Here is a 115,343-nt window from a genome sequence, read left to right as displayed (position 1 = left end):
ACGATATGATCGTGAATACCAGGCTCGACATCGATCTCGCAGAGCGGGATATGATTATCCGTGATCTCATCGTGCAGCATAAGCGAGAGGCCCACAATGTCACGATCGTAGATCTTCCACTTATCGCTCACCACTTATTCGCCTCCAGTGACTCACGCAGCTTATAAACATCAGCAGCCGTTACCATCTGAGTGTAATCCTCACGATTTGCTTTGGATCCACCCTTGAAGTTCTTGTCAACGAATACTCTCACTGCGCCAATAAGATTCTCGGCACGAGTGCGCCACATTTTGCATGCTTTATCGCACATATCCCATTCTTTCTGAATGCGCTGATTCTCTTCCGTTAAACGCCATTTCTCTTTAGAGAGAACAGGATTCTGATTCTCGTAGTGCTCCAAGAGATTCAGCGCATCCTCCAGTTCACTCCAGGTTAAATGTCCAGCTGTGTATCTTTTCTTGAACCATTCTAAACGTGAGCTCATACTACCATCTCCTTGTTGGTCTTGTAATTCACGACACGTAGCAGCAGCTCGTGGCGCTTTGATATATCAATCATGTGTTTCGTTCCCTTGGACAAGCCGTCCCAAAAGCAAACGCATGCGCCACCTGGTCCAGCTTCTTTGGCCATCTCACTATTACGCATATAACCGGCACTCTTGCCGTAACGATCCCAATCAGCGGCAGCCTGGTGGATGTAAATCCCACGCTCCCTAGCATAATCCTCACCCATGGTATCAGCTCCACGAGCCATTCCAGAAATGATGACGATTTGTTCTCGATTGGTGTATTGTAGATAGTAATCCAACCATCTGCATGCCATCGGATAATCAACGAACTCCCGATAACCGGCAACAATAATACGAAATGGCTTTTGATCGCCGAGATCTCGCACGTCCTGTATTGATATGATATTGGCATCGTGCCTCCACCATGATGAAAGATCGAATTCAGTGTCAGCATAACCAACCTGTAGCTCATCTCTGGATGTGTGATCCCTGTACTGTATCATAAACATGCAATGCATTACACCACCTTATCAACAAGATTCATTATATGCCAAAATGAATGCAGGCGATAGCCGGTTTAGGGGGGAACAATGAGAACACAGTGTGTCTATTTTGTGAACTATACATATAAATCTATAAATACCCCAGGTTTGTCGGTATATATTATATATAGATACACTTTAAGTTGTGTAACACATTACGACATGATTATTCAAAACAATTAGGAGCCATATGGAAAATATGGAAATATAGCATCCTCAAGGTTCAAGGCGATGGGCATCAATACACGGTCATGATACATAACCGTCACACATCGTTGAGGATACATAATCTTCACCATGACATGGTGCTCCATATAACCCTGGGGCTAGTCTGCCCTCCAGCGGCTGGCACATAAAACCCTAGTCATAGGGATGCCGGCTGAAAGAGGGCAGGGGCCAATACCAAAGCATGAAGCCTATAGTCCCCTGAAAAGATAGGCAAGGATCCGAACCCCATAATAGATCACAACGCCAATCACTCCGATCACGATCATAGCAACAATAAGCCCGATCACAAGCTGAAGAAGCGGCCAAAGCATCATGATGCTCAGACCGCCAATGAGAACGACTAGGAAGGCTCTGACGTGTAACGGCAGCCTATTCCAGCTCATCGTCATTTTCTTCTTGATAGGGAGTATTCGGATTCGTGTCGGGGGAGATAAAGCCGAGCTGCAGCAGCTTCGATTTGGTCTTATTGAAATCAAAGAGATCGAACAGCTTCTTGCTAAAGCGGGCGCCGCCAGGGTGCAGCCACGCCTTCTCAGAATCAACGTACACAAAGCCAATATGCTGCATCATTTGCCGCTTGTAGAAGACTTCTCGCCTGGCCGCCGCATATTTTTGTATCATATGAAGCGGCTTCTTACCTGTTTGTGCCACAATGATTCCTCATTTCTCTGTAATGGATTACGACTGCGGGATGCCGACCCGAAATGGCCGATTTAATGCGACATTATAAGGCACGACAACCTTCTCGCCGTCCCAGAACTCAGCCACAAAAGTATCACCGTTGATACCAGCTGAGCAGGCAAGGCGGCGAGACACGAGAAATGGCGTGTACGCTACAGAATTACCGGCAACATCATAGGTCAGGATACGATCGAGCCACTGCGTGTTGTACAAATGTGTGAGCACTGCCTCGACAAACTGAGCCTGAATACGGCCTTGAGGACTGTGCTCGCCGGTAGACGGATCGCAAGCGGGATCACCGACGGGACAAACACACCAGCCATCCTCATTGTGATGATAGAGCTGCATCTCCACGTCATCCTCCATAAACGTAAAGATGGCATGCTGCGGGACATAGGCTAAAACATCTTTCAACTCCATGGACAGTACCTCCTTGTGTAATGCATTACATTATACCATTAACGACGGCGTTTTTGATCAGAAAATATTACTTCGGCCAGCAAGGTAAATAACCATGCCAGCCGAGCATTCTTGGGCAGCAGCGTCCATATAATTGACCTCACGATTCGTTTGGCCTGATACATCAGAACGGCACCGTTGCCGCTTTCAGATCAGTCATGAGCAAGCTGCGATCGGCCACATACTTCAGGTATGCGTCTTTCGCTTTGGAGAGCAGGCCACGGTTCAGGTATTGGACGCCATAATTAGTGGCCACCATCACGGCGAATTCTTTCTCAATTGGCTGGATGCAGAACCTGCGGATCGCAAGATCATCCGGAGCGGAAGAAGTAGGCGGGGAAGGGGGAGCGGGAGGCAGCGTGTCCGTCGGCTTATAGCCGGCAAACATCTGCTCCATCTTCGTGGTTGGATTATGGCAGATCACTTCGTATCCAATGGCTTTGACCGAAGCGAGCAGCTGCTCCAAATTTGCTGCGTATTCAATCATGGTTCCAGGGAAATCAGCGGCAATGGCAATGATATCTGCCTTCTTGCCTACCAAGATACGCTTTTTCGATTCCTCGACGATATAACCGTATGCTTGTTTCATGTTAATAGCCTCCTAAGATTGATTTGGGTATTCATTATTTTTTCATCATGCGTTGAACTTCTCGGATAATGACGGGCAGGACCTGCGGCTTGGAAACAACACGCTTTTTGAAGAACATGCGGTACACCAGCCACACAGCCAGGACACACAACAGGGCAGGGACCAGGGCGGCCACGATGCCGAGGATAGCGGGGATAACAGTAGGGGCGAGGAAGATGATAACAAAGATGGCACAAGTCATCTTAATTGCATTCGTCACAGGAAAACCTCCTATTTTGTACTTCACATAGAATCATGCCGATAGGCATAACCAAGTGAGCCATACCCTCAAATAGAGGGCCCGCACTGAGCCAAAGGCCTGTTTATACTCGCTCAGTCGAGTTAATGAATCGTACCGGATCGAAGAGCAGCCAGACGTTTACGAGCCCGATCCCGGATCTCTTCACGTTGAGCATGACGATCAGCTCCACTGAATACATTGATCTGCTTCCAGCCTGCTGCATCGCAGAAGTAGGATGCCTTCATAAACTTGTGTTCACCGTGCTGCAGCGTAACGATATCGCCACAGCTCATTGACCAACCCTTGAAATCATCAGGAATCTGCATATTGAAGATACCGAACAACTCCTCGAGAATACGTTCGGACTGCTTGTGAAAGTCGAGTAGACAATCGGAATATTGGATCCCCATAGATGCCAGGTCACGAGAATAAACCTCGTTGAAGGAATCGATATCGAAAGAATACTGATCGAGATCCTCGTTGTGCTCCATGAATGGGGCATTGCGCAGCTTCAAGATGCTAAGGAACTGAAATGCAAACTCAATGTTGCCTTCCCGCTTCAATTGGTGGATAGTAAAATGCACAGTATGTTCCCTCCGATACGAAATATGTAATATAACGTACTGAAATAAGAAAAAAAGGCCATCTATGCGATGGCCACGATAAACTGCTGTTGCTTGCAGATCCTGAAGAAATGCACCATGTCCAAGTAATAAGCATGGTCGATCCCGAGATCCTTGGCCCGCTTCAGCGATGTGTCAGCATCGAGAATCATGAGAGCTTGATCAAGCTGCTCCTCAGTAAAAATAGGCGGATTATCCAGGTTAATCATCATGAACGATGAAAACAGCTCGACGAATAACCGGCGCAGCGGGGTGGACCAACGGAACATTGGCGTGCCGTCATAGATAAACTGCGGCATGGTAGCAAACGGGACAGCGGGGGCAAAGACCAAGCAAGGGCGATTGCCATGAATACCACTCACGTATGCATATACATCGAGACCCATTATTGTTGCACCTCCTGAACGGATTGTAGTGTGGCCTGCAAATCAGCAATGGACATGTTCATCAGCATGTCTGTGATTTCTTCCAGCGTATAGCCCTCGGCCTTTTTCTGATCAGTAAACTTCCTCATAAGCTCAAGCATGGCACGCCTCCAAGACAACAATTTTGCATCAATAGGAATGCGGCCGACAGGCCGGCGGGTAACGCTAATCGAAACGCTCGCCTGTTTCCTCACCCCATTGCCAACGTGGTGCAAGAGCTTGGCCGGCGCCATTGTATTCCACGCCGCATTTGCATTTGTTGGCCCACGAGCTGGAGAGCACAACCTTATTCTCCTCGCAATAGCGGCAATCGATCGTGCGAACAATACGTTTTGACATTAACCATTCACTCCTCAAAATGAAATAAGGCTCCCCATTAGGAGAGCCCGCCTTTAGCGCAACAGCTACATATAGATACAGCATGAAAGCCATGTGCTTCTTTACCTGGGTCATCGTAAAAGCCCTCGATGAAACGTTCACCACAAAATTCGCACCATGCCCAATCGTAGTGATCCTTACCCCACACCAATTCTCTGATCGAAACCATAAGCATAGCATCAGCCTCCCGTGTATTCATCACAAGGAAGCATGCCGATAGGCATATCACGTATGATCACGTAAGCGACTACCCGAAGGGTATTAACTCCACACGAGTGATCATGGCGATCGGAATAATGCGGTAAAGGTAATAATCGTCCTCCGGCTCACCAACGAGAACACGGTTTCGAATTACCAGGGTGGGAGGGGAAGAATGGGAGGAGACGATCATGCCACGAGCAGACCATTCTCTATTAGCCTCAGTGAACCAAACATCAACCTCATCACCGTGCCGGTACTCTTTATCCAGAAGCGGGACAGTTATGTAATGCAGCACAAGATTCATGATGTATGCTCCCACGGATAGATCCCAAGGATCTGGGGTGTCGTGGCAAAGAAATTGCCCTCGGTGATCGAATCATCAGGGTTCTTAATGGCATCGAAATACAACGTCGTAAATTCTCCATCTGCATGGCGTACACGGGCGGTTATCCAGCCAGGCTCATTTACATTGGCGTGCGTGCTCTTCATAAGTAGCCGGTAAAACACGCCTGGACAAGTCTCGGCAATCGTCAGGGGGCGGGGGAGAAGATCGAGATATTCAGAAATGAGCTCCATAATGCCTCCTTAACCATATACGCCATAAATGCGATTAATATAGGTCTCCCACGAGTTTGGCCGAGGAACAAGGGAGGCAAGGGCTAATTCACAGGGCAGGAATTGCACCATAGATTGCCGGCCTACCATATAATCAGTCTCCGGATCAAATGGTAAAGCAGGAGCGAATTCATAAAATGTTTGACCACATTGATCAACTGGCCCCACATATACTCCACGGTATGAAAGATTAATGCCCGGAATAAAATAGAGCTCGCCAGGAGTCAGGCGAGGCTCAATGTAATGTGCAATAAGCTCCACTATACAGTCACCTCCGGGATCGGGATCGGAAGCACCCAATCGAAACACAGATCGTCACTTGGACGAGCCAACGAAAAGCCCTGTTTACGACAGAACGCTGCACATTCTTCCGTTAGCACACATTCCATCTTTAGCTCGGGAATACGATGCTGCAGGCAAAATTCCTTGCACCATTCCACGATAGCAGAGCCAATTCCATTGCGAGTATGCCCCTCGCCGACATCAATGCGAGCGATCGTCATACCGTATTCTGGCAGAACACGGATATAAAGATCGAGACTATCATTCACCAGAAAGATGCCATTACCAAGGCCTGGTTGATCAAATACCTGGGCGCCATATAGATCAGATAACTTATGAGCCAGAGGATCATACCAGCGGCGTGGAAGTTTGGACATGATCAATCCTCCCCAACGTAAGGTTCAACACGATAGCCACAAGCAAGCAGATACCACTCTGCTTCTGGGGATACATACCCGATCGTCTCAATTACCGGATAAGTACGGCCACCATCCTCGGAAGGGCCGGACCGACCAGCAGGCTCAAATGCAACAGACTCCACGCACAGCAGCTCATGATATAACATGCGGCCATTCGGATTTGTAACAGATACTCGCTTCTTTCCACGGCGAATAGGATGCGGCAGCTCATTAGTGATAGACAATGATAATACCTCGTTTCTTTGTAGAGTATAGCATCAAATAGAATGGAGGCGACAGCCTCATCGAGCGAAGGATCGCCGGCGAATCAGATTTATTTCCTCCGGGAAGAGCAATACATTCGACTGTAGCATCCGCTCCTTGCTGTCACGCTTATATTGCACAGTATCTTGAAACTCGTGAGCCATATCACCGAACACACTCCGATTCCCAATATAGGTGCCAGAATAGTTATGATCGGCGCACTCGACCCAATAAATTTGGCCAACAACAAACTTGTCGATCAGATAAGCACGAATCAGTTCCATTAAGCACTCTCCTGGGACACAACATCAATGATTTCTGAACGCTTGATCACATGGTCAATAAAACCTTCAGCAGACCTCTCCCGCAGTACGATCCAATGGTGCGTCACCTGGCGCAGGTCGCCATAATGAAACTCGGTATAGCCGTAATCGCCATCTTCATCGAGTTCGCAATCGGTATGTTCTACCTTCAAGCGAATGCCGAGATCATAGCCATAACTATGACCGAACCGGGCGAATACAAAGCGGGAGAGCTGGGTGCAAGAAAGGTATTCCGCAATTAGCTCCAATACAGTCACATCCTATATCTGTGCAAGGTGACAATGCCGCCACCATTGCATAATGTACAGGGCGGATACGAATACACGTAACGCCCATCAATGAACGAAACACGCTTAATCTTACCAGTGCTGCTGCACGAGGGACAGGGGACAAGCTCAAGACCACTAAGGTCCAGATACATACGGATCATCTCCATGGGGCAATCCTACATGCAGCCGCAGAACGGATAGTTCTCGCACACGCACATGTCATCGATTACCTCGAGATCCTCCTTATACAGCAGGGAAGCGGGATCGGAGAAAGGAAGATCATCAACAGCGATTTGTTCAGTTAACTGAGTCGGGTCCATAGTACACCTCCTCTTTCGTATGATTGCACAAAGGACAGTAATACTCATAAATCATATAACCAGAACGACCAAAAGTTCCGATAAGCGCATATTCATGCTTACACTCTATATAGGCAGAGACAAGCTCCACTATAATTCATCCTCCCATATACCGCAGACCTCGCAAAAGCATTTATCCTCTCTCTCATCAAGAGCCCAGTTATGCTTGCACTCATTCCAATGCAGACGGATATTACGTATCCTTTCACTGTATAGGGATAAGATGTTGGCACCATGTCCGCCGCTGCGATAGAAGATAAGGATCTGTATTCGGTCCTGACCACCAGAGCGCCAATGCTTCATGCATTCAGCTATAAAGGAAACAGGAGTGCCATCCTGTAAAGTATATTCAAACCTATAGACAGAGCCAGGCAACATATCCAATGGATCGGGGATAACGAAGCTATTCATATAGCCAGCAACAAGCTCCATTAATCAACATCTCCAGCAGGAAAGTAGAGATCCTTCACCTGATCCAAAGGATATCCATACACGGCATGCTTCTTGGCAGAACGTCCGTACATTGCATACTTATCATCAATGATCATAAACATCAGGCCGGCGGAAATATCGAAACCATGAACATTACCCGATATCTCATAAGACATCGTAGGAGCAGTATAGGTGAAACCTACATAGTCACCTACACGAATCTCGATATCATGAAGCATAAACGATTGATGCACACAGCAGTATTCATTAACGAGCTCCAAAAGCTAATCACCTCCGGTAGCGGGACGGGACAGGATGAACCTCAATCCCGTATATATAGGGAAGCTGGTAATGATGAGGAATGCCGTTATTGTCATCATCGACGACAAGATACTTGAATACCTCGTGGCTCATATCAACACGACGGAAGAATCCACGTAACTCTCCAGCTCCCAGAAAGGTGAATGAAATGAAGTCGCCAGCAAAAAGCTTTACTCCCTTCACCTCACAAGATGCATACGCAGCAACAAGCTCCAAGATCATTCCTCCACTATGTGCTCAATGATATCGTAAGGAATATGGACATTGCAGTCCCACTTATTCTTTACGTAGAACCCTGAAGCACTAAATGCTATGATGGTTCCTTGCTCATAGTCCGTACCATAGGGCATATGCTTATGCACGTATATGATCTTCTGACCAGCACGCCAAACACGGCCCAAGATGCGAACCGATAGGATATAGATGCTAGCAAGCTCCATTAAGGCCACCCCACATTCTCTGCAAAAACGATCTTTGCGAGCTCAAAGAATTCAGTACCTTCCCCATCATAGACCATGACATAACCATCGTCATTCATGCCCTCATATACGCCACGGACAGCCTCGCCTTCGAACACCTGAATGTAGATGAATTCAATCACCATACCCGAAGCTATATAGCAGTCAGTAACGAGATCATAACGATGCTCCAGGTAGGCAGTAGCAAGCTCCATTCAATCATTTCAACTCCTTCAGACTATTCGGATCAGCACGACGCAGTATCTCATCATACACAGCATGAGCATACGCCCAATCCTCATAGATTTTATCGTATATGGCTACAGTCTCCATGCCATAGACGCCGCCGACATGCTCAAAGTATTCCTTATCGACAACAATCCTGGCGGGCTGGGGGAAACGATCACCGGTCCTTTGCAAGCGAGCGTAATGCTTAACACTATCCTTGGTGAAAGAGCATCGTCTTAATGGCTTCGCACCCATCAAGGAATCCTCCAATGCAGCTTAATACTATGTATGGCATCAGCATACAGAGAAACACGCTCACGATGGGGCTCAACGCTTCTCGACTGGACACTGAATAACACACGATGCTGATAGGAATGAGTCTCATGCCGAATGCAACGTGCTACATAGGAGACCGGGGGATCATCCAGAAACTGATAGACGAATCCATAGATAAGCCCAGGATTCATACGATAAGCATCGGCGATGATATGACAATCCATATAGGCAGCAGTGAGCTCCATTGTAACCCCTCCGATCTATGCAGCGATCTCGTCGCCAATTAGCAGCTCGTAATCTTCCCATTCCTCATAGCAAGAACAATCCACGACATTGGTTTCACCAACAGGCTGGCAATCGCATCTAGTAATGTCTTGCACCAATTCCTCTTCGTACATATCAAGCAGCTTACGAGCAGGATAGGATGCTTCGACAACCCTGCCTGTAACCTTGCTCGTGACTTTAACTGGGATCCTCAATTTATGCCCCTCCATTCGATATCTGCTGCAGTCTGGCAAGGCCGGCGGCTCCGGGACGATACAACGCATTCCTATCTTGATACTCCACAAACCCGGACATGACGAGAGAGTAGACGATACTACCATATTCCTCATGGCTGATTGCCATAGAACCATGCATCATATGATGCTGCCTCCAGGCGTAGCGGGTAATGCCCTCGTATACAGGATACAGCTGCTGATATAGATCACAAAGTGCTCTGAACACATCAGCAGCCTGCGCCTTACGTAGATCATCTGGCATACTTATCCCGCCCTCTCAATAGCATGTATCTCTTGCTCAGCACATGGAATGCAATACTCCTCACCGGAAGCGGGATTCCGAAAGTATCCACGCTCTTCAGGCGGAATACCATTACCGCATGCAACACAGCTACAGACATATGTAATGTGAGCCACATCTGCAATAAGCATAGCACTACCTCCATCATATGAAATTGGACTGATACAACCGATCGATAATAAACTCACGCAGCCGAGCGACTTCTTGCTGATCCCCACGCTTCACGGCAGCATCATACGCAGCCATGATATCGTCAGGAGACATATCAAGCAGATCACTATTCGTCCGAGACATTAGCTTCACTCCCTTGCTGCTGATAGTCTACGAGCACATGATAGGGATCGAACGTCTCTGCAGATATCATGAACGAGCCGGTGGCCGGAAGGACCTTGCCTTCCTCAGAAACCACCTGGTAGTCGTCGGGAAGAGAGATAAACATAGTATCTGCACGACTGATAAAGAAGCTGCCGGGGACAACGATAAGACGCTTACCCTTACGGATAGCCTTAACAGCAGCATATGGCTTATCCAAGCTACGAGCATAATGACCCTGGAGCGGGTGCATATGTAACACATCCTTTCTTGTAGTTCATCGACTAATGTAACACATTACACAAACCTGGGGAAAGGGGGAGAATAAAAAAAGCTCCCTATACGCACGAAGCATATAGAGAGCATACATAAATGAAGCACCACAACACGAAAAAAGAGAACCACGAGGGCTCTCTCACTTTTTCTCGAAGAGCTGACCGCACTCAGCTAGTGTTGCAGGCAGCGTATAATTCCCGCTCGCCGTTTGGACAACGACTCTCTTGGTTCCGGCATTCTCCTCAGTGCTGACGTACATTACCTCAGACAACGGGACACTGGTAATGCCGTCTTTCTCACACACAGCAATATTCATAGGATCACAACCTTTCTATGTTGATAGTATACCATAATCAGGGGAAAGGATTACCAAGCGAGGAGGGCGGGGGAAGAGAGAGAACTATAGACGATCCTCATTGAAAGGATCATCATACCAATACACATAGTCATCAGTATGAAAAGCAATCGTATAGGCACATCACTTCTATGTATCTGATATGGGCCTCGTATTCACTCGGCCCCCATATGTAGCATTAAGCTTTATACAGATCACGAACCAAAAGAAAAAGGCCCACTCCTAAGAGCGGACCTTCGCAACACGTTTATTCTTACGATTGGCAATAGCCTCTGAAATCATCTGATCACGTTGTTGGTTCTCAACAGGAAGAGATTGCTTTACGTACCCGCCGGCAAGACGAGCAGCGTCATCAAGAGATCTCATTGGCGCATACAGCCTAGCATATGGTCTTGTTCTCATAAGCATCATCACTCCTTAATTAGAGTATAGCATAATTAGCCGGTCAGCTGAAGGGCCATCTATAATCATGTACCCATTTCCGAGATGCTCGGCTCTAATCTTAGGGCCCATATAATAACGCATAAGAGGTACAAATCTTGGCCCCGTCTTCGACTGTAATGCGACGGCCCCTTCGAATCCGAGCTGCTCGCTTCGCTTACACGCAAAAGCAAGCATGTGCTCGCCGATCATCTCGAACTCTTTACCCTTAAAATTATGGGGAGCCGATTCGATCAAGTGTACATAGACATGATCTTCCTTGATCTCGAAGGCAATGCAGCCCTGTATGTAGTCATTACCCTTAATGACCATCTTATACACTTCAGTGCGGTTGTAACGGAAATACAGCGACCAGTCGAATGCCGGCTCCCAACTGTTCGGGCCGCCGTCTTTAACCATGCGCTGCACGTCCCTTGAGGTAAGCGGCTGAAACTCAACCGGATAATGCTCCTTGGATCTACGATGAACAATCAATGATAACGCACCTCGCACGACAGTCTCATAACATATAATCAAGAAAGACGAATAGAACCATCATAACATAAGCATGCTATACGCAACTGGAAATTCTTTCGCCAGGTTTGCTCGTTTCACGGCCATCACACAACACACATGCCACTGGTGAACCTGCAGCCACGCCCTGGGAGGGCATGGACTGCTTTATGCAGATAACATTGCTGAGTTACCCCACGTTTGCTGTTCTGGTGCGAGACGATATCCTGGTGGCTTTCATGGTCGTGTTGCATCATCATGAATGAGGCCGACAGGCCTGTGGTGCGTGCATCGGGGAATGATGCGTGGTCATGATACGGAGGGAGGAGCGGGGTAGCAAATGGGTGGGGCCGCACAGCATGGTGCAAGCACGATGGTGCCGGCTGCATGTGGTTAACCCGAAGGGTGTGTGAATCTGATTTGTCCTGTGCATGACGAACTCTAAAGAGACAGTGACTGTTGCATCACCATCTCCTATCCGATTAGTTAAGCTCGATTGGTTGGCGAGCGATCACTTTCATGTTTACGGAGTGACCACCGTTGTATGTTGCATCTTCTACCGTAACCTCATAAGCAGGAGCACCAGTGAGGAAGCGAAGAGCAGAATCATACAGGATGCCGCATTGTGTCATGGTTCCATTGGCGCTCATTGCATAAATGTTATATGCAGAGTTCTTCGTAAGCAGATTACGCTCATACTTCACGATAACCTTTCCGAAGTTGCGAACAGAATCAAGCATGCGTTCTGCATCCTTAGCGGTATGCACCACCGTGCCCATGTTAAAGGATCCTGCCTTGATTTCGTTCAAGACGGTGCGGCCAGTGTTTCCGAATTGCACATAGCGTGCTGCATTCAGGAATTGACGCTTGGCTGCGGTCCATGGGAAGCCGATGCCGGATTGGTACTCGACCACTTCACCAGTGACATCGTCGATACGCTTATTGGTGCGACGATTAGCATAGGTCATGTGGTAAGCAACATATCCGATGTGAACGATATCGAATCCTTCTTCCAGAGCAGTCATGGATTGCTGAGCAGCATCAACTGCAGATGCAACATCCAGAGCCCGCTCCTTCTCAAGCAGCTCGATCAGTTCCTCCGCCACAGCAGCGTCACCATTGCATTGGGCAAGAGCTTCATCACGAGCAGCTTTGAACCTATCGTATGCGCTGGCGATCGCTGCACCATATGTGCCTTTGATCGGACGGATTGCATCTTCAAGTGCTTTCTGCACAGCTGGTTCGATTGCAATACCTTGCGCCATATCGGTCAGCACGTTATACGTGTCAACGTCATTCATGATCTCATCGAGGCGTGCATCCAGCTGCGTAGCTTTCCAGTTCTTCACATAGGCATGCACCTGAGATAGAACCGAGTTTGTATTGAAGCCGTTCTTGCCTTTTGCTTCAGCAAGCCATACTGGATTGGTCCATACCGTGCGACCGTTCTTCAGTTTGTACTTAGCGAATGTGGCAAGGGATGGATCCTTCAGGAAGCGCAGCTCCTCAGCCAGCTGCTCCATGTAAGCACCGCCGTGTTTCGCACGGTCGATCTCCCATCCTTGGCAAAGGCGCAGCAATTCGATGTAGCTCTCATATTGCTCGATCTCGCTCTTGAGTACAGCGGCGGCCGAAGCATTACGAGGTGCATTCATCTTGTTGCCGTATTGATCCAGGTTGCCGGCGATCATATAGCCGATCTTGCGCACAGCATCAGCCAGCTTCGTAGCGATATTGGTCATGTATCCAATCTTGTTCGGCTCCAGTGTACGGATGACGAACTCTTTGGAAAGCTCATGGATCGCAGAACGGAACTCAGCTGTGTATTGATCCGCTGTGAATTGAATGATAAAATCACGTTGTGCAACATGTGGTGCTTCCAGAGATGGAACCTCACCCGTGTCGCCGCTCCAAGGGCACCCGCTTCCAAAACCAGAGAGGCGTCCATCAGCGTCGTATTTCATGTGAAGATCAAGCACGGGAATGCCTGGTTTCTTCATGACGCTGCGGACGATTGCGTTCTCGGTAATGGTCAAGCCGGTGTCCCCATCATTATCAGCGCCGCCCATAGCGAATGTGCAGAAGTCATGCACACTCATTACGAGCAGGTTACGGAATCCACCCTTCTTCACGGCAGCCTCATATCGAGTGCTCGCTGCCACCTTCGTGATTTGCATCTCCTTGCCAACCATTGGATTACGACCCAGTGCTACATGTTGGCCGGTGATGTCCTCGAGCTTGCCGTTCTCGCCACGACCTTTGATGAAGATCGTGTTCGCTTCAAGACCCTCATTCTCCGGAACCAGAAGATTGCCCTCATCGTCACGAATCTGAGTGATGCCTGCATTCAGGATCGCATATGGATCTTGAACCATGAAGCGATAGTGGCCTTCCACTGGGATGCTGCCATACTGCCATTTCTCCAGCTGCTCATGCATCAGCTCAATCGACCAGCGACGCATCATGGCATCATGTGCTGTGAACGGAGCGTGGTGCAGGAACAGACCATGAGTATTGAAGATGGCTTTCTTCTCAGCTGCTTCGATCTCCTCAAGTGTCATGTCGTTGCCCATGTCTTGAATCGAATACAAGCCCAGACGTGTGGCCATACGATGTGGATCATTCATATCATCCAATACACCGTTCAGATGCACATCCAAGGTGTTGATCAGATCCTTGGCCGTCACCGATGTGCCATGAGTCATTTGATACGGCAGCAGCGTGTACGGTTTCGTTTGGCCCATGGATTTATTGAACAGGGCAACACGGAGTTGGATCTTGAAGTCCTTAGCGATCGCACGATAGTCGCCTTTGACAGCGGACTTCGTAGCAACGATGTTTGCGTCATACAGTGGTTTGCCATTGGCCCCAACGATCGCTCTCATATCCGGAACAAAGACCATCAGGCCTTTGGTGAACGGAGTGAGGCGGATCTGCCAAGCATCAGACTCCTGGCCGAACTCAGCCAAGAGTGCTGCGTATACTTCCTCGTCGCAGAAGACCAGGCCATCACCGACAGCCATGGTTTGATTGATCTCTGCAGCATCGAGGGTCTTCATGGAGCGGGTTTTCGGATCCATGACCTTGTACAGGCCACGCTTCACCACCGCATATCGATCCTCGATCACCATCATCGTGTGACGGCCACCAACGATCATGTACTCGCCATTCTCCAGATTCACCGTATCTTGACCGATGTCGATCGTGCGGGAAGGAATGGAGGAAGTACCAGCCAGACCGAAACGCTTCAGCATCTTCGTGATGTCCAATTCATAGACACCAGCTGCCTTACGTTTCGAGTATGCCAGGAAGTCATGACCCAGCATCATCAGCACTTCGGCTGGTGTATGTGGGCATTCTTCTGACAAGAAGATGCCTTGCAGCTGACGTGCTTGAGATGCCGATTGATACAGGTAGTTGGCACGCACGATCTCACCATCTTCATTTGCGAAGAGGTAGCCGTTACGCATCATCAGCTCCTGCATAGTCAGCAGCTCTTGCGTTTCTGCATCGATCTCATCTTCAGGCAGGGATACATACATGTCCACGACATGCACCCAGCGCATCAGGGAGAGGCGGCGTGGGGATTCTACGATCTCGCCACCAACATTGCGAGTGAAGACCACTTCGACCGGCGCAGAAGCCAGCAGCTCAGAGAGTTGATTCTCCTGGATCACTTGGTAGCCAGTATCAGCTTGTGTGCTGCCTGGATCCGAGTAGTTCAGCGTGGAGAAGATATCCATGCCGTCCAGATCGTAACGCATCTTGTGGACGCTTGCTTTCGACACTTGAACCGATACCCGCTTCGGCTTACGAACCACTGCAGGCAGTTTGTCGTGAGCATTCACGAAGCGCTCGATCTCAGCACGATCAGCATCAGTAAGGCCGGCCACAAGAGCAGGATCACGAAGCTGCACGATCAGGCCCATACCCTCGCCAATACCGAAGAGGATGCGATTGATGATGCCTTGCTCAATACCGAATACCTGCATTGCGCTGATGATGCCTTGGTTGGTTGCCAATGGGTTGTCAGCTGCCACAGGGCGAGCGGCCTTCATCGATTGCTTATGCGACTTGATAGCGTTACGGAGCATCGACTTTCTGGCTTGTTGAGCTTTCATTGTTTCCATGTGTGCTTTCTTAGCGTTACGGTTAGTAGTTGTCATGATAGATATCTCTCCTCAGAGTAAATTGGTTTTGGACTTGCGGACAAAGGGACGGGCGACAGGTGAAGCGGGTATTGCGGTATTGCGTCGGAGAGGGATGACAGTCACTGTCTCGTTAAAGCTCGCCATGCACGGACTACAACTCCTGGGGTGATCAGCCCTTAAACAGGAGAGGGATACGTGGTTGCCAATGCCCTGGGTCACGTACACCCACAGGACACGGCCCGTTCTTCTTGCAGTTCGCCGGAACACAAAAAGAACACGGCTTAAAGATCCGTGTTCCAGCTAGGCCGATTCTGTGTACTGCCCCCATGCGGATCGACCGGCACAAGGGGGAGGGGATGCCAATAGCAGGGATATATCATTTCACCCTGTAATCAGCGAGTCCCATATCGAACCCTGCCAATTAAAGCAGGATTGCGAGCGTGGCTGCGTTCCAGCCGGTCAAGCCCAATTGCCATGCAAGTCCAGATAAGGACAACACGGCCATGCCGCCATAGACCACGCCAAGCGGTGCGGCCAAAGCAGTGAGTCCTGCAACAAGGGCTTGTTTCTTGGCGCCTTGTTTCTTGCGATTGCGGATCAGCTCTGCAACAGCAGCCGCAGAAGCACCTGCCAATAAGGCCGTCCCCAGGGTAGGGGTTGCAATGGCAGCTGCCGTTGCAGCAACCACGCCTACGACGACAGCACCCTTAACAGAGACCTTCTCTGCAGTAGGGGGTACCTTGGCCACCTGTGCAGCATAGCGGGCTGCAGCTACAGGCATAGCCTCGCTACGCTCCACAACCCAGCTAGCCTTGGCTACAGGGGCATGGGATACAGTAGGGGCCTTCTTGGCAGGGGAGGATGCTACATGCACAGGGGCTGCCTGTACAGGGGTAGTGGATGCAAAGCGGCGAAATACCTTGCCTGCCTCACGGGCCATGTCCTCCATCATGGTGGAGAAACTGTTACGGATAGATGCTGCGTTCATGGTAGATCCTTTCTATCCCATAGCGTGCCATATAGGTCACGTCTTACATGGGTGAGCATTTACTGGACTCATCAGCATGGGTAGCACCCATGGACGCACCCCCTTGATACAGGGTGCGTTTCGTCCTTGTCATGCCTTCTCCCTCAGATGCTGCTCATGAGGTATGATGCGGCCAGCAGTGTACACGTACAGTTGGCCATGGTATTCATACACGTAGCCGATACCGCCGCTTACAGGACCCATGTAGAGCCCCTTATGAATGAGGTCCTTTGCATGTGGCATATTAGTTGCCCTCCTGCACAGGGATACTCACCACAGTAGCTGCATCAATAGATGAGCTACCATTGTGCTTGCTTGCCATGTGTACCAGTACACGCACATCCCCGCTATAATCAGGGTTGTATTGCCGTACCAATGTCCATAGCGTATCGCCCTTGCTTGCGACTACATTCTTATAGGTGTAATGCGTATCATGGTGATTGCTTACCAATAAGGTAATAGCAGAACCAAGTACGACACCTACAGTAACGCAAGCAATTGCAAATCTCTTAACATTCACGACTCTGATCTTCATTGGGGTTTCCTCCATATGGCACAGTCCATGTGCCGGCGTTGTATATATAGGGGGTGGGGCACAGAACGTTTAAGTGGTGCCACCCCTATATACCAGCTACCTCGAGCAATTTTTTTTAGAAAAATGGCCCCCTATAGGAAACTTTCCATAGGTTTGTTGTGGCTCAAAATTTTTTTTGAGAATAATTATGCCGCTATAGGAAATGGGGTAAAATGGTAGATAGAATAAGAGAGAGGTGGTGGGCCGGTGAACCCGCAAAAGATCCTTCAAATGGATCCAGGCTCTTTGATGGATGAGCTGATCACAAGTATCGTTCATCAAGTGGACAATGAGATCCCGCATAAATCGTGGTCAACAGATGACCTAGCAGCACTGCAGCTAAGAGAGTACATATCGGATATAGGGTGTAGCGTCAGCTGCACAAGATTTGGCGGAGCTCCAATAGCGATTCAGGAACATTGTTCCATTCAGGATGATGAGAATGAATCATGGAGCGTGGAAACGGCATCGCCGAGCATGGCGGAGTCGATGAGCAGAGCATTCTTACTGTTCCATAACAAGTTTTATGGCACTCATATGAACAGCAGCTTCGAGAAGAAGATGAGCGAGGCAAAGCGAAGACCGGCGAAAATCTACAGCTTTCGAAAGGAAACTCAAGGCACCGAGTGATCGGTGTCTTTTTTTATTCCAATAACAAGACAGACGGTGTATAATAGTTGTGTAATGCGTTACATGAAAGTGAGGTTAGTGACATGTTCCTGCGGGCCAACAGAGCTCTAGGGACCAATCCACTGTTCTCGCATGTATCCTCTGTGTTCGGGAAAGCGACTGGCAGCAAGTCAGCAGCAGCTGCGGCGCCAAAGAAAAGGGGAAGCCTCTTCTTCGGTGAAGCAAATCCGAATGCAGTGGACGATGACTTCTTTGAAATGAGTCCAAAGGCGCTCGCCAAATTCGACAAGAAAATGAAATCGTATGAGGCCCGAGGTATTTCAACGAATGATGACTGGAATGACATGCTGTAGGCGTGGAGAGGAGAGATGAGCATGGGGCAGGGAAAATTGCATGTCACGAAAGAGTTGATGGTGGAGCTGATTGGCCTTCAAGATGGGATCACGATCGAGGACATCCGAGTGAATCATTTCAGAGGCACCATTGAGGTCCTGCTTACAGGGGATGTAAGTCTGGGATTACCTGATCACATCGAAGGCCAAGAGGCTATCACCGTTGATCCAGAACAGGTGCTGCGGCCAAGAGGAGACTTCAACAGAGTTAGGTGGCGTTAAGGATGAACGATTCAGAACTGCTGGCAGCATTGATTGAAAAAATAAAAGAAGAAAAGGAGATTGCCGCCGGCAAGATGTACAAGGATGACACGGACAGCTATCGTGGACAATTCAAGCTGGCTCGGAATCTGCTGCAATTCATCAAGGGACAAAGAGAGTTAGGGGGAGAGGAACATGAGCAGGGCGAAAGCGACCAATGTGACGAAAGAGCCGAAAGAGCCGAAACGCTATGAGTGCCTGAATTCGGAGTGCGGATTCATCAGCAACAGGACCAAATCGATCAAGTTCCCAGGAATCACCTTCGGATGCTGCTTCAAATGCAGAGGCAAGATCAAGGAGCGGGAAGAGTGGCTGACATGGCTGTACGAGCAGCGGGAACGGATCCGCAAAGATGCGATCGAGAACCATGGCGGCATGATCATTGGTCGTAAAATTAATTAACCGGTCTATTAAGAAATGGAGGAATGAATGGCATGGCTCATTGGTTCAGAGGCGGATGGCAATACGACAATTTTGCAAGGGAATTGATATACATAGAGCCGCATGAGAGGGAAGAGGGAACGATGATCGACCGCAGACATGTAACGATCATCGTTCCATCAGAACACTTCCACGATCTTGCGAAGGTCATGGAGGACCACGGTTTGTTCGTGCCTAAAATGACGCAAGCAACAAGGGAGCCGGATCTGAAGATCATCAATCGGCTGATCGACGTTATAGAAAGGCAGGTAGATCCGGATGGAGCTTGCGGAGTCGTATCTGTGGAAGATAAACGGCATAGCTCACGTACATGATGGCGTGTACCACGCCAAGAGCGAGAGCTACGAGGACGCCCAAGCCCTGGCGGGCTTCTGGCACTCTCGTTACAAAGGCGAGAAGGTTTTGATCGCCGCCGGCCCCGACACCGAACTGGAGTATATGGATCGGTTCGATTTCAGCGTTGTCATGCGCCTGTTGCCGTCTGGCTATAAGGTGATCCGGCTGAGCTGGATGGACGGGATCTATCTGGAGATGCGAAAGGACGGTATCTACGCTGTGTCTGACGGCTGCGGGGAGTGCCACCTATGGCAACCCCAGATGAAAGATCTGATGGCCGGTGACTGGCGTGTGATGAGGCGAGAGAAGGTCCCTGAATGGGATGGCAACACCATTACGATGTCGGGGAGGTTATCGATATGATGAGCAGAAAAGAAGCGGATGAAAGAGGGCTCGGCGTCTGTCTTGGAATTGCATGGGCTCTCATTATCACAATTGGTGCAGTCGTCGCAGGATGCGGAATTTCACGGCTAATCCATTGGGTCGTATGGTGAGCAAAGAATCTCGAGAAAACAAGAGCAATAATTAGCTATTCATAAAAAATCGAAGAGCCTTCGGCTCTATTAAGAATCTGGGAGGCTACAAGGCATGAAACCAACAGCCAATGAAAACTACAAGCATTACAAGGGTGGAATCTACAAGGTGATCGGCGTCGGCTCGTATATGGAGGGCGGCGACAAGGAGCTCATGAAAGGCTGCAGGCAGATCGGCATCGGCAAGTACAGCGAAGGTAAGAATGAGAAGCTGGCGGTGTGGAAAGAGGGTGAAGACCACTTCTGGATCACGCCGCAGCATATCATCGGCAGCTTGCCGGCCATGCGGAAGCTGAAGGGCGAAGATCTGGTGATCTACGTCAACGACGAGGGCGATATCTGGGTTCGGCCGCTCGACATGTGGAACGAGTCAGTTGAGGTCAACGGAGAGACACTGCCCCGCTTCGAGAGACTGGAGGTGGCTCATGGAGCTCGTACACCAGTATTTGGAGCTGCATCCGGCAGATCGGCTGTATCGAAGCGACAACGCATATAGAGTCTGGGATGACTTCATCAATGCGGACGCAGAGAACAAATGCATCATAGCTGGCAGGGCGACCGGAAAGACGACAGCAATTCTCAAGAGAGCCATTCTGAATAAGCGGGATACGGTGCTCGTAACCTCGATCCTCGACTCGTCGCATCGAATGAATAGGTTCACTGAGATCGCCAGGGAGCTCGGCCACGAGTACGAAGTCCTCACGCAGCGCAATGGATACAAAGAGGTATACGTCAACGGAAAAACCATCTACATCGTATCTAATTATAGCTACCAGCAGTATAGGGGATATGACCTGTTCCACAGCAAGGAGGTTATTTTCGAGGATCCCGAGAACATGCCGGCTGTTTTAGAATTCCTGGAAGACCGGAGAGAGTTTGACCATCTGCTTATGATCGCCAACGTCATTATGGTCGGCACAATTAATGGGCCGCATCCGACAGCGTTCAAGAGCTTCTACAGGCGCATCAGGGAGCAGGGAAAGATGGCACGACGAATTACAAGTATTGAGGTGCTGACGATGGCTGAAATGGCACAGGTGCAGCGAGAGATGCCTCATGATCGCTTCGAACGGGAAATGATGTGCGAGTTTGAGGAAGGGGGTGGTTCCTATGAAAGCAATTACCAGGCGACTGGTTAAGACAGGCGTCAGCCACTGGCTCGTTTACTTTATTCTCATGCTTCTGTTGAATCGTCCGGAAGCAATCGTACCGGCAATCCGAGAAGAAGAGCTTCAAGAATATGAAAGACAAGAAGCATTCGCTGGTTAGTTCAAGAAAAAAAACATAGTGTTGTAATGCGTTACGCAATATGGTATATTGATTTCGGCGAGTCATGTTCCTCCTTGCGGAAGGTACTGGCATTTGTTGTTCTCGCCTCGTTAGGCGACCGGACATTGGTTCGATCGTTATTGAACGGGGCGAGGGCACCTCCTTATTATAGCGGAGTAGAGCAGCATGGTAGCTCGTCTGGCTCATGCCCAGAAGGTCGGGGGTTCGAATCCCTCCTCTGCAACCAACATATCGGCTTAGTTCAATGGTAGAACAGCGGTCTCCAAAACCGTCAGCGTTGGTTCGAATCCTTCAGCCGGTGCCAATTTTGATCGATAGCTCAGCAGGTAGAGCAACGGACTGTTAATCCGTGGGTCCCAGGTTCGAACCCTGGTCGGTCAGCCATATGCAGCGTTAGCTTAACGGAAAAGCATCTCCTGTGGAAGGGGATTGTTGTGCGGTTCGAGTCCGATCACGCTGCCCGTATCGGGATGTAGCTCAGCTTGGTAGAGCGCCTGCTTTGGGAGCAGGGAGTCGCATGTTCAAATCGTGTCATCCCGACCATAACCATTTACATTGCCAAGGATGAGGTGAACAATATGCCATTGATTGAAAAATTTATCGGCGTGGTAAGCGTCAAATCCGAGATTCCTGCAGAAATCCTTGAGCAGATGCATCCCGCTGAAGCAAAAGACGGAAGCTTTTTCGCCATCGACAAGATCGAAAGTGATCCTGTTGAAACCTACGACGATGCGAAAGCATTTATCGAGCACAACGTAGAGCAACCGGGGTTCGTTTACGGCCAGGTAGAAAAGGTCTTCGTAGCAGCTGAATAAGGGCGTCCGGCGGAGGTCGTATCGATCGCCGCCTCCAATAACCAATCTCCGAGATAATCGGGGATTTTTTATTTTATTATGGCCTATTTACAGAACATGTGTTCTCCTATAAAATATAGGAACAAAGGTTCGCATGATGGACAAATTAAATCTTGATTTTAATGGTGTAATGCATTACACTGTTAATAGTCACTGATCGATCTTTGTTCATGGAGCACCTCCTGATCACATTGAATACGGAATGCACTAACAGCGGGCGGCACACCCGCTGTTTTTGCGTTTTTTAGCGAAAAATACTGACGAATTCTAATGGAAAATTGTTCTTGCATCTGCATTTTGGACATGCTATTATTGTCATACAGATTCATACATGTTCATACATCGTATGACAAAATGAAAGGTGGAACATACATATGCCAGCAGCAAGTTCATCCAAGGCAGCACCGAAGTCCGGTATTCCATTGGCAAAGACGAAACGTCCAATTCTAATCGCACTTGACATGGGTTTCGGATGGGGCAAGCTCCTTTCCAGTGCAGGGATTCAGTACGTGTTTCCAAGCATCGTGGTTTCCGGACAGCCGAGCACGAAATTGTTCAATTTTGATGAAATCAACCGTCAGAAGCTGGTTGTAACGATCGACGGAAAAACACATATGGTTGGCGACCAGGCCCGCACGAAAACCGGCGGACGCACATCGAACCGTACAGAGGCTCGTGATCGTGCAACAGATACAGACAGCCAAGTCTTGTTCCGCACAGCGATCGCCCTTGGTGTTCCAGATGAAGAAGGCGAGTACGACGTTATCCTGGAGACAGGCGTACCGAATGAAGATTACGGTAAAATTTATGCGGACAAGCTGGTCGAATACTTGAAGCAATCCTTTGAGATCACATTCAACTTGGGCCATGGAAAAACTGTAATCAAGAAAATCAACGTAATCGATGTCGATATCATCCGCCAGCCGGAAGGAACGGTTCTCGATCATACCTACAGATTCAATCCTAACTATAGGGAAGAAAAAACGTTGCTGCTGCCTGCCGGCAAAGCACCAAAATATCATGGCGTCATTGACATCGGCCAAGGCACAACGGATGCCGCACTCTTCGAAGATGGATTCATCCGTGAAGAAGAAGGCACTTCAATCTCCACTGAAGCGACGAACCTTGTGTACGACAAGCTGCGCACGAAACTTGCGATTAAGTTCGCTGCAGAAGGCTACGAGTACAAGGCAACTGATACGGATCTTGACGTAATGATCCGCACGAAGTCGCTGTGGTACGCTGGAGAAACTCACGACGTGACGCCAGAAATCACAGAATCCGTGGAAGAGGTTGCTGAACTGATCGTGGACGAAGTAACCCGAGCATGGGGCAGTGAGATTCAGCGTCTGCAGGGTATCCTGATCACCGGTGGCGGCGCCGATATCTTCTTCGATTCTCTCGTCTTGGCATTCAAGTCGAAAAACGTTGGTGGTCTGTTCAAAGCCGAAATGGCTCAATACAGCAACGTTATCGGATTCTATGAAATGGCGGTCCTGAACCTGGTTCAAAAGGGCATGCCGCAAGATGAAATCTTCGAGGAATACGTAGTGCCATTCCTCCAAATGCTTGAAGAGGCAGTGTGACCAATATGCTCTTACAAGCGAGAATAAGGGACGTGGATACAGCCATAAAGGATCACTTCGACGAGATCCCTAAAGGCGACCAATCACACGAAGTACGCCGCCTGCTCAAGCTTGCGATAGAAATCGAGAAGAATAAGCAGGAAAACAACAAACCATCTGAATGAACCAACGAGCAGCTCCCAATACCGGGAGCTGCTTTTTTTGTTGCGCCAGGAGCGGGTTTTAGTTGCTCTATGGCTAGGGTGTAAAATTAAGAAGCAGGGGTCTAGGCGCCGCCCTAACTAACACCGATTGGGATAATAGGGGGTGAGGGCGCCGGCCTCTATTTTATTTTCAGAGGGATGTGCAGGGATGAGTACAGGACCAAAAACCGAAGCTGGGAAGCTTACTGTATCCCAGAACCTGAATCCAACCGCATGGACACTTAATCCGGATGCCGTGGCAGCCATTGATGTGGCGAAACGTATGCGAAACACGAAGCACGGCCTTTATGCCAGCGTTCCGATCATCTGCAAGGGGCAGGCTTGCCCATACCGGGAGAATTGCTTCCTGTACAAAGCAGATATGGCGCCGGTAGAAGAGAAATGTCCGATTGAGATTGCGGCGATTGAGGATCTCTATGACCGATATTGTGAGCACTTTAAGATAAAGCCGGAAGACCCACGCAGCACAGTGGATTTAATTATGATTCGAGAGCTCGTCGATATCGGCGTTACGATGCTCCGTTGCGACAATAAAATGGCGATCGACGCCGACTTTATTATTCAGAATACGATCGGTATGACGGAAGACTCCGAGCCAATCACCAAGTCCGAGCTGCACCCGGTTGTCGAGTACAAAGAGAAGCTGCGCCAAAGTCTGTTCAAGACCATGCAGTTGATGAACTCGACACGTAAAGATAAAGAGGGCACCAAGATTACTGTCGAGGTGGATCCGTCCCAACGAGCGGCAGAGATGCTCAAGCTCAAGACGGACGTGACCTTTTTAGAGGAGCAGGAAGACGAAGCCGAAAAAGCCTACTACGCCCGCATGAATGGATCTGCCACCGTAATTGAGGCGCAGCCGATCGGTTTCGAAGAAGGAGAGTGATCTCATGGCAGTGCGATTCAGAGGAGACTGGATCAACAAGACAGGCCGTCGAGGCTTGGACAACCTGTATAGCGGCTATGAGCTTGGAAAGACCGGGAAGTTAGCTGGATGGGGCGTCCTTGGCGCCATGACCGCCTATCATACCGTGTCGTCAGCCAATGAGTATCATCATGATTTGGCTACAATTTACGCCAATGACAACCGGGGCATCCAGTCGCTGCAGTCCACACAAGCAGACGGCAAGGGGTACACGGCTCGAAACGGCGGCGATCCGGCGCTTGGCGCAACAGGCGATCTCGTATTTGCGCTTCATAATCTCCGGAACGGAGGTGCGTAATCATGCAGCAAGGCGTTCCATACGGGGCGGCCCAATCGGCTGGATCACGGTCCGCTGAGGCACCGGTTCAGGCGGCAAAAGGAAAGTGGGCCGGCAAGGTTGGCGGAGGTCTCATGAGTTACGGCTTCACTGGCTTTGATTTCTACAGCAGGGTGAAGGACGGCGAAAGTGTTCTGCCGGCTGCCGCAAAGGCAGTAGCGACGAATGCTTTCTGGGCGATGATGCCAGGTGGATGGGGAGCCATGCTCGGGATGGCCGCTTTGCAAGCAGCTCCAGCTGTTATGGATGCAGTAGACCAGGCAGCGTCCGGGCTTGGTGCCAAGTCGCAGATGTTCGGCGGCGGCTTCACTGAAAATGAAACGCAGCAATGGATGAAGACCCAGGGGATGAACAGTATGATGAATGCTCGACAAACTGCAGCAGGCGTCATGGCCAACCATGCCCGTGGGGCAAGAAAGCTCTACTAGAAGGAGGAGAACACGATGAATCAACCCTATCAGCGAGTGACGAATGATAGTGTATGGAACGGTGCAGCGGTAGGTGCAGCGGCGGGCGCCGGCGGCATCGGGGCAGCACACTATTTCTCGAAACGAGCCCATCAGCGTGGTCTTGAGGCGGCTCGTGATCGTTCGCCTGGAGCCGCAGCATCCGCTCCAGCAGCTGTTCGCCGGATGAACATGCAAGCGAGCAATTACGCAAATGGCGCAGGCTACCTCGGCAATGGCGCTGCAGCTCCGCTTGCGCTCGGTCCAGGTGGGCCATACAACGACATGCCTCGGGGTACGAGTTATGTTCCGCCAACTGAAGCGACAAGAAAATCGTTCTACGGCAAGCATTTCGGTTCCGGAAAAGGTGCTGCAGTGCGATATGCGGCGGGCATCTTAGGTATGGGTCTTGTTGGAGCAGGTATCGACAGCCTCAATAAGGGGTGATCGACATGATGCACAGCAACCAGCCGTACCAGAAAACAGATGAGTCTGAGTTCCAGTATCAATGGGGCAGGGCCATGAAGGCGGTCGGTTTCGGTATGGTCCAGGGCGCAGCTCAAGAGGCTGCGCTCACGGTTGCCGGGACTGGACAAGCTTTTGGGAAGCAGTTGTTTAATGCGGATAATCGGGCCAGTAAATTCGTTCGTGACGAGCTCCTATATAATAAGGGCAGTTTCGGGGATCACTTCCTGGCCAGAGGAATGAGCGAAGAAAATCGAGTCCGGCGGGCGCTGTCGAAGATTCCCGATCATGGGGTGAAGACACCCATCGGACGAATAGTGAACTATGGATCTGCTATTGGATTTGGCCTTCTCGCTGGATTCATTCAAGATCAGAGTAGGTGAGCCAATGTCAGCCGCAGAAGCCGAAGTATATGCAGAACCGATTTCAGATGAACATATGGACGAAATGGAGCGGAATCTCCGCTCTGATCCCATCAAATGGGCGCTCTGGAAGCTGAAAGATCCAAAGGGTAATCCATGGAAAGCCCGTTGGTACCAGCGAAGACTCATCCGAGACATTATGAAAGGCGCACGCCGCCTAGCAGTTCGGATGGGACGACGGGTAGGAAAAACAGAGACAATGGTAATATTCTGTTTATGGTATGCCTTTCATCATAAGAATGCGAGGCTTGTCATCGCTGCGCCATATGAGAACCAGATTCGTCTCATTTTCATGCGGATCAATGAGATGATTAACGGCTGCGAGGAGCTGGCAGACGCCGTAACATCCAATACCAAGAATCCGTTCATCATTCAATTTGGTAACGGCTCGTCAATCATGGGTTTTACCGTCGGCGCCACCCAGGGTAATGCCGGTGCATCCATCCGTGGACAACGGGCCGACTGGATCTTCATGGATGAGATCGATTATATGGACCGTGGCGGCATCGACGCCACCACAGCCATTGCCGTCGAGGATCCGAAGCGGATCGGCATCTGGTGTTCTTCTACGCCAACAGGAAAACGTGACTTCTTCTATGAGGTCTGTACGAACCCTCATACCGGCTACAATTCGTACCACTTCCCATCCATGGTTAACCCAGATTGGGATGAGCAATTAGAGGGCGAGCTTCGTGCAACGATGACGGAGCAGGCGTATATTCACGAGGTAATGGCGGACTTTGGAGAAGAAACGGTCGGAGTATTCAGCAAATCGGCAGTTGAGCGAGCAAAATCGCAATATCTATATTCATATCGTGATCTGAACCTCTGGGAGCGGTCGCAGTACGAGAAGCAGGGCATGGCCGTGAATGACATCGTTTACTTCGGACCGTATACTAAAACTAGACCCGCTCCGAAAGCGATTCGAGTTGGCGGAGTGGACTGGGATAAATACGCAAATGCCACGCAAATCGTGATTTCCGAGTTCGACGAGCTGCACAAAAAGTTCCGTCCGACCATCCGGGTAGAGATTCCTCGAGGCGATTTTACCTACGACAACGCTGTTCAGAAGATTATTGAACTGAATGAAATCTTTGACCCGAAATTCTGGTATATCGATGCGGGTCATGGTGAGTATCAAATCGAGATGCTTCATAAGTACGGACTTGATCACCCGGAATCCGGGCTGCTTAAAAAGGTCAAGAGGGTCCATTTCTCGCAAGCCATTGAGATTCGAGATCCTGGTACTCGTGAAGTCGAAAAGAAAGACGCAAAGAACTTCATGATCAACCAAACTTCGATTCTCTTGGATCGGGATCAGATCATTCTTTCACCTTTTGACGACATGATCTGGAAGCAAATGATGGATTATCAGGTCATTCGGATCTCTCAGAATGGTAAGCCGGTTTATACCAGCGAAAATGAGCATGCGCTCGATGCCTTCATGCTGACGATCATGGGCTTTACGCTCGAGTTTCCAGATATCACAAAGATCCTTGAAGAAATCAGGGTAACACGTAAGGCATTACCCGTAAAACATAATCAGGAAAAGAAGTTAACGGAGAAAGTCTTTGGCGGCAACCGTGACGTCTACATTCCTATCAAAAGAGCTGAAAGAGAAGCAAAAGACAATCCGGCCTGGCACTGGAATAGCGTTCCGCTTGGATACTCCAAGTCAGGAGCGTCGAATCCGTGGGGTCGAGGGTCTACTGCAGCAAAGCCATCAAAAAGGGCCAGGTTCTAACTGTGAATCTGGGAGTGCCTGAAATAATGCGTCGTCCCTCTTAGCATCCCCCTGAGAGGTGGAAAGGCCACATTATCCCCTGTCCCCTTTTTTGGCTAGGCTCATCTCTTTCCCTGGGGCGCCGGAGCAATCCGGCGCTTTACATATTTATTTCACCGAAAGGGCTGATCGCATGGAAGAGATGGATGAGCTGTATGGAAAGACTGGGATTGATACTCCCTATGAGCGGGAACAGGTCATGTATCGACCACAGGTTGTTATGCCCGATCGAGAGCGCATCGCCATGGTTAATCCGAACACGATTATCAAGATCGAGCGAGCCAAGGATTTCACGATCGCTCAAAGCTTGATAGACTATGATGCATTGTCTAAAGCAATTGAGGCTATTATGCAGACTATCGAAGGGCGACAGGCGACAGCTGATTTCAAGGCGTACAAAGGCGACCTGGCGGCCGGCGACAGTGCGAAAATAATAGCATGGGAAGACAAATACAGCGACCACCATGGGGCTCCGGACTATGAGGTCTATACGATCCTCTTCCACATGAAAAAGTCCGTCGATAGCCGGCGCAGCTTTATTGACACCCATTACCGTAACCAGATCACGGATGAACGAAACGTAGAAGATCTGCTGAACGCAGAGCACTCTTCGATCGCCGGATGGACGCAGATGGAGCTCAAGTTCCTTGAGATTGAGGAGAAGATCCAGCAGCTGTACCAGGAACATGGCGACGATGAATCTGTTGATGAAAACGACATCCAGCGACAAGTTGCTGCCCTCGAGGAAGAGCTGGCCAGCCAGGATGCGGCGAAGCGAGACAAATCAGAGTTTCATACGACACTTGCCGACGCTTCTTATATCCACCGTAATCGGTACTTGATGTTTATGCAGGTGACAGAGAAAGCCAAGCAGCTGATTGAACAGCCGCAACTGGTGCTCGGAGACGGCACTCATGACATGATCATGCAGATCTCAACACTGACAGATCGTTCCGGCGCTCAGTCGCACCTGATTCTGGCATTCCGGGATCTCAAGACCAAGCACACACAGCTAAAAGGACAATACCAGTCCATTAATGACCAGAAAGAGCAGTTTGTTTCGAAGCAGCTCTGGTTCTATCAGCAGCTGAAAGTGAAGTCCGGCCAAGGTCTTCAAGATTGGCTGTACAACCAAAATGAGAATAGCACCGATACCTTCCAAAAGCTTGCCACTTTGCTTGTCGATTCGATGAAAACGACCGGCGACAAATACCAAAGTGGAAACGCAGATATCCTTCGATTTTATCAGCAAGAGTCCGTTTTTTATGACGATCAAATGGGCCTGATTCAAAAGAAAGAGGAAATACGCAGATTCCTGAAAATAATTGAGGATTTGGAAGATGTGAGTGTCGTCACCGAGGAATGGGCGCAGGATTATCTAAAGGCTCAAGGCTACGCCATATAGCGGAGTGTGTAATGCACTACACCGTTCATGTATAATTAATGAAGATATGAAGCCAATAGTCGCAGACGGGGGAGGTGTTGTTCTTGGCAAAACTGTTCAAACAAATGATGCGGAGAATAGGCTTGCAGAACGCACCGACACCACCGGGCGGCGCTGGATCGGGTGGCAGCGGGGTCACGATTAATCGAGACCCTAAGCAAGTCCAGGTTAAGCGCATTGGTTATCAACTCAGCAACGGATCAGGTGGTAGTGGCCGAGACAACTTTGAGGGACCAGCAGCCGATCTTACCTTGATTGCAACAGCCATCGAGCGAGATTCTTATCTTACTCAGGCCGTCATGCGATACCGAGAACTGATTTTTAAATCAGGGTATCACTTCAAGGGAAAGAACGAACAAGCGCTGGATTACCTCCGTTTACGCCTTGAAATGATCGCCATCGCTACTTTGATTCCTACGGAAGAACTGTTCCAGGGAATCGGCGATGACATCGTTCGCTATGCGAACAGCTTCATTGTAAAGGCAAGAGCGAAAAAGGGTGTCGGACTTCCGCCGGGCGTAACTGCACTTGCAGTTCTACCGGCTAAAGATCCTATTGCTGGGTATTTCCGTTTGCCGCCGCAAACGATTACGGTCGCTCGTGATGCGAACGGAACCGTGCTCTCCTATAAACAGGAGGTGCAAGGACAGGGTGATGCGCTCGTTTTCAAGCCGGAAGACATGATTCACATTGCTGTGAATCGTCCAGCCGGCCAAGCGTTTGGATCACCTTGGGCCGCCCCTATGATCGACGATATCCGCTTGCTGCGGAAGGTTGAAGAGAATGCGGCGCTCCTCTTGTACAGGCACATATTCCCGCTCCTAGCCTATACGGTGGGGCTGGATAAACCGGGCTGGGAGTCCTCTCCGGAAGAGATCACGGAGCTTCAAACCGTTATCAGCGATATGCCAACCGATGGCGCCATTGTGCTGCCGGAGCGACATAAAATCGAGGCCGTCAACATCAATACGATGGACGTCCGGCCACTGATGGACTACTTTGAGAACCGAGTCTTTACGGGCATGGGGATGAGCGCAGTCGATATGGGTCGTGGCGACACCGCCAACCGAAACACCGCCGACTCCATGAGCGGTATGAAGGTGGACCGTGTCAAAGGCTGGCAGCAGCAGATCCAGGTTCAAATCGACAAGTTCATGATTGAGGAGCTTCTTCTGGAAGGCGGATTCGATCCAATGGCCAATCCGGATTTCAACGTCGATTTCGTCTTTAACGAGATCGAACAAGAGATGCGGATCAAGATGGACACTCATGAAATCTTTAAGTTTGAACACAATCTGCAGACATGGGAAGAAACTCGCAAAAACATGGGATCTGATCCTGTGGCCGACGAGTCTCGCCTATATTTCCAGATGATAGGCATGCAGCAAGCCGAGCACCAGGCAAGTCTGGATCAAGCCGCCGCCGCCGCCGCTGCTGGATCGGCTTCGACCGACAACAAGCAGCAGCCAAGCAATCAGCACGGCACCCGGTCCGGTCCGAAGAAATCCACCGAGTGGTCGTATTCGGAACAGTATTACCAAGAGAAATACCCTGCGATTGGGTTTTTCCGGTATGTTGGTCCGATCAATGAGCGAAAGGCGCCTGATGCTAAATGGGAAGTCGATCTTCAGGAGTCGGTATTTACACGATACCCAAGTGAACGAGTCGAGGAGCTGCAAGCCGGCATCGAAGCGATCTACTCGGATATTGAAAGTGATGTCGTTAGCGAAATGAAGCGGGCGCAAGATCGAAAGGCGTTCCCGATGACGGAATCCAATACCTTGCTGTCGTCCATCCACTTTGGGAAGGACAAGATGGTTCAGCAGGTGCAGAAGGCAGCCAATGGCGCCCTCGGCGAAGGCATCAAAGAGGCCATGAAGGACGCCAAACGCAACCGGCTGGCTTCGATCGATTCCTCACTGGCGATGCGAGTCGTATCCGAATCTTCTAAAAAATCGTTCGATACGACAGAGAAGCTGCTACATAGCATGCTTTCGGAGAAGCTCGAGAACCTGGATGATCCAGTTGAAGCAATGCTTCGAGTCAAAGGCGTATTCCAGTCCTTGCGGTATCGCAACGCATTACTATGCCGGACGCTGATTGCTAAGACATTCAACTACGGTTACGTGCTTGCGATGGTTCGGTACGGCGAATCCGAAGTATACGCCGAGTATACAGAAGGCTCGTGCCCTACGTGTCTGGAGAAATCGCAGGCCCCTATCGATTTGAGTCGCCTCTCATCCTTGGATGAGATGACTATATTTGATCAAATACCGCCGTGGCATCCGAATTGCGATTGCCCGCTGACACTTGGAGGGAGGTGAATCGAAATGAGGTACACGTTGCAAGAACACCAAGGTAAACGGCTATTTCCGAAAGACGGAATCGACGAGCGACACGGCGTAACCGCCAAGATCAATCAAGAGTCCGTCAAAGTTCTGAATGAATCCGCCACCGGCAAACGGCGAAAGCTGATTGTTCAGATGGAGGCCATTCATGTAGGGCGAACCGCCAACTACACTTTCTATACGAAAGAGGGTTTGCAGGGAGGCTTAGAGAGCTGGACAACTCCTCGACCAAAACCTGTACTCACTCACCACAATCAGTATAGCGGCGAACCGATCGGACGGATCCTCAAAGCGGAGTTCAGCGATGTAACGCAATCCGGTAAAGCCGGCTTGATGTTCACTGTTGAAGTCACAGATCCGGACGCTATCGAGAAAGTGCTTGATGGGCGTTACCAGACCGTATCAATTGGGGCGAGCACGGATAAGGTAACGTGCAATATTTGTGGAACGAACCGCATTGAAGAATGGTGTGATCACTATCCGGGAGAATCCTATGAGGGCCAAACCGCCCACTTTATCATCGGGAATACATTCGGCCGGGAAGTCAGTTATGTGAACGTGCCTGCGGACGAGCACGCTGGAAATACATCGGTGACGGTGGTTGAAGGCGAAGAAGGCGGCACGAAAGAGTCCATTGGCATGGACATCATCCAGATCGCAGAAGGATTGTACCAGACTGCTGCCAATCCGCATGTGAATCTGTACGAAAACGCAGGTCAAGACCTACGGTCGGCACTCGACAAACTCTTGACTTTCGAAGAAGGGAGCAAAAGACCGATGAAGGACGAACCTGAGCCTGAAAACAATCAAGTACCTGGTGCTACTCCGGAAGAGGGACAACAGCAGCCAGCTGCAACACCTCCTGCGGATCCGCCGGCTACACCACCTGTGTCTACGACAGAAGGGCAAGATCCGCCTGCAGCGACACCAGCAGATCCACCTGCGACGCCGCCTGCAGCTCCAGTTCAAGAAAGTGTTACGGACTTGAAGTTGCGTGTTACGACACTTGAAGGCCAAAACACGAACTTGACCACGGAAAACCAAAGGCTGACGGGAGAATTGCAAACCAAAGAAGGCGAGTACCAAGCCGCACTTCAAGAGAATGCAAACCTCCAATCCAAGATTCACCGCATGCTTGCTGAGAAGGTCGTGGATATGAAGCGGTCCTTGAACAAGCCGGATGTGGTAGGCGTCGATCGTGAAGAAGCAGTAAATTCTCACGTTTCCCGCTCCAAAGAATCCTTGGAAAACACCTACAACGACCTTGTCGCTGAAGCCAAGCAAGCTCGTCCGGAGCCGGGCAGCGTAACCAATCCTGGTGCTGGAGCACCTGGTGGTTCCACCGAGGAAGGCGACAAAAAGCCAATGACTCTTGCAGACGGAGTCAACATGATTTCGAGCATGTTCGGCGGCGCAAACAAACGAAAAGGACGGTAATCCGTCACTAAAAAAAGGAGTGAATTCAAATGGCATTGTTTCATGGTAATGGCAACCCAATCCGGGACCAGAAAGACCAATACTTCCGCTCCAATACGAAGCTGCAGGCGGGTACGCACGACAGCCCAGGTGAAAAATTCCTGATCGACCCTCGCCTCAAGCGCCTGTTTCGCTACCACTTCGGCGGCGACGGTTACGTCGTAATTCCGAAAGGCCGTGTCATCGCACCGGCGACGGACGTATTCGACAATCCGAACAAACCGGGTCAAGTCAAAGACTTCGACACGAACGCATGGGTTCCGGTCATCACGCTGGCAAACGGCGGCGTAGACGTGACGGAAACCGGTAAAACCGGAGCGCAACACACTCGCCAAGCAAACCGCCCGATCGGCGTAGCTTATGGCAATTTGTACGAGCAATTCGTTGACGGCTTCAACGGCATGCAGCCTACGGTCGAAAACGAAATCTACATCGAACTGCCGTATATCCCGCTCAAAGCGGATGCGGAAGAAGTCGAGTGGGGCTCCTTCTATGACGCAGATCCAACTCGTCCGGCACAACCTGGCGATTACGTCATGTCCGACACCGTTGGCCGTGTCATCAAAGCCGATTTCGACAAGCTTCGTGAAGACATTGCAGATGCCGCCGATCTTGCCGAATTGAAAGTCGCACTGACGGAAATGAGCCGTCTTGGCGAGCAATCCTTCGGCCAAATCTGGGCTGTTGAAACGCCAATTAAAGACGGATCCGCTCCGACTGGATGGCTGAAATGGGTCCAATGGTCGCAAGAGGACATGCGTTCCGACGACAAGTGGATCAACAACAGCGGCTTCCGTCCGGAAGACATCGGCACTCAAGACGGCTTCCCTGGATACCCGTATGAGCGCACGTACAACAACATGGACATTGCCACTGGCAAATACCAGCCGAAGGGCATCCCTGGCCTAACGAACGGCGCCAACATCGAAGTGTCGTATACGAACGAAGTAATCGGCATGGTTAACGCTGGCCAATCCGGCCGACACGACTTCCGCTTGCTGCATCTGCCAGCCATCGAAGGATCGGCCGTTATCAAAGCCGGCAATACGACGCTTGATACAGACACGGCGAAGCCAAGTCACATCGTGTACATCAACTACGAGCTCGGCTTGGTGGTTGTGAATGTCGATAACACAGCGGGTTCGGCGCCAATTGCAGTGACGGCAACGTACAAAGCAACTGGTCAAATTCCTGGTATCCCTACTGGCTGGGACTTCAAAGGTTCCATCGGCGCAGTTCGCATCTTGCTTCATAAATAATCGCAGCTCATAAAAGGAGGGCACAGACAATGTTTAACGTAAACGAAATGCAACTTTCCGAGGCGTCCCAGAGCGTCCTTAAACGTATGCAGCGTCAGCTGGACCTGAACGAAGACTGGACGCAAATCCCGAAAAGCGATTTGGTTTCTGTCAAAGAGGCCCTGACCACGCAGGATGCAAGCATCCTCATCCCTCGTGTCGTGACCGGCATGATGCGGGAAGCAGCAGAGCCGCTTTACCTCGGCTCCCAATTGCTGCAGACGGTTCGCCTGACGGAAGGTCGCTCCATTGAGTTCCCTTCGATCGGCGCAATGCGGGCCCACGATATCGGCGAAAGCCAATCCTACCTTGAAGAAACTGTGGACTTCCAACTCCACCGTACTCAAGAGGTGAAGGTCGGCAAGTCCGGTATGGTCGTTCGTGTAACCGACGAAATGATCAACGATTCCCAGTGGGACGTAATCGGCATCTTGGTTCGCAAAGCCGGCGAAGCGATGGCCCGACTGAAGGAAGAGAAAATCTTCAATCAGTTCTCCAAGCACGGCCACGTTGTATTCGATAATGACATTCGTCAGAAGTACCACGAAGCAGGTACAAACGGATACGATGAAGCGGGCAACCTGAACAACACGATGAGCACTGAAGATCTGATCGACATGTTCATTGCGGTAATGGGTAACGGCTTCACGCCGTCGGACATCCTGATGCATCCTCTGACTTGGAGCGTGTTCTTCAAGAACGACATCATGCAGTCGCTGTCCTACGCTGCACTTGGCGGCAGCCAAATCACGAACCTGCAGATTAATCCAGAACAAGTATCCGGTCGGATTCCGTTCTCGATCAATCTGAACTTCACGCCGTTCGCACCGTTCAACTACGAGACGAAGAAATTCGACATGTACGTGGTGGACAAGTCCAATATCGGCATTCTGCTGGTCAAGGACCCGCTTTCTACGGAACAGTTCGACGATCCGATGCGTGATATTCAAACGATCAAGGTCAAAGAGCGCTACGGCGTAGGCGTTCTCAACGAAGGTAAGGCCGTGGCGGTTGCCCGCAACCTGGCGTTCGAGAAAACATGGCCAGCTCCAGATCGTATCCGTATCGTCTCTTAATCGAGACGGTACCGGTACAGATCGCACTTCAAACCAACAAAAAATAACGGGAGGGATCGTAGATGCCTGAGATCAAGGTTGGCCTTGCGCCACGAAAACAGAGTTTTTACGATCCCCTCACCAACACTTATCTGACGCTGGAGAAGCCTGTGCAAACAATCAACGTTGACGGTAATACGGATCTGACAAAGATCACGCATGCCGTCTGTTGCCAGCCTCCAGCTTTGGTGTTGTTTGAGGGGGATATCCCGCAGACGTTCATCGACGCTTGGAAAGCCAAGTTCGATGGCATGTTCAGCGGAAAAGAGAAGGACCGCAAGAAATTGGACGGCACTTGGGATAAGCACACACCTGTGTTTGCCTTGGACCGTGCCGATGCGGTAAACGCTAATTCGGCCAACGTCGTAACGGCACAAGCAGAAGGGCAGGCCGACCTGTTTTCTGTAGCCGCTGCTGTGAATACCGATGACGCCGATAAGGCTGCAGCTGAAGACGCTGAGGCCGCCGCCAAGGCTGCTGAAGCCGCACAGGCTGCAGAAGATGCTGCCAAAGCTCAAGAGGCTGACAAGGCTTCTGAAGCTACCAAGGACACCGGCAAAGCTGCAGGCAAGGGCAAAGCAGCTGCTGAGAAATAATCCGAGGAAAGGCAGGGATTGATATGCTTGAGTCAAGGACTTCAGAGCTGGCATATGCAATGGCTAAAGCCGTGCCTTTCCCTGTCGATTTCAAAGAGCAGCACAATAATCGGATCTTCAAGCATGTTTCGTTTCCAGGTGAACCGGGGACATACCGTATTCGGGCAATCAATAATGGTCTGAACACGGTGTCCACCATTCACCAGAAATCAATCAGCACCGGCATCGATGCAACGGACATCGAGGGTCAGCGGTATAGAATCAAAGCTGTTCTGAGTGAACCTGATACCGGGATATCAGAATCCTACTGGCTTTCAACAAGACATGAGGATTATGTGGGGGTTCAAGCCTTCAATCAATACCGGATCCGGGGCATATCCCTTGAGGGGTGGAAGAGTGATTGGGTTTATTCCGAGGCTCGAGATGAAGCTAACCACATTGTGGTCTATGAAATGCTCTATGATCTGTTGAACATTATCGAAATGATCGATGATGAAAAGATCGAAGCGTTCCTGCAGCTTATGACCAGCGATGCTTATCAGGCGGTAAGTCACTCCGAATTTGTTCGGTTTATCCCGAGCCTGGAGCCAGACGAGCTGCTGGAGCACCTGATCTCCGAGACGTTCGATAGCGAATCTGATCGGTCAAATGTGGTAAACGAATCGCTGGTCGCACAGTTAAAGAGCTCCTTTGATTTTATCGGCAAGAGCCTCTACTCCAGTTTCAAAGAGGATTTCTTGGCGGATAAGCGGGAATTTGCTGACATCATGAAGATGTACCGGGCTTACGACCGATTCCAGCAAAAGCCGAGCGACATCGTCTCCATGGTTGTGGAGATTTTCCTCGAAGAGTACCTGGAAAACATTGTGAAAGCTTCGAATATCGAAGTGCTCTTAGAAAATGACGAAAATAAGGCGATTTATTTAGAAGGTCGCTACGCTTTGGATGTTAAAGCCGAAGTTTTGCGGGCAGCGTACACGCTAATGCCTCACGATAACTTTGTTTTCCATGCAAACAGTACGGTAAAATTATTGACAGAGCCTATCTTCAGAGAAGATGTAAATTATCGTATCGTACAAGAGACCAAAGAAACGCTGTCTGTGTTCGCCAGCCATCTACAAGAAGCGTTGGGCGTTACACCTTCTGAAGAACTGTTCTTCTTTATGAGGATGATGTTCCAGGAGGCGTACATGCCATATATGCTCATGGATCAGCGAATAGCAGAGGTTATGATCAATCTGATCGATGACGCCGACTATATCAGTGGTTCCGATGGAATCATCGAGTATGATGTGGTCGAAGGGGACGACGTTAATAAGCGGATGTTCCTGTACGATCTGGCTTGGAATCTGATTCTTGGAGACAAGGATTTCCGGTACGACTATGAAATCGGACTGATGGATAAATTCTTGAATCATATGACCTCAAAGCGGCATGCACTCGTGAACTATCATTTCTACGAATATGTAGATGCCCTTGCGGAAATGGGTGAGCGGTTCACGCTCCGATACAAGGAAATGCCGTTTACACCAAGCGAACAGCTCTCGATCGGTAGTAAAGAGCAGACTGCCCGCCGATTCAAGACGTCAAGCTCTGTTCAAGAAGACACGGACCTTATTGCGAGCGACTCTACGAAACTTGCGCCGTCTGCAGCCGAAAGGCTTTCTGACTATATGGACGTATTGCTGGCGGAACAGCTTACCAATCGTTCTACCCCACAAGAAACAGAGCATGAAAACTTTGTCGTGCATTACGCTGATGTAGCTGCGACATCCGATGACCTTCGGGGATTGGTGAAGGAGTATTATCGCATATTGGCCAGCGAAAGATTGGGCATCAGCCCGGATCTGGGAGCTTCCCGCTCCGAACTGTTCCATGTATCAGCCAATGATCTTGTTTCCCCACAGTATAAGCCTCATTTATGGGCGAAATACAATCTACACCTCAAGACCAGCCGTGATATATCCGTGACGACGAGCCTGAAGGACCAGTTCAAATTGGACGGCCGTGAGAAGGTTCTGTACGCCCTGGGTGATATCTCAGCAGGATGGCCAATTGGCCACTTCATTTTGGGGACCAATACTTTGAAGGGTTAGGAGTGAGCAAAAATGAAATTGCAAACAATCGAGAAGCTTCTGGCGCTCCTGCCAGATGGCCCGAAAAAGCAAAAGTTTGCGGCCGACTTGAAAGCCCGCATGGAAAAGCCGAAATCCGGCGGTTTGCATGACGTGTTCGAGTTTGCTCCGAAAGGGCACATTCGAATCGAGAAGATCGATGGAAGCGGCAACGTTCTTGGCCTTCTTGCAGATCAAGCCAACTTGGTCGTAAACGGCGCCGAAGAAATTCTGCTTCGTGCGTTCTCTGGCGACCCAGAGCGGACGCTCTATAAAGTACGGATTCCTAACGACGAATCCAAAATCTATCATATCGGAATCGATGCAATCTCCGAAGTGGTAGACGGGGTAGATCAGCTGAAATACGCCCCGAACATCTTCTGGAAAGCGGTTGAAGACAAGGACTTCAAGAGCTCCTATGCTTACCGTCCGAAGACACTGTTCCTGAAAGAAGAAACTTCCACACAGGTCGGCAAGAAGGCCTTCCGCATTGTGAAGACGCCGGTGTCGGGTGCGATTCCAATCACCTCGGAAATCTACAGCTCCAGCACGAACATGTTCATCGGTATCGGCGACGGCAAGAACTACGAAGTCGATTTGGCCGATGATCGTCTGACCTATACAGGCAGCTGGGCTACAAGCGGCGAGAATAAGGTGTCCCCGGCGATCGGCGACAAGATTGCATTCGAGGAAAAAATCAGCAATTTCAAGGTGGATTATCTTTCGTCCGATAAAGGCGGGCGAATTGAAATCTATGTGGATAACGTGCTGAAAAATGAAATCGAATGCTATGACGCTGCCGCAGTTGTTCCTGTCGAGAAAAGCTTCGAGCTCTCCGGTCTGGACCACACGTTGGCGCACAAGATCGAAATCAAGTTCTCCGCAGCTGACGCCGCAATCGTGAATCCGGAAGTTGCCATTGCCGGCATCCATTTCGACGCACTGACGAAAGAGATGAACGGCTTGATCCACGAGCTCGAGAACTTCACGAAAACCTTCGACACACCTACGGTCTACAGCACCACAAACGTGGCGCCTTTCACCACGCAGCTGATCAGCTTCCCGGTCGTTCCGGAGAGCTTGGTCGTGGAGTATGACGGTGATGCGATGGATCGGGTAGAGACCAAGGCTGAAGTGGCTGAAGGAAAATACTTTGCTGATGCCCAATCAGGCAAATTGTACTTCAACCGCACGCTGAGCGGCCTACTGATCACCTACAATGTGACTGGTGAGCAGTACATCCAGAAGATCGCATCGTTGCTGACAGCCGACAAAGTGACGCATCCGATTACAGCTGAAGTCCCTGTCGGTACTATCGATGGCACGAACAAACTGTTCAAGCTGGCCAAGAAGCCGCTCGTGGCAGGCACGCTTGCCGTAACGAAAGTGGCAGCGGACTCCACGGAAACACTCATTGCCTCTGCGGATGTGACGCCAGATCTGAACGCTGGAACGTTTACGCTGAAAACCGCACCAGTTGCCGGCGAAACGCTGAAAGTCAGCTACGAGTGGTCCGAAGCAGCAAAAACGCTGGATCTCCCCGTGAAAGCAGCTACGTCCGTCAAGGTCAACGGCCAAGCAGCGGACAAGAAAGTGCTCACACTTGCGGCCACCAAAGCCGAGTTCGGCCCTGGTAAGTTCCTGGTTGACGGCAATAAGCTATACCTCAGCCCAGTGGACACGGACGGCTCGACGATCTTTACTTCCTTCGAAGTGCTCTATGTTTCGGCCGAGATTCCAGGCGTAGCCACCGGATATACTCGTCAAATTATCGAGAAGCCGAAGAGCGGCATTGCATACCCGTGGTATCAGCTGGATAAGGGGACCATCAGCTTCATCGCCGAGTTCCCTGAAAACGTGCCAAACCATAACATCACAATTCGTGAGATGATTCTGGCCGACGGCCCTCGGACCGACGATAAAATCGACGGATACAGCAACTATCCAGTTGACGCATTCTCGATCGTAAGAGTGGGCGAAACTCGCAAAGAAGTATCCACCGGTATTCGGGTAACATGGACGATCACGCTGCTCAACAAAGACGGCGATCCATTCTACGGCGGATACTAATCCAGAAGGAGGGAAACGGAAATGAACGATCAAATGCAACTGCAAGCAAGAGGCCGAGTAAAGCTGGAGCTTTACAACAAGAAGGGCGAGGTTACGTTTTCCAAGGAGAAAAAGAACCTCGTCGTCCTGACGGCCAATGAAATTGTCGGCAAAGTCATGAGCGACCCGGCCAAAACCGTGAAAGCTCAGCAAGTCGATAAGGGGGACACGCTGCTCGCCGCTAATGGCGACGGGCAATATGTGTTCAACCTCTCCAGGCAGCGGGAGGCAGAGGGCTCCTACGAGGTCAACAAAGGCGCTACGAATGCGGATACTGTTATCGCAATTCCAGACGTCACGATGATCACGGAACTCAAAAAAGTCACCGTAGACGGTGTGGATCTGGTCTTGGAGCAAGACGTGTACGTGGGCAATGCGGACGAAGGAAAAATCGTCTTCAAAGTGGCGCCGCTGAACCAAGTGAAGATTGATTTCCGCCGCACGGTCAATGCTTACGTTGAGATCGTAAATGGCACCGAAGTCGTTAAGGTTGCCGGCGTTGCGTATAAACGGGGTGCGGTTCCTTCGGACGCTGACAAAACCTACAAGATCGACCACAGAACGGGCAAAGTATTCTTCGCAACTGCGAAGTCTGCTGTCGAAGTGAGCTACAGCTACAAGATCCGGTATTCCCTGGGCTTTATGGGCATCGGCGGTAAACCTGCGACCCATCCTTCTGGCAAGCCTGTAGAATTCGCCACTGGCGACAAGCTCCGCAAAGTTCTGGAGGGCGAGTTCACTGGCTTCCGTCAGCTGGTTCAATATCCGGCTGCCGTATCCAAAGGCGAAGCGGAGATCCAGGTGCTTCCGACCAAGCCGATCGCTTTCGTTGAAAAAACGCAAAACGACATCGGAGACGCCGCTAAAGATACGTTTGATCTGGCGAACACCAACAAGGTGCTCAAACTGGTCAGCGTGAAAGTGGACGGTACGGACATCGCCGCAAGCATCGTGGATGCAACAGCGGGCACAGTGAAGCTGACGGCTGTCCCGGCACTGAATGCTGCGATCGAGATCAAGTACCAAGAGCAGCTGAACAACGACCATCTGGTATACGGACTTGCTGAAGGCCCGGTTCTTGAACTGGTTGCCATTCGCCACGAAGCGCTTGATCACACTGTGACAAGCTACAAGATCGATTCGGCGACCAAAGGTCTTGAAATCGGTAAAGGCGACGTATGGTTGCTGAACCCGACGCAAGGCATCTTGCAGTTCAGCTCTGCTCCGACGCAGGGCGTACCTGTTGAAACTCCTGGGCAGATCACGGTTGAATACCGAATCAACTCCGGAACGACGGTTCAGTACGTGGCAGATTTCCCGAAAGGCGTTCCTGGGCCTGTGGTTCAAGAAGAACCAAACGAACTGTTGACCATTGCGGCGGGCGTCTCTTCTTACGGGCTGAAGCATGCTATTACCAAAGACCTCTCTGGCAACTTCATCGTCGAGGTGAGACGCAATGGGACTGTGCTGACGAAGGATACGCATTACACGATCTCTTCGGACGGCAAGCAGGTTTCCTTCAATACAAGTTTGGTTCCAAGCGACGTCGTTGCGGTGAAATACAGCTGGCTGAACGAAACGCACGAAATCTATACGGTGGGAATGTTCACGGATCAGCTCGATGGCGACATGTTCAACATCAGTGGCATCGGTCCTGTAACGAAAGACAAGAACACCGGCATGCGGATTACCTGGTCTGTAACGTACTAAGGGCGGTGATAATATGGCAACACCAAACTACATGAAGCGCATCGCATTCCTTGATGGTCAAGTCCTGCATGATTTTCACTTGAATACCATGCAGGCCAACATCTCGGAGGCAATCAAGCTCAAAACCACGCTGGAGCGCTATGACATGTTGCTGTTGGTATCGCCATACAAATACTATTTCTGTGAAGGTTTCACGGATGATAGTAATCGTGATCCATCGAGTAATGCAGTCCGGAGCACGCTGAGCTTCTCGATCAATCAGGACTCGTGGATCACGCCCCTCTTGGAACTGCCGGCAACCACGGACGAGCTGTACATCCAATCCAACATGGAAGAGGATCCGGATTTCGGCTCGACCGTAAAGTTCTTTTACCGCCATTCCACAAGCGGTTCATGGAACGAAGTAAAGGCAGACAAGCCTATTTATCTTACTACAGCAAGCAAGTTCGTACAGCTGAAGGTCCAGTGCCTCTACACAGGGACAACTCGGCCGACCGTGTACGATTTCTGCTTAATGTGGAAGTGAGGAGGGGATTGGCGTGGCACATGTTCAGCAGCACCCCAGATTTCCTTTATACCGGATGAAGATCGGCTTGATGGCCGACTTCTCTGGTTCCAATACGGTATTTCAAGAAGTGCCTATTGGCGTAAGAGACGGGGTCAACAAAACATACCGATTGGCGCAGGAGCCATTGAAAAATAGCGAGTCCGTCTACAAGGACGGCATGTATATGATCAAAGGGCTCGATAAAGATTACACCTTGTCCGGTAAAGACCTCATCTTTACCGAGGCGCCAGTGGACAAGGCCGTCATAACGGTCAATTACAAGTATCAATCGGAGGGGTAGACATGAATTTCGTAATGCGATCCGACCCCCACCATATGGCTGAAGGTGTTGCGATCGATGCTCGCATCGACGTTTACTTCATGGTCGATCTCAATGTGAACACATTGGCGGAGGGTGCTGTCATTCTGTACAACCTAGATGAGCAGAAGAACCTTCCTATCGATTTTATTTACAAAGGCCGGGTGCTTGCCATTCAGCCAAAAATCCCAATGAGCCCTCTGATGCATTACCAGGTGCAGATCATCGGCGGGAAGGACGGCGTTAAAGATATCACCGGAAAGGCAATGCCGGACACCTATTCCGTCGAGTTCTATACGGCCGACGCAAAGGGCATAAAGCCTCCTGTGTTGTTGTCGCCAACGGATCTATCGGAGGTCAGGAAAGGGCCACAGTTCTCTTGGGAAGCTGCAGCCGACGCCTACTACTACGAGCTCGAGATTTCAAAGAGTAACACCTTCGACGTCCTCGTATGGCCAACGGAGCGGATGCGGATCTTTGAGACAAGTATCCTTCCAAATGTTCTCTATGCCAAGGGTGGTCACTATGCTCGGATCCGGACCATTCGTAGTGATGGCGCCCGCAGTGCGTTCTCCAAACCCGTGCAGTTCATGTACAGTGGCGAAGAGCAATCGCAACCGGAAGCACCGCCAGTCGATATCCTTGACCCCAATGAGGCTCATATCGAAACGCTGCAGCAGTTCTTCGCCGACCAGCCACAGGCACAAGGGCTGTTATTTTCGGTAGAGAAGACCTCACCTGCAGCAAGCAGCGTGAATTTGCCGGTCGCCGGCATCACGCAAATCGTAATCGAGTTCAGCGATGATGTGGATCCAGAGAGTCTGACCCCAGACATGTTCTACGTGGTCGATGAAAAGAATTAAATAAACCCTCTCGTCTCGGCGAGGGGCATTACATAACGGCAAGGAGGATGCTTCGTGAGCTACTTGGGAGGATACACTCAAAATCAACAGATTTTATTAGGATTTATGACATATGATGAGCTAAACAGCCCAATTAGCGCCGATTTTCCACCTACGCCAGAGATTGGGTTTTTCCATGCAAATGGTGTTCTTGAGGTGGGTCATGCTACACTTACAGTAGCTGATTTGAGGCTGAATTCTGCCCATTTTCAGGTTAGTTCAAGAAGAAGTGAAATGGACTTCATGAACGCATATTCGGGATGTTTCGATGAAAGGACGGTGATGTAACGATGATTCCATTGGATGAAGAATATATCCCGCCCAAAGAGTTCGGAATGAAGACCGGCATTGGTGTTCCAACGATTGATCCCGACAATCCACGTCGAGTGATCTTGAAAATTACCGAGCCGCTGAAACTCAATCACAGCTATACGCTGGTGCTTGATAAGGGGATCAAGTCGGTGTCCGGAAATTTGCTTGAAGAAACCATGGCGATTGCTTTTACGACCGAATATGGGCCGCTCTACGCAGGTCCACTCGAAGTTCGCAGCGTAGTCAAGAAGCTGTACACAAGCTTTGAGCTGTCGGAAATCTACGTGGCGCTTCGAAATGCCGGACAGAAGGCACACCAGCTCCAGGGACTAATCGTGGACGTAAATAATTCACGATATAAAGCACTGGAGGAGCGGGACAACGCCTACTTCCCGACTCAAAAATACGTGGCTTATGAAGCAGCGAGAGCATTGCTCTCCTCGCTCCTGATGCGGATTCTAAACAGCGATGCATCTACGGGAGGTCCAACATCAACTGCCTCGACGTCTGGAATGGTTACGCTCGGCGATTTGACGGTTCAAGAGAGCGCAAGCTCAGGGTCGGGTACCGGCGGCGGTTCCGGCAATTCTGACCCGCTCACAATGGTGGAAGACGCATTATCTGATCTTTCCGGTGAGCTCAAGTTCTGGCAAGATGCGATGCTTGGCCGTAATCGCAGAGGGTATGCAGCACCTGTTTCCGCCAACTTCCGCACCGCAGCTGGAAGCCCCGAAAGTCGAGCGTTTGAATAATGCGTGATCTTCGGGCCGACATCAAAGACATCCTGGAGAAGTACGGCCACAAGGTTGTCTATGTGCGGCAAGACAAGCGGTTCCGGTGCGATTGCTATTCGGAGCGCAGCGGGGAGCCTATGGCGGATTGCCCGAAATGTTTCGGCACCACCTACAAGGTGTCCATCCGAAGCTGCCTGACCCGGCGAAAAGTCAGCGTAGTGCCTGAAACTTTGCCGGGCGCCAGACGAGTTTCACCGCTCGGGAATATTGCCGCCACGACCTACAAGTATTACATGGAGCACGACGTAGCGCCGCAGCCGGGAGACTTGATCTTGGAAGTGGAATGGGATGGCGAGAAGCCAGCGACCATTACCGAAAAGCTCTACGTTAGTGTGCCGGACCCGCTCCGTGGCGACACGGGAAGAATAGAGTTCTGGCAAGTCTATGTACGGCTTGATTGGAAGGGGGACAACGATGATGCAACCCTCACCGAACATTAGCTACGAGCAGCTCGCTCATCTATTCATGGATGAGGGCATCACGCTCGGTAAGCGACTGGTGATTGCTGCAGAAGCAGCAAAAGGGCAGATGTATCAGCCCACGCCAGTGACGTCGGTTGATCAAGCCAAGATGATTTTTGGATCCGGGCCGCTGATCGACCGATGCGACGACGCCACGGCGTTCGCCAATTTTGATGTGTATCTGATGAGGATGGATCGTAATGCATTTCAATACTTATATCGATGCCTTATGCCATTCCCATTTGATCTCATATATATTGATGGCTTTACTTTCAACAAGATGCCTGACGAGATCCAGGATTTCATCGATTTCGCTAAGCAAAAGGAGTACCACGGACAGCTCATACATGGATTCTTCGATATTGAAGGTTTGTCCGGCTTCGAGGCATACCGATCCCTTTTTGTAAGCATTGCGAAGCTCAGCATTGTCACAGAAGACGGCATTGAGGAAACCGGCAAGTACATCTCGGTTGTTGTCGATCAGATCAAAGATCGAAAAGCTGCCGCCGTGTATGCGGGCCTGGTTACAGCCCTGAAGATAGGCGCAAGCCCAATCAACAAGGCGCTTGCTGACGTGGATCTGAAGGCCGAGTTCACCAATGATCAAATCATCGAACTGCGCAGTGCAGGAATGGTTTGCTTCAGAAAGAGCTTTAAGAAAGGGACGATCTGCACCTCTGCAACATGCGCCGTGGCAACAGAAGGAAGTGTTCACAAGAACATCTCCAATTTCAGGATTGCCCAGGATGTCATTCAGGAAATCGCTCAGATCCAACAAGAGTACGTCGGGCGGGTCGGCATTTCCTTCGTGAAATCGGAACTTGAAGATCAGATCGAAGTCGCCCTAATGTACCGAATGAAGCTGGGTCAGCTCCGCCGGTACGACTACGAACTGACCACCGACGAGCTCAACGGGATCATCAATACAGCGATCGAATTGGTGCCGATTTTTACGATACAAAAAATGAACGCCAGTGCGCTGGTGAGGGTGAGGGTATGAATTTGAGGCCTATCGAGATGAATCCGGAAGTCGCAAAGGATCCATACGTTGACAGTCGGCTGCGGTCCAATAAGCCAACGAATTACATGGGTTTCATTGATGAGCTCCGCAGATTGTGGCAGCTGGCCGGCAAAGAGGGAGACTTCAAACGGCATGAGCCAATCAAAGAAGACATGGCTCTTCCGAGGATCTCATACCGGAAGATCCACCGAACAGTCAACACGAGCTTTAAGGACATCAAGCCACGTCACCGAGCAACCATCAGACACCCCTATCGAGAAGGTGAGTGGGTGGAGCTGCGGGGTCAAATCTTTGATGTCGTCGTGGAATTCAACGTCTACTCGGCATCGGCCGAACAAGCCGACGAAATGATTGAAGAGCTGGACGAGTTCCTTCTGTTATACAAGGGATTCTTCAAAATGAATGGCGTGCAAGAGATTACATTTTTGCAACAACTCCCAGACACGGTGATCACGGATTTCAGGTTCCCAATTGCCTGCCGTCCGATCCAATATACAATGCGGTTCGAGAAGATCATGCCCTTATTTCTCAACCAGATTCAACAGATGATGGTTGAGGCCCAAGTTGTCCAGCCACAAGAAGTATCCAAGGAGGATGAGTGACAATGGCAAACGAGAACGAAAACCTGCCCGGCGTCAAGGTGACGTATGAAGACGGCAACCTTTACTCTGGCAACCAAAGCCTGCAGGCCAATACGCAATCCATTTTGTTTATTGGTACCGCAGTGGACGGTCCATCCGGCGAACCAGTCAGCGTTCGTGATCTGGGGATCAAAGCGGCTGACAAATTGTTCGGCGGTTTGATCGACCGTAAAACAAAACGCCCTGTCCAGGCGAGCCTGCTTCGTGGCTTGTACGAAGCAATCAAAGCCGGCAACGAAGACGTTCGTTTGCTCCGTATTGGCGGCAAACAGGCCAAAACGATTCTGCAAGCGAAAGACGTAGCCCGCAATATGGAGCAATACCTCGGCGATGCGAGAGGGAACGAGCCGTTCTTCATCGACGTGGATGTGCCATCCGGCGGCAAATTCGTTGGCGTAAGCAAAGTCGAAGTCATTCAGAAAGACGGAACTGCGGTCAACATGACCATCGGAAACGTCCTTGACTATATCGATCCGGCCACGGGAGCCGAAAAAGCATTCTTCTTCGGCAACAAAATGCGCCCTGGCACAACCGTAAGGCTCTCCTTCGATTACGAGACTCGCAACTATACGATGGTTCCGAAGCTCGAAGGCGGCGTGCCAAACTACAACGACCCGGATTACACCCTGTCGAAAGATACGGCGAACAACCATCATTTCTACTCGGCTCGCAATAACTGGTCTGATCGACTGGAGTCCGGACACATCCCAGTCGTTGTCGTGAAAGACAACGCTACTAGCGAAGTGTTCACGATCTCCTCGACAACGCCGACTGGCGACTACATCTACCGTGTGGGTAAAGGCCAAACGGCTAACCCGCTGACAGATGCATGGTCGGATCAAGACTACAAAGACGGCGGCATCTTCTTCACATCCGCCTATGACAACGAGGTCGGCAAAGGAACGTATCCGGCTCTTACGGGGGACGTAACGGTGACGGTCGAATACGCTTGGTTCACTTCCTTTGCTCAGTCGAGCACTTCGGAAGGCCCGATCCCAGGTACGGCTGCCACATATGACCTGAACTACGCACCAATGGCCACTGGCTTCGGCGTGTTCTACAAGAGCGGAAACACTCGTGTGGAGCTTTCGGAAGGTACCGACTACGGTGTGAGCATTGCCGACAAAACGGTGACGGTTACGGCCGGGGCAGCGCCGGTTGGCGCTCAATTGATTGCCTCTTATAAGACTTCCGCATCGACGGTTCAAGACCCGAAGGTGGAAGTGTTCGGTAAATACGCCGGCTCGGTGTACGGTGGCCTCACGGATATCTACGATCTTGAAACCCTTCATGGGGTAGCCGTCGAAGTGACAACAGATCCGGAAGATCCAACGGGCTACGAAAAGATCATCTCTTTTTACAAGCCGGAAGAGAAGCGCCTATCGTACCGTGACACGGTTCTTGTATACCGCACCAAGAAACTGGCACAAATCAAAACGATCCGCCAGTTCGTGAACTACGTCAATAACGACTCGCAGAACAACGTTGTCTACCTGGCAGCTGCGAACGAGTACGGCAGCGTACCGATTCAAGGGCTGGAAGTGACGGGAAAAACGTTCCTCGGCGAACAAGCTCCCGGCACGCTGAAGGAAGATTTGAATGAACCAATGGATTCTCCGAATCGCTACCCTTGGCTCGGATCCGACGGTGTGTTCGACGTCACCAGCCCGACGCAAATGCAAGAGCTATATGAAACACTCGGCGGCAAGTATGACTTCGTTGGCGACGATTACAAGCTCATCCAGCTGGGCGTATATGGCAAACTCGAAAACTATGTGGTTGACGAGATCGTGCTGCTCGATGTGCATGCCAACACGCTGATCGATCCGCTAGTTCCAGAGAAAAGTTTCGCCAACCAACTTGCACTGCACTGCGCAACGGCAACGGCGAAGACCTGGGAGACCATCGGCACGATTGGTGTAGCGCCGGCACTGAGCGCATCTCTGCTGGACGTACAAGAGTACATCGACATGCTGACCAAGCCAGGATTCCTCGATGGCGACATCAACGCCGACAAGCGTGCGCTCTACGAGCGTAACGGTATCCGCACGGATTACGTGAATGAACATTACGTGTACACGGAAGCGACGCACGAATATGTTCTGAACGATGAAGGCGACCGCATCGACATCGGCCGCTACGTGAACATCGTGTTCGGCCCGGAAATCGGCCTCTCCAGTGACAAGATCGGAAATTACGTGACAAGCGGCGCAGCCACTTACGCAGCTCTGATCTCCACGCTGAACCCAGAGGTTTCGACAACGAACCGCACGCTCGAGGTTGTTAAAGGCTTGCGGTACAAGCTCTCTGATGCACAGCACAACCAGCTGTCCGATGGTCGATTCGTAACCTTCGCCGATCAAATTAACCAAGCAAACATCGTGAAGTACGTGGTGAAAGACGGCGTAACAGCTGCACTTCCATTCTCCGACTACACTCGTTTGTCCACGGTTCGTATCGTCCACACGGCGGTGCAGCTGGTTCGTCGCAAAGCCAACCCGTTCATCGGCCTGCCAAACGGTCTGGCGCAGCGCAATGCACTGTCGGCCGAGATCCAAGCCGGCCTGGACAAGATGAAGGAGCTTGGCGTGCTCCAACGCTTCAAGTTCACCATCTTCAGCTCCGTGCAGGATAAAGTCCTGGGTAATGCTTTCATTACTCTTGAACTGGTTCCGCAATTCGAGGTTCGCCGCTTCAACACAAGCGTGGTACTTCGTGCAGCGTAATGCAATCCATCAATAAGGGCGGCGGGGCGAGAGCCCCTCTGTTCACATAAAAAGGAGTGAAAGATCATGTCTTTCGATCAAGAGCAATATACCCGGACGTTCAGCTCCTTCAGCGGTGCTGACATCGTTGCAACATTCAACGGGCGCCTTATCGGTGAGCTTCAAGCGATCACGTACTCCGTGGTTCGTGAAGTAGCGCCGATCTACACCATGGGCTCTCCAGATCCACGTTCGTTCTCCAGAGGCAAGCGTGGCATCAGCGGCAGCTTGATCTTCACGATGTTCGACCGTGATGCGCTCATGGAAGAAATGAAGAAGTCCTACGAGGGCGCACCGGACCTCATGACATTCCAGCAATACCAGTGGAACGTCGGCGCTCAAGAGAATCAAATCCTGAGCGGCCTTCAAGCCGCAAAGAGCACGGGCGGATACGGCATTGAGACGTGGGACGAGCAAATGACCAAGCTGGGCTACGGCGCAGTATCGGGTCAGCAGGGGTACAGCGCAGACGGCTTGACCGGATTCTATACACCTGAATACGCCGACCAGCTGATGCCGTTCAACATCGCCATCACGGGCGCCAATGAATTTGGCCAACGGATGGGCATGGAGCTCTACGGAATCCAGATTCTGAATTCCGGATCCGGCTTCTCGGTGGATGATGTGGTTGCGGCCACGGCGTACACTTTCGTCGCACGGAAAATCAAAGGCGTTGAACGTAAGGCGAATCTTCGCACGTCGGGTCAATCCAGCGCCAACACGGCTGCCGGCGAATCTTATCAAATCGTATAAGATGGCAGCAGGGAAGGGGGCAGCGTTCGCTGCTCCCTTTTTACATAACCAATGAAAGGGTGAGAGGAATGCAAAGACGACCAACTGACGTTGATGGTATGCAGAGGACATTCACGACATACGCCGGCACCGACATGGTTGCTACACTGAATATTCCAGGAAAAGGCCCAATTGTCTTCGGAAACCTGTCGCAAATATCCTACTCGATTTATCGAGCCAAGTTTCCAGTTCTTGCACTGGGCCGGGTGACACCAAAAGGCTTTACCAGAGGGATGCGTACCGTGACCGGCATATTGCAGTTTACCGACTTCGACGAGACGATTGTCTACCGATGTCTGGAAGAGATCAGGGAGCAAGGATACAAGGTGCTGATGGATGAAATGCCAATGTTCGACGTGACAATCTCTATGGCCAACGAGTTTGGCAGCAAGAGCGTCATGACGATCTATGGCATTACGACCTTCACAGAGGGCAAAGTCATGGGTGTCAACAATATGTTTACTGAAAACGTCTATGAGTTCTATGCACTCGATATCGATCCACTTTCAAAAGTAAAACGGCTAGGAGGCTGATGATGATGTACAGAGCACCCGCTCCACAAGGAAACCCGTATGTCCGGCCAAACGGCAGGGTAGAGTATCAAATCTTCAACGAAGACTACTTCTCCGGCGCAGATGTGCATCTGTATTTCGGAAACATCTGGGTAGATGAGGCCGTGGCTGTTGCGTTTCAGCTCGAGGAGCGAGTGATGCCAATCTACGGTTATAACTCATTCACCTTCGATGCAGTCGCCAGAGGGCAGCGAATGATTAATGGTATGTTCACGATCAACTTCAAGTCTGTGGGCTACTTGATGACCGTGCTGCAAAATGCCAACGCCATTGAAATGGCAGTATCAGAAGCACAGCAAAGCGGGCTTGTCACGCCCGACGATTTCAAAAATTACAAGCTGGACGATATTCTCAAGATGGCTGGAAAGAGTGGCTTCGATCAAATCGCCGACGAATATGAAAAGGCGCTCTGGGGCGTGACAGACGATACAAATTCAATTCTCTCTTATGGTAATCGACCGTATTTTCCGCAGACCCAATACGGCTTCGACATCAAAATCAACTATGGGGCAGTATCGGAATCCATGTCACCACAGATTAAGAATTACTCAACATCCAGCTACGCCAATGCAAAGGCGCCCATGTTGACGGTAGAAACCATCAACGGCGTTCAATTGACAAGTATGAGAAAAGACGGCATCGGAACGAGTTCGGATGGTGCACCAATTACGGAAACATACAGTTTCATAGCTAGAGACTTAAATGGCCCTTTATATATGAATCAAAAGCGTATATAATTGTTATAGTGTAATGCATTACGTTAGGGGGATAAAAGCAATGAATGATAATCAGGGACCAAAGCAACCGGACCTCTTCGATGGTGCTCGCACCGAAGGTGAAGACGGGATCATGAGCGGGGATAAGGCACCGGCAGCAGGGCCGTCCGGGGATGAGCAGGAAGCCGAACGTATTGTAGTGGCCTACGGGTACACGCAGGAAGAACTGGAAACAGAAATCTTCCCAGAAGGTCCGACACGACTTGAAGTGGAGCAATGGAAAGAGAAATATCGTGGTGTTTATTTCACACCATTTGATGATGAGGTCTTCGTCTGGCGTACACTGGAACGTCCGGAATACAAGGAATGTATTGCTGACCGCACCTTAACGCAGCTTGACCGTGAGGAAATCTACACGGAGAAATGCGTTCTCTTCCCGAGAAACTATTCTCGTGAAAAGATGCGCAATGACAAAGCCGGCATTCCAAGCTTGCTCGCCGAAATGATCATGGATAAATCCGGATTCGTGGCGCAGGCGGCTCCAATTAAATTATAAGAACCACAGCGAGCAGGGCATTACGTCCTGCTTGTTGTCTATGTAAAGAGGTGTATCCATGGCTACTAGTCGGCAGATTCAAAAATGGAAGAATAAATATGACGACGTCTATAAAGTTCCTGTGCTGGAGTTCGAGTTCTATTTTCGCCCGCTGGGCCGGGAAGAGTATCGCCAGGTTATTATTCAGGATTTGCCGATCGGAGACTTTCAGGAAGCGATCTGTGCAGCAGCCATGCTCGAGCCAGCTGACTTTGATTTCGGACATGGCAGGGCCGGCTTCGCAGAAACACTATGCGACTTGATCCTGGATGCATCGGGTCTACATATGGGTCAGGCGCAGCAGATCCTAAATGAGTTCCGAGAAGAGATGATGGTATTCGACAATCAAGTAGATTGCCTCATCAAAGAAGCCTTCCCAGAATACAAGATCGAGGACATCGGAAATTGGACTGTTCCAAAAACGATGTGGCATGCGGCCAGAGCCGAGTATGTGCTGCAGGTGTTAAGAGGGATCCCTATCATTCCAATTGACCAGCAGGCACAAGCTATTTTGGCTCAGCAAAAAGGGCAGCAGCCGCCACAACAGCCACAGCCACAAAAGCAGCCGATGATGTCGCCACAAGAGCGAGCAATGAACTCGCCGCTGGCACGTCCGGAGGAACCTCCCGCACCACGTCGGCCAGTAGAACGGGGAAATGGACCGCAGCGCAGCCAGCTCTCCGAGGAAGAAACCATGCGCATGCTAACGCAATCCATGGCCAGTCACCCGCAAGGCGGGCAGCAGATTGACCCGGCCAGAGAGAATAATCCCGCAGGCGACATGTTCCCTGAGCTGTCGTGGTTCACATCCGAAGAGCAGCTGAAAGGGGAATTTGATTGAATAACGAAGGATATGAGGTGATGGTCTTGTCGAAAAAAGTTAAGGTAATTTGGTTAACTGGCGGTAAACGTAAGGAGCAAGTTTTTGATACCCGTCAAGAAGCTGAACCACTTATGAAAGAACTAAACGAAAAAGGTGAACTATGGGTTTTGACGGACAAAGTTTAATATGCAGTTACATGAGCAGATATCGCTGATCTATAAGGACCCCAGGGTGAATCGAAAATACGGAGAGGGCAGATGGTGCATTCAAGATGCCTGGGAGATCTTCTTCCAGATCTGGTATGAAAAAGCCGGCTGCCCATTGCCATAAGCGAGGTGCAACAGATGCCAGAAGATCAAGAGAATCAGTTTTCCGCATACTTGGATCGAGACACTAGGCCGATGTCTCGATTCCTGGCATCTGAAGATGAACGCCAGGAGATGCCGATGCTGGCCAAAGTTGGAATTGGCGTAGGAATTGGTGCTATTGCTATGACGCTTGCTCACCGGACGGGCGGTATGCGCAGAATGGCACAATTTATCGAGGTGCAAGGCAAGGCTGCCCGGCAGGCTGCAGAGGAAGTCGCCATGATGGACGGCCGGGGCATGATGAACGTGGTCCATCGAAATGGAGAGTTCCGTGAGCGTTACCGTACAAATGTGCAGGAGCGGGCAGAAGCCATGCGTCAGGGCACTCATCGGGAATACGATATGCAGCGGATCGTCCGCCAAATGAACAACTTCGTGGACCGGGAGATTCCTTCGCATATCGAAGAAGGCATGCGGTTCAATGCCATCATGGATGACTTGCGTAGTAAGCATGGACTATCGGAAGACACCGTTAATAAAGTGACCACCGCCTTCCACAAGCGCAGTAACATCAGCAAAGGCAATTTCTCATTGAAGTATGCGCATGACCGGGAGATCCGGGCGACGTTAGCAAAGCATGGAGGCATTGAGGATAAGAGCATTCAGGATGCGGTAATCCAAGCAAGAGCAGCACACCGGAACTTTAACGTCAACCAGCAGGGACAGCAGATGCAGGCTCGTGTTGATCGGATGCAGCGTAAATTCCGTGACCTGGCCATGAGCGAAATGCATGAGCTCACTCGCAAACAAGGCGGCATTAAAGAGGCCATTCGTGGCCACCGTCAAGCGACAATCGATGATATCCTGGAGCTTAACAGCTCCGGACGCATGAAAATCGACACGGATACGAAGATCAACCTGGAGCGTATCCGATCGAACAACCAGAAGTTCGGACAAGCCGTATTCGACGAGCATTTGTATGTCCGCATCAATGCTGATGGCAAAGCACATGACTTCTTCGACTACAAAACCTTTGACGACATTAAGGAACGGACGATGGAGTGGTGGTCGCCGACCATATTCGGCGGGATTGGCCATGTGCGGGATGTGCTGAATGCGAGGAAGGCTAGACGAGATACTCCTTTCCGGATGTTTAACCGAGGCGGCATCCAGCCAATCCTCAATGCGCAAAGGGGGCTGGCTAACAATGAGACGCTCAAGGAAGAAGCTATGTATTTCAATGGCCGCTTCTACAACCTCTTCGACAATGGAGCTGCAGATGAGCCCCTTGAAATTCTTAACAAGAAGCGTAAGGTCCGACTGACCTCATCACAATTCGGCACGCAGGCACGGATGGTTCGTGCTACAGCGGGCATGGGCAGTGAAGGAAAAGATCGAAACCTGTTTAAGCGGATCTTCGACCTTGGCGATCAGAACAAAGATACCACTGCGCAGGCATGGTTCAGTGTCGCCGGCAAGTTCTTCAACCCGGAGTGGGAGCGGAACATGATTGATAAGGCTGTGCGAGAGGGTGTCGATTACAAAGGCTTCTTCAAGGCCCGTGGTTATTTCGAGAAATACACATCCGGCTTTTCGCCTCGTGTGCTCAATCAGATCCAGAGCCATATGCCGCAGCATATCCAAAAATTCGTCAAGGATAACAACATCAACTTCAACCGAGACGATGACATGCTCAAGCTCTTCGAGTACCTGGGTAATCCGAAGATGAAAGTTCCACAAGGGAACGGTGCGTTCTCATCATCCAATTCGGCGGCCAAAGGTGCGAATGAAGGCATACGGAACCTCTGGCGGCAATTCGATCAGAACCGAGAGGGCGTGCTTGGCCGGATCAATCCGATCGGCGAGGCGAACCTTCTGGCAGGCGAATATACCAGGGTTCAAACCGGTATGGATCAGATCAATCAGCAGGTCAGTTTGGAACTCATCCGTCAGATGATGGAAGTGAAGTCCGGGCCGAAGCAAGGTTTCCGTGATCTTATGAGATCTCTCGAGAAAAGTGGAGACATCCGTGGAAAAGACATGCGTGAAGCCAATGACCTCTATGCGCATTATGAGTTCCTTCGAGAAGGTCGAACGATCTACTCGGCAACCGACGATGCACTAGAGCGGGTCAATAACCTGTTTACAGGAGACACCGCATTTAGATCCCACGTCATTGGGATGACCAAGAAGACGAATCCAATGTGGGAGCGGTTCTCCGGCAGCCGGCCGGTGAATGAGTTCGGTGACGATTACCTGGCCGTTAACATGTCATTCGAAAATGGTTTTATGAATCAATTCTCCTCATGGAGCGGCATCAAGGACTTCGCAAAACAATGGGACCCGAGAACAGGGCGACGCAACATGGAAGATTATACGACGTTCTCGGCTTACATGTCCTATATTCCATACCGTCTGCAAGATGCGCTTGGCAGCGTAGGGCTGGGATTGTCCGATGCTTCAATGGGGAATAGGCTGCAAATGTGGTCTTCACTGCTGCTGAAGCGGTTCCTGCCGGTCGTAGCGATCCCGACCTATGCGGATTATATCGATGATAAGTCCGAGCAGTTAACTGGTCAGAGCATCTCAGACCGCTGGGAAATATATAAGGCAACAACCGAGCTCAACAAGGCGGCGGCCCGTGATGCAACTGGTCAGACCGAGGTGCTCAAGCGACGCATGATGCTCCACCCAGGAGCAGAGCATTTCAGCGGCGGTCCGGAAGTATATCTTCCAGGGTTTGGCCGAGCCAGCGCAACCCGACTTGCCGGCTTTATCGCAACTGGCGGGTCTCCGGTAGATGAACGAGACGCCTATTCGCAAGAGGAAATGTACGATTACTACCAAAACGGATCTGACGAAGTGCGTAAAGGCCGCTGGTGGTTGTTCGGCTCCAAGGGCGCTTACCGGGGCGAGCGGATCACTGAGTTCAGACCAAACTCGTACCGTCTTGCGATGAGTGACTGGGAGTACACAAGCGTGACCTCTACGATGCAAGAGCGCTGGGAGCACTCGGCGTTCCCGACACTAGAGAACCCGCTGGGCGTTGCCCGCAACTTGTTCAACTCCGAAGAGGACAAATATTGGTGGGAAAACAAGCACTATTACGATCGGCCGTACATGCTTACCGGATCGCTATTCAACCCAAACACAATGGTCTTTGGGGATCTCGGAAACGCTGCGCTTGGCCAAGTCGTGAAGCCAGTTAGACAGATGCACACTGAATACTGGAGTGATCCAGTGTTGGTGCAGGAGCAGGCTGATCAATTGGCCGAACGGCCGGCAGATCCGATCTTAACCAAGGTGTCGCCGGGTGGTCGAATGGAGCATGTCGTTCAAGCGACCCCGGACCAATACGGTGCCTATTTCGACAGCAGTCGGCCGCAGCAGACTGTGAGCAGTCAGGCCATGGCAAACATTGAGGATGGCAAGGCCCGCCTCGCTGAATCTAAAGCCGGCAGCTACCCGACAAGGTACTTCATCAGCAATGAGCTGGATAATAACGGATCGGCTACCGGCGCCTATGTCATGCAAGATGCGGCGACGAGTAGCACCATCTACGTGCCTTCGAATGTGGCCAAACAAAACATGCCAATCAACAAAATGTTCGCCATGGCTGCGGAGCCCGTTCCAACGGTAGACACCAAGCCACGGGCTATGTTTGATCAAGATTTTGTATATCGCCAGGAAGTCGTCAACCGTAAACTGCGGAACCTGCAAGACCCGACGAGCCTCGAATGGCAGAGTCAAGAAGCCTTTGAAAACTGGACAGAGCCGCTCGGTATTTATAAATACGCAGCTGAAGAGCTGATTGGCGGAGATCCTTACAAGAATAAGATGATCATTCAAAAAGCCGATGCGGCCACCAACATTTCCAATGCGTTTTGGGAATCAAACCTGGGCGGCGCTGGCGGCGATGTATCCGAGATTATGCGTCGTTTTATCAGAAGAGACAGTGGCCAGCTCGATACGTTTAATCCGATCCGAAATACGATGCCAGACTGGATGCCCGGTGGCGGGTATTTCATCAACTTCCAGACGGGTGATCCGTACCAGAAGATTGCACATGGTGAGTACAGACTCCCAGGCGAAGCCTATGAGCGAGTAAACCAACTTCATCCGGATGAGACAGGGAACTATGGCGCTTTCGATAAGTTCAAGATCCTGGCTGACGTGGCGCCGTGGAGCGACGAGTATCGCTACTGGAAGGATTATGTCGAGGACAACAACAAGGACACAGAGCTGCGCCGACAAGCTGCAATCATAAAGGACCAGGTATCCAAGCGAAAAGCGAAATATGAATTTACGGATTACCGGTTCAAGGACAACGATATTGAGAAGCAAAAGGTCACGGTGTCTAAGTTCCTTGATGATTACACCTTCCTTACCGAGGAGATGCCGGATACGCCGATTCGACTTGCCGGCATGAAATATCAAGCCAAAGCTGAGGGTGTTCTCCAATCTTACTTTAAGGTTGGCGACAAGGTGACGATCGGGATCAGCGCTGATCCATCCAGACGCAGCTCCGACGATTCATATAATACGATGCGAGCTGTCGTCTTCAAAGGGCTTGAAAATGTTAACCAAACGATTATTCGAAACGGGCAGATGAGAGAGAATGAGACGGATTTCACGGCTGCAGGCGTCCATGCCCGATTCACAAAAGGCGAGATTGCGCAAGGACGCCGGTGGGAAACCATGGCGCACGCCGATACCTTTCTCAACTCCAAGTTCCTCCCGGTCCGAACAGCTTTGGAAGAATACGAGCGGGATCACATCTATGGAAAGGACTGGGCGACGTGGGACAACTTCATGGTTGATGACTACGTTGTCCCAGCCTATCAATCCGGTATCCGTGGTAATGTGTTGTTCGCCGCTGGAGCGGGACTCATGTTTTCAGCTCTTCCAGCCATTTTTATGTTTGGACGAGGAAAAAGCGGGTTCCGGCATCTCAAGATCATGGGAGCCACATCGGCCGCTTTCGCTGCCGGCAGTATTTGGCGATCAGCTCATGAGGCACAGACCGGTGAAACCTGGATTCCAGAACGACGCCGTAAAGAGCAAGACATCAACGAGTATTTCGATGTTCTGAAATATATGAAATTCTCCGGCCTGTACGAAAGGGCGAAGGAGGAGCTGCATCAGCAGGGAATTGATGTTGAGGCGATCGCTAACGACCGGGACATGAAAAAAGAAATGAACAAGGCCAAGCGGCAAGAGCTGCAGGACGAGAAACGAAACCTTTACTTGAACCAACCTGCAGGATGGGAAGATCGAAAAGCTGAGATCAATGCACAGCTCAACTTAATCACGGAAGATAGGGACGAGATGTACCTGCCTAATGCCGTGCTTCAAGCACTGAACTATAAGGAACAGGCTGAAACGACTCTCTACGCCGTCGATCCTTACGAAGACCGGATGAAGGTCATGCGGTCCATGCCATATAAGGATAAATGGTTCTTCAATGAGTTCGCAGAAGCCAGACTTCAAGATCAGCAGCGGATTTTGGATCTGGTTCCGGACAACGAAGGACGGGTCCTCAAAGCCCTTTGGGGTTACGAGCTGGAGGATCAAGTTCCACTGGAAGAATACTTCAAGGATAAGTTCTTGCCTGATGAGAATTGGGTCGGCTGGCAGCCGGACGTAAACCTGGAAGATTACCAGGTAAAAGCTGTTCAAGATGCAGGCATCGATTTGAGCGACTACAACTTCTGGGATGATGATGTCCAGTCGGCTGCCATGCTGCCGGACATGTACGAAGGTGGAAACGGTCCGGGCAAAAGCAACTTTAGAGGATACAGGGACATGCAGCGCAACATCCGAGAAGTTCTGAATGGTCAGGGTCTATGGGACGTGCAAGTGACCGTGACTCCGGCCAGTGACGGTGGATCCCGAATCAATATGGACTATCAAGAAGACCGGAGCCGTGAGATCGACTCGTACCTGAAGTACAATATGGATTCCATTGTTTAGGATGTGGGGATATGAATGACAAAATAAACGGTTTTGACAATACAGGGATTCCGATGGCCACCCCTGCTTCACAGCAATGGTCGCTGCTATCGTCATTCCATGCAACCCGAAAGGCATCATACGATAACGACCCGACTCGAGAGGATCGGGTCAGTCGGGTACTAAGTGCCATCAACGACACTCCGATCTTGGATCAGAAAACGATCAAGTCGAGCGGTAGTGTTATTTTGAAGAACTTCAGCAGCCCACATCAGCAGCTGGGACAAAAGCAGGTTGAGGCATTCCAGAAGTTCATGAGCGGGCAGAGCAACGTATTTTACGCCTTCGATATCGAGTCTCTCGGGGATGAAGCATCAGGAAAAGGCCTGCACGTTCCAGAGATTGCGATTCAGGGTTTCCAAAAGACCAAAGATGGACTTTTCAAAGCCGACAACCGGCGGCAATTGAGCCTCCTAGTCAAGCCGGACAAAGAAAGCCAGCTCTATCTGGATTCTCTGATCCGCCGGATCAAAATGGACAAATTCGCTTTCAACAACATGAGCGACGCTGAGCGCCGATCCATCGTTAACCTTATGCGCTACTCGACACTCTCGGGAGCCGGTCTGCAGGCAGCGAACCTAAACGAGTCTACGCTTTCGCATAATACGATCATCAAGAGCCTTGAGGATATGAATGGTCGGTACAGTTATCAGAAATTCATTCTCAATTTCGACATGTATCGGGATCATATCCAGTCCGGCTATAACAACCTTGTCGGCCTGAGTGACAAGCATTCCGTCGCCAACCAGATGCGTAAATACCGTACCTTCGTTCAAGGCCACGCCGATCAGACATTCTTCTCCTACAACGGGGAGAACTTCGACTTGGAGACACTGGACCGGTTCGGCAAGAAGACTGGCCAGACCATTGCCCGCCCTCAAAATCATGTGGACTATTTCCGGGTACTGCAGACAGCTTACGCCAACCCGGTTGACTTCCATCAAGAGTTCGGCGGCAAAGGTGTTATGAAGGGGCGATATTTCCAGCAGGGCTACCTGTCCATGCATGAGGTTAGACGAACACTGGGGATTGACGGCGATGATGCGCATGCGGCGATCGCCGACGTTGATGAGCGGGGTCTCGGTGGAGTAATCAACAAAACGCTGCCAAAGGTTCATAACAAAATCAATGCGGCCAAAAACCGTGGTGCCATGGAAGGCATGAATATCCGGCCATCCGAATTCACTTGGAACAAGAAAGAAGTGCTCAAGAAAGGCGATAAGCTGTTCGCCTCAAACGGTTACGCAGCCTACGGAGATGACAATCTCGATTTTCAAGCCAGGCTTGAAGATGGCAAGATGGCGATGCACGATGTCTCCTGGAATCGCACGGTCATCAATGCTCGCACTTTGTACACCGTCAATGGCGTCCGTGAGCTGACAGATGATAAGGGCGTAATAAATGGCCATGTGCTGGAACTCTTCGATTCCGATAATGACCGATACAGTTACGTGACCCGGCAGGGCCCGAACTCCATGCATCAGATTGCCCAGTTCGTGCAAAGCCGCTTCCATAACGTAAACGGCATGAGCAAGGACGAGCAGGCAGAAATCCGACGGATCCGAGAAACCGACCTTGCTCGCCGCAGATACGAACGGATGTCCAGTTTATCAGGTGCCGGCGGCGAGAGTCGTACTGCTGGATTCGATGCTGCCAAGCGGATGTACGAGAACACGGAGCATTACGAAAAGCGTCTGGGCGCCAAGCAGAAGAATATCGCAGCCAAAGCACAAGCGCTTGCGCTCGCCGAATACAGCTCTATGGGATCTACAGATCCTAACGTATTGAATAGCCTCTACTCTAAGTATGAGGCTCAGATCCGAGCAGAGGTCGAGCCGTACCGCAGCAACGATAGTTATCGCAGCATGCTCGACTTCAACAGTAAGCCGGTGGGCTTTGCTAACGGCCAGCTGCAGTGGGGCCACAATATTGACGAAGAGAAGCTGTTCTACCGGATGGCGCCTCGTCTGCGCAGCGAGCGGCCTGTGTTCCAGGAGGCGATCCGCACTATTGAACAACAGATTCCGATCCTGGACAGCATGACGTCATCAGAGCGAGCAGCTGCTCGGCAGCAGCGAGATATTGCATGGCGCCTGTACACACAAGGGGTAAGCCGAGATGATGCTGCAGGCCGGCACGTAGGCGCTCGTGAGATGGCATCATGGGAGAATCGAGGATTCCGTTTAAATGTAGATGGGGATGAGCGATTCTTCAGCATGCAGTCCGTGCAGCAAACAGAACGTGCGATCCGCAGATATATTCAGCAGGACGATTCCAATAACCCGCTGACACAGCAGCACCGGATGACACAGTTCATAAATGGACTGCATGAAAATGGCCTAATTGGTTCCGAGCTTCAGAAGCGGTACGGCATTATTGCACAAAGCAATGGCCAAATCAATGATACCGTGGTTCGCATCGCTATGGACCTGCACAGCAAGAACATTCCGCTGGAGTCGCCGGAAACAACATCGCTTGAAGCTCGTGATATGTCGAGAATCACCGGGGCAAGAAACCAAAGCATCGTAGGAGAGGCGATTCGCAAAACCCTGAGCTATCAAGGCCAGGCCTTTACGATGGGTGGCAAAGTTAATCTGCATGCGGACGCCGAAATGTTCTTCGAGTCCTTGGAAACAAATCACCTGTCGGGGCTAAAGGCAAACAACCGAGGCGCCGTCGAGAGCGTACTGCAGTCACTGAATAACTCCGGCCGCAACATCATGTACGACCTCAGCGTAAATCAAGATATTAACTCGCCTATGGCGAAGATCACAGTATACAAGCCGCAATACAGCACAAGCGTCCGAGAAGCGCTGCTCGAAGGAAAGACACACCCGAGGGCTGTTGAGATTTTGATCCCACTGATCAACCAGGATGGTATGCAGGTGCTCAATAAGCAGCGGATGATCGCTCACACGGTGGCGGTATGGGAAAAGGAGCAGGACGGCAAAGGTTCTGCTGTTCGTAAGTCCACAGCCGAAATCATTGGCATGCGATACGCCCATGGTATGGACGGCATCTTGTCAGCGCTGGACGAAGATGATTACGAAAAGGCGTCCTACCGGAGCAATCGGACATTACGAGATTCAATCTCAAACCTGGCTGGCGGGCAGCGAGATATCTATAATTTCAACGACACCTACGATTGGTCAGGCAACAAATCCGACTTCATGAAGCAATCGCACATCAACGTCATGCCGGCCATGTTGCACAGCATGCTGGAATCCAAAGAGTTGTCCGAAGGGGACCTGAACGATTCTGCTTTCTATTACGACTCGAAGGATCGCAGTCGCAAGGTGAAGCAGCTCCTGACGATCGATGACGTAAACATGAGCAAGCAATTTCAGATACGAATGGGCATGAGCGATTGGAACAACCGAGTTCGCTGGGATGGGGGCACCCCCAACCTGTACGTATCGTCAGTAAAAGACGGACGAGTTCAACAGGGCTCAATGTCCACCATGGACATGCGGGACATGACGCTGTACGGACATTACACTAACATGGGGCGGCCGAATGCTATTCAGTCCCAAAATATGTACATGATCTCTGATGAGGTGGCTGGCCGTCTCTCGAAGATTGACGCTTACGCCAACTTCAATCCAATGGTCGAGACAGAGATAAACGCCGCCTACCGATCAGAACAAGAGGGAAAAGGAAGACCGACCCGGACCGGAGTAAACCTCAAGGTAGCCTACATCACTAACGAGGAGCTTCACAAACGGGTGACGGATCTACAGAATACAGAACAGGGCCGTGGGCTGCTTCGGTCAGAAGGCATCCTCGTAAACCGAGGCGGCAAGGAAGTGGTCGATCCACGCCGGATACCGACTGTTTATGAGCAGCAAGCAGTCATCGCTAAGGAACTCATGGATTCAATGTCAGTTACGGACCAGGACTTCTATGATAAGGGAAACGGAACATTTCAGTGGCACAAAGACTTCGCTAGCAATGGTGCCGCAGCGAGGGGGAGCGATTTTGTTGTCGGTGGCCAGGGGCTCGAAGGTGCGGCTGTTAGGCCGGGTGATGTAATTGGGCGCAAATGGGTCGATGGCGCTTGGGAAGATGTTCGCCACGACAACCGATATGCAGGCAAACTTGTGGGGACCGGATCGCAGGTATTTGGCGTAGAGTGGTCGGAGAAACCATTCAAGCTCTCATTTGCCGGTGAGAAGGGGACAGATGCTATTACACCAAGCCTTCGGTTCATCGAAGCTATCACGGGCGACAAAGGGATCAGTGCTATGATCAGTCCGAACCCAGCTAAGCGTGCTGACTTTGGGATGATGATGGAAGGCTACGCCAAGACGATTATCGATCATGTCATGAACCAGGATCGGAAGAAGCGGGATCAGCTGCTGGAGCAAATAGACTTCGGCCGCATTGGCTTGGAGTTCAAGAACGGTTCATTCATGGATGTGAGCAGACAGGCGCCGATTGATATTGAGGACTTCCACAAGATTGCCAATCAAGTCGGCGCTAAGCTACAAACCAACACCGGATTATTCACGGGTATTCTGGAAACCCGCATGATGCACAATCGGCAGTATTACAAGTCGGTTGATGGAACAGGACGGTCGGTAATCGGCAACGCAAATGATGGCTCAAAAGTTTACGCAAACGGTTTAGATGGCACTTCGATTGGTCATCGTGAGATGCGGTACCTTCGCAGATCGGGAGCCACACAGACTTATGAGCATATCTGGAACGTAATGGAGAAGCAGAATCGTTTTGAGCAGAGCGACGTTAAGAATTTGGCGCACACCATCAAAGCGCTAGTAGATCCGGATGCTCCGGAAATGCAGCCCTATAAGGACCGCATTCTTCAAGGTCATGAGTTCGCATTTATGCCAGAAGTGGAGCTCGACCAGAACACGGTCAAACATACGATCATGGATCGTCAGGCAGTTGCCCACAATCTTGGTATAGATCAACGGGATTTGGGACACGGATTCTGGCTGGGGCTTCCGGAAGAAGTCGATATCAACATCAACGGAAAGAACAGCCCGGCAGTCAAAACCAACAAGATTTTCGTGCCGTTCATGCAGTTACAGGGAGACGGGCAGAGCGACCTGGTCCACCTGAATAAGCTGCAGCGGCAGATCGCCAATATTAATGACAGCATAAAGAAATATGGCGAAGCGAAATCCAAGACCGGCCGTGACAGCGCCTTGAAGCATATGCGAGACATCCAGCGGAACGTCAACAGCTACGTGAATCAACTCGGCACCGACACGCTGACTTCTAAAGGGATGGCCGGAGAGAGAGCTCTGAAGGCGCAAATGCCGTCATCGGGTACAGGCACATTAAAGCTCCTGGGTCCGGAAGCTTCGGCGATGCTCGGCGAAGAAATGACGTTCATCTCCACGCAGCAGGCTAAGGACATGGGCATCTACGAGCACATCATCGGCCAGCAGCATGTTGGCACAGCGGCAGAGAGTGATATTCTCTCCGATTGGAACCGGCAGCAGAACAAGAACGTGCTCACGATCCGTTACCCATCCAAACACGAATCGGCCGTCCAGTTCACACGGATCGCTATCGATCCTAAGCTGAAGACAGGTAACGTGCTGACGACAGCCTTTACGGGCGACCAGCTCGAAGGGGATGCCGACGGAGACCAGTTACACATGGTTTACGTGGACGAAGACAACGTGCAGAAAGAATGGGCTGCTCTGAAAGATAAGCGGGCTGCCGAGTTTATGGGCGGATACAGCAGCTGGGGAGATTACTTGACGCAAGAGGGGAATAAGAAGCTCTCTACATCCGGCCGGAATTATGACCTGCGGGAAGCGGTGAAATCGTATAGTGGTCAGGACACAACCGTCATCCGTCCGATGGAGCCGAACTTGCCGAATGAAATGGCTAACAAAATCGGTAAGACGCAGATCGGTACGATCTCAAACTTAAACTCGGCCATCCAAGATTTTGCTGAGCATACGTATGGAACAGGATCGAATGAGTACAAGTTCCTTTCGAAATTCGGGAGCACCTTGGAGCAGAAGGGTATCGACGCCGCAAAGGACGGTGTAGTGATCACGGAAGATATGAAGTCTCCGGTGTCCGAGTTCCGATCCGCTTTCCTGGCTTCAGACTGGAATAAGGTGCGCCGGATCGATCAAGAGAGCTATGGCGGCATGTGGTCCAGAGAACACGGGCTCGATGAAGCGATAGGACTACTGGATAAGCCACGTAACCTGAATGGCAATCTGGCCAACTCCGGCTTCCGTGTTGGTACTAGCTCCGGAATTAATGTGGAGAATGAAGGTCTTCGAAGAGTGCATGACACCATTTTCGGTAATCTTGAAGAGGGCGACCGGGTTTCCTCTAATGAGTTCACACGGATGTTCGGCAGGATGAAAAGAGGTGTAGGCGCCGCTCCGGAGCCTGATATTGATCCGACTATCCCAAATGTCGAACCCGAACTGGACCCAACGAATGTAATGGGATCCGAAGCTCGAGGGAAGCGTGCTGGCGCTATTCCGGAGATGATGCACGACCTGACCGGCGGTTGGATCCCAGAGAACATCTTCAATGGACCGAATGGTTCAAGAAACAAGAAAATTGCCTTGCTTGGCGGTCTAGCTTTAGGTGGTGTAATGGGTTACAATATTCTTAGTAATGACACTGGGCCGGTTCCACCGCCTCCGCCGCCACAGGCAGCGCCAGTGCCGCAATCACCTTTACCGCCGATCGGCGGTCCCAGCTCCGGAGCGCACGTCTCGATTAGCGCTAGAGGGCAAGGAAACCAGCAACAAGGGCTGTCATCCCTAGTTCAAGAAGGGATGCGCCGGAGCGGATATCAAGGTCAGTCCAACATGACCGTAAACTATTCCGATAACACCAATAACCTTTCGAGGCTCTGGTACCGGGATAAAGTTGAGCAGCACATGTAAGGGGTGTTATATATGGCCTCAAAAGGAATAGATGATCGGGACTCCCTCTATGGGAGTCTTCTCCCTCATCATTTGCGCATTGGCGATACGCAGTTTTACGTGCCTCCCACGGCCATCACCGTCACCAAGCGTATGAAAAATGAAACAGTTAATATGCTCCGGAGCCGGGGCAGTTTTATTAAGGGCAGCGGCTATTTCGATCTCGTGGTCGATTTGTCGCTGTTTTTCCCGGATATGGAGTCAATCAACAATGAGTTGCGGCCGCTACTGGCCCAGGTCAAAAAGTGCCCATTTCTTCCGGTCCAAAGTATGCACCTGAATGACGTCTACGATATTCAGGCAGTGAGCGTTGCCGGAATCACAGTTTCCACAGTGCCAGGATTTCCGCAGGCGATTACGGCAAATCTGCAGCTCTATTCATTTAATCCATTCGTCTACATTTTCAACGAGAATGACCGCACCTTTGACGATCTTTTCAACTGGCCGTTATTCCGCTGGTACTATCGTCGAAGCCTGGAGCCGAGCGAAGGACGTTATACGTATTTCGAACCCATGCGCCAGGAGATGACGGATCAGTTCAAGTTTAAGACAGCCTTTGAGGGCGACCTTGATGCGATCCGCCGCTGGCGGGTGGACCGGGATAAAATGATAAAGGCATGGCAGGACGACATGGCCGATAAGAAATACGTGGACATCGAGGATTTCGATGGAGAGACACTTCCGTTCGATGAGCTCGACGAGGATCTGTTTAACCAAAACTTCGACGAGCATTACAAAAAAGCCATCTTCGAGTATGACATTACGATGGAAGACTGGATGTTTGATGATCTGCATCTGACAGATCTCAGCATAAGCTTCCAGAACGTCATCACGTCGCTGCAGATCCAGGCGCATGAAACACCGACACATCAATACTTGGGATCCCAAGATACGGTGATCGTGGCCCGCTTCCGCACGGATGACTCGGAAACACTGGCGCAGTTCGATGGCATGGTTCGCCGAGCAAACTATCTGGTGCGGGAATACCACAAGGAAATCTCTAACGGTTTCATCCAGTTTGATCATCCGCTGGCCAACCTCTTTGGTGTCAAATTCGTGGTCGTCCAAGACGTACAATCCACGACAGTCGAGGGGCAGCCAGGCGTATTTGATATCCAGCTCACGCTGATCGCTTTTAACCGGGCGCAGAAGAAGCTGGCTGAAACAAGGCTGATGAACGGGGACGATGCGGTATGGGAGATCGATGGATGGCGAAACTCAAACGCCAAACTGCTGATCCCTTTCTTCGGATGGGCATCCTGGCTGAAGGATCGACCGGTATTCAGAGATCTTGCTGTCAAAGGGTACATGGATCTCGACGTGAAGCAAAAAGTCTTGTATGAGGCCAAGATCAAGAAGAACTTCACAGCGGTGGAAATCTATCCGGATTTGGAGTTACCAACCTACACGGAAGTGGCTGAAGCGGGCTTTCAGATCATTAACAACAACGATGGGTTTTACGTCGAGCCGGATTTCTTCCTGATCTATGATGACTTTGTGACGGTGGGTCAGGAGGCGGTGGATCACCTAAACAGCGCCTTCAAATCGGAAGCCAGGGACACAATAGGCGGCACGGCAGTGGTTGACAAAGCCAGTTTCAAGCCGGATGAGAAATCGAAAGATTATACGGCCAAGCTGCAGACCGAGCGAGCGGCGAGCAAAAAGCCAAGCGTTGCTCAGGAGGCACCGGAAGAAACGAATGAAACCAATCTGACGGCAACGGAGTTCGAGTCCTTGATCCGGCAGAAGACCTTTCAGAAAATGAAGGATCTTACTGCTGCCGTTGCTCAGCAGCAGACCCCATTGAATCCGAACCCGCAGACGAATGTCATTAAGCAATCATGGGCCGTGGCCTTTGCAAAATCCTTTGACGAAAAGCTTCGTCACTTCTATGCGACAGGATACGGCGCCAATACGTCGCTCGGCAACGTTTATGTGGAGAAATCGAACGTGCCAATTATGCAGACTGCAGAGATGAAGTTCTTTGCCGATACCAGCTTTATCCGGGAAGCGGCGCATATTGGCATTATGCGGGTTAGTCCTATCATGGGGGAGCCGAATTCGCTTGGCATGAACTACGAGTACAACATCGAGACGGGTGTCGCACACCTACAGTATTATTTCAACAAGGTGAAGACCTCGAACATGATCAGCTCGTATGTTTACGATGCATTCGGCTTAAACGCCGATAAGGCGACGGATACGGAGAGATGCTATTTTGCCGCTGCTGTCTGCCTGTACCTTGGCTTTGAGACAGAGTATGGCCGGCTGTACAAATCCAACAAGAAGCTCTCCTATGCACTAGTCGTCCAAATCAAGAAGATGCTGACGATCATCGGCCAAACGAAAGAATGGGATGAGGCAACCATTCAAAAGAAAGTCAGTGAGCTGCCGGTGCCGGATTACAAAACAGCCAGCCTGCAGAATGCGACCGTCTATGCCAAATCGGACTCGGTTCATGAAGAATCCGATTTTGAGGATGAGGAAACGACGCTGCGTGAGATGTTCCATGATCTGGAGAAATACGACCGACGTGGCCGTCTTGTGCGGGCGTTTCCGTCTTTCTTCCTAATGTTCGTCGATGAAGGGCAATACATGGGCACGATCAAAATGTCAGACCGTTACTTTGGGTATCAGGCTGTTACGGACATCATGTATACGAACAGCCGGAAGGTGGCCTCAAGCACCTTATCCCTCGAAATGAGCAACGTGTACGGCAGCCTATCTGATGGCGTCAAGGCGATGGATCTAACACATCATGGCGCATGGGATCTGGTTCAATCGCTGCTCGCACCGGGCTTCGCCGCTAAAGAGGCAGAGCGCAGCCGCAATCGAGATGCCAGCTTCTACAAGTCAATTATGCTCCGCACTGGCGCCAGGGTCCACTTCCGTATGGGGTATGGATCGAATCCGATGAGCATGCCGACGCTGATGAATGGCACCATTACAGAATTGCAGAACAACGGCGAAAGCGTGTCCGTGGTCGTGCAAGACGATGGCATCGAACTGACCAACAAAATCAAAGCCAATCCGGATGACACAACGAGCGGTTTTATCTTCAGCAAGAAAGAGCCTACGGAGATTGTCGATGCATTGCTGCGGGATGACCAGGGCTTCTTCGGAAACCTAAAGCAGGCTTTCAGCAACGCCGATTACGCCAAGCACTCGCTCGGAATCATCCACTTCGGAGCTCCGGGGCGGCCGGCAGATAATCTGTTCGGCGAGTTAACCAGCCGGATCATGAACGAGATCAACATGAATGTCTACGAGGTGACAGGCAAACTCAATTCGGAGGTCGGGTTCTGGAGCCGGATGGGAGACTTCTTTGGGGTAGGGGATGCTGACGAGCCTGGCATCAACATTAACTTGTATGACAAGACGGTGTGGGACGTCCTGAACATCACGGCAGCAATCGGGCAAGATCATGTTGTGGCTGTGCATCCGTTCGATTTCAGAAGCACAATATTCAGCGGTAAGCCAACCATGCCGATTGCCTTTGGGTATCATGTGGACGAGGATGACAACATCTCGCTGTACCGAAAGACATTCCGTCAGTTCCACGTCTTTGATAGCTGGACCAACATCATGGATAACAGCATCACGGCCACCGAGCAGAACATGTACAACGTAGCGATCGGCACGTATTACAACGAGGGAAAGCTGGACACGACGGAGCCGATCTACGTGGATACAAACATCTGGCCGGAGAAGCTGCGCACGGTGAACCTGGACACGACTCTGAACGCCCAGGGCATCCGGCTGGTCCAAAACATTCCGCTCATCGGTGGATGGCTGAACAAGCCGTTTAAATGGTATTACGATGAGGGCGTTGCGATTAAGATCGCAGCGAGCGGACTCAAAGATCATGTCAAAGAGATGTACGACGGATACCTGACTCTCGTAGGAGAACCGGCCGTCAAGCCGTTCGACCAAATGCTAATCAATGACACTTGGAACAGCATCACAGGCCCGGCAGAGGTGCGGGAAGTCACGCAGATGATGAACATGGAGTTCGGTTTTATAACGATGGTCAAGCCGGATGCGGTAGTCGTCAATTCCGACCAGACTCAAATGAACTTCATGCACAGCTGCTACTCGATCGGCACGGCACTCACCATGACACTGGTGCTCCGTGGGATTCTGGCGAACCCGAATTACAAGGGTGCATTCCCGATCATGAATGCGGCATGGGGCTTGATCAAACGGCAATACAAGAAAATGACGCAGACATTCAAAATCGACAAGGGCATTGATAAGCTGAAAGAAATGCTCAATGTAAATCCGAAGCCGGCTGCCGGCACGAACATATGGGAATATGACGAGGTTACGGGCAAGTGGCGGGAATATAATCCCATCTCGGAAGAAACGAGAAAGAAATGGAAAGCCAGTGGGCTATTGGACGATATCATCAAGACATTGGACAATCTCGAGCTCTCAAAGATGGAAGATCTCTTTGACAAGGCTGACGACATTTTGAGTGATAACCGTATTCTGGGTTATGATAAAATCAATATAACTAAAATAGCGAAGATGCGTCGCATTACGTCAAAGCTAGCTTTCACTGGTGCAAAGATCGCCGGAAAAAGCTTGCGGGCAGGTCGCTGGGCGGTCCGAGGAGCTGTGTCTGCGACGGGAGTCGGCATCATTCCGGTGCTGATTGAAACACTGGTCACAGAGGTGGCCTTGGCGGGCGTGGCGGAGTATTTGGAACGATTCCTCTTTACGAGGCAAGCTTGCATGATTGCGACGCTGCAGAAGGACGGATATGAGTTCTCGGCCGGCATCAATGGTCACAAAGGCTCGGTTATCACGGACTCGCCCGACTTGATCCAGCGTATATTCACTGGCAAGTGGCAATCGGTATTCTTCTCGTTCCTGGGGGCAGACGTCTCCAAGTACGCTGCCAATCAGCAGGCGACCGATGCGTTTGACATTCCGAAGGTGCAGACTGCAGGAGAAACGAGTACGGATAATCTGCCGTATGACCCCAATGTAGTTGTGGCCAACTTCATTCAAGCTCACCGTCGTGTAGTGCCTTACGATGAGAAGTTCAAAGCAAGATATGAGCAAGAGGTTATCGAAGCGCAGGAAGCCTACCTGAAACGAGTAGATTCACTCGACGAGGAAAATAATCGAGACTCAATCTACACGGTCGATCCGGTAGCTGTTCCGGGTCAATCAGGAACCGGATATGCCAACATGGATCTGAACACGCCGAGCGGAATCTCGGCAGAGGCGATTAACAAGGCATTTTCCGGAACGCCGCTGGCCGGTCTAGGACAAGCGTTTGTAGCTGTAGAGACTTCTATCCCGCCTGTGCGAAACCCGAAGACGGGTCAGACGGTACAGATTGCCGGGGTCATCAACGGCTTATATCTGGCAGCTCACGCCGCCTGGGAGACGGGCTGGGGGGACTCTAGGATCTTCCGGGACAAAAACAACATGTTTGGATACGGCGCCTACGATTCAAGCCCCTATGAGTCTGCCTGGACGTTCGATAGCAAGCAGCATTGCATCAACTTCGCAGCGCAGCAGATCAAGAGGGATTATCTTCTGCCGGACGGAAAGTATTTTGGCGGGGCAACCCTGGTCGGCATGAACAAGAAGTATGCCACAGACAAAAACTGGGCGAATGGTATAGCCGGAATCATGCGGAAGATTGCCATGTTGGACCCGAACTACAAGCCGCCGATCAGCGCTTCGAGCGCAGATGGCGTCACGGTACTCGGAACTCAAGGCAGCACGAAATACCGAGTGCAGCCGGCGGAAGCCAAAAGCGTCTTAATTGATCTGAAGACGCAGCCGTTGACCAATATTAGGCTCACATTGGTTTCTGAGTCTTCGCTTATCCGGCAGGCTTCCTACAATGCGCTTGAACGCATGGGGTCGCTGTATAAGAGTCGCACCGGAGAAACAATGGCCATCACGAGTGCTTACCGCCCTGGGGATCCAAACTGGCACGGAACGGGGTACGGGTGCGATGTCGATACTCCAAATGCACCTTACATCTCCGGAGCATACCGGTTCCCGAAAGGGAGCAAGGAAAAAAGAAATTTGGAAATCTTGATTGATTGTGCAGTCGAGACCGGGTTTGGCGGAATCATACATGGGGATGTAGACGTCATTGCAACGTGCAAAACCAAGTATCCTGGTACCGTGATTACGCAGCGGAACGATCACTTCAATCATCTGCACTTATCATATATCAGGGGATGATGCATTATGGCATTAGATCAAACCCCGCTTCGTCAGAAACTCGCAAAGGCAGGAACGGAGGGTGCGCTGGATACACGCACCTCCGGCCTGATCGGCTATGTGGTGAATTACCACCGGCAGGCTGATACCTGCAGCTGCAAGAGACATCAAGGGGCCTCCATAGAAAAGAGTACGCAACATACGGTGGATATTCATGTGAATCAGGGAAATCGTGTTAAGGAATTTCATGATGTCCCTTGTTTTGTTTATTCGACAGGCATCATTGACAAAGGCTTAAAAGAAAACGACAGGGTATGGGTGCAGTTTATTAATGGTGATGCCAGCACTCCGATCGTCACGGCCTACTACAGAGAACCGTCGGTAGAATCAAGGTTCTTCCGGAATCTCTTCTACGCCGTCGGCGATACCTTCGGATTGGGGTGATAGTTCATGGCTGACTCCTGGATGGATACGCTCAACAGCATAATGTTTCCACAAGAAACGAATTTGAACACACTGGCCGAGGAATCGACAATGGCCAGCAGCGAGGATGTCGGCTTCGTTAACCCCCTGTCAGGCGCCGGACTGCTTGCCCGATCCAGTGGTGTGCTCGAAGGATTCTCAGATTATGGGTTGGGTTTCCGGATGGATCCGGAAAGCAAGACGTTCTCCATTTACGCTGCCCGAGTGAATCTGTTCTGCTCCCAGTTCAAAGTGTTTTCTGGCGATCACGAGTTTACGATCATCGATACGGAGCAAGAGGAGATCTTGGGGCTGATTGGAGGGAAGGCGGATGAAGAGGTATAACGAGGTGGACATGGCCTTTTACGCTGATGGCGTGGAGGGTGACGTGATCCTTGGCAAGCCAGATGCAGATGGGCTGGTGGACTTCGCACTTACCGGCCCCTACGACTGCGCAAGGCAAGACATCATCAATCGTGTCCGAACGCAGCGGGGTGACTGGCGGCACCACAATCAGATCGGTGGAGATCTGGAGCTTCTCGAAGGAGAACCGAACACGAGAGAAACGGCAGCGAAAGGCGTTACACAGATTTACGATACTTTAATGGCGGATGGCCGCTTCTTGCAGGCTGACTTGTATATCCGGCCGGTTCCCATCAGTATCGAACAAATTGATTTTTATATGCTGCTGGATGCCGGCGAAGAAAAGCCGCTGGCCATCAAGCAAAGCTTAGATCTGTAAAGGCAGGTGAGCGGAATGGCTCTATTAAAACGAACGGCGGATCAGGTCCTGCGGGATGCTATGGAGAAGATCAAGAACAATACGCCGATCACTAACTTCAAGCCCGGAGCGATCGCTAGGGCACTGGTCGAGGCCATGAAAGACGAGTTCCCGAGCCTGTATGACTATGCAGAAGAAGTGCTGAATATGGGGTTTCTCAGTAAGGCTGTAGACCAATATCTGGATATGATCGGCCAGCTCTTCAGCTACCCTCGCCGGATCCAAACGATCTACGACGAGAAGACAGGGCTGATCACGCAGCAGCTAATCGACGACAAGACATACCGATACGAAATCTCGCAGCGGGTCCTGACGGCAGCCAACGCCAATTACCAGGCGCTGCGACTTGCAGCCTTGGCTGTGCCTGGCGTTGACGATGTAGTCGGCATGGAGTTCACACATGGTACAGGGAGCTTCAGCTTTATGATTGTGCCATCCTTCGGGTTTACGCCAGCAGACGTAAAAGCAAATGTATTCAAAGTGTTCCAGGACATTAAAGCATATGGAGTCAAGCGGAACGTCATGCTCCCAAGAGAGATTCCAATGGAGCTACAGGTGCAGCTCGTGTTCCACGAATCCACCACCGCATCCGATCGGGACCGTATCCGATTTGATTGCAAGTCAGCTCTCTACACCTACTTCGCCAATTTTAACATGGGCCAAGGGTTCATCTATAACGACCTGGTTCAACAGATTATGGATGCCGACAAAAACATCTTGGATTTTACCATCACAAGATTCTACTTGAATAACCAGCCGGTACTGCTTACCAATCAGGCGATTCTCAATGATGAGATGATTGTCGCCAAAGTGATCGACATTCTGTAACCCGCTGCTGGAAAATATTTTGCACGTATATCAAGGAGGTCGAACTGATATGTCCACCACTAAAATCCTCAAACAAGATTTAGGACTTGAGCTGCAGCAGCTGCTTTCGGATCTCGAAAGCGCAAAAGGAACGAGCCAGTCTTTGTCGATAAGACTCGGCGGCGTTGATACAAAAATTGAAGCTACGAAGACGGGGCTTGAGCAACTAATCGACGAGCTTCGGAAAAGGATCGGCGCTCTCGGTGAGGTTGGGAACTTCAATGAGAAGTTCACCTACGACGACAACGGAAACGTAATTAAACATGAGGTCACAGGCGACATCATATACACGATCGATTATGTATACGCCGACGCCGTGAATGGGACGCTGGACTATTCAAATAAGAAATACACGGAAAATGGACAAAGCATCACCATCAAAAAAGTCTATACCTACAATGTCACGACCGGCAATATCGAAAACGTGGCAACCACCACTACGATCGTATAAGGACGGTGAACAGAGATGGATGTTATTTCTCTCGGGCTGGCATCGTCAGCCCTTAGACGAAGCACCGATCTGGATCAGAATGTCATTGCTCCGTCCGCAGAAGGTCGATTCCCAACTGTTGACTCACGGTTGGACTGGCTAGAAGGTCAGGCGAGCAAGATCAAAGCAGCTGGCAGTAATCAATTAGATTTATCTCAAGGCACATTTACTGATACGGAGCTGAGTGGAGGTAAAATCCAATTAAGAGCTGTAGGATTAATTGCTGGAAGCCCTGAAAATGCTATTTCGCCTTTATCGGGCAGTGATTCAGCAGTGACCACAAACGATCAGCTCTCATCCTACGAAGCGTGGAGGGCTTTAGATGGATCCCAAGCCTCAAGCGGGACGGGCATTGGCACTTGGAAAACGAGCATTCCATCTAACGTATGGCTACAGTATGAATTTTCAACACCAACAAAGATAGTTCAATACAATCTTGGGTGTGAAGCTGGTGGATCTAACTTAGGTTGGATGCCCAAGTCATGGCAATTTCAAGCATGGGATGGCTCTGGTTGGACGGTCCTCGATTCTAGGTCCAATGTATCCGATTGGCTGGCGTCAGAAATCAGAGCATTTACTTGCAGTAAAATTGGCATGTATCAGCGATACCGGTTGTATATCACAGACTCCAACAGTACAGCTGGCGTGAGATTGTCCTTCTTGCAAATGTTAAAAGAAACAGCTCTCACATTATACGCCACATCCGGAACCTGGGAATCTCCTGTTATCGATCTGAGCCAGGGCTGGATTGACACAACTCTGATTGAAATCATAAACCAGGAATCTCCGCCTTCAACTCGTGTTTCACTCGAGGCTGCTTCATCGTCCGATGGAGTCACTTTTACTGGTTTCTCTCAACTGGATCCCGCTTCCCCGCCGGACACAAGGTATATTAAAATCAAGGTTTCTATGTCGGCGTCGTCGAGTGCTGTCTCAAACGTAAATCTGGATTTTAATCAATTAGACAGTATGAATCAATATGCGCTCGATCAATTTGTTACGGCGGACGGAAAACTCCAATTACGCACATCGTACTTTAATACGATGACCGAGGGTACATCAATTAATTCCGGTAAATTGTTCTCGTGCCCAATAGATAGGAGCCTGTTCAAAAAAATCACTCAAATCGAGGTGAGATAACATGGGAAAACCAGCAACAACCGGAATACAAAGAACCAAAATCAGCGATATGGAGATCGGGGACTACATTGCTGTTCAAATTAATGGAAGCAGTATGGGTCTGGCAAACTACCTGACCAATTTTGGAAATGCAACAGGAACAGAGCTTCCTTTGGCTGGTGGCTCTGACAATGCTTCCGCAACAGGCCTGGTTTATTTTGTGAAGTGTAAAAAAGGACTATTGATTTGCGATAGGGTTGTCAGAAACAAGATTTCATGGGATGTCCTTAATGGTAGCAAGCTTATCCAAGGGCTTCCTTGGGACGATGGCGTAGAAGAGCCAGGTCTTATCCGATCGCTAACAGGTGGTATAACCTATGCAGCCCTTAAATCTGATATTCCGACTATGACAAGCAATACTTCTCCCAGCGGAGTAGCCCTTGCAAGTAGTGAATGGAGTGCGGACTATGGTGCGTGGCGGGCACTGGACGGAGCAAGGTATAGTTCCAATTCTCGCTATTGGAGTGCTGCATCCGGGCTAACAACTGGGTGGATTTGCTATAAGTTTACATCCGCTAAGTATATAAGAGCTTACTCAATTACCACACTGGAGGCTCAGGAAGGGATCACAAGAGCGCCAAAAGATTGGACATTTGAAGCATCAGACGATGGACTGGAATGGACAGTATTAGACACTCAAAAAGGAGTTAGCTGGGCATATGGCGAAGCGAAATTTTTCAGCTTAGCAAATAACACGCCATATCAATACTACCGTCTAAATATCACAAGCAACAATGGAGGAACAGAGCTTAACATTGATAACTGGTCCATACAGGAGAATCCATTATTAAGAACTTTTTCGACCACGGATCAAGGTCTTGGGGCATGGCCTAACAATAATGAGTGGGATCAATGTATAGTCAGTTTTCCAAAAGATAAAATCCAGACAGGTAAAACATTGGATGACGTTTTCCACTATTCCCTTTCCGCCACTCTTACGCAGGATACGCCGGCATTATCATCAACGAATAGAGTGCAGCGAGGTCTATCAGGAGGTGTCCCAAAAGTATTTTGGGGGATGGGTGCATCCAATGGAACGTGGTCGAATGTCGGATTTCGGCCAGTCTTTGAATATCACGAATAAGAGGTGAGCAAGTATGGCCACAGTAGGACAAGCATTAACGGCGCCTGAGTCAGGCTGGACAAGGTATGAACAAAGTGATTCTCGATTTAAATATCAAGGCGGATCGTGGTCGGATAACCCTGGCTCAAACTATTCGGGCGGCACGGCCAGATATACGTTTTCGCCAGATTTGCATTCTGTCACTTTTAAGTTCAATGGCACTGCTCTTCGAATCATATCGTATCGGGACTCTGATCGGCAGTCCAATGTTTCGGTAGTCATTGACGGGCAGTCAGATAGCTATTCAGCAAACGGCGTAGCGGCAGGCCAGGTTCTATTATTCGAAAAAAAGGGACTATCAAACGGCACGCATGACGTTACGATTTCGGCTACGAATTCCGGATTCTTTTCGATCTTTGAGTTTGACGCCATCGATTTAATTGGAAGCCTTACTTTAATAGGTCAACAACTGACTTCCCCAGAGACGGGATGGCAGCGTGTTGATAGTGCTGCACAAATCTCTTATGTCGGAGCCGGCTGGAATACCTATACAAATGCCTCTTACTATAAGGGAGCCTGTGTAGCAAGCAATACCATCGGCGATAAGATTAAGTTCAGCTTCTACGGGTCTATGCTTCGAATCATAGATCTCATGGATGTAGACCGAGGAACAGCCTCCGTTTCTATAGACGGCGGAGCTGCGGAGACTTACTCCACGCTTGCAGCAAGCTCTTTGTTTCAGCGGCTTGTTTATGAGAAGAAAGGACTTACGATCGGCATACACACCGTTGAAATTACACTGGAAACATCTGGATACATTGGCCTGGATGCTATAGATATTGACTCAACAGGATGGATGCTTGCCCAAGTTGGACAGCAGCTAACCGCTCCCGAGCCAACCTGGCTGCGTGTAAGCAACACGGACTCGCATATTGCATACCTCGGATCGGGATGGGCGAGCTACAGTCATACCAACTATGAAGGCGGATCAACCTCTGCGAGTAGTAACTCTGATGCAAAAGTCGTATTTCGATTTTACGGTACGAAGTTCCGCATTATTGAGCTGAAAGAAACCAATAGAACGACGATTAATATCAAGATAGATGGGTCGGATGCGGGAACTTACAATCCCCAAGGAAGTCCATACCAGTACCAAACACTCGTCTATGAAATTGTGGGGTTGGCTCTGGGCGTTCATACTGTTGAGCTGTCTCTAGCAGGAACGGGCTACATTGGCGTTGATGCAATCGATATCGATGCAACCGGCTATATGGTCGCCCAAGTGGGGCAGAGGCTAACTGCTCCGGAGCCTGGATGGCGGAGATATGATGATATTCATCCTTCAATCAAATACGCAGGCGGAGGTTGGGCGACAGTTACAAATGACCCCAATACTTATGCAGGGACAGGCCACTACATGACACTTTCCGGAGCCACTACCAATTCCATTAGTTTTAAATTTTATGGAAAGAATTTGCGAATCATCGACTTATATTATACGAACAGGGTAAGTAATGTAAAAGTTAGCGTCGATGGAGTGCGATACTCATATAACCCCAACAACGCCTTAAATAGTTATCAACTCATCGTATTCGAGGCACTGAATCTGCCTTTGTCAACGCATGAGGTAGTCATAACTACCGATAGCACTAGTAATATTTTTTCCATTGATGCTATTGATATCGATGCTACCGGGTACCTTATTCATCCAGATGAAGTCACTAATCCCAAAGAGCTCACTGTTGGCAAAAGGATTCGCTGTTACTACGAGGCTCCTGTTGCTGGATCGCCTGGTGCTTTTAGGTCGCTGGGGAATAACACACTTGATCTGCTTCCGGCCAGTCCGGCATCAACGCCTAGCGGTGCCTTCTATCTGATCTGCGTTGGTGCAGAGAGAGGGGATGAACGCATTAAATTAATTGCAGACCGAAATATCCAGAGCTCAATCTCATGGGATGCACTTAATCGAGCGGGCTATGCAACAGGAGTTGATTTACCTTCGCTATCAATTGCTGACCAATTTGTCGTGTCTGCACGGCTACTCTCAGGCGGGATAGGTTCAGCTGATAAAGACAATGAGTGGGATAAATATATCGGTGGCTCGACGCTCGGAGGCACTATAACAGCTGGAGATAACAATACCTGGAACTGGACTGGAAAATGGTCATTAACAAGTACGACTGCCCCGGCCGGCAGTAACAGTAATTCATCTGGGGCAGGGTCAAGGGTAGTGAGAGGTAATAGTTCTGCTTCCGGATTCAGTGGTGTTTTATCCAGCGAAGCAGGACCAACGAATAACTGCTACCGTCCTGTTTTTATAATTGAATTGCTGTTCAGTGCAAAATATCTGTTTCAAGATGGAACAGATATTAAAAAGTGCGTCTTGACAACAGGAGTGCTGCCAACCATTACATCTGTGTCGGCGACTACTTCATACCAAGGGCCGCCTTCTAATCTCGTAGATGGTGCAACCAACACGATCTGGTGGTCGAACGGAAGTGGTCCGCAATCCGTAATCTTTGAACTATCATCGGCGATCGCAATCTCAAGCGTTGATCTGACTTCTGGTGATAGGGGGGCCGATGCGCCGGCGAGCTTTAATATTTATGGTAGCAATAATGGGTCTGACTATTTGCTCGTCGCCAGCATTGCCAGCACTGGGTTTAATGGGGCTGCGACAACCAAGCTGCCATTTACCTTCGGAAACGACACAGCTTTTAAATACTATAAGTTCGAGTTTTATGGTGTGGGGGGCAACTGGGTTCAATTGTCGGAAGTGCGCATCTTGCCAACAACGCCACCAACCGCAAGTGGTTGGATCAAAGTAGGCGAGGCCCCGGTGACAAGAGAAATGTTCGACTCCGATGGGATGGATGATTTGTCTCTCATTAACAATACCATGCTTCAGCAGCTAGTCTCGTTGACACCAGAGCTTCTTGTGTGGACAAGTGACACTCAAGCCCAATCAAAGCAAGCTGCCTTGACTGCTGTTCCAAAGGGGCGCCTCGTATTTCCAACAGGGGACATTATCCTTCCAGCACAAGGGATTGACAGTTTGACTCTAACAGCAAAAGCCGAAGGTGCTGGCAACGTAAGGATCATTGCCAGTGTCAATCAGGGAGCGACATGGAAGTCTATTTCCTCCCAATGGATCACAGTTGAGCCGTCGAATTTGGCCGACGTCAAGGCAAATGGCCTGTCGCCAGCAGTGTTCAATAGTATTGCAATTGATCAATGGAAAGAGCTTCTGGGCGGCTCAAACAAGATTCGATTCGCCTTCTACCTGGAGATCGAAGAGATCACAGACAACGCATTTGCTGATCTAATCACCATCACGCCGAAACCGGTGTCGGATAAAACCCCGACAATCCAATCGATCAAGATCATATACGATGAGCTAACGATTGAAGGTAGATTGCAGGACCTCGAAAGGATCAACGCAATCAATCTGGCTAAGCTCAACTTCAAGAGTAATGCGCTTCTTATGAGCGAGAAATACACTTTGCATGATATGGTAATTGATACGTGTCAAGCAGAAGAGATGAAAAGCATCTCTTCATCGGGAGCAGGGGAAACGACTTCAACAGAAAGTGCATTCGTCAACCCCGTCGTACTCGGCAGCGGCAAAATGTTGGAGCTAAATCTTGCGGCGATCCAAAAAATCAAGAAGGTGCAGGTGAGGTAGTATGCGTTATCTGATTGTGGAAGCTGATTCTCTTGCGTCAGGAGAAGCCGCTACGATCACGGAGATCCAGGTTATTGATAACCTGGGTCAAGTGGTCTCTTATACGCCGAAAGAGCTATTCGGTGCTGGCGATAATATGTATTGGACCGATGCGAGTGTTTGGGGCCCAAACCATTTAAACGATGGAAACCTTACCTACACGAATAACACTTCAGGATCTACCAGTTCTACAATTATGCTCTATAAAGCTGCCGCCAACGGATGGGCACGATTTGCCCTTGATTTGAAAAAGGACGTCGCCGTAAAAGAAATTAATGTGTGGGCCGGTTCACCAGAGGGGCGAATCCCAGTAGCTATTCGAATCTATGGTGCCTCTGCTTACACGGTGGCAAGCAATTTGAATGCAAGAAGTAATTCAGGGCTAACGTTGCTTGGAACACTGCCATTCACTTCTTCTAACAGAACCGTTCAGAAATATACGATCTCTGTAGAGCCAAACCCTTTTCTACTGCTACAGTCAGGCGCATCTTTATACAGTCTTGTTGGCGATGTCTGGACAGTGGTTGGGCAAGCGCCGGCCACTGAGAATTTGTTTAAGACGTATGGGCTGCCCTCCTTGGATGCAGTAACAGTTGACCAATGGGCCAATATTCCAGCAAACTCAAAAGCGCTGCTGTACACAACCACGGGCAATAGCTTTTCAGCCACGATCACAACGCATAATCTCTATGATTCCAGTTCCAAGATGTATCATGGAACTGGTATACTGGAGACAGAGGCCGAGGAACTGCCGGCCGGCCGAACAGTCTTGATGGTCAATGCGGAGCATGAGCTATGTACATTCAAATATTCTCTTAATGATGGTGTATCCTGGACGCCTCTTAATATTGGAGTTATGATAGACATTACAGGAAGTCAAGGCAATGACTTAAAAATTCAGATCACACTGCCGAGCGACACGGCAAAATTGAAGGCAATCTCTTATGCGTGGGCGTAGCCCCACGCATTTCAAAGGAGTGAGGATATGGAAATCATCTCATTGTCCAAAGCTACGAAGGCCAAGAAAAAGATTGCCGAAGTTAACAATCGTCTTGGAAGCGGGGTCGAGGATATTCATGCCGATGTCAAAACTAGATTGGCAGAACTGGAAAAGAAAGATCCAGGTGTAGCTCTGCTGAATCGTGTATCCGCCATGGAAGCTGCAACTGCGGCCAATATCAATAAGCATAATCTTCGGGTGAACGCACTTATTAACAAAAACAAATACCATATGACTGACTTGGCATTGGATGACTTCGGCGATGAAACCGGGATCGATGCAACAAAGTCATTCGGATACGTTTACGACGCAACAGGGAAAAAAGTCAAGATCGATCCTTCGAAAAGTGTTGCGGAAGTTGTAACGACAGCTGAAGTATTATTAGAGAGCCCCACAGCAGTCGTTATTTCTCAGCAGTCGAGCAACACATCCAGTGATATGAAGGCAAATGATATGAGTGCCGGCAGCTTAATGAATACCGTGAGATCGGGCGGAAAGATTCAGCTGGCCGCAAAGAAAACCTTCACATTGATTGATAATTTCTCGAAGGATATCCTCGGCCTTTACACACCTGTTCCAGATCCGGCGAATACGACCAAGCCATACTGGATCATTAATACGACTCTAGGTGTCCTTTCAGGAACGGGCGGAGAAAATAATGATTTTCTAGTCCGTGATTTCCAAAGTGAAGATGCTGACATCGAGATCGTAACCGATGAGCAGGCTAACGGAGGCATCCTCGCCAGACTCAAAGATCTTAATAACACCTACATGTTGGCTATCTCAGATCGAACAGGCTCATTTGGTTTACAGATTTATAAGAGGGTATCTGGTACCTGGACCTCTCTGGCCAATACAACTGAGCCTGCTTTCACAAGAGGAGTCAAAACGACAATACGTTTCACGGTCACTGGGAATGTGCTGAAGGCGTATCTGAACGGAGTTGAGAAACTCAGTGTGACTGACGCCTCAATCACAGGATCAGGTCGAAGCGGACTTCGCATTCTTGGGGCCAGTCTCGTATCTAAGTATAATGAAGTGCGTTACAATCACATTCAAGTTAACGAGTACCCGGCCATCGGAACTTACGAATCGCCAATTATGGATCTGGGAGTCAATGCGAAGGGGCCGTTGACGTTGAGTGATCTTGTAACGCATGGATCAATTATAGATAGCGTTCCAATGCTAACCAGTGCCACATCGAATGGTACTGCAACCTGCAGCTCACAGTGGGATGCAACAGCGTGGGCAGGGTGGATGGCATTTGACAACCAAATCCGATATGGATGGTGCTCCGCAAGCGGAGTGGCACTTCCACATTGGCTTGGATACGAGTTCTTGACAGCAACAGCCATCACGGGGTACCGGATGGCGCCGGCAATTGATATAGCCGCTCGCCTAGCACAAATGCCAAAGAATTTCATGTTCCAAGCTTACGATGAAGGCACATTGACGTGGCTTACATTGGACACACAATCTGGAGTCATATGGAGCGACTATTCATCAAAGACGTTCCGATTTAAAAATAAGAAGACCTTCAAGAAGTACAGAGTCTACGTTACGGCAAACAATAATGGAACGGATCCAGCTGTTATCATTGGAAACCTCGAGATGCTTGGCACAGATACGATCCTAAAGTATTACACTGCCACTTCAATAGATGGCAGTGCGTTCACGTCCTATGCTCCTTTGAATGCAGATGGATCCGTCGCATCCCCATATGGCCGGTATGTAAAAGTAAAGGCAGAGTTGTCCGGTCCTTCGGAAGTCGCAAATAAGGTCATCTATGACTTTGTCGAAAGCGAAGGGACTCAATTTCAGACCAACAAGTATATTCAATTCGACGGGTCCATGAAGCCAAAGAATATATACCTGGGCGCCATGGTTATCGATACCGCATTTAAGAGCGCATCGCAGGCAGGAAACCTGCTTCGAAAAGTAATCGATGTCGGCGAGTTCAAGACAATCGAAAAGATAGAGGTGACTTGATTTGGCCACATACACTGGGAAGAAAACCGTCTTCGATTACTTACAGGGGAGTATCCCTGATGGCGATCATGTGTTCAGCACCACTGCAAACGGCGAAACGGTAGACATTAACGTCGAGATGATAAACTTCACAGGAGATGTTGAATACACAGCATCTCCTGTGCTGGGGAATACGACGACCGATCAACGGATGCTAATTGTAAAGTATCATAAAAACTTAACGGTAGGTACAGGCGTCACCATTACTCCTCAAGTCAGAAAGCGTGGCATGCTTATTTTTGTAAGGGGCGTTCTGACCAACAATGGTACGATTACGATGACAGCTCGTGGGGCTGCTGCAGCTGGCCAGAACGTCTATATGTTCAATGATGTTTCTGGTAGCCTTTGTTACATTCCGGCAGATGGAGCTGCGGCTAAGGCGCAGCCATACCAAACATCTGAGACTGGCGGACACACATCAGCTGCAGCGGGCAACAACGGCACAGGGCGGCAGCTAGGCGGAGGAGGACCAGGCGCTGCTCGTGGGGCAGCTGGTGGAACCGGAGCAGCCGCAACATCTTTTTCAGGCGGTTCTGGCGGCGGCGGATCCAACAACGGCACTGCCGGGTCAGCCGCCGCCAATGGTGGAGCTGGCGGCGCAGGATATTCTAGCTCGAGTTACTCACACAGTGCTGGAGGTGGAGCGGGAAATCCTGGTGGCGCTGCAGCTGCTGGAAACCGAGGGGATGCGGGGCCAGGTGGTGCCGGGACTGGCGGGCTTCTGATCATTTATGGATTTGACGTAATTAATAATGGGACCATTTCGGCGAACGGATCTGCAGGAGGGAACGGATACCGAGCCGGTGGTGGAGGGAGCGGCGGTGGCCATGTTGAACTAGCGACATCGAAAGCAACTCCAACAAAGGCAGGAACAATTACAGTTGCTGGGGGAACCCGTGGAGTCGGGACCCGTGGAGATGAATCCGGTGATGGGGGGAGTGGAGGCAGCGGAACGTACTCGATCACTCAGGTCAAAGTGAGCGTGAATAAGTACCTCTTTCAGGACGGATTAGATATAAAGAAGTATGCAGCTAGTAGTTATCCGAATGATGTATTGCCGGCAATGACCGCCAATAACAATCCAAGCCCCTATCTGATTAAGGCATCATCCATCTACGTGGCCACAAATGATGCCTGGAAGGCATTCAATAACACAAATGCCGATGCCGATGACTGCTGGCACTCCTCTAATACAGACACCGGAGCACAGTGGCTCCAGATTGATTTAGGCGCAGGCGTGCAAAAAAGGATAGGGAGTTATGCGATAACAACAAGGAACCATCCTTCGTTCCCTCAGTCGCCAAAAAACTGGATTTTACAGGGCAGCAATGACGAATCGGCGTGGGATAATCTTCATACCGTTTCGGGGGCCGTATCGACAAGCAATCTTCGAAGTGTTTATGAATTCTCTTCTAATCCCAACCTGTATCGGTACTTCAGGATCCTTATTTCGGCAAACTATTCATCCACTGGCCATGTCGCCATTGGAGAAATGGAACTGATAGAGGCAAAAGGTTCCTGGACTACGATCGGCACCTCGCCGGCAACCAAGGCCATGTTCGATACCGATGGGATGGCCGATCTTTCTGCCATCAACAGCGAAACGCTCCGGCTGCTGAGTTCTACCTTACCAGAGCTACTTGTTTGGACGGACGAAGAAGGCGAGCCGACTCGCAGCATGTCAACCACCGCTGTTCCGAAGCCAGTTCTTGTGCTTGCCCTAAATGATATTGATCTTGATCAGATGAAGGGCATGAATGTGACCACGGTGCAATCGGGGGCCGGCATCGCAAAGTTCATCTTGAGCGCAGACGGCGGAGCAACTTGGATCGGCCTTGGCGGCACATCGGTAAACATCTCAGATATGAGTGATGTGAAAAGCAAAGCCCTGGCTGCCTCGGAAATAACTGCCTTCACCCAAGCAAACTGGGAAGCGTTTATAAGCCGGAAGATTCGTGTCGGTGTTTACCTCGAACAGTCGGCATTAACCGACGTGGCATCGGCTGACGGCGTTACAGCAGCCTACAACCGTTACCTTTTGAACCCTATGCTTGAAGGGCTCGCAATTGGGTATGACCTTGTAGAGGTGCGAGAGCCGGAACTTTTCATATCAAGAGATGACGGGTCTACTTGGCTGAAGGCCACGACTGACGTGCTAAGCAAACTGGACAGCTTGCCTACAGGGAAGAGTCTAAGGGTCAAAGCTGTCTTAAAAAACGGGCAGGAACTTCAAGGCATTTCGTATTCCTGGATCTAGGAGGAGTCTATATGGGACTGGACGTAATCAGCTACGGGGCTGCCAATAAGGCGGCAAAGGAGCAAAAGAAAACAAGAGAAGACATCCTGAGCACAGGCGTTGAGGGCTCATACCCCAACGTCAAAGCCAGGATCGACCATTTCGATCAGTCTCTTGATCATGTCGTTGCCAAAGCAAATAAGCTAATCATTAATGACACGATTAATATTATTAAGGCTAATGCCAAGCTCAACGCAGTTGCCAAGACATTGCGGTACAAGCATCAAAATATGTTGTTTGAAGATTTCCTTGACGGCAGTGGTATTGATATTGCAAAAAGCAGTGGATACACACTTAATACAACTGAGGGAAAAGTAACTGGCGGAACAATCATAACCACGACTGAAATCGCCGATAGCGCCCCAGAAAAAGCAGTGCTTGTTGTTGAAGAGTATGTTGTGCCTGAAACTGCTACCTACTTTGACGGAAATGATTATATAAAGAATTCCAGCGTTAGGGGGCTACCGTCTGGGCCATATGCCGCCTTCACACTGGAGGCATGGGTAAAACCAAATAGCAACAGCGCATCGGGCACGATTGTGCGATTTGGGCACGATAGCTCGGGCCAGTCTGGGGCGCTTTCACTTGTATCGGGAAAATTGGCGCTGCGGGCGGACAGTAGTAATTACGATATTGGCAATGCCACCAATATTCCTGGTGGAGTGTGGACACACCTTGCCATTAGCATCGATGAGCAGGAACGGATGAAATTTTATATCAATGGCGTGCTAGATGCACAAAAAAAGCAGACTGCAGTCATGTCTGTTTTTTCAACAGGCTATACAGAGATTGGAAGCTTCAATTCTAGCGATTATTTTTCCGGTGCAATTAGTGATGTAAGGATCTGGAATGGCGTTCGCACGGATGCCGAAATTGCCGATAATATGAGCAAAAGATTGACCGGAAACGAAACAAAGCTTGAGCGCTATTATAAGCTTGACGATCCGGTTGGCTCTGGTTCGTATAAAGATTCTGCGCACTATGATGAATATGTTACTGCAATATCTACGCCAGGTTGGCCGAATACTAGGGTGCCAGCGCCGTTTTCGGGTCAGACAGGCATGTATCTTGGCAAATATAGTATTTCTCGTGATGATGGTACAACCTGGGAGAGAATTGTTCCAGAGACGTTGTTTTATTTTACGGATCGGGTCTCGCCTAAAGACAAGAAGCTGAGAATTAAAGTGGTATTGGAGCCAGGTGTTACATTGAATAATTATGGAATCACCTGGTCCTAAATAAGAGGAGGGTATCATCATGGCACAAGTTGGAGTAGTAACGCAGACAGGCGGCGGCATGGTTTACCAATGCTCGCTTGCAGAAAAATGCAAAACAGAACATGGGCTGGAGACTATCCCTGGAAAGAAGCAATGCCTACTATCTGTGGACCATGGAGACCGGTGCCAAGCCTGGGACAATCAAAAATTCACATGGCTGATTCATACAGATCCGAATCGGATCCAACAACTATAAGGAGGAATATACGATGGCTAGAGAACGAATCAGCTTGGTAGACGATGCGGTGAAACGAGAGGCAGCCCTGAGAGCGCAGATACTTGACGGCGAAATGACTCCAGAGGTTTTCGCTGGACTCCCAGAAGATGACAAAGTATACGTCAATAATGTCCTGTTCAAAATGGCATCTGAAAAGATTGAGCCAAACCAAGGCACATCGGCACTAGAATTCATTTTGTTCGGGTTCATGCGGATCATGACGAAGAAGATGAATGGCGTTAGTTTGAATGCTGACGACCAGGAAGTTGAAAGTAAACTCAATGCAATCTTGAGCATTCACCAAATTACAGATGGCAAAACCATGAACAGCGACTGGCTCTTCGACTATATGGGATACGCCTACAAGAAATCGGAAGAATTCCTGCAAAATCGAAAGGAACATATCGAAAGAAAGATCAACACCATTGGAGAAGCGTAATGCATTGCAATGTAGGACTTTGAGTTTATCGAACTAAAGGGTTACGATAATATAGTAATATTTTCCTACTAATCCCCCTTGCTGGGATTAAATAAAAAAAAGGAGTGTGAGGGCAAATGGCATTCTTGGAATCTCTAAGATCCGCAGCAGTCCTGGCTACAGCCGGTGATACGCTATCGCCTGCCAAAGTCTTAAACCTCATCTATTCCGTAGCCCAAGGCAAAGTGACCCTTAACTGGGATCCAGTTACCTTGAACTCGGATGAGACGGCGATTGACGACTTGGCTGGCTACCGCATCTACCGTAAGGATTCTGCAGGCGATTCGTTCGCATCCATCGGCACCGTTGCAGCAACGACTTCTTCGCAAGTTACGACTTACGATGACACGACTGCATTGGACGGAGCATCTTACATCTATGCGGTTTCCGCAATTGATGATGAGCTGACTCCAAACGAAGGCGAAACTTCCGACGACTTGGCTGTGAAGACGATCCCATCGATCCCTGTGAACCTGGTTGCAACTTCCGGCGACGGAATCATCCGACTCACTTGGGATGCTGTTACCGACGGCGCAGCGCCCAAGAAGAACGAAAACCTCGCAGGCTACCGCCTGTACCGTAAGGTCGCTACAGACGCTGGAGAGCATCAGTTCCTTCTGCAGCTCGGCGCTGGCGTTACGCTGCATGACGATAGCACGGTCGAGAACGGTGTCCAATACAGCTATGTTGTATCGGCCATCGACGACTCTCTGTAATCGTCCGGACCAGAAAGAGCATTTCTGCCTCGTGTGGAAATGCTCTTTCTTTATGTTCAGGTTCTGATATAATAAGTGTGTAATGTCTTGCATAGGACGTGATGATATGGATATAATCCTAACCAGCGAAAAAGGGGCGACATTCAAGAAAAACATTGTCGCCGAATGGCAGCAGCACCCGGTCATTGTCGATGACCCGATGTACGAAGCTTACCGGCCGACACCCTTTCAATATGAGATCGAATCCAAAGCGGCCAGCCAAGCGATTACTATCGCTTTTGATTATGCAAACCGGCTGACGGAGACAGAAGCGAAGTATGCAGTGATCTGCCTGCACCAAGCCGGGAAATGGACAAAGATGGCTACAACAGTCGATGCCACGCAGAAGCAGCTCATCTGCCGGATCAATGTGTCTGGAACGATCGCCATATTTATGAACGAGTATTGGTATTCAGACAAAACTCAAGAGACCACGGGAGACGAGTTCCCGCTTTGGACTTTCATTCGACAGTCTAAGGAAAGCAATGCGCAGCGATTCATGAACTATCTTGCCATGCAGATCGAAGTGGCCGAAGATGACATCGACGATATCAAGAGCCAAAAGTTCATTCCGCTCCTAAATACTCGCATGATCGATTGGGTGTTTATCTATGAGCTGCCGATCATTAATGCCGAAGATACAGCTGTATTTCGATCTGCCGGCATCGTCATACCGCTGCTTCCGGATCTCAAGAGCTTCTTCTTCAATAAGCTGGGAGAAGGAGCGATCGTTGATTATACCAAGCGTCGGATGTATTCGCAGTTCAAGTACAATCCGCTAGAAATCGTCATCAACGGCAGCTCGATCACGGCCACGCCGATCCCGCATCAAATCTGGAATCCATTTGATGAGTTCGGCCTGCTGACCGGCGTCGAGCGGCTCCATCAGGAGAAGAACGTCGATTACAAAGAGCGGATCCTCGATGCATTCCGGTACCCGGCAAACAGCAGTGATCTAGGACTTACCCATGCGCTTGGTCGTGAACTGAACCTGATTAAGCGGATCACTTGGAATAATGACCTGAAGAACCTCGTCATCAAGGGAAAAGGGATTGATGAGCGAACACTGCGCCTGGATGGACGGCCGCTGCAGTTGAACACCTACACCGTGGATGCCGACGGCACGATCATTATTCAAGCCGTCAATCAGGGTAACAAGCATGTCGTATCCTTTATCCAAGGAATCAAGAAGCATGAGCTTCACGATCAGGAGGATGAAGAGCTGCATCTTTTGATGTATCAGCAAGACGGCCAGGCAACGGCGACATTGGAAAACTGGGTTGCCTATATCAATCAGGTTGCGCCGATCATGTGGGGCAAATTCAACTGGGACGAAGGTTTCTGGGATACTATCGATGCCTCGCTCACTGGACTTGGTTATTTACCGAATATGTGGGATTCCGACATTGAAGTCTGGAAAAACTATATGTTTGAGCCAAAATCTCCTGTTTTCTCTTAATATCTCTTAAAATCTGATATTCTCTCATTTACATGATTTTGGTAATGCGTCTATAATGGATCTATAGGCCCACTACCAAAGACTAGGAGATGACAGAATGAAGAGAAGAATTTTAAGCAGCTTTATCCTCTTGGCTATGATCTTTACGATCATCGTACCGGGAGTCAGCTTCGCAGACGTTGATCCAACAAAGACCACTGTTGCTCAGCTCACGAAGGCCGAGATCGACGAGCTATACAGCATGATTAAGACGCCAAACCTAAACTTCGGCGACAAGAAGATAAACGCTTTGGCAGAAACCAACTTTAGCTCAGCGACAGCTTTTGGGGATTATGTAAGGACAACGAAGGACGGATCGAACACCAGAGCCAACCTGAACAAACTCGGAAAGCAGTGGCTCGCCAAATGGAACAAGGACCGGCCCGTTCTGATTAAAAAGTACAATACGGATATCAACAATATTATCTACCACATCGATCGAATGTATAGAGTTGGCTTCTCCGTTTTGAGCAAAGAAACGAAGCAGGTTTCCGCAAAGGAATGGACAACTCTTGATGCTGTGCTTTCCGAGGCACAATTCGGGCATCGCAAAACGATTGTGAAACAGCACTGGAAAGAGCTCCACGCTTTGATCGTAGCAGATCAGCCGGCCGCTCCGATCAAAGAGGATGACAAAACTACACTGCCGGATGCAGAGCTTGATTACTTCCTGACCGGTTATGTCCAGCAGTCTAACGACTTAACGGATATGATCGAGAAGTTGAGGGATAATCCGACGGGTTTACAGGAGGCAATACGTGTAGCTAAATCTTGGAGAGAAATCTGGGATCGGGAAAAGGCGGGGCTGCTCAAGTATGATCAAAACGAGATCGACGCTGAATCTTACGTGTATCTGGTCGATAACTTCTACGACAAAGCCTACATGATTTTGTATGCGACCAGCTTCGACAAAATTCCGGAGTCCGATTGGACAAGCTTTAGAGAAGCCCATTTCGCTTTACAGGATTACAAGAATCGGGTTTCCCTGAATGCGGGCAAGGACGCAAACTCCGGTGGGAGCAAACAAGAGACACCACAGGTATAAACAATCATGCCAGCACCTTCGGGTGCTGGCTACTCTTACGAAGGGGTGAGCCACATGAGCAAAGAGCAGAAGCATGCGTTTCATTCCGGGATCGGGGACAATGACGATCTGCAGGTCAAGCAGCCATCATCCGAAAACCAGACGCTTCCGTTCCAATACGCCGCTCGTATGCGGGGAAGACGAAAGCATGAAGCAATGATTTATCCGGAGCTGTCGTTCCAATACGGCATCCAGTACAAGGGAGACCTATTCGTCAATGACAATGAATCTCCCTACAAGGCATCGATTGATGCTTACCCCGGCAAGAAGTTTGAATACAAGATCACGGAGCGGCGAAAATTGCCTGTAGAGCGAGATTGGGAAGTGAAGTTAGACATCGGCGGCGTCGTTGGCGTTGACGCCATGAAGTATCGTGTCAATTGGGGCGTGAGCTACCAGGTAGGCGGATCCGTTTCCGCCAAGTCGCTGTTTGATTTCTCTTCTGGTAAAAGCGCTTATGTGGGTGCAGGAGCCAATAATGTGTGGAAACTGGCGCCCAACGGAGAGTATGTTTACGAGACTGTGAACCGGACACACTGGAGCGGGGCTATCTCCAAGGAGCATTATTCCAAGACGGACTATTCCGTATCGACCGACTTCAAGCCGATCCTCTCAACCGTTGATGCATCAACCGGAGGACAGGATGATGATGTAGTTGCTCTGATCTTCCGGGCAAAAGACGCTCGTAACTTCTATATGGCCATGTGGGAGCGACATGATCGTACACCGGGGTCCTGGCGGATGGCAGGGCATTTGGACGGCGCCGATGTGTTCACTGGAAACGACAACGGCGAATGGGATCAGTACATGATCAAATCACGAGACTATGCTGACCGTATGGATGTCTACGAGAACGAAACGGGCTGGAAGCAGAACCACTTCAGGGTCTACAAAGTTGTGGACGGCAAGCTGACGCAAATCACGCAGGCTAATGATCAGAACACCTTCGGGTGGGTGATGGAGCAGACCAACAGCATCGAGGTGCGCTGTATTGGTGATACCGTGGAAGTGTATCTGGCATCACCGAATTACACGCTTCAGAAAATGTTCGAATGCAAGACGGCATGGACAAATGGCAGCTTCGGCATTGCGAACTTCTCGCAGGCCGTGCAGTTCTATAAGATCGATTTTGCTGACTACAAAACCGTAACCGGCTCGACCGAGTGGGATAGCTACACAGGCACCGGGGAGAAGACGGTATCTACTAACGCCGACCAGTACATCAAGCCCAGCCTAATCGCCAAGATTGGATCGACGCCGCAAAATTATAAAGTCATATCGATTCAGGGCGAAGTGCAGAATCCTACAACTGGATCTATCACGGCCTCCATCGGCGGCCCAGTGAAGGTCAAATCGTTTAATCCTGGCAATGCTGGTGAAGTCATATCGAGCACTGCAACCAAGAACGGCAAAGCCATGATTACGCCGGACAATATCGGCAAGGAAAAAGGCAATGTAGTCATTGAGGATTGCAATCGCCTGTTCCAAGTCGAGATCGCCAAATTCAGGCAAGATCATCCGGACCTATCGAATGTCGTGCCGGTGTTCACGCTAATTAAGCCGGGCAAAGACGACAACCAATATGCGTGGGACGATAATCAAAAGCTCACGATGTGGATGACGCAGGCGGAGGAGAAGGTAACGGAGAAGTCGTTTGTGGAGACGATCTATGCTTATCAAGATTGGGTAATGAAGCCACTCGTTGCTGACTTTGGCGGCGGGAGCTGGGTCGAGTATGCACTTGAGACGTTCAACAATAGCGGGACCGTGAATCCGGACTACGATAAGATCCAATGGGCCGGCGGCGGCGGAAGCAAGATCACGACAAACGGCAATGACATTCTTATGCTTAAAACGACGGAGTGGTATAAGGGAATCTTCCCGGCCGACATCCATAACGAGGGCACGGTCACGAGCAGCAAGAAGCTCTATATCCAGATCCCGCCGATGCCGGAGCATTACGTCGAGCCCTACAAGAATACGCCGATGCCTTACTTTTATGAGGACGTTCATTTCCTGCTGCAGAAGTCCCCAATCGGCAAGCCGCATGTCTGGATGTACTGGGAGAGCAATCCGAGTCTCACAACACGGAATGCCACACAGAACAATCCAATGACGAGTACGCCAATTATAAAAACTACCATCATGGCCGATCGTGTTGTCGTTGTCTGTGACCCGGATCCACGTTATATTCCATGGACTTCTGGCCAGTACCTTGGTTACGGAAAAGTGAACGGCAAGCGACCGTACATGACCCAGCAGCTGGGCAAAGCAGATCTGGTAGACGTGCCGGCCGAGGTTGTGTTCCTTCCGGAAAACCTGACACATATCCAAGGGCCTTTCATTGAAGTAGATGACCCCAGGGTGACATTTATCTACAACGAATACAAGAAAGCGATCACCTTCTCTTCAAGCTACATGGACAAATATATCTGGTACACGGATTGGTTCACGCCGTGGAAGGAAGACACAAGAACGTTTGAAGCAAAGCGAGACGCCTTCACAATCATTACAGAGCCAGTGCAGGTGCAGCCCACGGATGATCCAAATTACGATCACAATGTGATCGTCGATCACATTGAGGTGACAAGTGGAAACCCATTCATCTCGACTTGGGTCGAACAGATCCCTGGCGATCAAGGTGGACTCTTCGGCACCTATTACAAGTTCCCACAGATCACCGAGGTTCGGAGCCAGGCTTTCAAGGTAGGCGGTGACTACAAGCGTAAGCAGCAGATCTTCAATGTAAACACGGAGGATGTAGAAGCATACTTCCCTGGCGAACAGGCGATCCAATCCTATATGGCTGGCAGCGAGCCGATCAGAGGGACAATTAAAGCCAAGGAGTTTCAGACGGTAGCCGTCATAGAAGTTGCAGCTGGCCAGCCGATTCTGTCGATCTCAGGTAGCTTCATGAGTGATGCTGGCGAAGAGTATCCGGATCTGAACGTGGTGGCGCCGAGCGGCGAATCGTTCGGGCTGAACTTCATGAACGGCACATGGAGCGAACATGCACTTGAACTAATGGACCGCAGCTCATGCTCGAAATATGCGTTCGGTGGCGATCAAGATGGACAGGAGTTGATGACTTTCACTGATCCGGATCCAGGCGAATGGACTGTCATCGTGAGAAATGCCGGACCACAAGATACCGCCTATCTTGTAACGCATAACATGGGGGCGCCAACTCAATCATTCACCATGGATTATCTGCCGGATCCAGGCACGGTAATTGTTAAAATCAACGGCACGGTCACGACAGATCTCACGACAAATCAGAAGACGATTACATTAACATCTGCTCTGCAGCGCACAGATGTGGTCCGGATTGAGTACAAAGCCGGCGGCCGGAAAGTCGAAGAATTACCAATGCGCAGCGCTTTCTCATTTACAGAATCTGATCCGATCAAAATTGAATCAGTGAAGCATGACGGAGCAGATATCCCGCAAGATGCCAGCAATGGCTACACGGTAAACGGTAAAGATTTTGAGCTCCACGGGTCGGCAATTATGCCTGGCGATGTGATTGTAATCTATTCGATTGGCGAGGTGAGCAATACCTTTACGCTCAACCATCAAGTCGGACTGGAAATCCAAGTATTCAAAAACGGCGCCGAACTGGATGACACGAAATTCAGCATAACTGGCAATCAGCTGATAGTGCAGCGGGAGATTCTTGCCATGAACGATTGGATCAATATCCAATCCTATGTGGTTCTTTCGGAGTTTGACCCAACGAAGGACAACTATTTGGGCGAGTTCGCCTTCTCTCAAATCGATCAGGCTATTAATTTCGACTGGGGAGCATCTTCTCCGTTTGATGTCCAGGCATCTGGCTTCACCATCATGGAGGCAATTGAGCCGGAAATGGATTACAACTACGATCTGGATCTGGAAATCGTTTATCCTTCCACGGATCCGATTGATCTGAGTAATTTCACGAATGAGTGGATGATCTGGAATGAGAACCCCAGCGACGCCGGTGATTGGCATGGCCCTCCGGAAGCCGGATACACCGAGGTGACGAACCTGAAAAATCAGTCATCCCGCTCCGGCTGGTATAATCCGAACCATGTAAGCTTCTCAGATTACACCTTCAGCTTCAAAGTTCAAGAGCGCAACTCCGGTGACGACGATATGTATGGGGCGATCTTTCGATTTGACCCTGCCACGAAAAACTTTTACTCGTTCGAATGGGATGCAAGAGGGCTCTCAATCAATGGTATGGCCGTGTATCGTAACATCTGCACGAATCCAGCGTCGGCGGGATCGCTCACCTACACGAAAGACCAGTTGGCCTATGTGCCGGAGCCTTGGACATTCGGAGCCAGTGAAACACACACGATTAAAGTGGAGCTCATGGGCAAACGTATCACGGTGTCAACTGACGATGTTCAGAAGATTGACTTTGTGGATGAAGATCCAGCAGCGTTGATGATGGGTGCATGGGGGCCGTTGACCGCATCTCAACCGAAGACGTACTTCTGGGACTTCGACATTACGAGATATATCAAATACTCATACCTGGACGATGCCACACTGCGTCATTCGCTGCAGGCTTCATTTGCCCGGCCAATCAGCGACAAGAGAGTAGAAACGCTTGAAGTGCTGGCAAAGACCCTGACTGAGGAGTTTACGTCCGATCTGCAGAGGTTCTTGGCCGAACACACTGACCTGCAGCAAGACCAGCTGGCACTGTCATATATCATCAGTCAGGACAGCAGCTCTTACCCGGTCTATGTCGGATCAGTAACTGGCACGGAGCGGGAGAAGCAGACATCTGACGGAAGTCTGACCGTGATATCCGATGTCGCAGCAGAGCCGAACACCGCACCGGCTAAGCCTCAATATGGCGACTATACAGAGGTGGATCGAGATTATTTGGAGCCGGATCTGCCGACCGGTGTTTATGTGCCGCAGCAGCCGGAGCCGTACATCCCGCCGATGACACCGCCTGAAGACGACACGCCAAACGACGGGTTCGCCATTAACTGGCGTGGCTACATTTGCCCGCCACTGGATGGCTATTATCAGTTCAATGTACAAGTGGACGATGGCTTCCGGTTGTGGATTGACAATAAGATCGTAATCGATGCCTGGTCGGATAACGCAAGCGTTGAGTATGGTGGCTCGATTTTCATGGAGGCAGGCAAGACATATCCGGTCAATGCCAACTACTATGAGAATACCGGCGCCGCCATGGTAAAACTGGAATGGACAATTCCGGGGCAGGAACGGCAGGTAGTCGGCAGCGAATATCTTACGCCGTATCTTGGCTACACGGTTAAAGCCATCATTAAAGAGGCCACACCGTTGCCGTGGAGCCCAATGATTCATTCGGGTCACTACTATTTCCAGGACAGAGAGTTCTTCCTGTATGCACAGCCGGTGAAGCACATTAAGACGCCGGTCGATAACCGAGTGCTTGTGCAGCCCCGGCCGCAGCAAGGATCACCAGTCATTGTGAGAGACAATACCGGAGGGGCCTTGCGGAAGGTAACGTTCTATGATTCGAACTGGAACATGACGCTCGAAAACACAGAGTCTTTCAGTGGGAACGGATATGCAGCGTATTATCTTTCCTATTCAGACATTGATCCTGCGACGCTCAAGGTGAAGGTGAACGGCATTACGGTAAAACCAGTATTCGATCTTACGAAATCTTCAATTCAGTTCATGAACGCCTTGGAATTTTCTGATATAATTGAGGTTAAGTACAAACTGAATTACAGTTACATGCTCGATTACAATTATGATGTGAGCGGAGATGTCGCAATGCTCACGCTCCACTCGAACTATGTAGCTGAAAGTATGAAGAACATGGAGATCCTCTACGAAGGCGCCAAGAATACGCCGTTCTACCGAGCCGAGGAGATCGTATTCAATCCGCTTTTGAATCATAACCATCGGGGGTTCTTGTATATGACAGAGCGGACAGAGGACGCTGTAGACCGCATACTGATCACCGTGTCACCAAAGACGCTGCCGGCAGACGGTCTAAGTAAAGCGACGATCACCGCACAAATCAAGGACTTGAACAATAATCCGATCGAGAATAAGCGGATCGAAATCTACCGGGATGGCGAAATCATCTATACCGGGATGACAAACCAGGCCGGCGAGGTGTATAAGTTGGATCAGCCGATTGCACCGGCCAGTCGGATCTCGAAATACGAGGCAATCTGTGAGGGTAAAAGCTCGACCGGATTGCTGAATTATTATGAGCCTGCCGTCGCCGACCGCTACCACATCGTACTGAATCCGAGCAAGACAGCTATTCGCTCGGGCCAAAATGAGCAAACGATCATTACAGTTTCGCTCAAGAACGAAAACTGGATCGGACTTGGCGACAAGTCTATCACAATCTCCTATAAGGACACGAAGGGCGTTACACGAAGCGAAGTCATTTTGACAAACAGCAGCGGAGACGCCAAGATTGCCTTGAACGGGATCAATGAAATCCAGGGGCAGATTGCAGTTCATGCCAATTTTGACATAGGTGGCGAAACAGCAAGCAACTTCATTTATATCAAGGTGATTGGCGGTTAACCCCGCCAGTCGCTTTGCTCCTTGAAGGGGAAGGTGAGAAGCACATGAAAGAGTTCAACAAGATGCTGCCTAACAGCACCTATGCTTTGCGGGTTGGAGAGAAAGTGCCAGAAGGCGACGTGAATCTGGCTTTTGTTCATACACCACGAGTAGATTCTGATCAGAACATTTCCCTGATCCATACCTCATCTACGCCTGACAATCTAATCCCAATCGACCAGATTGAATCAATGGTCGTGCCGGACGAAAATGGAAAGCTGCAGTATGCCACAGTTCTTTCCGAAGACCAGCCGATCGTGCTGCGGGCGCCGTATGACATGTTCCCATCCAAGGAAGTGAACATTACCAAACGTTTCATCCGAAACGAGCACACGGTCGCCGCTGCGCTGTATTATCGTTTCGAGATTTTCTATCATTACGACAGCGAACCGGGCGAGCCGGAGAAGGTGATCCGCTATACAGGAAACCAAATTCAGATCACCGACGAGAACGGTAATCTACTGGATTCGACGTTCAAATACATCATCTTCGTGCAGGCTCAGGCTGCGGTGCCACCGGAAACCAAGTCCAATGTATACCGGCCTGGTTGTATCTGCAATTCAATACCGATGAGGAGAAGACCTTCAAAGTAAGGTACAACCATGTGGATACACCTGCGATCGACGCCAACGCACGGGCGGTTAAGAAAACCATTGAGCTGTACTCGAATCAAGTCAACGGGAATGCAATTGAAGGCGGGAAGCTTCGGATCATCAACGGGGTTAGCGCCTTTACTGAAGCGACACTAGCGCAGGTGGAGTCGGCTGGAGAGCTCAAAGAAATCTATGCGTTCGAGGAGCGGCCGGATGTGGATGGGTACCGCATTTATGTTCCGCAAAAATCCAAGAGTGATCCACGAGAAGCACCCATGTTCAGCTACAGGGTTAATGCTAAATACAAGGACGAGAACGGCAAGGAGCGGGTCATCACGACAGGCTACATTACGGATTCCGTTCTGCCCAAAGAAGCACTCCTTGAGCATGAGATGTTGGATTACGCAAACGAGTGGAAGATGCTCGGGTTAAAGTCTGGATCAGCCGTCATGGATGCTCGCAGCACCATGGGCATGATGATTCCAATCGACATGCCATCGCTGCCGGCAGAGACGATCTACACGGTAGAAGATGCCAATGGAAATCTGCTCTACACGACTGAGCAGGCAGCAGATAATTCAAGCGTCACCAGCGCCGTGCTGCAGAGCGGCGGAGAGCCGGCCAAGGCTAAGTCCAATGTGGCCACCGGAAATTGGGAGGGGGCCGAGGAGAGCAACGTCCGGATCAAGAACGATGCAATAAAACATCGTTGCACAATTATTCCAGAGCAGCAAAAACAAGAGCTGCCCTTCACCTGGACGGCGAGCGGCGAGGGCCAGATCATCGAGAGCACAACCCTGCAGGCGACATGGGGGATCAAGCAGCAGATCTATATTATCCATCAAGCTACGACGGAAACTGGTACGACTCTGAGCAGCTGGAACAATATCGGACAAGTGACCAACCGGTCTGACTGGAAAGTGGTGCGCAACAGCGGCGTTGAGGAAATCTATTTGACTCGAAATGAGATCGATTTAGGTGGATTCTACAATCCGGCGGCGACCGGCAAGAAAGACTATATGTTCTCGGCCGAGGTTCATGTCGAAGATCGTGGCTACGATGATGACGTTATCGGCATCATGTTCCGTGTGCGAGACTCGAAGAACTACTACGTGTTCGCTTGGGAGCGCAACCAGTTGAACAACTCGGTTGCCGCTGACAATAACGGGGCAGGACGGATTCTGATGAGTCATCGTGGGCATCAGCTGTCGTCAACACGTCATCGATTCCAGGCTATGCGTATGAGCCAAACTGGAGCAGCTACCTTCAATACAATCAAAGCTTTACGAACAAGAAGAAGAAAGTATTCAAAGCCGTTCCAAACATCTTGCCTTCGTACAATAGTGCAGACGAGCCACACACTAGATTTCAGTCTGATAAGACCGGCGTATCTTACATCGATGTCACAGCCTACAACAAAACGTATAACCCGTCTGGCTGGGCGACTAGCAGCAAATATAAGATCACCGTCGTCGTACAGGAAGATGAGTTCCGGATTTACATTGGTCAGCCTGGCAGCACGGAGTTGGGTGAGCTTGTTTGTATCGGAGAGGACACCGGGAGCCACGATATCCCTGACAACGGAACAAAGAACTTGCCGAAACATACCGATGGATCCTATGGAATATTTAACATCTCCCAGCAAGAGTGCTATTGGTCGAAGTTGACCTTCACTGAGCTTGAGGGGAAGGAAGCAGCGAGTGAGATGTATCCGGTCGAGTTCACATCCAATTCGGAGATGAAGTTGAACGATACAAAAGCAGAGGACATTCTCAAGCCGAAACTTGATGCGCTGACTGCAGGCAAGCCGATCTTCCAGCCCGTTGATCCAATCCAGTTCGTTTCCACCGGACCGGTACAAGGCCGTATCAAGAGTGACGGTTATGTGTATGGCTACACGAATGACCCGCAGGCTGGCGGCACCAAGATCACTCCTTGGCGCACGAGCGATAACGGCATGGACATCAATGGAACAGGTATTGCATTCTTATCTCCCGATGGCACAATGGGGTACGAGTTCAAGCCGGCCGAGATTGATGCCGAGATTCCAGAGAAAGTGAAGAACTTTGCCTGGAGCATCCGCAAAACCGGGGGAGACAGCAGCGTAACCGTATCGCTCGGTTCCGGCAATAAGCCGATGGCCAGCGCACCGGTGCCGCCGATCTATCCGCTCGGTTCGCCATACACAATCGATGAGGATGAAATCTACAAGCACGAGGGAGTCAAAACACTAGGCACTCTCTTGGGCGATGGTGGGCTGCTGACGAAACTAAACCTCGGCGACACGCCGCTGCATGAAGTTCTGCTCCGCATTGAGCGTGGGGAGAACGAGAGTGGATTGAACGCCGAGTACCGGGTCAACTACCGATTCCTGTACAACCTGAATGGGAACAAACGATTTGAAGTTGACCAGATCAAGCACGGGGTAAACCGGATCCGCCTCCGCAATGTCCTGAAAAAAGGAACGGATGAATTTCTGGATGCACTGAAGGTGAACCTGGTCGCCTGGACGAACTTCGAAGTTCTCTCGGCTGTGCCGGTGCTTGCCATCAAAATTGACGAGCGGCATAAAATTGATATCGAGAAGCCACGGGTAGAAAAGAGATCCTCGGAGCGGGAGAACTGGTACCTGCGGGTAAAAAACGGCCGATTCAAGCGGCGCATCCGGCTGCCGTATTACGAGCCAGAAGAGCGTGTGCCGCAATTATACCTCTCCAACCCGGAGTTGGTCGCCTATCGGCCTCAGAGTGCCGGAGATTCCGTAGAGGTCGTGCTTGACTATTCCATTCCAGAGTACGAAAATCAGGAGTTCACGAATCTCCCAACAATCGTAGTGGAGAAAGAGTATCCAGTCGTCCTCAACGAGCAGATGATTCAGGTTCAGTTCCGGCCAATCGTACTTGCTTCAGAGGAAGGAGTCAGCTATCTGGAAGTCAATGCGAGTCGGATTAACAACAACCGCCGCCTCCGTGTCTCGGATGTGGATGCAGAGAAAGGCATTATTTATCTGCACGATCGGATCCGGGACCAAGACGAGATCACCGTACGCTATGCGTATCGTGAAGACTGGTACACGTACCGTGGATTCTACAGCAGTGACAATACTGAAGTCATTGATGTCGGAAGTCCAGTTGACTTGGAAGTCCGGTACCATGCCGATCTGCATGCCGAGGGCATCATTACGGAACAGACCGGCGGCGGGTCAGGAACTTTTACGAAAGCCTTGATCTTGACTGATAACGAAAGCGAGTATACCATCACAGGCATCTTCTCTCAGATGTACCATTTGCTGCTATCCAAAGGACTGGCGGTTGACCAGGACAAATGGACAATAAGCAAGGTGGCGAACTACAAAGATTACGATCTGATCATTGTGGCTTATATGATGAATCCTGTGCCTGCTGAATGCGTGGCAGGAATCCGGAGTTTTATCGCAGCGGGAGGATCTGCTATCATCACCGCCGAGCACTCCGGATTAACGGACTGGAACGCAAACTTTCTAAGCATCGTTTCTCAGGACTTTCCGGATCTGACACTCGTTCCGGACGCTATCGTAACCACAAGCGGCACGTTTAACACGAGCCACCCGCTTGCTCAAGGATGTACGAGCTTTACAATGCAGGCAGCCTCCTACTACAGAATTAGCGGCAGTCGTATTCAGCCCGTTGCTTACTCGAATGGACTTCCGGTTGTGGCTGCTTATGAAAACGACAAGCAGCGGATCGTGTTTATGACGGACTGCAACGCCATGGATGATGAGCGTGGTTTCCAGAATCCTGGAAACCGACGGATGATCGAGAACATCCTCAGCTGGACGTCTTCGCCGGTGTACAACGATACGAAAGAAACGAAGGATGCCTACGTCTCGAATAAGTTCACGACGACGATTCCGTCCAAAGAGACGGCATTTGATCAGCGGATCAAGGTGGCGAGCATTGCACTGTATACGGATTTTGGAAACGAGATGAAGCAGTTCATCGATAAGTATAAGGCGGCAACAAAGCTTACGTTGACGCCGATGGCGGCTATTGAAGGAGCAACGCTTGTGATTGTAAAGTCCGAGTTCCTGTATCAATCCGACGGGAAAGCGATCGGGCAAAGGGAAGCCTCCTTTAACGACGTAATTGATATTTACGTGACTGTCACCGTACCGGTGGTCATGAAGGATCAGAACAAGCTGCTTCGTTTCTTCCACATGGATTTTAATCCGACGCCAGGGCACAGCTTCACGCTCGGAAAGAACAGCTTCCACCGCTGGGTGCCGGTGAATGAAAAGGTAGAAGAATATGCGATCATAGAGGCGCCAGGCAGCGAGCTGCTGGTCCGCCAGATCAACGTGTACCTGAAACCAACAGGCATCTGGCTCGCAACGGAAACAAGCACAGATCTGATTGCCGGCACGCTCAAAACAGCATCAATCTACCATACGGACGAGGACTACTGGTTTAATCCGAAAGACGGCATGTTCGATTCGACAATGCTTCGGCTTGGCCGAGTCTTTGTTCAGGCCAACTCGGACATTTACAAGGACATGGTAATTCTGGACACCCGCTCCCGAGGTGGGGGGCTCGACGAGCAGCTCAGTCGGGAAATCATCGCCCGAGTGAACAAGGAGAGCTTACACCACTGGGATATTGGTTATTTCGACGGCGAGGCATACCAAGAGAATGGCGTCATGATCATTCATTTGCCACGCAAGCTGCTGGAGACATTCACTGAATCGCAGATCCAAGCATCGATTGCCAAGCACAAGGCATACGGGCTCTTGCCGATCATCGAGTATCATGATGAAGACGACAGTCTTGAAGTGACAGAAATATAGTTTCCGTGTAACGCATTACATGATATTATAATGGTAATGGCTGACGAGGTGCCGCCCATTGGGGCGGCCCATTATCTTGTTAAAGGAGTGAACGAGATGCCGATTAAAGATACACGAGATATAGTGCCTTTCGTCAACGGACTTGAGTCTAAGCTCAATGAGGTAGAGGACGGTATGGAATCGTGGCTACAAAACAAGGCAACGATCCTGGCTGCTATTCCGCAGGTCAGCAGCATACGGGTGCAAGCGACTTCTGCAATCGTAAAAGCCGAAGATGCGCTTGCTGAGCTGAACACGGCAACCTATGGCGTCGTTGCAGCGAAGGGTCAACGTCTGCGTAAATTGCTGGACGATCTCAAAAAGCAGGTTATTCAGATCGCAGAAAATGCCACGGGCGGGGCAAGTGTCCCTGATTACCTGAGCATGGAAATTAATAACGCCATCTCCTCGGTGGACAGCACGCTTGCAGATGGCGTCAAGCTGGATTATCGGTTGCGGAAAATCCAAGAGCTTGGACAAGCTGGAGCCGACTTTAGCAACCGGGATGTCGTGATGCCATATCGCTTTGAAGTGTCGGATCGCTTGGTGTCGGATCGACTTACCATTCCGAAAGAGGAAAACGTGGAGTTCGTTTCCGGCCGAGTTACGGTCCTTGATGTAACAGGAAATCAAGGCATCCTTAATGACAGCGGCAAGATGATAGAGGGCACGATCGATGCGGACGGTAATGTTCTTCTGAGCGATGCCCCGATGGTTTCGGTTCGCCTTTACTATCCGGTGCGCCTGTCATTTAAGGATGTGCCGGAAGACTTCCTAATGCTGCTGCTTGAAACCGTCATCTCCAAATCGAGCCCGATCATGGAGAGCCTGCTTAAATTCGAGAAGCTCTTGATGGATATCGTAACCGATATTACGGCCATGAAGGGAACGGACTGGACGGCCGACTTCTCCATAATGCGGAACCAGAAGGAGATCGTCCAAGAAGGCATTACGCCGAAGGGACTCAACATCAGTGCAGTCGATGGCATTGTGCATGCAACGTGGTCGTACAATGATCACCCACATCTATCGCACTTCATCGCTGAAAAATGGGACGAGCTCAGCAAATCATGGTTGCCGTTTGATGGCGATCAGGGACTCATAACGAAATGACCACAGGCAGCTTCGGCTGCCTCTCTACATAGGAGGGGTTCTCATGATTTTTAGGATGCCAATATTTTGGATCTTGTTCGGGTGGATTATTATCCCTGCTTGGATTTTATATCACATTGCTCGGTGGCTGATCGGTGATTGGAAATGTGATAAGTGCAAGGTTTGGTTTCGGGTGAATACCAGGAAAAATGTGTTCACACAAAAGCGGCGAAACGGCGACTGGACATATACTTGCTGCGGGTCTTGCTATAACGAGTACGAGAAAGAAGAACAGAATTATGGCTGGCCACCAGGCCTGACGCCGCCAAAGCCGGCATCATTACGAACAGAAAGCAGGTGACATCGTGGGTAAGTTCCTTAATGATTTTCTCTTAACCATGCCGGAGACGCAGCGAAAGAAATTGATGGAGCTACTGGAAAGCCGCCAGCGTCAAGGTATTATCAAGTCGGAAACCGAGCTGGCTGCAGAACTCGAGCGGCTGCTCAAGGGCCTGGACCGGCGGGACGGAAAACCGACGTTCACGCCCCGCAATCAATCCGAGCTGACCAGCTCCGAATCCTATAACGCCAATATGCAGGAGATTGAGTTCGATCTGGCCACACTCTTTGATGTTTCAGATCAGCTCGACCGTCTTTTGACCGATAACCAGCAGCTCACTCGCTCCATGCTGGCCGATATTCAAAAGAAGATCGCTGCCCTGGACTCCAGGTTAGAGCGGCACAAGCTGGTCATGTCCAACACGGATGGATTCCTATCCGGTGTTCATGAACAGTTCAAGGCGCCGCAGTATACAGAAACGTCCAGCGATGCGCTGCTGCTTCTGCAGAAAGAACGCCAGGGCAACTATTTACCTCCGGAGTACATGGCCGAAACGGTGGTGGACCGGTTGCAGCTCTCTTCAGCACAGACGATTGATCAGCTCAAGAATCCCTATGGCGCCAAGCTGGCTCGCATTGAAGTGAAAAACCGGACCGGCATGGTTGCCGGCAATCCGAAGTACACGATTGATTATGCGATCGACAGCTCGCAGGAAAGCTTCTGGGCGGAGGTCATTTTGGCGGATGCACCGCTTGAGCACAACATTGACGATATCTGGAATCATGACTACAAGAACACACCGACCACTGGAGCGCTTTGTGAATTAGAAATTACCCTGAACGGTGTTACGCCTGTCTCAGAAATCACCTTCGATCCATACTGTGGATTCCCGATGCAAATCGTTAGTATTCACGGCTACGAATCATCGGTGTACGACGGCAACGTGTATGAGCTCGTCACACCAGTTCACGAGAGTCCATATCAGCGCAGCCAAACGTCCAACACACAGATGAGCTTCCAATTTCCTTCTGTAGAAATATCCAAGCTCCGAGTGTTGATTCGCCAAGAGAACTATGCGAAAGAGAACTTTATCGTCAATAAGGATGAAGCCAATCAAGCTGAGCTCTGGGATAAGATCGCCGGCAACCGGCAGCTGACACAGGACTTCAAACAGCCGGGCGAGTCCATCGCTGAGTTCGACAAGAAAAACGAAATCTCTGGATGGAGTCGGTACCTCACCGCTCTTCAGGACTGGGCAAAGGAAAAGGGAGAACAGGCAAAAGGCGTGCTCGATGCCGCCAAGCAGGCCATGGAGGTCGTGAAGACCGGCCAGTATACCAACCCAATGCAGCTAGCACTGCGAGCCATTGCGCCGAATCAGAAGAAGACTCAGGCAGAGACAGAAGGGACGTTGGCGAGCGAGTGGCAGCCGGTATCCAAATACACCTATCTATATGGCGCCTACAACATCAGCATCGTCGGCCGCCGCTACAACCAGCAGTCGATTTATGTGTCGAAGCCGCTGCCGCTGGCCAGCAACCTGAAAACAGTCACACTGACTACAGTGGAGAAGCATCAGACAATTGACATGGATCAGGGCGACAAGGCGCCGATCACGGACATCGAATTCTACCTGGGGTACACCAAGAATCCGGATCCGGGATCCTGGAAACCGATCCTGCCATCCAACAAAGCCTATGTCGAAGGCGAACTCTTGATGGGCAACACCGTGGGTGAGGAGTATGAAGAGCTGAAAGACACGATCCAATTTAGCTTCCGCTTCCAGGCTATCTCGAACGACACAGTAACGATTCGGAGAAATGGCGAGCCACTCCCAGCATTCATGTATAAGCTCTCAGTTGACGGCAAGAAGATCGGCATTTTGAGAGACTTCTATTCACCGGCCAGCACATATACCGCAAGCTACAAGCCATCCGACGACGCCTACTTCGTAGATATCGATCAGGCGCTCATTGAGCCGTTGCAATACATCAATGACAATGGGGAGACGGGTGAAACGTTCGATGCGGTCGATGCCAATTACACGGTCACGCTGAAGCATACGCCTTACATTTTCCGGGAGCAAGTTTTCAGCTACGACGGGGAGAACGAGCGCTACAACCAAGACAGCAGCCAGTTCAATGCTGCCGACATGTACTACCCGATCATCGTGCGGGTCGGCGGAGTAGAGTATACGAACATCACCAATTACACGAACGGGACTTATGACAAGGAGCGGTTACAAGCGACAAGCGGCGAGAAGGTATTCGCTCAGATCGGTAGCAAGATTTATTTCCCAACCACGCCGACCGTTGATGAGCTCAAAGATATAACGGTTGACTATTACTACCTAACAACCGACGTTCGGCTTAAAGCCATCCTGCGCCGCAATCATGCCGGTTATGAGAGCATTACGCCGGCCCTTTACAATTACACGCTCCGCTGCCAAAGCTATGACCAGGAGGTACGCAATGTCTAATGAGCCGATTAAAAATAACTCGCAGATGCTTTATCTGCAGGCCCGTTTCCAGTTCGAGCAGGCAAAGGCCAAGTTCGATGATGGCACGATCAAGTCGGATACCAAGCTGATTCAAACAGTCTTCAAGGCGTTTCAGGACTTCTTCGTATCAGCCGGCCAGCCAATGATGATTCCTCGATATGCGGTCGATGGCGGCCCCCATGGAGTGCCGACTTCAACAATATGATGGGCGAGATTAAACAGGATATGGATCTGCTCTTTCAAGAAGTCGATATCATCGGCCGGGCACTGTATGCGGATTTCAATCATAACGTCGTGCAGCAAAGCATGCTCCAGGCCGAGTTCGACCAGATCGCCGACAAGCTCAAGGATTTGGAGCTACTCTCGTCCAACCTGAATGTCAACGGCCAGATCGTTTTCTGCCGTAACGACTTCGCCAATAACGATAAGATTGATTTTGATCGGATCAGCGGGACGCCAGCGCATATCGAGAACGGCACCGTCACACTGGGCCAGACAAGCCAGTCAAGCGTCGGCAAAGAAGCCACGATTACGATTGTTCCCGGCAACAAGACCTACAAGAATTTCATTATCGGCAGCGAGTCCAATGGCTTCCCTGGTAATAATCATGAGATCACCGTGTCACCGGGCAGCTCCTTAACGAACAACGATTACACATACCGGTTCGTGGGCGAGAAGAACAACCATGGTGCATATGGCGTTGTGCTGGATGGCGACGCAAACACATGGTTCGAATACGAGCTCGTCAATGTGCGAGAGCAAGACAAACAAGCGGTGGCCAAGAATCTCGGATGGGATTATCAAGTGAATGGGAACCAGACACTTCGATTCGCCCGAGATCCTGACGGCGGAGTGCTGAAGCTGAATCTGCAGGTTATCCTGGCTGAAGAATCGCTGATCAACCAAATCAATGTGAATATGTACACGCCGCCCAACCATGGCGCCAAAACGGCGATCGTCAAAGATATCCTGGTTTCGGACGGCACGAGCGCACCATTATCAGTGATGACCAGCGCCAAGCTCGATTCCGACTACACGTTCCATTTCTCGCCACGCACGGCGAAGGTCATCACGATCCTGTTTGAGCAGCCGGAGAAATACTTTACGGACATTGGCCACATCTATTATGAGGCCAAGCGGCAGATCGAAAACGGCCCGGACTATGTATTCGACACGATCAATAAGGAATATTCACCGACGCATTTGCCACGAGTCGAGGGTCCGCAGATTGCGCTGCAGGATCTGGGTGTTCAGGTTAAAGCGACGCCCACCTCTGTAGACGCTACATATGGCCCGCAGACGCCGGACGGCACGACGCAATCAATGGAGAACATCATCTCCAACGTGCAATACAGTTTGAACGACGAGAACATCGAAATGGGCATCGAACGATTTGAGGGATGGCGGTATTGTATTGGGATCCGGGACATCGAGATCTTCTCAACCGAATACGAAGCTACTGGTGAAATCGTCACGGAGCCGTACTACTTTGAGCAGCCGCTCGAGAAAATCACACTCGACGTCAGAGAAGAAATGCCGCAGTACATCAAGTACCAGGTATCAATTGATGATGGAGCGACCTGGCACGACATTACGCCAATGGGCCGGCAAATGGCGAGCAGCTCTGACGAGGCGATGGCGCCAAAGATCTACACGATTCAGCAAGTAGAGAAGCAGTCGCAACAGGCGAACCCACGGCCGGGGTATCTGGAAACAGAATATCCGGTGTACAGTATCCGGATGCGAATGCTATTTGAACGGCCGGCGGAAACGGGGGGAGAGGCGTGAGTGAGAAATATACATCACCCATCTTAAAGGGATTCACTATTAAGGCGTATCTGCAGGGCGAGGCATCGGACAGCCAGGCCTCCAGCCGCAGAGCATACGAGGACGCAGGAGACGGCGACGAGGTGATCGACCCACCGTACTTCCCACCATCACCACCGTCGGCTGGAGATCCACCGCCACCGCCGGATCCAGATGAACATCCGCAGACGCCACCACCCGTCGATGATGACGGAGATGAGCCAGATCCGGATCATCCGGAATTAAACGTGAGGATCACAAACAAACTGGCGTCCCTTTGTCATGGCGATCAATTACCCGTGTCCGGTGTTGTTGACGGGCCATTTGGAATCACCAAAGTCGTGCTTCTGATCAACGGAGAAGTGGTCGAAGAGAAAAAGGGAGTCGGCGACAGAACGGAGATGGCCTATAACTTCAAGGTCCCTACCGATAAATACCTGATGGGCGGAACCATCTCCATTGAGGTGAAAGGATACGACAGCAAAGGCAATGTCGATACTGACAGCTACGTGCTTTCTCTGAAGGACTGCACGATACCGCCGCCGCCGGTCAAAGTCCGTGACTGCATGTTGTTCGACACCCTGCTGGTGCAATATTACCATCGTGACACCAAAACACTGGAATCCATCGACATTCCGTATGACTGGCTTCCTTACGAATTGGATAACGGGAACGGGGATAAAGTCACCTTCGGATGGAACGCAGCAAACAACGGCGTCATTGTCATGATGACTGAAAGCTATGATTCCAGCGGCACTGCATTTCAGCTCTCCTCGATTGGCGTGGTGTACAAGGACAATTACGATAAGGAGATCACGACGTGGGCCGCCGCCGTGGCTAGCAAGTCTAATGGCGCCAAAAACGTCGGGGCGATGCTCGGCGAGCCATCTTCGAAAAACCCAAGTGTCTGGATTACGGCAGCACAGAATGGAGACTTCTCCACTGCACCGGCGATCGGCGCACAGAACGACTACGTGATCTTCACATTCGATGCTGACTTTACGAGCAAACATTGTCTAATCTCGCATGATTTCAAGCCCGGAGATCACACGAAGGATTTGGATCTAACAGACCCTCCAGTCGAACCATACGATCCGGATAATGGCCCGCAGCGAGATTGTCTTCTATGGGACGGAATCATCGTACAATTTTATGATCCGAATACCGACAAGCTGGAGCGGGCTGTAATTCCTATGGATGGGCTCGGCAGCACGCCCGTCATGATGGGCGACGTGAAGATGATGATTGGCTGGTCGGATATGTTCAATGGTGTAACTGTTATGGTAAAGCAGTTAAAAGAAGGCGCCGGCTCTTATAACGCACACGTCACCGGCGTGGCGATCAAGTTCTCCGATTACTATGGCAATTCAAAAGAGGCATGGTCCCAAGAAGTAGCCTTTGCAACAGAGGGTACTCGTCATTACGAGCTCATGGTTGGTGAGCCAAAGGAAATCGTGAACTGCCCATGGATCAGCGAGATCAAAGCCGGAAACTATGCGAATGCGCCAAGCATGATGAACGTCAACGATTACGTGGCCTTCAAGTTCATGGAGGAGTTCACGAACAACCATTGTCCGATTGATGACTCCAAACAAAACGATGACGACATCGGTATTGATCCGGCCAATCCGCCGAATGTGCCCCACGTTTACATCGAGCCATTCCCGTTCAGCCATATTCAGGCCTGCATCATGGACGCTATTCAAGTGAAGGGATACGCAGAGGACTTTGATGGCCTAAAAGAAGTGAAGTTCTTCTTCACCGGCGATCTAATCGATATGTCGCCGTACCGTATCATAGGCACTGGCCAAAAACGGATTGATTTCAACTTTACGATCAACACGAGCTCTCTGCAGCCGGGCGACTATCGTGTAACGGGATGGGCAACGAACAACAGCGATCAGGTGAGTCCAACTGTCGTATCGACACCGAACAAACCAATTATGGAATTTACGCTCATGAATTGTTCGCCGGATATTACGATCAGCACTTTAATCGATACGTGTAATGACGTCAGTTGGACGTTTAGCGGATCAGTCAGTGCGCAGCGTCGCATTAAATCTTATAAGGTCGTAGATAATCTTGGCCGGACATGGACGCAGCAAAACGTCAATGGTTCAACAACGACCGGCAGCTACAGTATCACTGTGCCAGCCAATACCTATACGGGCGGTCAAACGATCACGCTGACGGCTACTGTTGAGGACATGGAGGGGCGAACGGATATGGCGACGACGACCATCTTCATCCGTCAATGCACGCCGCCACCAACCATAGATGCTGTTGTCTCTGGCATAGAGTGCAGCAATAAGGATTTGGCTGTTGGTATGAATGTTATCGGTGGGGATAGCCGAGGTGTTAGCACCGTGAAGATCAGCGATACTACTGGGCATGTTTGGTACACCGGCAATGGTGCATTCGGGGTAAGGTCATTCTCGACTACCATCTCCAAGGACACGCTCTCTCCGGGCATGTACACCTTCATTTTTGAAGTGACAATGGTTGGCGGAACGACGGCGAGCACCACAAAGCAGGTCAACATTATTACGTGCTCCAGCGACGGCAATGTATACGCATGCGGTGTACAATCGCAATCCGGGGGCGCTGGTACGACAACCAACTTCCATAAGCTTGGAGGTACGCCAGGCAATGTCGTGATCGACTACAACATGCAAACAGTTCCAGATGAAATGCAAGTGTACTATCAAGATATGCTAGTGGCGCAAACCGGTGGACCGGTATCCGGAACAAATAGTTTGTCATTCTACTACAATCCGTATAACGGCGTCGATTTCATTAAAGTCGTTGTCATCGGTTCAGGCTCAACAGCATGGAGCTATAAAGTTCTCTGTCCAGTATAAAAGAAGCGGGTGATATTCAATGGGAATCAGGCAGATCCAAGTTACACGGGCGATCGAAAAGATCGTGAAATATTATTTGCTGGAAGGCAAATATCCGACGCTGCAAACCATTACGTATCACTTTGGCCAATGGCTCCGGGGCAATGTCCCTGGAGCTCCCGGTTTCAAAGCTACGAAATTGTTTCGCAGGCAAAAGTCCGACACCGATTTGTATAACAGCGATATTAGGCTCATTCATCAAGACATCTCCGACGCCTATGAAGCGACGATTCAGCAGACCACCCGAATTATGTCCGACTTCACCTTTGCGGATACGGAGCGGCAGAAGATGTGGAACCTCCTAGCTGGTATCTCAAAAAAGGTTGATCAACTCCTGCTTGTTTCCCAAAACGGAGCGGGGTATGTGGACGCCAACATTCTGAATTTCTATGACATGTCCTCCGTAAATGGCCAACGTACAACAGCTTATATCAACTTGAAGGATCGTCAAGTGACGCTGCGGGAGAATGAACGCAACAGTAATAAAGTTCTTCTGAATGGATCCCAAGCCAAGTTTAATTCGCTTACGGCAAACGTGGTTCATGCCGCCCTCGAGACTATTAACAATGCGTTTGATGATGACATCAATTCTGCCTGGTGGCAGGTCGTCAAAGTCGATGCGCCAACAACGATCCAGGCAGAGCTGATTGTGGTGTTCCCACAAGAAGAAGAGATCAACGAGGTGGTGTATGTCGCCCACAGCGTGAAGCCAGTCTTCATGCAGCTGGAATATACGTATGACGGTCTCACGTTCTCCCCAATCCCAGGCGAGAAGGACAAACGGAAAGTCGTTGATAAATCGGTATGGAGCTTCTCCAAGATTACAGTAAAGGGTATTCGCTTTAGCTTCGAGAAAAAGGATCACGACGATTACAGCGGCGGTGTGTACCAGTATTATTTCGGAGCCAAGAATATTACAGCCAGCAAGAAGGATTATGTGAGCGAGGGTATCCTCTACACGACACCGATCGTATTCGATACGCCCAACATTAATCAGGTGTCCATCAAGGCCGGCCATGAGATCCCGCATGGTACGGAGGTCGATTACGAAGTAGCCTCCTATGACGAGAGCAAGGATCTGGACACGCTGCTCTGGTTTCCGATCAGCTCGCTGGATGAGACCACGCCGAAGTATGCCAAGGTCGTGGAGTTCTCGGCTCGGCCGACCAAGTTCGTGGAGATGGCCAAAGCGGAGCCGACGCTCGAGATCAAGAACGGTATGCAGGTGTTCCGCCTGATCAAAGACGATGGCGACGGCACGTTGCCGCATGACTTCGAGGAGATGCGCAACCAAGTGCTGATGCGAGGAATCAATCAGTGGCGCCGGGAGAGGACGTATGTGAAGTTTGACGGCACGATGCCGTTGAATGGTTCGTGGAAGGATCAGTACGATAACCGGCCAGAGGCGGTGCGGATCGATTACTTGGCGATCAGCAATACACTAAGTCTCAAGCGGGACGGCGGCGGCAGCACGGACAACTTTTATCGGTTCACGACGTGTATTCAAAGCGACGAGACACGAGTCGTGCCGATGTCATTGGCCATTCTAAAGAGCCAGGAGAATGGACCGAAGAAGCGGATGGGTGCCTTCGCCGTATACGTCAATCAGAAACGGCTTGTCGCCTCCAACGAGGAAGTCACAATTACCCTAGAACCAGGCTGGAACGAGATCCAGGTGCTGTATCATTTCGGCAACATGCAGATGCGCCAGGATTTTATCGAGACAGAGCTGCCGAATGAAACCTACCTCGGCAAGTTCAACCTTGCACTGGAGAAGAGGGTGCGAGCTGATAAAGAGCCGCTCAAGCTCGTGGATGCTCACACGCTGTATTACAACATCTCTCCGAACAGCCGGGACTGTTTCGCCATCTACGAGCAGCAGGTCGTGTTAAATTATTTGCCCAAGAGCTGCATCTTCCAGCTTTCTTATGAAGTCGAAGACAGCGAGGCACAGAACAATCAAGTGGTGCTGCGAGCGATGTTGAAGCGGGAGGAGAACGTCCCGCATATCTCTCCGAAAATAAATCTGATCGAAGTCAGAGCGAGGTGATCGGAATGGAATGGAAAACAAT

Annotated in this window: 102 protein-coding genes and 5 tRNA genes (1 of these 107 running past the window's edge); 77 read left to right on the top strand and 30 right to left on the bottom strand. The window is 50.3% G+C overall.

Annotated features, from left to right (window positions below; translation table 11 throughout):
- The 30 genes from GZH47_RS33065 to GZH47_RS32920 form a co-directional block, all read right to left on the bottom strand.
- Nucleotides 1–131, bottom strand: partial view of a hypothetical protein gene (locus GZH47_RS33065; protein ID WP_162645859.1) — the beginning only. The gene continues 286 nt to the left of window position 1, outside the view; the window shows 131 of its 417 coding nt (coding positions 1–131); the start codon lies at nucleotides 129–131; its stop codon lies beyond the left edge, outside the window.
- The gene (locus GZH47_RS33060) at nucleotides 128–484 is read right to left on the bottom strand and encodes a hypothetical protein (protein ID WP_162645858.1); all 357 of its coding nucleotides are present in this window, start codon (nucleotides 482–484) and stop codon (nucleotides 128–130) included. Before GZH47_RS33060 ends, GZH47_RS33065 begins: the two co-directional genes overlap by 4 nt.
- Complete coding sequence (locus GZH47_RS33055; protein WP_225446651.1) at nucleotides 481–1,017, bottom strand: DUF2493 domain-containing protein; 537 nt, start codon at nucleotides 1,015–1,017, stop codon at nucleotides 481–483. The genes GZH47_RS33060 and GZH47_RS33055 overlap by 4 nt, the downstream gene beginning before the upstream one ends.
- Before the next feature lie 630 nt (nucleotides 1,018–1,647).
- Nucleotides 1,648–1,929 carry a hypothetical protein gene (locus GZH47_RS33050; RefSeq protein WP_162645857.1) on the bottom strand — a complete coding sequence of 94 codons (282 nt, stop codon included), beginning with the start codon at nucleotides 1,927–1,929 and terminating at the stop codon, nucleotides 1,648–1,650.
- A 27-nt stretch (nucleotides 1,930–1,956) separates the two neighbouring features.
- On the bottom strand, nucleotides 1,957–2,379 hold the full coding sequence (locus tag GZH47_RS33045) for a hypothetical protein (RefSeq protein ID WP_162645856.1): 423 nt from the start codon (nucleotides 2,377–2,379) through the stop codon (nucleotides 1,957–1,959).
- A 163-nt stretch (nucleotides 2,380–2,542) separates the two neighbouring features.
- A complete protein-coding gene (locus GZH47_RS33040; RefSeq protein ID WP_162645855.1) occupies nucleotides 2,543–3,007 on the bottom strand; it encodes a hypothetical protein in 465 nt (154 codons plus the stop codon).
- Between the two features lie 34 nt (nucleotides 3,008–3,041).
- A complete protein-coding gene (locus GZH47_RS33035; RefSeq protein ID WP_162645854.1) occupies nucleotides 3,042–3,266 on the bottom strand; it encodes a hypothetical protein in 225 nt (74 codons plus the stop codon).
- Between the two features lie 122 nt (nucleotides 3,267–3,388).
- Nucleotides 3,389–3,871, bottom strand: coding sequence for a YodL domain-containing protein (locus tag GZH47_RS33030; RefSeq protein WP_162645853.1), 483 nt, complete (start codon nucleotides 3,869–3,871; stop codon nucleotides 3,389–3,391).
- Nucleotides 3,872–3,933: 62 nt separating this feature from the next.
- On the bottom strand, nucleotides 3,934–4,296 hold the full coding sequence (locus tag GZH47_RS33025; RefSeq protein ID WP_162645852.1) for a hypothetical protein: 363 nt from the start codon (nucleotides 4,294–4,296) through the stop codon (nucleotides 3,934–3,936).
- On the bottom strand, nucleotides 4,296–4,436 hold the full coding sequence (locus GZH47_RS33020; protein WP_162645851.1) for a hypothetical protein: 141 nt from the start codon (nucleotides 4,434–4,436) through the stop codon (nucleotides 4,296–4,298). Before GZH47_RS33020 ends, GZH47_RS33025 begins: the two co-directional genes overlap by 1 nt.
- Before the next feature lie 64 nt (nucleotides 4,437–4,500).
- Nucleotides 4,501–4,674: a hypothetical protein gene (locus GZH47_RS33015; RefSeq protein ID WP_162645850.1), complete on the bottom strand. Its 174-nt coding sequence runs from the start codon at nucleotides 4,672–4,674 to the stop codon at nucleotides 4,501–4,503.
- 286 nt (nucleotides 4,675–4,960) lie between these two features.
- A complete protein-coding gene (locus GZH47_RS33010) occupies nucleotides 4,961–5,218 on the bottom strand; it encodes a hypothetical protein (protein WP_162645849.1) in 258 nt (85 codons plus the stop codon).
- Nucleotides 5,215–5,490 (bottom strand): hypothetical protein, encoded by a 276-nt coding sequence (locus GZH47_RS33005; RefSeq protein WP_162645848.1) that lies wholly within the window; start codon nucleotides 5,488–5,490, stop codon nucleotides 5,215–5,217. Before GZH47_RS33005 ends, GZH47_RS33010 begins: the two co-directional genes overlap by 4 nt.
- Nucleotides 5,491–5,499: 9 nt before the next feature.
- On the bottom strand, nucleotides 5,500–5,790 hold the full coding sequence (locus tag GZH47_RS33000) for a hypothetical protein (RefSeq protein ID WP_162645847.1): 291 nt from the start codon (nucleotides 5,788–5,790) through the stop codon (nucleotides 5,500–5,502).
- Nucleotides 5,790–6,188: a GNAT family N-acetyltransferase gene (locus GZH47_RS32995; RefSeq protein ID WP_162645846.1), complete on the bottom strand. Its 399-nt coding sequence runs from the start codon at nucleotides 6,186–6,188 to the stop codon at nucleotides 5,790–5,792. The genes GZH47_RS33000 and GZH47_RS32995 overlap by 1 nt, the downstream gene beginning before the upstream one ends.
- 323 nt (nucleotides 6,189–6,511) lie before the next feature.
- Nucleotides 6,512–6,757 (bottom strand): hypothetical protein, encoded by a 246-nt coding sequence (locus GZH47_RS32990; RefSeq protein ID WP_162645845.1) that lies wholly within the window; start codon nucleotides 6,755–6,757, stop codon nucleotides 6,512–6,514.
- A complete protein-coding gene (locus GZH47_RS32985) occupies nucleotides 6,757–7,044 on the bottom strand; it encodes a hypothetical protein (protein ID WP_162645844.1) in 288 nt (95 codons plus the stop codon). Before GZH47_RS32985 ends, GZH47_RS32990 begins: the two co-directional genes overlap by 1 nt.
- Before the next feature lie 197 nt (nucleotides 7,045–7,241).
- The gene (locus GZH47_RS32980; protein WP_162645843.1) at nucleotides 7,242–7,385 is read right to left on the bottom strand and encodes a hypothetical protein; all 144 of its coding nucleotides are present in this window, start codon (nucleotides 7,383–7,385) and stop codon (nucleotides 7,242–7,244) included.
- Nucleotides 7,386–7,514: 129 nt separating this feature from the next.
- A complete protein-coding gene (locus GZH47_RS32975; RefSeq protein ID WP_162645842.1) occupies nucleotides 7,515–7,856 on the bottom strand; it encodes a hypothetical protein in 342 nt (113 codons plus the stop codon).
- Nucleotides 7,856–8,137 carry a hypothetical protein gene (locus GZH47_RS32970; protein ID WP_162645841.1) on the bottom strand — a complete coding sequence of 94 codons (282 nt, stop codon included), beginning with the start codon at nucleotides 8,135–8,137 and terminating at the stop codon, nucleotides 7,856–7,858. The genes GZH47_RS32975 and GZH47_RS32970 overlap by 1 nt, the downstream gene beginning before the upstream one ends.
- Nucleotides 8,138–8,144: 7 nt before the next feature.
- The gene (locus tag GZH47_RS32965) at nucleotides 8,145–8,393 is read right to left on the bottom strand and encodes a hypothetical protein (protein ID WP_162645840.1); all 249 of its coding nucleotides are present in this window, start codon (nucleotides 8,391–8,393) and stop codon (nucleotides 8,145–8,147) included.
- A gap of 223 nt (nucleotides 8,394–8,616) precedes the next feature.
- Nucleotides 8,617–8,850, bottom strand: a complete 234-nt coding sequence (locus GZH47_RS32960) for a hypothetical protein (protein WP_162645839.1) — start codon at nucleotides 8,848–8,850, stop codon at nucleotides 8,617–8,619.
- Between the two features lie 4 nt (nucleotides 8,851–8,854).
- Nucleotides 8,855–9,118 carry a hypothetical protein gene (locus GZH47_RS32955; protein WP_162645838.1) on the bottom strand — a complete coding sequence of 88 codons (264 nt, stop codon included), beginning with the start codon at nucleotides 9,116–9,118 and terminating at the stop codon, nucleotides 8,855–8,857.
- A 966-nt stretch (nucleotides 9,119–10,084) separates the two neighbouring features.
- Nucleotides 10,085–10,234: a hypothetical protein gene (locus tag GZH47_RS32950; RefSeq protein ID WP_162645837.1), complete on the bottom strand. Its 150-nt coding sequence runs from the start codon at nucleotides 10,232–10,234 to the stop codon at nucleotides 10,085–10,087.
- A complete protein-coding gene (locus tag GZH47_RS32945) occupies nucleotides 10,218–10,505 on the bottom strand; it encodes a glycoside hydrolase family 5 protein (protein WP_162645836.1) in 288 nt (95 codons plus the stop codon). Before GZH47_RS32945 ends, GZH47_RS32950 begins: the two co-directional genes overlap by 17 nt.
- Nucleotides 10,506–11,300: 795 nt before the next feature.
- A complete protein-coding gene (locus tag GZH47_RS32940; protein WP_162645835.1) occupies nucleotides 11,301–11,798 on the bottom strand; it encodes a hypothetical protein in 498 nt (165 codons plus the stop codon).
- A gap of 500 nt (nucleotides 11,799–12,298) precedes the next feature.
- A complete protein-coding gene (locus tag GZH47_RS32935) occupies nucleotides 12,299–15,982 on the bottom strand; it encodes a hypothetical protein (RefSeq protein WP_162645834.1) in 3,684 nt (1,227 codons plus the stop codon).
- Nucleotides 15,983–16,388: 406 nt separating this feature from the next.
- A complete protein-coding gene (locus tag GZH47_RS32930) occupies nucleotides 16,389–16,955 on the bottom strand; it encodes a hypothetical protein (protein WP_162645833.1) in 567 nt (188 codons plus the stop codon).
- A 129-nt stretch (nucleotides 16,956–17,084) separates the two neighbouring features.
- Complete coding sequence (locus GZH47_RS32925; protein WP_162645832.1) at nucleotides 17,085–17,237, bottom strand: hypothetical protein; 153 nt, start codon at nucleotides 17,235–17,237, stop codon at nucleotides 17,085–17,087.
- Nucleotide 17,238: 1 nt separating this feature from the next.
- Nucleotides 17,239–17,529, bottom strand: a complete 291-nt coding sequence (locus GZH47_RS32920) for a hypothetical protein (protein WP_162645831.1) — start codon at nucleotides 17,527–17,529, stop codon at nucleotides 17,239–17,241.
- 246 nt (nucleotides 17,530–17,775) lie between these two features.
- Between GZH47_RS32920 and GZH47_RS32915 the strand changes: the two genes are divergently transcribed.
- The 77 genes from GZH47_RS32915 to GZH47_RS32535 all read left to right on the top strand — a co-directional run bounded on the left by GZH47_RS32915 (nucleotide 17,776) and on the right by GZH47_RS32535 (nucleotide 115,321).
- Entirely contained in the window at nucleotides 17,776–18,198 is a 423-nt protein-coding gene (locus GZH47_RS32915; protein ID WP_162645830.1) for a hypothetical protein, read from the top strand.
- 83 nt (nucleotides 18,199–18,281) lie between these two features.
- Nucleotides 18,282–18,551: a hypothetical protein gene (locus tag GZH47_RS32910; protein WP_162645829.1), complete on the top strand. Its 270-nt coding sequence runs from the start codon at nucleotides 18,282–18,284 to the stop codon at nucleotides 18,549–18,551.
- 21 nt (nucleotides 18,552–18,572) lie between these two features.
- Nucleotides 18,573–18,812 carry a hypothetical protein gene (locus tag GZH47_RS32905; protein ID WP_162645828.1) on the top strand — a complete coding sequence of 80 codons (240 nt, stop codon included), beginning with the start codon at nucleotides 18,573–18,575 and terminating at the stop codon, nucleotides 18,810–18,812.
- A 2-nt stretch (nucleotides 18,813–18,814) separates the two neighbouring features.
- A complete protein-coding gene (locus GZH47_RS32900; protein ID WP_162645827.1) occupies nucleotides 18,815–19,045 on the top strand; it encodes a hypothetical protein in 231 nt (76 codons plus the stop codon).
- Nucleotides 18,987–19,253, top strand: a complete 267-nt coding sequence (locus GZH47_RS32895; RefSeq protein WP_162645826.1) for a hypothetical protein — start codon at nucleotides 18,987–18,989, stop codon at nucleotides 19,251–19,253. Before GZH47_RS32900 ends, GZH47_RS32895 begins: the two co-directional genes overlap by 59 nt.
- Before the next feature lie 32 nt (nucleotides 19,254–19,285).
- The gene (locus GZH47_RS32890; RefSeq protein ID WP_162645825.1) at nucleotides 19,286–19,606 is read left to right on the top strand and encodes a hypothetical protein; all 321 of its coding nucleotides are present in this window, start codon (nucleotides 19,286–19,288) and stop codon (nucleotides 19,604–19,606) included.
- On the top strand, nucleotides 19,551–19,991 hold the full coding sequence (locus GZH47_RS32885; RefSeq protein WP_162645824.1) for a Thoeris anti-defense Tad2 family protein: 441 nt from the start codon (nucleotides 19,551–19,553) through the stop codon (nucleotides 19,989–19,991). The genes GZH47_RS32890 and GZH47_RS32885 overlap by 56 nt, the downstream gene beginning before the upstream one ends.
- A 225-nt stretch (nucleotides 19,992–20,216) precedes the next feature.
- Nucleotides 20,217–20,657, top strand: coding sequence for a DUF1653 domain-containing protein (locus GZH47_RS34340; RefSeq protein ID WP_162645823.1), 441 nt, complete (start codon nucleotides 20,217–20,219; stop codon nucleotides 20,655–20,657).
- Nucleotides 20,587–21,300, top strand: a complete 714-nt coding sequence (locus GZH47_RS32875; protein ID WP_162645822.1) for a hypothetical protein — start codon at nucleotides 20,587–20,589, stop codon at nucleotides 21,298–21,300. The genes GZH47_RS34340 and GZH47_RS32875 overlap by 71 nt, the downstream gene beginning before the upstream one ends.
- Entirely contained in the window at nucleotides 21,272–21,430 is a 159-nt protein-coding gene (locus tag GZH47_RS32870; protein ID WP_162645821.1) for a hypothetical protein, read from the top strand. Before GZH47_RS32875 ends, GZH47_RS32870 begins: the two co-directional genes overlap by 29 nt.
- Before the next feature lie 170 nt (nucleotides 21,431–21,600).
- Nucleotides 21,601–21,677: transfer RNA gene (locus GZH47_RS32865), tRNA-Met, on the top strand.
- Between the two features lie 4 nt (nucleotides 21,678–21,681).
- Nucleotides 21,682–21,755, top strand: a tRNA-Trp gene (locus tag GZH47_RS32860).
- A gap of 4 nt (nucleotides 21,756–21,759) precedes the next feature.
- Nucleotides 21,760–21,835 (top strand) — tRNA-Asn (locus GZH47_RS32855).
- Between the two features lie 3 nt (nucleotides 21,836–21,838).
- Nucleotides 21,839–21,912, top strand: a tRNA-Pro gene (locus GZH47_RS32850).
- Between the two features lie 5 nt (nucleotides 21,913–21,917).
- A tRNA-Pro gene (locus tag GZH47_RS32845) sits at nucleotides 21,918–21,994 on the top strand.
- 35 nt (nucleotides 21,995–22,029) lie between these two features.
- On the top strand, nucleotides 22,030–22,266 hold the full coding sequence (locus tag GZH47_RS32840; protein WP_162645820.1) for a hypothetical protein: 237 nt from the start codon (nucleotides 22,030–22,032) through the stop codon (nucleotides 22,264–22,266).
- A gap of 413 nt (nucleotides 22,267–22,679) precedes the next feature.
- Entirely contained in the window at nucleotides 22,680–23,891 is a 1,212-nt protein-coding gene (locus tag GZH47_RS32835) for a ParM/StbA family protein (protein ID WP_162645819.1), read from the top strand.
- 351 nt (nucleotides 23,892–24,242) lie between these two features.
- Nucleotides 24,243–24,980: a hypothetical protein gene (locus GZH47_RS32830; protein ID WP_162645818.1), complete on the top strand. Its 738-nt coding sequence runs from the start codon at nucleotides 24,243–24,245 to the stop codon at nucleotides 24,978–24,980.
- Between the two features lie 4 nt (nucleotides 24,981–24,984).
- The gene (locus GZH47_RS32825; RefSeq protein ID WP_162645817.1) at nucleotides 24,985–25,317 is read left to right on the top strand and encodes a hypothetical protein; all 333 of its coding nucleotides are present in this window, start codon (nucleotides 24,985–24,987) and stop codon (nucleotides 25,315–25,317) included.
- A gap of 2 nt (nucleotides 25,318–25,319) precedes the next feature.
- Entirely contained in the window at nucleotides 25,320–25,784 is a 465-nt protein-coding gene (locus GZH47_RS32820) for a hypothetical protein (protein ID WP_162645816.1), read from the top strand.
- Between the two features lie 15 nt (nucleotides 25,785–25,799).
- On the top strand, nucleotides 25,800–26,249 hold the full coding sequence (locus GZH47_RS32815; RefSeq protein WP_162645815.1) for a hypothetical protein: 450 nt from the start codon (nucleotides 25,800–25,802) through the stop codon (nucleotides 26,247–26,249).
- A gap of 5 nt (nucleotides 26,250–26,254) precedes the next feature.
- On the top strand, nucleotides 26,255–26,650 hold the full coding sequence (locus GZH47_RS32810) for a hypothetical protein (RefSeq protein WP_162645814.1): 396 nt from the start codon (nucleotides 26,255–26,257) through the stop codon (nucleotides 26,648–26,650).
- Nucleotides 26,592–28,433 carry a terminase large subunit domain-containing protein gene (locus tag GZH47_RS32805; RefSeq protein WP_162645813.1) on the top strand — a complete coding sequence of 614 codons (1,842 nt, stop codon included), beginning with the start codon at nucleotides 26,592–26,594 and terminating at the stop codon, nucleotides 28,431–28,433. The genes GZH47_RS32810 and GZH47_RS32805 overlap by 59 nt, the downstream gene beginning before the upstream one ends.
- Before the next feature lie 172 nt (nucleotides 28,434–28,605).
- Nucleotides 28,606–29,877, top strand: coding sequence for a hypothetical protein (locus GZH47_RS32800; RefSeq protein WP_162645812.1), 1,272 nt, complete (start codon nucleotides 28,606–28,608; stop codon nucleotides 29,875–29,877).
- An 83-nt stretch (nucleotides 29,878–29,960) separates the two neighbouring features.
- The gene (locus GZH47_RS32795; RefSeq protein WP_162645811.1) at nucleotides 29,961–32,240 is read left to right on the top strand and encodes a hypothetical protein; all 2,280 of its coding nucleotides are present in this window, start codon (nucleotides 29,961–29,963) and stop codon (nucleotides 32,238–32,240) included.
- Between the two features lie 6 nt (nucleotides 32,241–32,246).
- The gene (locus GZH47_RS32790) at nucleotides 32,247–33,701 is read left to right on the top strand and encodes a hypothetical protein (RefSeq protein ID WP_162645810.1); all 1,455 of its coding nucleotides are present in this window, start codon (nucleotides 32,247–32,249) and stop codon (nucleotides 33,699–33,701) included.
- A gap of 29 nt (nucleotides 33,702–33,730) precedes the next feature.
- Entirely contained in the window at nucleotides 33,731–34,999 is a 1,269-nt protein-coding gene (locus GZH47_RS32785; RefSeq protein ID WP_162645809.1) for a hypothetical protein, read from the top strand.
- A 29-nt stretch (nucleotides 35,000–35,028) separates the two neighbouring features.
- On the top strand, nucleotides 35,029–36,114 hold the full coding sequence (locus tag GZH47_RS32780; RefSeq protein ID WP_162645808.1) for a phage major capsid protein: 1,086 nt from the start codon (nucleotides 35,029–35,031) through the stop codon (nucleotides 36,112–36,114).
- Nucleotides 36,115–36,176: 62 nt separating this feature from the next.
- Entirely contained in the window at nucleotides 36,177–36,749 is a 573-nt protein-coding gene (locus GZH47_RS32775; protein ID WP_162645807.1) for a hypothetical protein, read from the top strand.
- A 59-nt stretch (nucleotides 36,750–36,808) separates the two neighbouring features.
- Nucleotides 36,809–38,845 (top strand): hypothetical protein, encoded by a 2,037-nt coding sequence (locus GZH47_RS32770; protein WP_162645806.1) that lies wholly within the window; start codon nucleotides 36,809–36,811, stop codon nucleotides 38,843–38,845.
- Nucleotides 38,846–38,857: 12 nt separating this feature from the next.
- A complete protein-coding gene (locus GZH47_RS32765; RefSeq protein ID WP_162645805.1) occupies nucleotides 38,858–40,933 on the top strand; it encodes a DUF2460 domain-containing protein in 2,076 nt (691 codons plus the stop codon).
- 21 nt (nucleotides 40,934–40,954) lie between these two features.
- Nucleotides 40,955–42,682 carry a hypothetical protein gene (locus tag GZH47_RS32760; RefSeq protein WP_162645804.1) on the top strand — a complete coding sequence of 576 codons (1,728 nt, stop codon included), beginning with the start codon at nucleotides 40,955–40,957 and terminating at the stop codon, nucleotides 42,680–42,682.
- A gap of 13 nt (nucleotides 42,683–42,695) precedes the next feature.
- Complete coding sequence (locus tag GZH47_RS32755; RefSeq protein WP_162645803.1) at nucleotides 42,696–43,208, top strand: hypothetical protein; 513 nt, start codon at nucleotides 42,696–42,698, stop codon at nucleotides 43,206–43,208.
- 13 nt (nucleotides 43,209–43,221) lie between these two features.
- On the top strand, nucleotides 43,222–43,530 hold the full coding sequence (locus GZH47_RS32750) for a hypothetical protein (RefSeq protein WP_162645802.1): 309 nt from the start codon (nucleotides 43,222–43,224) through the stop codon (nucleotides 43,528–43,530).
- Between the two features lie 2 nt (nucleotides 43,531–43,532).
- Nucleotides 43,533–44,411 carry an Ig-like domain-containing domain gene (locus GZH47_RS32745; RefSeq protein WP_162645801.1) on the top strand — a complete coding sequence of 293 codons (879 nt, stop codon included), beginning with the start codon at nucleotides 43,533–43,535 and terminating at the stop codon, nucleotides 44,409–44,411.
- 54 nt (nucleotides 44,412–44,465) lie between these two features.
- Entirely contained in the window at nucleotides 44,466–44,738 is a 273-nt protein-coding gene (locus GZH47_RS32740) for a hypothetical protein (RefSeq protein ID WP_162645800.1), read from the top strand.
- Nucleotides 44,739–44,740: 2 nt separating this feature from the next.
- A complete protein-coding gene (locus GZH47_RS32735; RefSeq protein ID WP_162645799.1) occupies nucleotides 44,741–45,514 on the top strand; it encodes an Ig-like domain-containing domain in 774 nt (257 codons plus the stop codon).
- The gene (locus GZH47_RS32730) at nucleotides 45,514–45,996 is read left to right on the top strand and encodes a hypothetical protein (protein WP_162645798.1); all 483 of its coding nucleotides are present in this window, start codon (nucleotides 45,514–45,516) and stop codon (nucleotides 45,994–45,996) included. Before GZH47_RS32735 ends, GZH47_RS32730 begins: the two co-directional genes overlap by 1 nt.
- On the top strand, nucleotides 45,971–47,017 hold the full coding sequence (locus tag GZH47_RS32725; RefSeq protein WP_162645797.1) for a hypothetical protein: 1,047 nt from the start codon (nucleotides 45,971–45,973) through the stop codon (nucleotides 47,015–47,017). The genes GZH47_RS32730 and GZH47_RS32725 overlap by 26 nt, the downstream gene beginning before the upstream one ends.
- Before the next feature lie 17 nt (nucleotides 47,018–47,034).
- Nucleotides 47,035–47,640 (top strand): hypothetical protein, encoded by a 606-nt coding sequence (locus tag GZH47_RS32720; protein WP_162645796.1) that lies wholly within the window; start codon nucleotides 47,035–47,037, stop codon nucleotides 47,638–47,640.
- Between the two features lie 2 nt (nucleotides 47,641–47,642).
- Nucleotides 47,643–50,405 (top strand): hypothetical protein, encoded by a 2,763-nt coding sequence (locus GZH47_RS32715; protein ID WP_162645795.1) that lies wholly within the window; start codon nucleotides 47,643–47,645, stop codon nucleotides 50,403–50,405.
- Nucleotides 50,406–50,471: 66 nt separating this feature from the next.
- Nucleotides 50,472–51,197, top strand: coding sequence for a hypothetical protein (locus GZH47_RS32710; protein WP_162645794.1), 726 nt, complete (start codon nucleotides 50,472–50,474; stop codon nucleotides 51,195–51,197).
- A 68-nt stretch (nucleotides 51,198–51,265) separates the two neighbouring features.
- Nucleotides 51,266–51,769 (top strand): virion structural protein, encoded by a 504-nt coding sequence (locus GZH47_RS32705; protein WP_162645793.1) that lies wholly within the window; start codon nucleotides 51,266–51,268, stop codon nucleotides 51,767–51,769.
- Nucleotides 51,769–52,545: a hypothetical protein gene (locus GZH47_RS32700; RefSeq protein WP_225446650.1), complete on the top strand. Its 777-nt coding sequence runs from the start codon at nucleotides 51,769–51,771 to the stop codon at nucleotides 52,543–52,545. Before GZH47_RS32705 ends, GZH47_RS32700 begins: the two co-directional genes overlap by 1 nt.
- Before the next feature lie 40 nt (nucleotides 52,546–52,585).
- A complete protein-coding gene (locus GZH47_RS34335; RefSeq protein WP_225446649.1) occupies nucleotides 52,586–53,080 on the top strand; it encodes a tail chaperonin in 495 nt (164 codons plus the stop codon).
- A 58-nt stretch (nucleotides 53,081–53,138) separates the two neighbouring features.
- The gene (locus GZH47_RS32690) at nucleotides 53,139–53,960 is read left to right on the top strand and encodes a hypothetical protein (RefSeq protein WP_162645791.1); all 822 of its coding nucleotides are present in this window, start codon (nucleotides 53,139–53,141) and stop codon (nucleotides 53,958–53,960) included.
- Nucleotides 53,957–54,127 carry a hypothetical protein gene (locus tag GZH47_RS32685; RefSeq protein WP_162645790.1) on the top strand — a complete coding sequence of 57 codons (171 nt, stop codon included), beginning with the start codon at nucleotides 53,957–53,959 and terminating at the stop codon, nucleotides 54,125–54,127. Before GZH47_RS32690 ends, GZH47_RS32685 begins: the two co-directional genes overlap by 4 nt.
- Nucleotides 54,128–54,286: 159 nt before the next feature.
- Entirely contained in the window at nucleotides 54,287–60,223 is a 5,937-nt protein-coding gene (locus tag GZH47_RS32680; protein ID WP_162645789.1) for a hypothetical protein, read from the top strand.
- 11 nt (nucleotides 60,224–60,234) lie between these two features.
- Complete coding sequence (locus GZH47_RS32675; protein ID WP_162645788.1) at nucleotides 60,235–67,158, top strand: hypothetical protein; 6,924 nt, start codon at nucleotides 60,235–60,237, stop codon at nucleotides 67,156–67,158.
- Nucleotides 67,159–67,170: 12 nt separating this feature from the next.
- Nucleotides 67,171–73,413: a glucosaminidase domain-containing protein gene (locus GZH47_RS32670; RefSeq protein WP_162645787.1), complete on the top strand. Its 6,243-nt coding sequence runs from the start codon at nucleotides 67,171–67,173 to the stop codon at nucleotides 73,411–73,413.
- Between the two features lie 6 nt (nucleotides 73,414–73,419).
- The gene (locus tag GZH47_RS32665; RefSeq protein WP_162645786.1) at nucleotides 73,420–73,836 is read left to right on the top strand and encodes a hypothetical protein; all 417 of its coding nucleotides are present in this window, start codon (nucleotides 73,420–73,422) and stop codon (nucleotides 73,834–73,836) included.
- A gap of 6 nt (nucleotides 73,837–73,842) precedes the next feature.
- Nucleotides 73,843–74,199 carry a hypothetical protein gene (locus GZH47_RS32660; RefSeq protein ID WP_162645785.1) on the top strand — a complete coding sequence of 119 codons (357 nt, stop codon included), beginning with the start codon at nucleotides 73,843–73,845 and terminating at the stop codon, nucleotides 74,197–74,199.
- On the top strand, nucleotides 74,186–74,596 hold the full coding sequence (locus GZH47_RS32655; RefSeq protein ID WP_162645784.1) for a hypothetical protein: 411 nt from the start codon (nucleotides 74,186–74,188) through the stop codon (nucleotides 74,594–74,596). The genes GZH47_RS32660 and GZH47_RS32655 overlap by 14 nt, the downstream gene beginning before the upstream one ends.
- Nucleotides 74,597–74,611: 15 nt before the next feature.
- A complete protein-coding gene (locus GZH47_RS32650) occupies nucleotides 74,612–75,463 on the top strand; it encodes a hypothetical protein (RefSeq protein ID WP_162645783.1) in 852 nt (283 codons plus the stop codon).
- Nucleotides 75,464–75,512: 49 nt separating this feature from the next.
- Nucleotides 75,513–75,953 carry a hypothetical protein gene (locus GZH47_RS32645; protein ID WP_162645782.1) on the top strand — a complete coding sequence of 147 codons (441 nt, stop codon included), beginning with the start codon at nucleotides 75,513–75,515 and terminating at the stop codon, nucleotides 75,951–75,953.
- Nucleotides 75,954–75,968: 15 nt separating this feature from the next.
- Nucleotides 75,969–77,132: a hypothetical protein gene (locus tag GZH47_RS32640; RefSeq protein WP_162645781.1), complete on the top strand. Its 1,164-nt coding sequence runs from the start codon at nucleotides 75,969–75,971 to the stop codon at nucleotides 77,130–77,132.
- A gap of 1 nt (nucleotide 77,133) precedes the next feature.
- Nucleotides 77,134–78,255 carry a discoidin domain-containing protein gene (locus tag GZH47_RS32635; RefSeq protein WP_162645780.1) on the top strand — a complete coding sequence of 374 codons (1,122 nt, stop codon included), beginning with the start codon at nucleotides 77,134–77,136 and terminating at the stop codon, nucleotides 78,253–78,255.
- Nucleotides 78,256–78,268: 13 nt separating this feature from the next.
- Nucleotides 78,269–81,919, top strand: a complete 3,651-nt coding sequence (locus GZH47_RS32630) for a discoidin domain-containing protein (RefSeq protein ID WP_162645779.1) — start codon at nucleotides 78,269–78,271, stop codon at nucleotides 81,917–81,919.
- A 1-nt stretch (nucleotide 81,920) separates the two neighbouring features.
- The gene (locus tag GZH47_RS32625; RefSeq protein ID WP_162645778.1) at nucleotides 81,921–82,916 is read left to right on the top strand and encodes a hypothetical protein; all 996 of its coding nucleotides are present in this window, start codon (nucleotides 81,921–81,923) and stop codon (nucleotides 82,914–82,916) included.
- 27 nt (nucleotides 82,917–82,943) lie between these two features.
- Nucleotides 82,944–84,947, top strand: a complete 2,004-nt coding sequence (locus tag GZH47_RS32620; RefSeq protein WP_162645777.1) for a discoidin domain-containing protein — start codon at nucleotides 82,944–82,946, stop codon at nucleotides 84,945–84,947.
- Nucleotide 84,948: 1 nt separating this feature from the next.
- The gene (locus GZH47_RS32615; RefSeq protein ID WP_162645776.1) at nucleotides 84,949–87,243 is read left to right on the top strand and encodes a discoidin domain-containing protein; all 2,295 of its coding nucleotides are present in this window, start codon (nucleotides 84,949–84,951) and stop codon (nucleotides 87,241–87,243) included.
- A gap of 11 nt (nucleotides 87,244–87,254) precedes the next feature.
- Nucleotides 87,255–88,520, top strand: a complete 1,266-nt coding sequence (locus GZH47_RS32610) for a LamG domain-containing protein (protein WP_162645775.1) — start codon at nucleotides 87,255–87,257, stop codon at nucleotides 88,518–88,520.
- Nucleotides 88,521–88,539: 19 nt separating this feature from the next.
- Entirely contained in the window at nucleotides 88,540–88,755 is a 216-nt protein-coding gene (locus GZH47_RS32605; protein WP_162645774.1) for a hypothetical protein, read from the top strand.
- A gap of 13 nt (nucleotides 88,756–88,768) precedes the next feature.
- Nucleotides 88,769–89,215, top strand: a complete 447-nt coding sequence (locus GZH47_RS32600) for a hypothetical protein (RefSeq protein WP_162645773.1) — start codon at nucleotides 88,769–88,771, stop codon at nucleotides 89,213–89,215.
- 116 nt (nucleotides 89,216–89,331) lie between these two features.
- Nucleotides 89,332–89,970 carry a fibronectin type III domain-containing protein gene (locus tag GZH47_RS32595; protein ID WP_162645772.1) on the top strand — a complete coding sequence of 213 codons (639 nt, stop codon included), beginning with the start codon at nucleotides 89,332–89,334 and terminating at the stop codon, nucleotides 89,968–89,970.
- A gap of 106 nt (nucleotides 89,971–90,076) precedes the next feature.
- On the top strand, nucleotides 90,077–91,468 hold the full coding sequence (locus GZH47_RS32590; RefSeq protein WP_162645771.1) for a low copy number virion structural protein: 1,392 nt from the start codon (nucleotides 90,077–90,079) through the stop codon (nucleotides 91,466–91,468).
- A gap of 97 nt (nucleotides 91,469–91,565) precedes the next feature.
- Nucleotides 91,566–92,552, top strand: a complete 987-nt coding sequence (locus tag GZH47_RS32585) for a hypothetical protein (protein ID WP_162645770.1) — start codon at nucleotides 91,566–91,568, stop codon at nucleotides 92,550–92,552.
- A 54-nt stretch (nucleotides 92,553–92,606) separates the two neighbouring features.
- Nucleotides 92,607–99,140 carry a PA14 domain-containing protein gene (locus GZH47_RS32580; protein ID WP_162645769.1) on the top strand — a complete coding sequence of 2,178 codons (6,534 nt, stop codon included), beginning with the start codon at nucleotides 92,607–92,609 and terminating at the stop codon, nucleotides 99,138–99,140.
- A 44-nt stretch (nucleotides 99,141–99,184) separates the two neighbouring features.
- Entirely contained in the window at nucleotides 99,185–99,772 is a 588-nt protein-coding gene (locus tag GZH47_RS32575; protein ID WP_162645768.1) for a hypothetical protein, read from the top strand.
- A gap of 11 nt (nucleotides 99,773–99,783) precedes the next feature.
- A complete protein-coding gene (locus GZH47_RS32570; protein ID WP_162645767.1) occupies nucleotides 99,784–101,439 on the top strand; it encodes a hypothetical protein in 1,656 nt (551 codons plus the stop codon).
- A 38-nt stretch (nucleotides 101,440–101,477) separates the two neighbouring features.
- A complete protein-coding gene (locus GZH47_RS32565; protein ID WP_162645766.1) occupies nucleotides 101,478–104,594 on the top strand; it encodes a hypothetical protein in 3,117 nt (1,038 codons plus the stop codon).
- Between the two features lie 96 nt (nucleotides 104,595–104,690).
- On the top strand, nucleotides 104,691–105,746 hold the full coding sequence (locus tag GZH47_RS32560; RefSeq protein ID WP_162645765.1) for a hypothetical protein: 1,056 nt from the start codon (nucleotides 104,691–104,693) through the stop codon (nucleotides 105,744–105,746).
- 344 nt (nucleotides 105,747–106,090) lie between these two features.
- The gene (locus GZH47_RS32555) at nucleotides 106,091–108,544 is read left to right on the top strand and encodes a hypothetical protein (RefSeq protein WP_162645764.1); all 2,454 of its coding nucleotides are present in this window, start codon (nucleotides 106,091–106,093) and stop codon (nucleotides 108,542–108,544) included.
- Nucleotides 108,537–108,770 carry a hypothetical protein gene (locus tag GZH47_RS32550; protein WP_162645763.1) on the top strand — a complete coding sequence of 78 codons (234 nt, stop codon included), beginning with the start codon at nucleotides 108,537–108,539 and terminating at the stop codon, nucleotides 108,768–108,770. Before GZH47_RS32555 ends, GZH47_RS32550 begins: the two co-directional genes overlap by 8 nt.
- Nucleotides 108,767–110,353, top strand: a complete 1,587-nt coding sequence (locus GZH47_RS32545; protein WP_162645762.1) for a hypothetical protein — start codon at nucleotides 108,767–108,769, stop codon at nucleotides 110,351–110,353. The genes GZH47_RS32550 and GZH47_RS32545 overlap by 4 nt, the downstream gene beginning before the upstream one ends.
- Nucleotides 110,350–113,232, top strand: a complete 2,883-nt coding sequence (locus GZH47_RS32540) for a hypothetical protein (protein ID WP_162645761.1) — start codon at nucleotides 110,350–110,352, stop codon at nucleotides 113,230–113,232. Before GZH47_RS32545 ends, GZH47_RS32540 begins: the two co-directional genes overlap by 4 nt.
- A 19-nt stretch (nucleotides 113,233–113,251) precedes the next feature.
- Nucleotides 113,252–115,321: a hypothetical protein gene (locus tag GZH47_RS32535; protein ID WP_162645760.1), complete on the top strand. Its 2,070-nt coding sequence runs from the start codon at nucleotides 113,252–113,254 to the stop codon at nucleotides 115,319–115,321.
- Nucleotides 115,322–115,343 lie beyond the last annotated feature (22 nt).

The organism is Paenibacillus rhizovicinus, from assembly GCF_010365285.1.
GTDB classification, from domain to species: domain Bacteria; phylum Bacillota; class Bacilli; order Paenibacillales; family Paenibacillaceae; genus Paenibacillus_Z; species Paenibacillus_Z rhizovicinus.
The sequence above is the reverse complement of the archived record's forward strand: the minus strand, read 5'-3'. Positions and strand labels throughout refer to the sequence as shown.

What these genes read in the sequence shown, in the direction of transcription:
- GZH47_RS32930 (WP_162645833.1), bottom strand. Translation starts at nt 16,955, where the DNA reads ATGAACGCAGCATCTATCCGTAACAGTTTCTCCACCATGATGGAGGAC.
- GZH47_RS33025 (WP_162645852.1), bottom strand. Translation starts at nt 4,296, where the DNA reads ATGGGTCTCGATGTATATGCATACGTGAGTGGTATTCATGGCAATCGC.
- GZH47_RS32815 (WP_162645815.1), top strand. Translation starts at nt 25,800, where the DNA reads ATGAATCAACCCTATCAGCGAGTGACGAATGATAGTGTATGGAACGGT.
- GZH47_RS32760 (WP_162645804.1), top strand. Translation starts at nt 40,955, where the DNA reads ATGAACGATCAAATGCAACTGCAAGCAAGAGGCCGAGTAAAGCTGGAG.
- GZH47_RS32765 (WP_162645805.1), top strand. Translation starts at nt 38,858, where the DNA reads ATGAAATTGCAAACAATCGAGAAGCTTCTGGCGCTCCTGCCAGATGGC.
- GZH47_RS32650 (WP_162645783.1), top strand. Translation starts at nt 74,612, where the DNA reads ATGGCTCTATTAAAACGAACGGCGGATCAGGTCCTGCGGGATGCTATG.
- GZH47_RS32690 (WP_162645791.1), top strand. Translation starts at nt 53,139, where the DNA reads ATGGCTACTAGTCGGCAGATTCAAAAATGGAAGAATAAATATGACGAC.
- GZH47_RS32905 (WP_162645828.1), top strand. Translation starts at nt 18,573, where the DNA reads ATGGGGCAGGGAAAATTGCATGTCACGAAAGAGTTGATGGTGGAGCTG.
- GZH47_RS32780 (WP_162645808.1), top strand. Translation starts at nt 35,029, where the DNA reads ATGTTTAACGTAAACGAAATGCAACTTTCCGAGGCGTCCCAGAGCGTC.
- GZH47_RS32980 (WP_162645843.1), bottom strand. Translation starts at nt 7,385, where the DNA reads ATGGACCCGACTCAGTTAACTGAACAAATCGCTGTTGATGATCTTCCT.
- GZH47_RS32550 (WP_162645763.1), top strand. Translation starts at nt 108,537, where the DNA reads ATGTCTAATGAGCCGATTAAAAATAACTCGCAGATGCTTTATCTGCAG.
- GZH47_RS32625 (WP_162645778.1), top strand. Translation starts at nt 81,921, where the DNA reads ATGCGTTATCTGATTGTGGAAGCTGATTCTCTTGCGTCAGGAGAAGCC.
- GZH47_RS32565 (WP_162645766.1), top strand. Translation starts at nt 101,478, where the DNA reads ATGTATCCGGTCGAGTTCACATCCAATTCGGAGATGAAGTTGAACGAT.
- GZH47_RS32945 (WP_162645836.1), bottom strand. Translation starts at nt 10,505, where the DNA reads ATGCACCCGCTCCAGGGTCATTATGCTCGTAGCTTGGATAAGCCATAT.
- GZH47_RS32730 (WP_162645798.1), top strand. Translation starts at nt 45,514, where the DNA reads ATGCGTGATCTTCGGGCCGACATCAAAGACATCCTGGAGAAGTACGGC.
- GZH47_RS32975 (WP_162645842.1), bottom strand. Translation starts at nt 7,856, where the DNA reads ATGGAGCTTGTTGCTGGCTATATGAATAGCTTCGTTATCCCCGATCCA.
- GZH47_RS32735 (WP_162645799.1), top strand. Translation starts at nt 44,741, where the DNA reads ATGATTCCATTGGATGAAGAATATATCCCGCCCAAAGAGTTCGGAATG.
- GZH47_RS32675 (WP_162645788.1), top strand. Translation starts at nt 60,235, where the DNA reads ATGAATGACAAAATAAACGGTTTTGACAATACAGGGATTCCGATGGCC.
- GZH47_RS32840 (WP_162645820.1), top strand. Translation starts at nt 22,030, where the DNA reads ATGCCATTGATTGAAAAATTTATCGGCGTGGTAAGCGTCAAATCCGAG.
- GZH47_RS32800 (WP_162645812.1), top strand. Translation starts at nt 28,606, where the DNA reads ATGGAAGAGATGGATGAGCTGTATGGAAAGACTGGGATTGATACTCCC.
- GZH47_RS32925 (WP_162645832.1), bottom strand. Translation starts at nt 17,237, where the DNA reads ATGCCACATGCAAAGGACCTCATTCATAAGGGGCTCTACATGGGTCCT.
- GZH47_RS32545 (WP_162645762.1), top strand. Translation starts at nt 108,767, where the DNA reads ATGATGGGCGAGATTAAACAGGATATGGATCTGCTCTTTCAAGAAGTC.
- GZH47_RS34340 (WP_162645823.1), top strand. Translation starts at nt 20,217, where the DNA reads ATGAAACCAACAGCCAATGAAAACTACAAGCATTACAAGGGTGGAATC.
- GZH47_RS32875 (WP_162645822.1), top strand. Translation starts at nt 20,587, where the DNA reads ATGGAGCTCGTACACCAGTATTTGGAGCTGCATCCGGCAGATCGGCTG.
- GZH47_RS32670 (WP_162645787.1), top strand. Translation starts at nt 67,171, where the DNA reads ATGGCCTCAAAAGGAATAGATGATCGGGACTCCCTCTATGGGAGTCTT.
- GZH47_RS32640 (WP_162645781.1), top strand. Translation starts at nt 75,969, where the DNA reads ATGGATGTTATTTCTCTCGGGCTGGCATCGTCAGCCCTTAGACGAAGC.
- GZH47_RS32770 (WP_162645806.1), top strand. Translation starts at nt 36,809, where the DNA reads ATGGCTAAAGCCGTGCCTTTCCCTGTCGATTTCAAAGAGCAGCACAAT.
- GZH47_RS32585 (WP_162645770.1), top strand. Translation starts at nt 91,566, where the DNA reads ATGAAGAGAAGAATTTTAAGCAGCTTTATCCTCTTGGCTATGATCTTT.
- GZH47_RS32645 (WP_162645782.1), top strand. Translation starts at nt 75,513, where the DNA reads ATGTCCACCACTAAAATCCTCAAACAAGATTTAGGACTTGAGCTGCAG.
- GZH47_RS32610 (WP_162645775.1), top strand. Translation starts at nt 87,255, where the DNA reads ATGGGACTGGACGTAATCAGCTACGGGGCTGCCAATAAGGCGGCAAAG.
- GZH47_RS32600 (WP_162645773.1), top strand. Translation starts at nt 88,769, where the DNA reads ATGGCTAGAGAACGAATCAGCTTGGTAGACGATGCGGTGAAACGAGAG.
- GZH47_RS32895 (WP_162645826.1), top strand. Translation starts at nt 18,987, where the DNA reads ATGAGCAGGGCGAAAGCGACCAATGTGACGAAAGAGCCGAAAGAGCCG.
- GZH47_RS32870 (WP_162645821.1), top strand. Translation starts at nt 21,272, where the DNA reads ATGAAAGCAATTACCAGGCGACTGGTTAAGACAGGCGTCAGCCACTGG.
- GZH47_RS32775 (WP_162645807.1), top strand. Translation starts at nt 36,177, where the DNA reads ATGCCTGAGATCAAGGTTGGCCTTGCGCCACGAAAACAGAGTTTTTAC.
- GZH47_RS32995 (WP_162645846.1), bottom strand. Translation starts at nt 6,188, where the DNA reads ATGTCCAAACTTCCACGCCGCTGGTATGATCCTCTGGCTCATAAGTTA.
- GZH47_RS33060 (WP_162645858.1), bottom strand. Translation starts at nt 484, where the DNA reads ATGAGCTCACGTTTAGAATGGTTCAAGAAAAGATACACAGCTGGACAT.
- GZH47_RS32665 (WP_162645786.1), top strand. Translation starts at nt 73,420, where the DNA reads ATGGCATTAGATCAAACCCCGCTTCGTCAGAAACTCGCAAAGGCAGGA.
- GZH47_RS33020 (WP_162645851.1), bottom strand. Translation starts at nt 4,436, where the DNA reads ATGCTTGAGCTTATGAGGAAGTTTACTGATCAGAAAAAGGCCGAGGGC.
- GZH47_RS32910 (WP_162645829.1), top strand. Translation starts at nt 18,282, where the DNA reads ATGTTCCTGCGGGCCAACAGAGCTCTAGGGACCAATCCACTGTTCTCG.
- GZH47_RS32725 (WP_162645797.1), top strand. Translation starts at nt 45,971, where the DNA reads ATGATGCAACCCTCACCGAACATTAGCTACGAGCAGCTCGCTCATCTA.
- GZH47_RS32630 (WP_162645779.1), top strand. Translation starts at nt 78,269, where the DNA reads ATGGCCACAGTAGGACAAGCATTAACGGCGCCTGAGTCAGGCTGGACA.
- GZH47_RS32595 (WP_162645772.1), top strand. Translation starts at nt 89,332, where the DNA reads ATGGCATTCTTGGAATCTCTAAGATCCGCAGCAGTCCTGGCTACAGCC.
- GZH47_RS32580 (WP_162645769.1), top strand. Translation starts at nt 92,607, where the DNA reads ATGAGCAAAGAGCAGAAGCATGCGTTTCATTCCGGGATCGGGGACAAT.
- GZH47_RS32825 (WP_162645817.1), top strand. Translation starts at nt 24,985, where the DNA reads ATGGCAGTGCGATTCAGAGGAGACTGGATCAACAAGACAGGCCGTCGA.
- GZH47_RS32835 (WP_162645819.1), top strand. Translation starts at nt 22,680, where the DNA reads ATGCCAGCAGCAAGTTCATCCAAGGCAGCACCGAAGTCCGGTATTCCA.
- GZH47_RS34335 (WP_225446649.1), top strand. Translation starts at nt 52,586, where the DNA reads ATGAATGATAATCAGGGACCAAAGCAACCGGACCTCTTCGATGGTGCT.
- GZH47_RS32990 (WP_162645845.1), bottom strand. Translation starts at nt 6,757, where the DNA reads ATGGAACTGATTCGTGCTTATCTGATCGACAAGTTTGTTGTTGGCCAA.
- GZH47_RS32660 (WP_162645785.1), top strand. Translation starts at nt 73,843, where the DNA reads ATGGCTGACTCCTGGATGGATACGCTCAACAGCATAATGTTTCCACAA.
- GZH47_RS32900 (WP_162645827.1), top strand. Translation starts at nt 18,815, where the DNA reads ATGAACGATTCAGAACTGCTGGCAGCATTGATTGAAAAAATAAAAGAA.
- GZH47_RS32700 (WP_225446650.1), top strand. Translation starts at nt 51,769, where the DNA reads ATGATGATGTACAGAGCACCCGCTCCACAAGGAAACCCGTATGTCCGG.
- GZH47_RS33040 (WP_162645855.1), bottom strand. Translation starts at nt 3,007, where the DNA reads ATGAAACAAGCATACGGTTATATCGTCGAGGAATCGAAAAAGCGTATC.
- GZH47_RS32960 (WP_162645839.1), bottom strand. Translation starts at nt 8,850, where the DNA reads ATGGAGCTTGCTACTGCCTACCTGGAGCATCGTTATGATCTCGTTACT.
- GZH47_RS32655 (WP_162645784.1), top strand. Translation starts at nt 74,186, where the DNA reads ATGAAGAGGTATAACGAGGTGGACATGGCCTTTTACGCTGATGGCGTG.
- GZH47_RS32920 (WP_162645831.1), bottom strand. Translation starts at nt 17,529, where the DNA reads ATGAAGATCAGAGTCGTGAATGTTAAGAGATTTGCAATTGCTTGCGTT.
- GZH47_RS32830 (WP_162645818.1), top strand. Translation starts at nt 24,243, where the DNA reads ATGAGTACAGGACCAAAAACCGAAGCTGGGAAGCTTACTGTATCCCAG.
- GZH47_RS32680 (WP_162645789.1), top strand. Translation starts at nt 54,287, where the DNA reads ATGCCAGAAGATCAAGAGAATCAGTTTTCCGCATACTTGGATCGAGAC.
- GZH47_RS32715 (WP_162645795.1), top strand. Translation starts at nt 47,643, where the DNA reads ATGGCAAACGAGAACGAAAACCTGCCCGGCGTCAAGGTGACGTATGAA.
- GZH47_RS33005 (WP_162645848.1), bottom strand. Translation starts at nt 5,490, where the DNA reads ATGGAGCTCATTTCTGAATATCTCGATCTTCTCCCCCGCCCCCTGACG.
- GZH47_RS32810 (WP_162645814.1), top strand. Translation starts at nt 26,255, where the DNA reads ATGATGCACAGCAACCAGCCGTACCAGAAAACAGATGAGTCTGAGTTC.
- GZH47_RS33055 (WP_225446651.1), bottom strand. Translation starts at nt 1,017, where the DNA reads ATGTTTATGATACAGTACAGGGATCACACATCCAGAGATGAGCTACAG.
- GZH47_RS32955 (WP_162645838.1), bottom strand. Translation starts at nt 9,118, where the DNA reads ATGGGTGCGAAGCCATTAAGACGATGCTCTTTCACCAAGGATAGTGTT.
- GZH47_RS32590 (WP_162645771.1), top strand. Translation starts at nt 90,077, where the DNA reads ATGGATATAATCCTAACCAGCGAAAAAGGGGCGACATTCAAGAAAAAC.
- GZH47_RS32805 (WP_162645813.1), top strand. Translation starts at nt 26,592, where the DNA reads ATGGATCTGCTATTGGATTTGGCCTTCTCGCTGGATTCATTCAAGATC.
- GZH47_RS32785 (WP_162645809.1), top strand. Translation starts at nt 33,731, where the DNA reads ATGGCATTGTTTCATGGTAATGGCAACCCAATCCGGGACCAGAAAGAC.
- GZH47_RS32820 (WP_162645816.1), top strand. Translation starts at nt 25,320, where the DNA reads ATGCAGCAAGGCGTTCCATACGGGGCGGCCCAATCGGCTGGATCACGG.
- GZH47_RS32635 (WP_162645780.1), top strand. Translation starts at nt 77,134, where the DNA reads ATGGGAAAACCAGCAACAACCGGAATACAAAGAACCAAAATCAGCGAT.
- GZH47_RS33010 (WP_162645849.1), bottom strand. Translation starts at nt 5,218, where the DNA reads ATGAATCTTGTGCTGCATTACATAACTGTCCCGCTTCTGGATAAAGAG.
- GZH47_RS32935 (WP_162645834.1), bottom strand. Translation starts at nt 15,982, where the DNA reads ATGACAACTACTAACCGTAACGCTAAGAAAGCACACATGGAAACAATG.
- GZH47_RS32560 (WP_162645765.1), top strand. Translation starts at nt 104,691, where the DNA reads ATGCCGATTAAAGATACACGAGATATAGTGCCTTTCGTCAACGGACTT.
- GZH47_RS32890 (WP_162645825.1), top strand. Translation starts at nt 19,286, where the DNA reads ATGGCTCATTGGTTCAGAGGCGGATGGCAATACGACAATTTTGCAAGG.
- GZH47_RS32720 (WP_162645796.1), top strand. Translation starts at nt 47,035, where the DNA reads ATGAATCCGGAAGTCGCAAAGGATCCATACGTTGACAGTCGGCTGCGG.
- GZH47_RS32745 (WP_162645801.1), top strand. Translation starts at nt 43,533, where the DNA reads ATGAATTTCGTAATGCGATCCGACCCCCACCATATGGCTGAAGGTGTT.
- GZH47_RS32705 (WP_162645793.1), top strand. Translation starts at nt 51,266, where the DNA reads ATGCAAAGACGACCAACTGACGTTGATGGTATGCAGAGGACATTCACG.
- GZH47_RS32885 (WP_162645824.1), top strand. Translation starts at nt 19,551, where the DNA reads ATGGAGCTTGCGGAGTCGTATCTGTGGAAGATAAACGGCATAGCTCAC.
- GZH47_RS32535 (WP_162645760.1), top strand. Translation starts at nt 113,252, where the DNA reads ATGGGAATCAGGCAGATCCAAGTTACACGGGCGATCGAAAAGATCGTG.
- GZH47_RS32575 (WP_162645768.1), top strand. Translation starts at nt 99,185, where the DNA reads ATGAAAGAGTTCAACAAGATGCTGCCTAACAGCACCTATGCTTTGCGG.
- GZH47_RS32620 (WP_162645777.1), top strand. Translation starts at nt 82,944, where the DNA reads ATGGAAATCATCTCATTGTCCAAAGCTACGAAGGCCAAGAAAAAGATT.
- GZH47_RS32755 (WP_162645803.1), top strand. Translation starts at nt 42,696, where the DNA reads ATGGCAACACCAAACTACATGAAGCGCATCGCATTCCTTGATGGTCAA.
- GZH47_RS33015 (WP_162645850.1), bottom strand. Translation starts at nt 4,674, where the DNA reads ATGTCAAAACGTATTGTTCGCACGATCGATTGCCGCTATTGCGAGGAG.
- GZH47_RS32950 (WP_162645837.1), bottom strand. Translation starts at nt 10,234, where the DNA reads ATGTCTCGGACGAATAGTGATCTGCTTGATATGTCTCCTGACGATATC.
- GZH47_RS32790 (WP_162645810.1), top strand. Translation starts at nt 32,247, where the DNA reads ATGAGGTACACGTTGCAAGAACACCAAGGTAAACGGCTATTTCCGAAA.
- GZH47_RS32710 (WP_162645794.1), top strand. Translation starts at nt 50,472, where the DNA reads ATGTCTTTCGATCAAGAGCAATATACCCGGACGTTCAGCTCCTTCAGC.
- GZH47_RS32605 (WP_162645774.1), top strand. Translation starts at nt 88,540, where the DNA reads ATGGCACAAGTTGGAGTAGTAACGCAGACAGGCGGCGGCATGGTTTAC.
- GZH47_RS33045 (WP_162645856.1), bottom strand. Translation starts at nt 2,379, where the DNA reads ATGGAGTTGAAAGATGTTTTAGCCTATGTCCCGCAGCATGCCATCTTT.